We start from the raw sequence: 115,343 nt of genomic DNA on the forward strand, positions 1-115,343 counted from the left end.
ATTGATTTATTTTTTCAATCGTTTTCTCTCTTTTCATCTCATTTTGAGATAAGAAAAGCATACCAACTCCATATTGGCCGACAGCTGGTAGTTGAAAGTCTTTACATTCTCTTCTAAAATAAGAATCAGGGATTTGCACCATAAGGCCGGAGCCATCTCCTGTAAGCGGATCACTGCCTTGACCGCCTCGATGCTCCAATTTGCATAACATGTTTAATCCCTTTCTTACAATATCGTGTGTTTGTTTACCTTTTATATGTGCGTACATACCGATGCCGCACGCATCATGCTCAAATTCGGGATGATAAAGTCCTTGGGCATTTGGTAAATCATAATGTGTCATCTAAGTCGCCCCCATTTCAAATACTTTGTTTATTCCATTCCATAAAGCGTGATTTGTCGAGGTGTTGATGACCGTTATCTCCCACTCCGACTACTAGTATGGGATCGCGGCACATACACCGGTAACAACTAATATTTAACTGCTCCGTCAGCAGAAATATTTATACCATTAAGAGAATGAATAAACGTGACTAATATAATAATACGATATTTTTTCGATCTAAACAATATATAATTAATATAAAAATGATCTAATTTTGATATATATAAACGAGGTGAAAGAATGGAATTACGTCAACTTCGCTATTTTGTTGAGGTTGCGGAGCGTGAACACGTATCTGAGGCAGCAGTCGCTTTACATGTAGCACAATCCGCAATAAGTCGGCAAATAGCTAATTTAGAGGCAGAATTGGGTGTAGAACTCTTTGAACGAGAAGGAAGAAATGTCCGCCTCACTCATATCGGCAAGATTTTTCTAACTCATACCAAAACGGCATTAAAAGCAATTGATCATGCCAAAAAGCAAATTGATGAATACATAGATCCTGAACGTGGTTCCATAAAAATTGGTTTCCCGACTAGCCTTGCTAGTAATTTTTTACCTTCCGTAGTGTCTGCATTTAAAAAATTGCATCCGAAGATCGGTTTCCAATTACGGCAAGGATCTTACAACTTTCTGATTGAATCGGTAGAAAACCGGGAACTGGACGTTGCATTTTTAGGGCCAGTCTTTACAGAGCATCCTGATATTATTGGTGATGTGCTATTTGAGGAAAACTTTTATGCTTTGGTACCGAGATCGCACCCACTTGCCGATGCGAAAAGTGTAGACTTTAAGGAGTTATATAATGAAGATTTTGTCTTATTTCCTGAAGGATTTATTCTCCACCAACTCGTGATTGACGGCTGTGAAAATGCTGGCTTCACACCTAGAGTTACTTCTGAGGGGGAGGATTTAGATGCGATTAAAGGGCTGGTTGCGGCAGGCATTGGGATTACGCTCCTACCCGAAAGTGCCTTTAATGACTTAAATTCGGATTACAGTGTAAAAGTAGCGATTAAAAATCCTGAGTTAACCCGAACAGTAGGTTTGATAATTCCAAAACATCGACGGCTGGCACCTTCTGAACAGGTGTTTTATGACTTTGTTAAATATTATTTCGCCAATAAATCGCGTTGATTGTAGATTTTACAATGTCATGGGCTTGTCTAGGCGGTTAAGCATTGATCCAGTGGGACTCAAGTATGAAACCATCGGAAAGGCTTGGCGCTGCTTTATGAATATGGTGATTGAAAATGAAAATTGGTTAAGTAAACGGCTACCCTATCCCTATGTAGTAAAAGTGTAAACATTTTAATATTTTTAGTAAGAAAAAGAAAAAAACGGAATTTCCGTCCGGTCCTTTATTTCTATCCGAAACTAGATATACGGACTACCCATAAGACGGATTATGTCAAGTATTCAGGGGTCTATTCCATGTAGTAAAGTTAATTGTTTGTCAGTGCTAATAGGCGCTGCGGAAATAGGTTGCGCTTTTCGCGAGACAAGGCTTAGCCTCCTGATATGAACGAAACTGTCAAGGTCCCCACTCTGCACCAAGTTTTAATCTATTTTTGACAAACTTTAAGAAGAGAAGTGATTTTTGGCTTCTTTACTTTCTTGGTGTTACATGTGTAGCCTACTCGTCAGCAAAGATCGCTTCCTGCGGGGTCTTCACACTGCGCTATTCTCGCAGTCTCCACCTATTTCCTCCGCTGGGTAGTAGCACTACAATCGAACGAACTGCTAACATGAAGAGATCAACGCACTATTATCCTGCAAATAAGCAAGCCGCATCACCTTTTGGAGAAACGATTGGATCGTTATTATACTTATAGATGATGGAACTATTTCGTAGCATGGATCCATCATGATATCGAAAATCAATGGAGGGTTTGTTTCTTTTTATTGCTATACTATCTAGGTACTTAGAACACTTCATCCTTGCAGTGATAATCATTGTTGAATCGCTTTCTAGCGGAGGAAATATGCGGAGACTCCTAAGCGGTTCGTAGGCTAAACCCGTGACTTCCTGTCACAACGCCTGCACTTGCACGTCCTGTGCATCGCAGGACGAGCTGAAGATCCACTTGAAAAAGCGCTCTTCTTTTGCAAGTTAGCTGAAGCCGGCCCCATGGAAAGCGCAGCATATTCCCGCAGCGCTTGCTTTGCACAGATAAAACGATCAAACTCACCACTTAGAAAAGTGGACTACTTGACATAATCCGTCTTATCGGCACCCCAGTTGTTCAAGGTCAAAATCGTTTCACATCTTATAATACCAAAAATGTTTATCCTTGGTATAATAGGATGTAAAAGTTTTAATTTGAGGTAAACGACGTTTTGGGTGGTTTTATAGTTTACATAATATAATTATCGAAAACTATAAAACACTACAATGCGTCGTGTTTTGTTAAAGCGCAAAAGACAGAGAAAAACTAACCACGCTTATATGTGATGTGGTTAGTTTTTCTCTGTCTTAGGATGGTAACTTACTTAACCATCGTTCAGGGTGTTTAAATTCTAGTTCTTCTATCAAGTAATGCTCCATATTCGATAAATTCGTTGACCATAGTGCATCCTCCATGGTGAATTGAAATGGTACCTTGGTGTAGATAGCAGCAAGTTTACGGGAGATATCTAAATCTTCTTGATACGCTTCTAGCTTTTTCTGCATCCCTTTCGTCAGCTGCTCTCGATTTGCTAATAGATTATCAATAGATTGATATTCTTGTAGCAGTTTTAATGCTGTTTTTTCTCCAACTCCTTTGATTCCCGGATAATTATCCGAGCTGTCACCCATTAACCCTTTTAAATCAATAATTTGTTTAGGGAGTAATCCTTTTTTCTCAAAGAAATTATCGCTGTTGAACAAGTCATAATTGCCTTGGCCCTTCTTCATAATTGCGACTTGAATCTGATCATCTACCAACTGTAATAAATCTTGATCACCACTCACCACGGTAACAAAATGGTCTGATTGTAATTGCTGCGCTAGTGTACCAATACAATCATCCGCTTCGTAACCTACTTCTCCTATATTGGGAACCTGAAACATCGTTACGATATCCTTGGCCAAGTCAAATTGTGGGACAAGTTCCGCTGGTGGTGCTTCGCGGTTTGCTTTATAACCCGCATACAATTCATTACGAAATGTTTTACTACCCATATCCCAACAGCAGACAACATGTGTGGGAGCAAAGGTTTCCACCGCATTTGTAAAATAGTTAAGAAAACCAAATAAGCCATTACGAGGGATACCTTTACTATTCACCATGAAATTCCCTGAAAAGGCCGTTGCAAAAAAACCTCTAAACAGTAATGCCATTCCATCAATTATCAATACATGTGATTTATCTTTCATATCCGTCATCCTTTAATCTTTTTTTCCACTCTTGCACAGGAATAGTTGCTGTCATTGCCAAATCTTAAGTCATTTCGTCAAGAATGTGACCCAGCCTGATCCAAGATTCGAAGAAAAACTTGTACGCTTTCTAGCAGTTCATGTTACTCCCTATACTAAAGTTGAGTTTATTTACTTTATCAAGCATCCATTGTATATTAAACGTTATGAGATAATTTTGCAATAAAAGGAGTTTAATAGATGACTAGACAACAAGAAAAGGCAACCTTTGCTGGTGGCTGCTTTTGGTGTATGGTAAAACCATTTGATCAATGGGATGGCGTCATAAGTGTCCAATCTGGTTATACGGGAGGACAAACTAAAAATCCCAGTTATGAAGAGGTGAAAACAGGTACAACTGGACATTTTGAAGCTGTGCAAATCACTTATGAACCAGAAATCATCTCTTATCAGCAAATCTTAGATGTATATTGGCCACAGATTGATCCAACCGATGACGGTGGACAATATATGGATCGTGGTCCACAATATCGGACAGCAATTTTTTACCATGACAACAAGCAAAAACAATTGGCAGAAGCCTCTAAGAAAAAACTGATCGATTCTGACCGTTTTCAAGCAAAGATTGTCACGTCCGTCCTGCCTGCTGACGTGTTTTATCCAGCTGAATCTTATCATCAGGATTTTTATAAGAAGCAGAAAGAGGCCTATAAGCAGGAACGTATACAATCTGGAAGAGATGCGTTTATTGAAAAGTATTGGCACTAATTCCCCACTGTTAATATATTGAAAAGCAACAAAAATTCTGATCGATAATATTCGAGCTGTAAACAAAAAGGTTCTTAGTTTCCCTTCTAAGAACCTTTTTGTTTACCATTGTTTAATCTCTGCTCGGTCACCTTTACTGTTTCCTTTAGTAGCGAAACGATTGGAAAGCTCTTGTTTCACATCGCTTAATGCCACACCTTGATCGGCCATCATGACGAAAGTATGGTAGAGCAAGTCACTTACTTCCTTAGTTACCTCTTCGTTATCTTGATTCTTAGCAGCAATGACTACTTCTCCTGCCTCTTCAATCACCTTTTTACCAATTTTATCGACTCCTTTATCAAAGAGGTAATTGGTATAGGAATTCTCCACACGTTCTAACTTACGCTGTTCTACTTCCTCCATGACATGCTCTATGATGGCTCCATCAAAATTATCGTTCGTTTCCGCTACTCGATTAAAAAAGCAGCTTTGTCTTCCAGTATGACATGCCGGACCTGCTGGGATCACTTGAATTAACAATGTATCTTGATCACAATCCAGATCAATCGATTGTACCTCTTGGGTATTACCAGAGGTAGCACCCTTGTGCCATAGCTCATCCCTTGACCGTGAATAAAACCATGTTTGTTTCGTTTCTAACGTTTTTTGGTAGCTTTCCTCGCTCATATATGCCAGCATCAGCACATCTTTCGTATCATAATCGGTGACAATAGTGGGGATTAACCCTTTAGAAAAATCAGGTTTCACGAATATTCACTCCTTGTTCTGCACATACCTGCTTTACTTCTTCAATGGTAAAGCTGTTCTCATGAAAAATGGAGGCAGCCAGCCCAGCCGATACATCGGTTTTATTGAATACTTCAGGAAAATGCTCTGGCTTACCAACTCCCCCAGATGCAATCACTGGGATTCTTACAGATTCAACAACAGCGGCAGTTAATGGAAGGTCAAAACCATTCTTGACACCGTCCGTATCCACGCTAGTTAATAAAATCTCACCAGCACCACGCTGCTCAACTTCCTTCGCCCATTCTAAGGCATCTATACCGGTGTCTTTACTGCCCCCATGTGTCATCACATGCCATTTATCACTGACACGTTTGGCATCAATTGCCACCACTGTGCATTGTGCACCGAAACGATTGGAGGATTGGGTAATGAGCTCCGGATTATTTACTGCTGCGGAATTGATGCCAACTTTATCTGCTCCTGCCTGAAGCAATCGATTTACATCTTCTATCGTACGAACTCCTCCGCCTACCGTAAACGGGACAAACACTTGCGCTGCTGTTTCTTTAACAATATCGACCATTGTTTGGCGCCCTTCGTTAGTCGCTGAAATGTCTAAAAAAGTAATTTCATCTGCCCCAGCTTTGGAATATTGGGAGGCCATTTCCACCGGATCACCTAGTTCTCTTAAACCAACGAAATTTGTTCCTTTCACCACTTTACCTTCCTTCACATCAAGGCATGGTATAATTCTTTTTGCAAGCATATACTGTTACCTCCTTGTTTCGGTTATTTTCATAAATGTTTGTAGCAATTGCATCCCTATTTCTCCGCTTTTTTCTGGATGAAACTGCATGCCTACTACATTGCTTTTCCTAATGATAGCTGGAACCGTCGTACCATAATCAGCAGAAGCGACTACATATTGTGGCGCTGTTACTGCTTGAAAAGAATGGACAAAATAGACGTGTTTATCTTGAAAGGCAGCAAAATCATCTTGTCCTGTAGTGATATCTAATTTATTCCATCCGATGTGCGGCAAAATATAAGGGGTTTCTATCGCTTGGATCTCTCCTGGGATTAGTCCTAAACCAGAAGATATCCCATTTTCATAACCTGTATCCAGTAAAAGTTGCATCCCGAGACAAATCCCTAAAAAGGGTTTCTCTGCTGCCAAATTACGTAAAAGATCGGCGAGATTACGCTCTTCTATCTCTGCAACAGCCGCTTGAAAAGAGCCTACTCCAGGTAAGATAAGATGACTTGCTTGTTTTAATCGCTCTGGATCATCGGTTACTTCTACTTGATAACCTAGACGCTTGAAGGCTGTTTGAACACTAGCGATATTTCCCATACCGTAATCTACAATAGCTATCATTCGATGTACCCCTTTGTGGAATTGACTCCCTGAATTTCAGGGTTGATGCGTACTGCTTCACCTAATGCTCGACCAAGCGCTTTAAACAATGCCTCAATTTGGTGATGGGAATTAGATCCATGAATGATTTTTGCATGTAAGGTAATGGCCGATTGGAAGGCAAAAGCCTGCATAAATTCTTCCACTAATTCCGTGTCAAAATTGCCTAAACGTTCTTGTTTAAACGATGCATCGAAAACGAGATACGGGCGACCGCTTATATCCAAAGCAACAAACCCTAACGATTCATCCATTGGCACATAGGAACTTCCAAAGCGATTGATCGAATGTTTGTCACCTAAAGCTTCTTTTACTAATTGTCCTAATACGATGCCCACATCTTCTACCGTATGATGGCTGTCAATATGCAAATCTCCATCTGCCTTGACATGGAGTCCAATCCGGCCATGGCGGGCAAAAGCAGTCAACATATGATCAAAAAAGCCCACCCCTGTAGCAATACTCACTTCATTAGGATTATCTAAATCCACGGTAACAGCAATTTTCGTCTCTAATGTTTCTCTTGTTTTACTAGCCTTTCTCATTTCTTCTCCTCCAAGCGTTTGCGAACAGCCAGCCCATGACCAGCCAGTTGTTCTTGATTTGCGATCGTCACCACATCTTCACCAGCTTGTTGCAGAGCCGTTTCAGTATAGTATAGATAGGTCGTTTTCTTAACAAAGTCATCTACCGATAATCCTGATGAAAAACGAGCCGTGCCTGATGTTGGCAGAACATGATTAGGACCAGCATAATAATCGCCCAGTGCTTCAGGTGTATAATGACCTAGAAAAACAGATCCCGCATGTTTGACGTTACCTAGATGGCTTAGTGGGTCTTCTACTTGAATTTCTAAATGTTCAGGGGCGATTTGATTGGATAAGGCAAAGGCCTCCTCCAACGAATCTACTACAACGGCTGCCCCTTTTTCCTGCAATGCAGCAACAGCAATATCCTTACGCGGCAAACTGGCGGTTTGTTCCGATAAGGCCTCTACTACTTTACGCACTAATTCAGCAGAAGTCGTTATCAGAAAGGCGCGTGCATTCGTATCGTGCTCTGCTTGGGCAATCAAATCAGCTGCTGTAAAGCTCGGATTTGCTGTTTCATCTGCAATAATCGCCACTTCACTTGGTCCGGCAATCATATCAATACCAACATCACCATATACTAATTTTTTTGCTGCCGCGACGTAGGCATTTCCCGGGCCAACAATTTTGTCTACCTTAGGAATCGTTGCCGTTCCATAAGCAAGGGCGGCAATCGCCTGTACCCCACCTACTTTATAAATACGATTTACACCTGCAATATCAGCCGCTACAGCGAGGATTGGGGCTAATGTTTCGCCATCCTTTACCGGAGTGGTCATAATCACTTGGTCCACACCAGCCAAAACAGCAGGAATAGCGTTCATTAACACAGTAGATGGATATACGGCTGTCCCACCTGGTACATAAATTCCTACACGATCAAGCGGGCGGAAAAGCTGACCAGAGATAACGTCCCTTTCTGCTTGCATGAGACGAGAGTGATTTAATTGTTTCCGGTGAAATGACCGAATATTTTCGGCTGCTTTTTGTAAGGCGGTAATGACTTGGGTGTCAACAAGGTCCCATGCCTCTTTACGTTCTTCGTCAGTAACCAGTAATGTGTCTGGTGCTTTACCATCAAATTGTTCCATATATTTTCGAACAGCACGGTCCCCTTGTGTTTGCACATCTGCAATAATCGAACTAGCTGCCTGCAAAAAAGGCTGCTGCTCCTGACTATTGGCCTGTTCTGGAAGGGCCTTCTTTAAAAATTGGTCAACGGTTAACTGTGGAATCATGTTTGTTTCGCCCCTTTCTTAAATCGTTCGATGACAGGTGTTAACTGATTCCGTTTAATCTTCAGGGAAGAACGATTAGCAATTAACCTAGCGCTAAAGGAAAAGAATTCATCCTCTATCACCAAGCCATTTTCCTTTAGTGTTGTCCCTGTTTCGACAATGTCTACAATTGCATCGGCCAAACCGAGGATCGGGGCTAACTCAACCGATCCTTCTAACCGAATGATATCCACAGACTCTCCTTTTTCTTTAAAATAGCTCTTGGTAATATGGGTAAAGGTACTGGCAATCCTCTTCTTCTGATCTGGCCAAGTATGGTCTGCTTTCGTGGCTAAGGCCATGCGACAATAACCAAAGGGCAACGGAAATAAATTGTATACATCTGGCTCATGTTCAATTAAAATATCACCGCCGACCACTCCTAAGTCAGCAATACCGTTCTCTACATAGGTTGTGACATCTACTCCTTTAGCAAAAAAGAAGGAGAAATCATTGGTTTCTACTTGCAACTTGCGGCCTTTTTCCTTCAAAGGACCGATTTCATAACCCAAGCTTTCGAAAAAGGTCAAAAATTGTTTTTCGAGCCGTCCTTTTGTTAATGCGATTACTGGCTTCATAGCTTTACCACCTTATATTGACTGTTCTCTTCAACTACTTGATATAGGTTTTTATAGTTTGCCGGATTCTCCAGCTGGTATTGAATGTCTACCACTTGCTCGGCAAGCTCTGTACGATAAGCCTCGGCAATGGCATGTGTCTCCGGCTTGGCAATAATACAAGCCTTACTTGTCTCTGAAGCTGGCTGCATACATGTAGCTAAGACATCTACATCAAAGGCAAGACCAACTGCCGAGATGGTCTGCTCAAACTGTTCATATAACTTGTCATATCTACCGCCTGAAAAGCAAGTAGATCCATTATTCGTTAAGAATGCCCGAAACATGATGCCATCATAATATGGCAAGTTTTTCACTCTCCCTAGATCGACAATCACCTCCGTTACTCCGCTTGCCTCCAGCAAATTAATTAATTGGTCAATATGGTCCAAAATATCAATTAACGCCGGCTGTTCCGCCCAGTTTTTGCGGTATTGCGTAACGATATCTCTGGAACCATAGGCATTGATAAGGGCAAGCAAGGCTTCGACAAGTGTTGCATCTCCATGGACATGAGCGATCTCTTCTACTAAATCGGCCCGCTTATCATGCATGGCTGATAGTAACTGCAATTCTTGGTCCTTCGTCAAGGAATAAGGAGCAATTAATTCCTCGAAGATACCAGTGTGTCCTAGTTCAAAGACGTAATGATCAATATTTAACTGTTGTAGATAAGCGATTGCCGTCAACAGACTCTCCGCTTCTCCATAAAAGGTATCTGCATGGACAATTTCAATTCCCGCCTGCCTGCTTTCTGTTTCTTCTTTGTCAAAACGAAAGACACTGCCTTGATAAGACCATTTTTGTTCCGTTGGTGGCTGACCAGCAATGGCACGAGCAATCGCTGCCGTCCAATCCGGACGCAATACTTCTATTTCGCCATCTCCGTTAAACCATTTTAACATGGACTGCAGATCCATCCCGGCGATTTCATTGGTGAAAGTAGCAGCATATTCCACTACAGGTGTGGCAATTGGTTTGAAATTTCTGCGTTCAGCTACAAGGCGGAATATCTCCGAAGCCTTTAAACGATTGGATATTTGAGCACCTGTCTCATCTTGACTTCCTGCTGGTAAAAACATTTTGTTCACATCCTATTTTTCACTTTATTGATTTACCACTCTACTGTGATAAAGCGTTTGATTATGTTTATAACCATATCATACTTTTTTCATTATTGTCAATTCCCTCTTTTCAATCTACTGTGAAAGTTATACAATGAGATCATTACCTTAAATGAGAGGATGGACCATTTACATGAATGGAGATTATCACGTACATACCGCCTACTGCCCCCACGGTTCTGATGACCAGCTGTCTCAATATATTGAACAAGCAATCAGCAAGGGCTTAGCAGAGCTTAGTTTTACAGAGCACGCCCCTTTACCAAAAAACTTTGTGGACCCAAGTCCAGAGAAGGACAGCAGTATGAAATGGGAAGACCTTGAGGCCTACATCCAGTCTGTTCAAACAGCCAAACAGCAATACCAATCCGATATCCAGATTAATCTAGGTTTTGAATTAGATTATATTGAAGGGTTTGAAAGAGAAACCACCGATTTCCTCGCTCAATACGGAAAATATATGGATGACGGCATTTTATCAGTACATATGTTAAAGAAAGAAACGAACCATTATGTATGTTTGGATTACAGCAGGGATGAATTTCAGCGCATCATTCAACTATTCGGCGATGTAGAAACCGTCTACCAGAAATACTATCAAACCGTGGCTTCTGCCATTGCAGCCGACTTAGGTCCCTATAAACCGAAACGTTTGGGACATCTTACCTTAATACATAAATTCCAGCACGCTTTCCCAGTGAATATGCAAGAACAAGCGGTGATCGCTTCCTTATTGGACACCATAAAATTAGCGGGGTTATCCCTTGATTTAAATACGGCTGGTCTTTATAAAGACGATTGCCAGGAAATATATCCAGCACCTGCCATCGTTGAACAGGCTATTCAAAAAGGGATTCCTTTACAGCCTGGTTCAGATAGTCATCAAGCTTCCACTATCGCCCGTGGTTTTGAACAGCTCTATCCATGGCTACGTTAAGGCGAGAACGTTTATTTTGCACTTTAAGAAAGAATAAAAAATGCAAGGAATAAAGTATAAGTGCAACTAAGGCATTCGCAAAAGGCTTGGCGAATGCCAAGTTCTCTTTATCTGAATAGGAGACGATTTTACACGTCAACCAGCAGCTCATCAATGTAAGCTGCTGGTATATTTTATGGCCGTGCCAACATGTTTGTTAATTGCTGGTGAATGGTTTCTAATTGCTGCTTGTTCTCACCTGAATGCTGGATACCATCTCGTAAATGCTGATAATAGGATACGATTTCGTCCGTAAACTGTTGAATAAACGGATGATAATGCGCCTGCCATTGCTGTTGATAGTATAGACGTAATTGTTCTTCTAATTGCTCTAGTGCCTGCTGCCATTCCGTTTGTAAATAAGCGGCCGATTCTTCCTCTAGCACTTGTCTACCTTTTTCCGCAAAAAACGCTTTGGTATCCTTATAAGCTTGTACCCATTTACTTAACTGTTGTTCTGCTATGATCAAATCATAGAGTTCAACGGGTGCCTTATTAAAATGCACATCTTCCCACTGTGATAAGGAAAAGTTATCATCGATGTGCTGTGCTTTTGCTTGTGTATCTTGTCTCATTTGTTGCAAAGCTTGATTCATACTTTGCTCCAAACGAATCGATATCGCTTCAAACTCGTGTTGTAATCTCCTATTTAAAGCCTTGATTAATTGGTTTAATGCCTGTTCCAGCTCCTTTTTCCCTTTACGACCTTGTGATTTGATCGCACCAGGGTGTACAAAATCCTTAAATACATCTTGATACTGTATCGTTAAGCGCTGAGTCGCATAATAGATTTGTTTATGGAGTTTCTGTAAAACGGTCTCTAGGTATACCTGACCCTCTACTTTTGCAATGATTTGCTTGATCTGCTGTTCTTTCCTATCATTTTCTGCTAGAATAGCCACCTTTTCTTGTTCATTACTATTCACGATCGATAACCACTGGGTAACTAACCCCAAGCCTTTAGATAAATCCGTATAAATAGCTTGCATACTCATTTGTGTCAATTCTTCTTTGATAAAACGATAGAAATTCCGTTCAAATGCCAGCAATCCCGTATCCTCTGTTTTTGCCTGTAGCGCCTGTTTACTAGACACGGCATGCATTCTCGGCTGGGTAATATCAAACACTTGTAATTCTTTACGGATGTAATCAATCACTAATTGTGCCTCTGTCTGATCTTTTGCTAAATCAATCGCATTGATAATAAAGAACATTTTGTCTAAAGCAAAGGCGTCCTTCACTGTACCAAGACGTTCGAGAAATTGCTGGTCCGGCTTTGAAAACGGATGATTATAGTAGGTCACAAATAGAATCGCGTCGGCATCTTTTATATAAGAAAAGGCGAGTTCTGTATGGCGGGCATTGACCGAATCCGCTCCCGGTGTATCTACTAGCGTAATTTGCTTATCCGTTAATGGCGATTGATAAAACAATTCCATTTCTTTGACAAAACAAGCGATTTCTTCATCCCTAATGTATCGTTGAAATGACGTAAACCCGATGCGGTAGGCCGTACCAATTCGCTCTTTCATTTCTGGATAACCATGAAGAAATGCAGTCAAAAAAGACTTGTGTTGATCGGCGATGGTCAACTTGTCTAGATTTGTTTTTTTAACCCAACGATAGGCTTCCTGTATATGTTCAAAGGTTTGCGCCGTCATTTCATTGATGTTCTCGATCAATTCTTGCTCCTGTTTCAAGACCACATAAACGTCCTTATGTCGGTAGTCCCCTCGGATTGGACTGATTTTATTAATCGCTGCCGTCGTAGGGTTAGGAGAAACCGGTAATACCTTTTCTCCAATTAAAGCATTCGCAAAAGAAGACTTTCCGGCACTAAAGGCCCCAAATAAGGCAATAGTAAACGAGCGCTCCTGTAATCTTGTCTGTTTATGAGTCAAGTCGTTACTCAATCCTTGCAGATCCTGAATGGGTGCAAACAAACGCAATGCTGTTTGCACATCACTCACTGTTTGATCGAAACGGTGGCTAGTTACAGCCTCTTTTGTCTTAGGGGTCGCATCATTATGTTCTTCTACCATGGTAGAAGCGGTTGACATTTCGTTTAAATTAACAAGCTTTGTTACTTTATTGGATGCTAATTGCTGTTCTATCAAGGCGAGTAATGACGTATCACACGCATAGTCTGGAGACAAAATAGCAAAGGCCTCCACTCGTAATGCTGCATAGCCCTCTTTACATCTATCCATTTGATCCAGCAATGACTGATAATGCCGTTGGTGCTCTATCTCTGTCATTGTTTTTTCCAACATTTGGTTTGTTAGTTGTAAAATATCGGATTCAAGCTCTTGCCATTTTTGCTTATAATATTGACGGTAGGTTCGTTTGATCGCTTGCGCAACTCGATCGGTATAGACAAGCAAATATTCTCCATTTAGAGTAGCCCCTTCATCCATTAACTGGACAAAATCAGTAGGCTGAAAATGGGAAGTGAAAATAGACTCCGAAAAATCCACTGGCATATAGGGCTGTATCATCTCTGTTAACTTATCACGAAGCTTCCACTCTAACCCGATCTCTACTTTCTCTCTTAACGCCTCATAAAAAGCCGTCAAGCGCTGCTCTCGTTCTGCTTGGATCTTCTTTTGATTGCGAAATAGACCCGTTTTGAATTTCTGATCATAAGCAACTAATACCTGTTCTGCCTTTTCTCGAATATCGAAAGGGACAAGCTGGGCATTCTTTGTCGTTCTCTCTACTTCATCTGAGAAACTAGCAATGATCTGCTCTTTTTCTTCCACTGTTTTTTGATAGGTTTGCTGTAGTGTTTCGCTATCCTCTGCCATTTCTGGAAGTGTATCTAACTCTTCTTGCCACCCCTCAAGCTGGACATCCAATTCTTTCTGTCTATCCTGAAGAAATTCGTGAATCGTGTGTTCCATCCCTGCCTGGATCGTTTCTGTTAATAAGCGTTGATGATTCTTAGTGATCAACTGGTCAATCACTTGTTGCAGCGAATTAAATTGATTAATGACAGCCTCGTCCTTCATCGAGGTATAAAAAATTCCTTCTGGATTAATCTTCCATTGTTGAAAAACCTGTTCTAAACTTGTTTGAAAATCATCGAAGCTAATTTCTTCTTCATCGTGCTTATCCATTTGATTGATAATCACATAGTACGGTTTTTTCATGGCATCGAGTTTCTTCAAAAAAGTAGCATTAACCTCTGATTGCACATGGTTATAATCCATAATATAAAAGAGAACATCTACTTTATGTAAGGCCGATTCTGTCATTAGTCGATCGGCATCATTCGTCGCGTCAATACCAGGAGTATCCATGAAACTAATTCCTTCTGGTAATGGAGTGAATTTTTTAAATATCTCTATTTTTTTTACTTCATCACCTGCACGGCATAGTTGATGCAGGCGATCAATTGGAGGTAATGATTCCATCTTCACTGGGGATCGTTCAGCAAAGTGCACCATGATTTCATCTGGCCCTCGTCTTATTTCGACAATATTGGCACTTGTGGGAATCGGACTTTGTGGTAACAAAGGCTCGTCCATTAAACGGTTAATTAAGGTGGATTTACCTGCTGAAAAGTGTCCACTGAAACAAATGTGGAGCATTTGATTTTTTAATTTATCGTAAAAATCAAGCACTTGTTCTTGGTATTTACTCGCTTGATGTTGTTGGAAAAAGTCAAATAATTGTGCTAGTCGTAATTTTTCTGTTTCTGCGTTCGGTTTCGCTGTCTGCATCTCAAATCTCCTTGCCATTTCATGCTAATTTTTATTATACTGATTTTTGCGAAAAATGGCTAATGGTTTTTATCATTCTGTTTTGGAAAGTGATAAATAGGCACGGAAAGAAGGTGAAAATAGGAGTGATATGAGGTATGCTTTTTTCTTTGTAAGATGTTTCCCCGACTATTCTTACCACGTATGAAGAAAAATCGGATAAAGCATGCCTATGAATCAAAGGTAGATATACGGACTTCCGATAAGACGGATTATGTAAAGTGTTCAGGGATCTATTCCATATAGTAAAGTTGATCGTTTGTCAGTGCTAGGAAGCGCTGCGGAAATAGGTTGCGCTTTCCCACAGGAGTCTCCACCTATTTCCTCCGCTGGGTAGTAGCACTACAATCGAATAGACTGCTAATATGAAGAGCTCAAGCACTATCATCCTGTCCATAAGTAAGCCACATCCTCTTTTGGAGAAACGATTGGACGACGGAACTATTTTGTAGCATGAATTCATCATGATACTGAAAATCAATGGAGGGTTTGTTTCTTTTTGTTGCCATACTATCTAGGTACTTAGAGCGCTTTATCCTTGCAGTGATAATCATTGTTGAATCACTTTCTAGCGAGGGAATATGCGGAGACTGAAAAATGGTTTACAGGCTAAAATCGCAACGTCCTGGGACTGCGATTACTCGCCCCACCGAAGCCCATTTGTTGCAACGCCTGCACTTGCACGTCCTGTGCATCGCAGGACGAGCTGAAGATCCACTAAAAAGTGCTCTTCTTTTTAGTTAGCTGAAGCCGGCCCCACGGTGACTTATGCCCCGCGGGTAAAAGCGCAGCATATTCCCGCAGCGGCTTACTTCGCACAGATAAAACGATCAAACTCATCACTCAAGAAAATGAATTATTTAACATAATCCGTCTTATCGGTACCCTGGTTTGTTCAAGGTCAAAATCGTTCCACATTCTATAATACTAAAAATGCTTTCTTATCTTTTTATAAAAAGAGCCCCTGAACTGGGACTCTTCTTCCTTTTTTATATCGATGCCTGATAGATCGATTGGACGGCTTCTTCTAAGGACTTGTTGAAAGCTTGATCGGATTGATCCGCTCGCAGATCTTGGCTCAGTGCCCTGGAAAAACTAGCGATTAATCCGTCATTCTTTTTTAGCTTCTCGTTAGCTTCTTCACGAGAATAACCTCCAGATAAAGCTACCACTCGAATGACATTTGGATGTTCAATTAATTCTTGGTAGAAATTCGGCTCTGTTGGTATGGATAATTTCAACATAACCAACTCTTGATTACCTAGTTCATTTAATTGTTTCAGGATCTCCTCTTTCAAGATAGCTTCTGATTCTTGTTTGTCCGCACTATTAATATCTACTTCTGGTTCAATAATGGGAACTAAATCGGCAGCAATAATTTGTTTTCCAATCGCAAATTGCTGATCCACTACTCGTTGAATGGCAGCTGGATTGGCTTGTTTAATAACCGAACGCATTTTAGTACCAAAGATGTGCCGTTCGTTGGCTCGTCTTAAAGTATCTTGCAAGTCATTAATTGGCTTCATTAACTGAACACCATCTTCTTCTTCAGCAAGCCCCTTATCGACTTTCAAAAATGGAACAATATCCTTTTCCTCTGCTAAGTAATCGGCTGTATATTTTCCTTCTACTTTACTATCCATGGTTTGTTCAAAAAGAATGGCACCCAAAATAAAATCAGCGTTAAAAGCAGGAGATGTCACAATTCTTGTCCGCATTTTGTGCACTAAATCAAACATTTCATCTTCACTAGAATAAGCGTCTTCTGGTACACCATATGCAGCCAAAGCCTTTGGTGTACTACCGCCGCTCTGATCCAATGCAGCAATAAATCCTTTGCCTTGTTTCATTTTTTCTAATTGATGTGTTTGCATGTTTCCACTCCTTCTAATTGATTGAGGAAAGCATTATTTTCCATAGCTTTATTGTAACATATGCTACGGTAAAGGTTAACTGTTCTACCTTGTTGTTTGATATCGTACACCAAAGGGTACATTGATGAAAAACAATAAAACGCATATCATATAAGTTGAATGAAATTATTTTTTATTTCTGTTATATATAGAAGTTCAACTTACATATGTCAGATGGCAGTGTTAATAAAAGAACATGGAGTGGATAAGATGAATACTCAGAATAAGCTATTAATCGATCAAACAGCCCTTGTTACTGGAGCAGGCTCTGGAATGGGAAAAGCCTCTGCTTTAGCTCTGGCACATGCTGGGGCTCGACTATGCCTGTTCGATATCGACGAGAAGAATGCAGAGAAAGTCAAAACGGTTATTGAAGAAAACGGTGGTGAGGCCTTTGTCTCCAAAGTTGATCTCGCCGATGATAAACAGGTGCAGCAAGCAATGAAAGAAACGGAACAACGCTACGGCACATTAGATATTGTCTTTGCGAATGCAGGGATTAATGGTGTACTCGCTCCGATTGAGGATTTGACGTCGACGGATTGGGAAAAGACAATGCAAACCAACCTACAAGGAACCTTTCACACCGTAAAGTATGCGATCTCTTTGATGAAAGAGTCTGGAGGTAGCATCATAATTACAAGCTCTGTGAATGGTAATCGTGTCTTTTCTAATCTCGGTATGGCTGCTTATAGTACATCTAAAGCAGGTCAAGTAGCCTTTGGTAAAATGGCTGCACTCGAATTAGCCCAATACGGGATTCGTGTCAATATTATCTGCCCAGGAGCATTTGAGACAAATATAGGGGAAAACACGAAGACAACGGACGCCTTGCAAAAAATTAAGATCCCTGTTAACTATCCTACAGGCGATCAGCCACTAGAGCATAAACCTGGCAAGCCTGAACAGATAGCTGACCTTGTCCTATTCTTAGCTTCCAATCAGTCTAAACATATAACTGGTACGGAGTTGTATATTGATGGAGCCGAATCATTATTATAAGCCAAGTGAGTATTATCCAGTCGCTTCTTTGTGATCCTTAATGGTGCAAAACATAGTTATGGACTAAGAGAATAAATCCTGTGCGCTTGAGGGTTGCAACAACGTATTTGACAGGATCCTTTTTTATCGCAATAAATGTCAAGACAGTTTTCCGGAACCATGAAAAAGGAGCTGATCTATGTCATCAGCTCCAAGTTACTATTATGACTCTGGTTCAGGGAAGGCAGTGGAAAGCCCAATCTGACGCTTGATTCGGACAACTTCACCGGAATTATCTGAATCAATGACGTAAGAACCATTCGTATACCGATCACTTAATGGTAATTCAAATGGTTTGACCGTATGCTGCTGGTACTTGGCTGTAATGATATCAAATTGATCCTCAGGACTGGTTAAGGCAAAGCCAACCAATCGGTGCGGTTTTGTTTTTAGTTCACGTAGCATGACTAGACCTTTTTTGGCACGCGTCGATTTCTCAAAGCGATCAATTGGCATTCGTTTACAAGAACCCCTCTGAGTGGTGACGAACAATTGGCGGTCCTCATGCCATTCGTTCAACATTACGGCATTTACCACATATTCATCCTGTTTCAATTGAATAGCTTTCACACCTGAAGCACGTTGACCAACGGTTGATACTTCTGATTCATGGTACCACAAGCCATATCCTTTATTAGTGGCAACAAAAATATCCTGATGCCCATCCGTCTCGTACACATTAATTAGTTCATCTTCCTTTTTGACATTCAAGGCAATCAGAGGTCTGGAAAAACGTTGCGAAGCATAAAGATCCAGTGTACTTTTTTTGACCATCCCATTTTTGGTGAAGAAAATCAAGCATTTCTCCTGACTGAATTCCCGGACAGGTATTGCTTTAACAATCTTCTCGTTTTTTTCCACGGAGGTAATATTGGAAATGTGCTGACCTAATTCTTTCCAGCGAATGTCTGGTAATTGATGTACAGGCAACGGTAGATAACGCCCTTTATTAGTAAAGACAAGTAAGTGATCAGTGGTGTTTAGTTCCAGCAAAGAAATTAAATGGTCATCGTCTTTGATCATGAAATCTTCTTGACTGGAAGCAGTATAAGAACGGATGCTCGTTCTTTTGATATACCCTTGCTCTGTTACGGAAGTAATGACATCTTCGCTAGCAACAGTGACCTCTACATTAATCTTTAATTCCTCAATCTTTTCTTCAATCTTTGTTTTACGTGTATCTGCGTACTGCTTTTTCATTTGTTTCAGGTCTTTCTTGATAACCGATAACAATTTCTTTTCATCGGCTAAGATCGCTTGATAGCCTTCAATCGCTTGCTGTAACTCCGTTGCCTCTTGTTCTAGCGCCGTAATATCTGTATTGGTTAATCGATACAGTTGTAAGGTGACAATCGCTTCTGCCTGCACCTCGGTAAAATGATAAGCGGCCATAATACGATTTTTCGCGTCTTGTTTATCTTGCGAAGCTCGAATCGTCTGTATCAATTCATCCAGAATAGATACCGCCTTGATTAAACCCGCCACGATATGCGCTCGTTTCTCTGCCTTCCTTAGATCAAATTGGGTTTGCCGTGTAATAATCTCTTTCTGATGTACAATATACGCATCGATCATTTGTCTAATATTCAATAGCTGTGGAGTGCGATCTTTTATGGCAACCATATTAAAATTATAAGTAATTTGTAAATCGGTATTCTTATATAAATAATTGAGCACACCCTGACTGTCAGCGTTTTTCTTTAACTCGACAACCACTCGTAGTCCAGTGCGGTCTGTTTCATCACGCACTTCAGCAATGCCCTCTACTTTACGATCTAAACGCAGTTCATCCATGCGTTTAACTAATACAGCCTTATTCACCTCATAAGGAATCTCATCAATGACAATTTGCTCTCGATTTCCTTTAATTGGTTCAATGACTGCCTTGCTGCGGACAACCACTTTGCCTTTTCCAGTTTCATATGCCTTTTTCAAGCCTTCATAACCTTGAATAATACCACCAGTTGGAAAATCCGGTCCTTTAACAATGGTTAACAGTTCTTCAATCGTGACAGATGGTTTATCCATGCATTTAATAATTGCTTCAATGACTTCGCTTAGATTATGCGGTGGAATTTCTGTGGCATAACCTGCCGAAATACCTGTCGAGCCGTTAACTAGTAAATTGGGTATCTTTGCTGGTAAAACAACAGGTTCATTAATCGTATCATCAAAGTTCGGGACATAGTCCACCGTCTCTTTATCGATATCACGTAATAATTCTTGTGAAATAGCAGATAATCTAGCCTCCGTGTAACGCATAGCGGCTGGTGGGTCACCATCGACACTTCCGTTATTCCCATGCATCTCTACCAGAACATTACGCACTTTCCACGATTGACTCAAGCGTACCATTGCTTCATACACAGAGGAATCTCCATGTGGATGGTAATTCCCAATTACCGTTCCGATTGTTTTTGCTGATTTTCTAAAGGGTTTATCATGGGTATTCTTTTCTTCGTGCATGGCATACAAAATGCGCCGTTGCACAGGTTTCAATCCATCACGCACATCAGGAAGTGCTCGATCTTGAATAATGTATTTACTATAACGTCCGAAACGATCTCCCATCACATCTTCAAGTGGAAGATCCAAATATTTTTCTTCTACTGCCAACGAAATTCCTCCTAAAACAACTTATGCTTGAATGTTCTCATTGTCGATAATATTCTCATCATCTTCCAGCCCAAACTGAACATGTGATTCAATCCATTTTCGGCGTGGTTCCACCTTATCCCCCATTAATGTAGATACTCTGCGTTCCGCACGAGCCACGTCGTCTATCGTTACACGGATTAAGGTACGTGTTTCTGGGTTCATGGTTGTCTCCCAAAGCTGATCGGCATTCATTTCGCCTAACCCTTTATAACGCTGCAGGTGATAACCATTCTTGAACCTTTTCGTTACATCGGTAAGTTCATCTTCTGTCCAACAATACTCTACTTGTGCCTTTGCTCCCTTTCCTTTGGAGATCTGGTATAAGGGAGGTAGAGCAATAAATACTTTTCCTTGCTCAATGAGTGGTTTCATATACCGATAAAAAAACGTTAATAATAAAACTTGGATATGAGCACCATCCGTATCCGCATCGGTCATGATAACCACTTTGTTATATTGGCAGTCCTCAATCTCAAAATCACTGCCAACCCCTGCGCCAACGGTATGAATAATCGTCGATATCTCTTCATTTTTCAATATATCCACGAGTTTTGCCTTTTCCGTATTAACGACCTTTCCTCTTAAAGGTAACACCGCTTGAAATTTGCGATCACGTCCTTGCTTAGCAGACCCTCCTGCCGAATCACCCTCGACCAAATATAGTTCATTCTTCTCTGCATTGCGGGATTGAGCAGGGGTTAATTTACCGCTCAGCAAGGCATCCTTACGGCGCTTTTTCTTACCAGAACGTGCTTCTTCGCGTGCCTTTCTTGCCGCCATTCGGGCATCTTTAGCTCGAATCGCTTTTTTTATTAACATACTAGCACTATCCGGGTTTTCTTCCAAGAAATATAATAAGTTCTCTGCTACTATAGCGTCTACTACGGATCTCGCTTCGGCTGTTCCCAACTTACTTTTGGTTTGTCCTTCAAACTGTAGTTTCTCTTCTGGGATTTTAATGGCAATAACCGCTGTAAGTCCTTCGCGGATATCGTTCCCTTCCAGATTCTTATCCTTTTCTTTCAACAAGTTTACCTTTCTGGCATAATCATTAAATACTCTGGTGATAGCTGCTTTTGCCCCCGATTCATGCGTTCCACCGTCTTTGGTGCGGACGTTATTGACGAAGGACAAAATATTCTCTGCATAGCCATCGTTAAATTGAAAGGCAAAATCAAGTTCCATCTCCTGCTGCTCTCCTTCAAAAGAAACCACACTATGAAGCGCGTCTTTTTCTTCATTCAGATAAGCCACAAATTCTTGCAATCCATTTGGGTATTGATAGATTTCTTTATGATTCTCATTCCGTTCATCGACCAACTCTATTGTAATTCCTTTTAGTAGAAAAGCTGACTCTCGAAGCCGTTCAGCCAATATGTCGAACTGATAGGAATCTGTTGAAAAAATAGATCGATCAGGCTTAAAACTGATCACAGTACCTGTTTTTTTGGTTTTCCCTTTCTTTTCAAGTGTTGTAACTGGCTTTCCGCCATTTTCGAACCGTTGATAAAATGTTGTGCCATCACGATGTATGGTTACCTCTAACCATTCCGACAGCGCATTTACAACCGATGCACCTACCCCATGCAGTCCACCACTTGTTTTATAACCACCTTGACCAAATTTACCTCCAGCGTGCAGGACGGTCAAGATGACTTCCGGAGTTGGTCTCCCAGTTTGATGCATACCAGTTGGCATGCCACGCCCTTGATCTGCCACCGTTATACTTTGATCAGGATGTATCGTTACAGATATTTTTTGCCCGAAACCAGATAAGGCTTCGTCAACTGAGTTATCGACTATTTCAAAGACTAAGTGGTGAAGGCCGCGGGCATCGGTACTGCCAATATACATACCCGGTCGTTTCCTAACGGCCTCTAACCCTTCTAGTACTTGAATGGATTCATCGCTATACACTGCATTACTTTTGCTCATTCATTGTTCCCTCTCTTTCCCATACCACTTCCACATACGTTATTTCATTAATACGCTATGTGCTACTTTGATACATTGATTCATGATCACTTGTTTACCATGCTCCGTTAAATATTGATACACTTGTTTATCTTGCACTCCTTGCTGCATCCAAACAAACCTTGCATTTGTTTGGATGATATCCTCTGCTAAAGTAGGTAAAAAGATCGACCTGCGAAAAACATTAACCATATCAAAAGGTTCCTCAATTTCTGGTAAGCTATCGTACGCTTTTTCACCCAGGACCTCATCGATATGTGGATTTACCGGAATGATTCGATACCCGGCCTGTTGCATAGCTTTGGCAATTTGATAAGATGTTCGCTGCGGCTTATCGGAAAGTCCGACCACCGCAATTACCTCTGTTTCTGTTAGCATGTTGGTCATTAATTGTTGCTCGTTTTCCTTCTCCATCATAGCACACCTCATTTTTATTGATTAAATCATATAAATAGCGTATAAAGCAAGTAAACATTTTTTCTCGTACATAAGATTCAGAAAAAAATAGCCAGCTAGAGTATTCATTTCTCACAATACATGCTAAAATAAAGAAACCATAGCAATGATAACATGAATTAAGGGGTTTGATGATGGAATATATTATTTTTATTCTGCTTGCTTACCTGCTTGGATCGATACCTACGGGATTAATTATCGGTAAAGTCGGCTACCAAAAAGACATTAGAGAACATGGGAGTGGAAATTTAGGTGCCACCAATACCTTTCGTGTGTTAGGCCTTAAAGCAGGGATTATCGTAATAGTGGTTGACATTTTAAAAGGAACACTAGCAGCTACTCTGCCTATTTTATTCCACGCCGACGTCTATCCTTTGGCAATTGGTGTTTTCGCAGTAATTGGGCATATGTTTCCTCTATTCGCCAGATTCAAGGGTGGAAAAGCAGTGGCAACCTCAGCAGGTGTAATTCTAGGTGTGAATCCTTTAGTATTTGTCATTATGATCGCAAGTTTTTTGGTTATTTTATATGTAACAAAATATGTCTCTTTATCTTCTATGTTAACTGGAATCATTACAATTATTGTCACACTTGTACAACAAGATATTGGACTGATGGTTGTTACTTCCCTGTTAACCGCTGTCGTGATTTATCGTCATAAGGCAAATATTCGAAGGATTATCGATAAAACAGAACCGAAGATTACCTGGATGTAATAGGAAAAAGGAGGCATGCAATCGTGCTCTCCTTTTCTTTTTTTGAATAATCAAGAACACATGAAATACCTCTTGAAGTTATGACGAGGTAATCAATCCGCCTTCAACCACAGACATGAGCCAACCAGCAACAAAATTTAGAATGCCATTTAGGATAAATCAAACTGTACGATCTTACTTCCTCTCGTTATTTCCAATATGAAAGAAACGTAAACAGAGAAATACAAACCAATTCCATGCACCCTACTTTATATCTATTATAACAAATAGTACAATAGGAACCAGTAAGATGATCCTTTCCATCTAAATGGATTGGAATAAGGTTAATACATTGAATATTTCCGACAGATTGGGTATACTTTGAAATAGTGAAGAAGAAGAAAGGGGTCAAATCAATGGAAGAGTTTCCTGCCAAACAATTACCTAGTAAACAAGAACGTCATAAATTGTTTGGGTCTGTTGCACCTGGTGAAAAGACGAAACCAACAGAAAAAGCTAAAATGAAAGATCTTCAAAATACAAAAAAGGATTTTTTATTTCCAATAAATCAGGTAGGGATCGCAAACGTCAAGCACCCAATTCAGGTCACAAGCCAATTGCTGCCTGAGACCCAAACAACGATCGGGACATTTAAGTTAACATCCTCGATTGAAAAGGATCATAAGGGCACCAACATGAGTCGTTTTACCGAGTTAATGCAGCTATACAGCAAGGATGGGGCATTTAACCTGTCGATAGCAACCTTGAAGCAGTTCAGCAAAGAAATGGCGACTCGTTTGGAACAAAAGGATACACAAATCACGGTTTCCTTTCCTTGGTTTTTTGAAAGAAAAGGGCCATCATCTGATATAGCTGGTTATAATCATGCCGAGGCTGCATTGACGGTCGTTTATGATCAAGATACTGGCTATCATATTACAGCCTCCTTGAAAGGAACGATTACGACTTTATGCCCTTGTTCGAAGGAAATCAGTGAATACAGCGCACACAACCAACGTGGTATTGTAAGTATGGAGGTCACATTAAATCCTGATTTTGATGAAAAAGACAAGGATTGGAAGTATCTCCTCTTAGAAGCCGCAGAAAGCAATGCCAGTGCTCGGATCCATCCGATATTGAAGCGCCCGGATGAGAAAATGGTCACTGAACAAGCTTATGAGAATCCACGCTTTGTAGAGGATATTGTCCGATTAGTGGCAGCTGATTTGTATGAAATGCCCTTTGTGGAGAAATTCACGGTCCACTGTCAAAATGAAGAATCGATTCATTTGCATGATGCCATAGCAACCATTACTTATGACAAATCGCTGCATACTTGAGGTGAAACAAGGTGAGAAGAATATTTATTGGTATTATCCGTTTCTATCAACGTTTTATCAGTCCGCTTTTTCCACCTACTTGTCGATTTCATCCTAGCTGTTCTAATTATAGCCTGGAATGCTTTCGGCGTTTTCCTGTATGGAAGGCAATTTATTTAACCATTAAAAGGGTTATCAAATGTCATCCGTTCCATCCCGGTGGCTTTGATCCCGTACCCGAAAAAAAGACCGATGTCAGATAAAAAGGCATTCGGTTTTTTTGTTAGAAAAGAATATACTCCTTAGAATCATAGGATTTGGAACGATGTTGATCTTGCACTTACCGGAGCAACGATAAGATGGACTATTTTACATAATCCGTCTTATCGGCGATTTCGTACTTGCTTTGATTGAGCGGTAAAGGACCAGGTTATCTTACTGGTCGTAAATGCAGCAATCAATGTGAGTAAGGAATGCTCTCACCGTGTTCCCCATACAGCAAATCATTCTTTCCTTGTAAGCAACGTTTACTTCCGACAGATCTCGCCATCACAAACGAAATTGTTCGATTTGCTGCCATTGGTTCTCCTTCTGTAAAATATCTTTCTGTATACCGCCAAACAAATCAAAATGCGGAAATTGCGGGTCTAAATGGATCCATTGTTCTTGTAAACCATAACGTTGCCCCCATGCGACCAACTTATCATAATCACTACATCCTACTTTGGTTACCGTTCTACAGTCAGGAAAGCGATCATCCAACCAATAATGGGTTAAAAAAGAGATTTTGCCTTGCTGTACATCCTGTTTCCACTGTTTAAGCGTCGGACGGTCAATACCAAAGGCCATTATTGCGCTTCTCCATGCAGAGCACGTTGGTAGGCTTGATCCCATTGTGGAAAATGTTTTTTTAACGAAAGTGGTCTGAAATTCGTTTTCCTTACAATCACATGCTGAGTAGTTCCTGTTACAGCGGGCTGTCCTGCTTGATCCAAAACCTGATAACCATATGTTGTGCGTACACCATTGTAGGATTCAAGCCATGTTTCTACCGTTGCTGCTTCTCCATAACGAATAGGATGCTTGAATTGAATATCAGCATCTATTACAGGTGAAACCACTCCTTCTGCTTCCATTTCATGATACCGAAAGCCTAGTGATTCCACAAATGCTGTCCTGCCAATCTCAAACCAAATTAAATAATTGGCATGATAAACGACTCCCATCTGATCTGTTTCTTGATATCTGACTTGAATTGGTGTTGTAACCTTTCTCATTACTTCGTCCTCCTAATTGACTGCCACGCTAGCTCAAAATCTTTTTTGGTTAAACATTGTAATTGCTTACGATCTTCTATATCCATATCCATTCTTAGGGCCTGGTATTGAATCGCCTCATTAATAAGGTTGACAATGAACCTGCCATTCCCTGCTATCACGCGATCAGAAAAGCATTCCCTTAAAAAAGGGAGTACCTCTTCATCTAATTGGTATTGGTAGGAGGTGACATGGTAACGAACCATTTCTAACAGCTCACCCTCCGTATAATCTTGAAAATGAAAATACTTCTTAAAACGAGATTCCAAACCGGGGTTACTCGCAATGAATTGTTCCATTTCATCTTTATATCCGGCTAAAATGACCACAAGGTTCTCATTATGTTTCGTCATTTCATCCACCAGCGTATCAATGGCTTCTTTACCGAAGTCCCTTTCCCCACGGTATAAGGAATAAGCCTCATCAATAAACAATACACCGCCTAAGGCTTGTCTGATCTTATTCTTGGTCTTGCCAGCCGTTTGTCCGACATAACCTGCAACAAGATCGCTTCTAGAGGCAATTACTAAATGACCTCGCTTTAAAAGACCACATTGTTTTAAAATTTGTGCAAATAGCTTGGCGACCGTCGTCTTCCCAGTGCCTGGATTACCTGAAAACACCGAATGCAATTGAATCGGAACGGATGGCAAATCTAAAGACTTCCGTTTCTGTTGTACTCGGACAAAGGAAGATAATTTTTTGACTTCTTCCTTGACTTGTCGCAGGCCGATTAATTGTTCCAAGGTGTTCATTGGCACAGAAGTATCCTGTTGATCATCCAAATCGGTGATATCCCCTTCGGTAATCCGCATATGCTTGATCCAGTCACCATCAAATGTCATATGATGATTTGCTCCAATATGAAAAATAACTTGAAGTACTAAATCCTTAACCGTCCGTGCATTACCAAAAGAGTCATCCACCCTTGCTTTCTCAATTAATGAAAGAAAACGATTTCTCGCTTTTTCTGTGAAAAAATAATCGTTCTGCAGGGCGGTATCTTCTCCAATTTGCAATAGCTCTTCGTCATTAAAATCTGGCAGTTTAATTAGGTTCCCCTCTGGAAAACGACTACGCAGACCTTGATTAGCCCATAGGAAATGCTCCATTTCTTCCGGATATCCCGCAAGAATCACGACAAATTGCTCTGCATATTCATAACTTGTCATACTGGATACTAATGTATCAATGACGGCTTGACCATAGTCATTTCCCGGTTGATCTTCGCGTTTCAGGTTGTAGGCCTCATCAATAAATAAAACCCCTCCTAACGCCTTTTTGACATAATTAAGGGTATTCTCCTCACTCTGGCCCATAAAAGAACCAACCAGCTGTGATCGGTTTACTTCTACCACCTGATCCGTTTTTAAAATACCTAAACGATGATAAATAGTCGCCAGCAGTCTGGCAATCGTCGTCTTACCAGTTCCAGGGTTCCCAGTGATCACCATGTGGAGTCCCTGCTCATCATTCATTTGAAAACCTGCCTCTTTCCGTTGCTGTTGATATTTCAAATAATGATAGTACTGATTAATATACTGTTTGACGTCCTCTAACCCAACCATTTGATTTAATTCTTCTAACGGATCTGCTGACACTTCTTCCTTCATTACCTCTGGTAAGGCATCATAAAACAAGGTGATGAAATACCGAAGCTGCTCCACTGCTTCATTGTATGGCTGAATATCTTTAGTTGATTTCCGCTGTTCCAGTGCGTACACCATGCCCTCTGCGATGTCTTCGATTTGTTCTATCTGGTTAAATAACTGATGATAGGCCTTGCCAATTTTTGAATTGCTTGCTGTTTGCTCCATTTTTAGCGGCTCGATCTGCCCTATTTCCTTCAACAAACCCTTTGATTTTCTTAATTTAACCGGGTCAAAATCGGTTTCGCGAAGCTGGTATTGCAGCCAATCAATCGCTACAAATTCATTGTAAACCGACAAATAATGATGAAGTGACTGCATCTCTTTAATGATCGGCTGCTCGGTTTCCTGCTTCCATCCCTCTATCTGTTTTTGCAAATGATCATCCGTAACATTTCGCTTTAATCGATAAAAAATCAACATGCTGTATAATATGGCCAGGCTGTCCTTGTCCGCTTCAATGGATTCTTGCTCTAATGTATCCAATATTCGCAAAATCTCAATTTCTGTGAAAGGTGGAATGTCGTCCAGCGAGTTCCATTGGAAGATCTTCGCTTTGATTTGTTCCCATCTTTGTAATGTCATAAACATCCCCCTCCTATTTAACGCTTATCCTCTGTTAAGCTCATTAATTCTTCTTCCATTTGTTCATAGGTCAACGGTCCATTTATTCGTTTCATGATCTGCTGGTCCTCGGTACGAATGATAAATGAAGTAGGCATGTTGATGATCGAATAGAGATCGTATATCTCATTTTCCTCATCTAATAAAATCGGGTATTCTAAGTCAAGATCATGAACAAAGTTATCTACTTTATTCCGAGAGCGTTCGACATCGGTTACGTTAACAGCAAGGACTTGTATCTTATCTTGATGGTTGTCTTGAAATTTCTGGAGATCTGGCATCTCATCCACACAAGGCGGACACCATGTCGCCCAGAAGTTTAAAAAAATAAAGTCTTGTTCCTGATCAAACGCCTCTAACTGATCTCCTGATAAGGTCTCTAAAGAAAAGGCAGGTGCCGGCCCCCCTTCTTGCAATTGCGATACATTAGGAGCCGTAATCGTCACTCCTTCGGCAGAGGTATCCCCTGTCACATCTACAATATTTGGGTCTTGCTCTTCTAGGTTAAATAAATCATTGGCATTCATCACTAACACGACAACGATTAAACTCACAAGAATACCAACGGAAAGGATATTTCTCCACATGCTGCTTCACCTACTACATTAGAAAATGATTACATTAAACCTTATTATAACGAATTTCAGGACAAGCGTCTAACAATCCATTTCATTAGTTTACATAATAATGTTATAGTAAATAAAAAAGTTTGTAGCCAAACACGCGGACATATTCAACCACACTCGTATTACCTTCTGTCATCTTTTTAACTTATTACTCAAGTTTCGGACAAGACAAATAAGCTTCAATACTTGGTACTAAAGGGATAATATAGTTTTTATTATCAGGCTACATCAGTATGAAGCAGCGATTTCCGCAAATAATCAGGTAATTTGCGGAAGAACCGATTAAAAAACTCGTTGATTTGTTCATCAGTTAGTAGATATTCTTCTACCATTGTTGAACCGATTAATTCTAGGATAGTCATCAATGCTTGTGCAAATCGGATATCTTCTATCTCATCACAACACACATAGAAAAGTTGACCAATTGTTCTATGGTCTTCTTCTTCCCGTACGCTAAGTGACAACATCATGTAACGCAGGAAAACAATTGTAGTGTGTGCAGTCATGGAATCATAGCTACGGCATTGAAATTCCTTTGCCAGTCGCAAATTGGATTTGACCACCCTGAAAAAGCACTCGATCTCCCAGCGCTTGCCATAAATACGGATAGCATCTTCTTCCGTGTGTTCGAGGTTGGTTGTTAAAAGCGCAAGCCATTGTTTGGAACGATTTCTATCACGAACAAATACAATGCGTGCTTGAATTTCATTCCCATTTTTATCGTCATGGCGAAGTCCAACTACAATGTTCGCAAGGATCTTAGCACGTCCACGCTTTTTACGAACTTTCTTGTAAAGCTGGTTCAATGTGTAAGATTCACCTTCATAGGTGTAGTGAATTTTAGGTGAACGTTTGATCATACAAACAACATCTAGCGAATAGTTTTTTATGATTTTCGATATGATAGCTGGATATGCGAACCAACTGTCAAAAAGAACCGTTTTCGCACCTAGCTTATTTGGGTTAATGGAATCGAGAAGATCAAACATCGTCTCTGTACTTTTTTTCGTTGCCTCTTGGCGTCTTTTATAACCGACTGTTCGCTTGTCTATATTTGAATCGACGTCTTGAAAACGATTTTTCTCATTTTTTGAACTTAAAAGCGAAAAAGCAAGTGGCATAAAAGAAGCTCCGTCTGACCAGCCAAGCGTGAGCATACGAAATCCCTTAAAGTATCTTCCGGTTGTATGGTCTTTCACTCTGGCAAGCAGTTCGACCGCTTTACTGCGATTGCGGCTGAACAAAGAATCATCAAATATGAGAACTCGGTCACGATCCTCGGAAGTTAAAGGGAGCAAGAATTTCATAACAAGATTAGAGCCAACATTGGAAAGGAATTTACGCCAGTTATAAGTTGGGTTTTTCAAGAACTCATACACCGTATCCTTTTCAAAATCCTTTGAAACACGTTCTGATTCAAGCGCCCTGGAAAAACTCATTCCATGAAGTACAAGTGCGAAAATAAATTGCATAATAAGACGTGGGGAAAATCCTTTTTCCTTGTGAACATGGGCCTGATTAAGAAAAGTTCCAATCTTAGCTTGAGTAAAAAACTGCAGCATACGGGAATTTGATTTTTCATTTTCATTAGAATTTGGTAAAATAGTAGACACGGAAAACATCCTTTCTTTGGTTGGTGTGGTGCCTATATTTTACCAAAGAATAGGGTGTTTTTTGTATTTTAATGATAATTATTTCATTCCAAGACTAAGTGCAACAAGGAGTCAGGTCATTTTTTAAACTCCGAAACTTGAGTTATTACAATAAAATACAGATGAGTCCTTTATTGCTAATCAAAAAGAGCTACTGACTGTCAATTCATTTAAAATCAAAATCGTTCCACTCCTATAATATCAAGAATAATACTTTCTTCTTTTAAGAAAAATCGGAAAAAATTCGCCCGGTCCTTTACGAATAACTAAAAGTAGCCACTGAACTGCCGATAAGATAGATTATGTAAAGTAGTTTGCTTTTCTTTAGTGGTGAGTTTGCCCGTTTTTTTATGCTAGGCGAGCGCTCCGGGAATATGCTGCGCTTTTACCCACAGGGCATAAGTCAACAAGCGACTCGAGTAAAGAACACTCTCGCCGTGTTTCCTATACCGTGGGGCTGGCTTCAGCTAATTTGCAAAAGAAGAGCACTTTTACAAGTGGATCTTCAGATCGTCCTGCGATGCACAGGACGTGCAAGTGCAGGCGTTGCAACAAATGGGCTTCGGTGGGGCGAGTAATCGCAGTCCCAGGACGTTGCGATTTTAGCCTGTAAACCATTTTCCAGTCTACACCTATTTCCTCCGCTAGATTGAAGTACAACAATAGTTATCACTGCAAGGAGAAAGCGTTCTAGGTACCTAGATACTGTGTAGCAAAAGGGAAAAATCGTCAACGGATTCTTCGGCTGCGTAATGGATCATGGTACAAATATAAAAGTCATAACATAGGATCAAGCCGTTCTCAGAAAAAGGTTATGCGGTTTTCTTATTGGCAGAAATATAGTGTCTGGAACACTTCATCCTAACAGTCATTCGATTGTAGTGCTACTACCCAGCGGAACCTATTTCCGAAGCATTTCCTAGCACATAAAAACGTTCAACATGATCACTTGGAATAGCCTTTTACTTAACATCATCTATCTTATCGGTACCACCATTCGTTCAAGATCAAAATCGGTCCACCTCCTATCATACTCAGAATTCTATACTCCCTCTATATACTAACGTTTTCTCTTGTTTTCTTTGTTTTTCTTAGAATTTCATTTTTATTTGAATGGATTATGAACATCTTTACTAGCTATAACCAAACAATTCATGCAGTTTTTGAGGAAAAGGGTGTACTTAATAAGCCATCCTTTTCTTTTGAAAAAAATGGTAATATATGGTGTTATGATCGCACAATAAATCCCACAATACTCATGGTGACAAACCCTCCCACATCTCACAGCGTCATTGCGCACACATTCCTTCGTTCGGTCTATCCATGAAGTGGGGGCCGGCGATGCTTTCCTACAGGGTCATTGCCCGATTGTATAAAAATTTGCCGACTGCTCCGTGCTTCAGATGTTATTGTAAAACCAACTAAAATCAACATTCTAAAAATGGCTCTCGTTAAAACAGAGTAAAACCGTTCGTCTAATTAAGCTGCATCTTGTAAACGAAAATGCGGAATATCACGTAACATCCTTTCTGGACTAAATGCTACTTGCTTCTTACCTACAGTAAACAACACTCGAATCAACTTACAACACAAGGCAATTAAGGATTGCTTTTTCTTTAATGGATTTTCTTTTCTTGTTGTAAAATACTCATGTAATGCTTTAAATGCAGGGTTATGATTGACTAAGGGCAAAATGACTTTAAAAAGTAGGGCACGTAGTTTAGGGCGCCCCCTCTTGGTAATGACCGTTTTTCCTTTCCATTTTCCTGACGTTTCCAGTTTTAAGTTCAACCCTGCTAACTTAATGATCTGTTCTGGATGAACATACTTGTTTAAATCTCCTACTTCTGCTAAGAAGGCAGCTATCGTAATATCTCCTATCCCTTTAATATCCGTCATTTCCTTTACACCTGGAATGGTGCCCATTAATTCTTCTATCATTTTCCACACTTCATTCATTTTTTCATGAAGGAGAGTATATTGATCCATCAGTGTGATGATTTTCATCCTCGCCATGGTTCTACCTTCCTGAAGACCTATAGAATGACGCGCAGTTTCTTTTAATTGTCGGACCTTTTTCAATCCAACTCCTCTTTTGACCTCTTTACGGATTTCTGAAAGTATTGTCATTTCATCTGTTTCCACGATTTCATCCGGAAACAAACCCATTTTTAATACTTGTATCGATGATTGTCCTTCCCATTTCGCAAAGACTGCTGTATATTCCGGGAAGTACCTGTCGATCCATTGATGAACGCGGCCTTGTACTGCTTGAAGGTCCTTCATTAATTGATCGTACATATTCATACCTTCTCGAAGTTCTGCATAGATTCCTTCTGGTAAGTGCGGTTCAGAATAGCGGCCATCTTGGATTAAGCGTGAAATAACCCTAGCATCTTTCACATCATTCTTCGTCGGTGAGTTGTCATCTAGCTCTTTTGACTTTTTCACATGGGCTGGATTAACGACAACGACTTTTTGGTGTTTCTCCATTAGCCAATAAGCTAATGGCAGCCAATAATGCCCAGTAGGTTCCATACCTATCATTCTATGATGTTTATTGTTTTCCAAGGCTAATTCATTCATCCAACACATAAAGTGCTGAAAACCTTCCAAACTATTGTCAAAGTACAATGCTTTTCCGAACTGAATCCCTCGAAAGTCTTGGGCACGGGCAACATGCCTTTCTTTGGCAATGTCTACCCCTACAATTAGAGTTTCATCCGTGAGTTGTAATATCTTTTCATTTTGTTTATAATTCATGATAGTCCTCCTTGGTTTTATTTAAGGGTCCATTTTTGCTGATCAGCTGTGGACACCTCGTATCATACCAAGGGGGCTTTTTTGGTTCAATCCTCATTTTGCTTTATTACAGGAATGCTTTCTTACCTTTGCACAAAAAAAGAGACCGGGGATCCCAGTCTCTTTCCATTGTTTATGCTAGTTTATTTCGTAATACCATTTGCAGGATTCCACCATGTCGATAATAATCTACTTCCACATCACTATCAAAACGAGCAATCACTTTAAATTCTGTGGTTTTTCCGTCTTCATCGGTAGCAATCACTTTTACAAGATCACGTGGTTGAACTGTTTCATCCACTTGCACCTCAAATGTCTCTTTACCTGTCAACCCAAGAGAATCAGGACTGTCTCCATCTTGGAATTGCAATGGCAGCACGCCCATCATAACAAGGTTAGAACGGTGAATTCGCTCAAAACTTTGTGCAATAACCGTTTTGATTCCAAGTAGATTGGTCCCTTTAGCAGCCCAGTCACGCGAGCTTCCCATACCATAATCGTTACCTGCTAATACGACAAGACCTGTATTATCTTGTTGATATTTCATCGCTGCATCATAAATCGGCATCACGTCACCCGTTGGCCAATAGGTAGTAAAACCACCTTCTGTCCCAGGTGCTAATTGGTTTTTAATACGAATATTAGCGAATGTACCGCGCATCATAACCTCATGATTTCCACGACGAGAACCGTAAGAGTTAAAATAACGTGGAGATACATCCTTTGCTTGTAAATATTGTCCTGCTGGCATATCTTTGGCAATCGCACCTGCTGGTGAGATATGGTCTGTTGTGACGGAATCACCAAATTTACCAACAACACGCATATTAGAAAGTGTTTCTACCTTACCTGGTTCCTTAGCAAGGTTTTCAAAGAACGGCGGGTTTTGAATATAAGTGGAGTCTTCATTCCAAGTATACAATGGCTCGTCCGTTGTTTCAATTTGATTCCATTTTTCATTAGAGTTAAATACATTCTCGTACTCTCTGCGGAAGATTTCAGGTGTTACTACTTGTGCCACCTCTTGACGAACTTCTTCCATTGAAGGCCAAATATCATCAAAAAATACGTCATTACCCTCTTGATCTTGACCAATCGGATCATTTTTCAAGTCGATATCCACCGTCCCAGCTAGTGCGTAGGCAACGACTAACGGCGGAGAAGCCAAGTAGTTCGCTTTAACAAGCGGATGGATACGACCTTCAAAGTTACGGTTACCAGACAATACAGAAGCAACCGTCAGATCATTGTCGGCAATTCCTTTTTCGATTTCTTCACGTAACGGACCAGAGTTACCGATACATGTCGTACATCCATAGCCTACAAGGTTAAAGCCTAATTGATCTAGATAAGGCGTAAGCCCAGCGTCTTCTAAATACCCTGTTACTACTTTAGAACCTGGTGCCAAAGATGTTTTGACATAATCAGGCACAGACAATCCTTTCTCCACTGCCTTCTTCGCTAGTAAACCAGCCCCTAGCATCACATATGGGTTGGATGTATTCGTACAAGAAGTAATAGCAGCAATAGCTACAGCACCGGTTTTCATCACTGATTTTTTTCCGTTTGGATGATCAATTTCTACCACTTTATCAAATTCATCCTTATCTAATCCAAAACCTTGATTGCCAGCCGGAGCAGTGATTGCTTGATTAAATGAATTCTGCATCGCGGATAAGGGAATTAAGTCTTGTGGACGTTTTGGTCCAGAAAGGTTAGGTTCTAATTCGGATAAATTAATTTCTACTAATTCGGTGAAATCGGCATCTGGCTGATCAGGAGAATACCATAAGCTGTTTTCTTTACAATATTTCTCCACTAAATCAATTTGCTCTTCACTTCGGCCGGTAAGACGAAGATAGTTTAATGCCTCTCGATCTACGGGGAAGAAACCACATGTTGCACCATATTCCGGCGCCATGTTAGAAATAGTTGCACGGTCAGCAAGCGGCATATCTTGAAGCCCCGGTCCAAAGAATTCTACAAACTTGCCTACTACTTTCTTTTCACGAAGCACTTGGGTAACCTTAAGGGCTAAGTCTGTTGCCGTAGTTCCATTTGGAAAACTTCCTGTGAATTTAACACCAATTACTTCTGGAGCAGGAAAATAAGAAGGTTGTCCAAGCATACCTGCTTCTGCTTCAATACCACCAACACCCCAGCCAAGAACACCTAGACCATTGATCATGGTAGTATGGGAATCCGTTCCCACTAAGGTGTCAGGAAATGTATCAATCTCGCCATCTTGGTTCTCTATGGCATGTACCACATTAGCAATATATTCTAGATTGACTTGGTGCACAATACCAGTTGCTGGTGGTACCGCGCGGTAGTTATCAAATGCTTTCTGTGCCCAATTTAAGAATTCGTAACGCTCGGCGTTTCGTTCAAATTCAAGTTCCATGTTTGCTTGTAATGCATTCGTTGTACCATACTCATCCACTTGTACAGAGTGGTCAATAACTAGATCGACGGGTACTTCTGGGTTAATACTGTCAGGTGAGCCACCCATATCGACCATCGCTTTACGTAAAGAAGCCAAGTCAACTACTGCTGGAACACCAGTGAAATCCTGCAAAATAACGCGAGATGGTTTGAATGGCACATCCTCCCCTTTCTCTTTTCCCCAGTTAGCTAAACTTTTGATATGTCCATCTTGTATGACACGTCCATCCTGTTGTCGAATTAATGATTCCAATAACACACGAATGGAAAAAGGTAAACGGTCAATGTTACCGACACCTGCTTCTTCTAAAGCTTTTAATTGATAATAGTTATACGTTTTTCCGTTCAATTCAAATTGCTTTTTTGTTTGAAATGAATTTTGATTACTCATTCAGTCAATTACCCCCTTGACAAAAAATTGGAGTGAAAAACTCTCATTCTCCTACACTACTATATTATCATATAGCCCATACCCCTATTATTTTATCTGAAATCGGTTTATAAGTAAATTGATTCACCGCAAAAAGTCGAAATTAATCTATATATAAATAAAAATGATAGCCATCTAATGAACTTCAAACGGCAAATGAATATGGAACGTACTACCATTCCCGACCTCCGAATCAATTTCCAGCTTCCCTTGATGATTCGTGATAATTTGATTACAAATCATAAGCCCAAGTCCGGTTCCATTCTTTTTTGTCGTAAAAAACGGCTCCTTGAGTTTATCGATCAAATGCGCAGGAATACCAGGCCCTTGATCCTGAATGGAAATGACACAACCACTTTCCTTTCGATTAATGACAATATGGATCAATCCACCTTCTTCCATTTCTTCGATCGCATTTTTGATTAAATTAATAAACACTTGTTTCATCTGTGAACAGTCACAAGTAACAAGTACATCTTCATCTGTCTCCAAGACAATATCAATATTATATAGATTGGCTTCTGTATATAGTAGGGTGATTACGTCTCGGAGCATTTTATTAATACTCTCCTGATTCCTGTCATTGGTCATGGGTTTTGATAAAAATAACAATTCGGAAGTTATTGCAATAATTTTATCAATTTCATCCATCATGATGGTGTAATATTCTTCTTTGTTCGAAATGCCACTTTGTAATAATTGCATAAATCCTTTCAAAGAAGTAAGTGGATTTCTGATTTCATGTGCTATCCCTGCGGCCAATTGACCCGTAATCGACATCTTTTCTGATCGAATCAACACTTCCTCGGCCTGATTTTGATCGGTTGTGTCTTTTAATAACGACATGACCTTTCGCTCTCCATTCCAATAGAAAGCATAAAGCATTGCCTCAAAAATCATATATCTGCCCAAATGATTGCGGAGATGAAGAAAGGATTTCTCCCCATGCTCAAGTGACCTATCGATATCGAAGTTCCTTAGTAAAAACAGCTTGTCTTCATGCATGAGGTATCGGAATATGGACCTTCCCATTACCTCTTGTTTTGCAAAGCCCAACACCCTTTGGACAGACTCTGAGACATATTCGATCTTCCCTAAATGATCACTTATACATATAATATCAAACCCATGTCTTTCGATCTGCTGTCTCATTTGTTTCGGAATTGTTACTAATGAAAATTCACTGTCTGTAACTCTACCAGTACTTATCTCTGTGATTCGATCTCCATCATAAAGCAAACACTTCCCCTCCAATTCCAGCTAAGTAAATTATTTTCTTGAAGTGCGCAAACATGCTATAATATCAACGACTTGATATATTGTATGAGAAATATGGATTTTAATGACTGAATTTAAGATTCATTGTTATATTACTATACTTTCAGAAAAAATAAAATAATCATTTCCAATAGTTAGCAAAAAAACCGCTAACATGCTCGTTTTTTTTAAAAAAATATCGAAGGCAGGTGATCGAATTGAGTTTTACATTTATGTTATTTATCGTGATATGGACCTTCATACTGCTAGGTTTAATGTCGATAGGCGGTTTCTTTATGTTCCGTAAATTTCTAAAAAGGTTACCTAAACAAGACGGGAAATCTGATTTGGATTGGGAAAATTATTATATCCAAGAAACAAAGCACTTATGGCAGGACAAAGAAAAAAACCTTCTAGAAGAGTTAGTCAGCCCCGTCCCTGAATTGTTCCGTGACGTAGCTCGAGAGAAAATTGCCGGCAAGATCGGTGAACTAACCTTGCGCAAAAAGGAATCGTACGTTACACAGGATACCTTAATTCAAGGGTACATTATGGCCACTCCAAAACGTGACCATAAATTCTTAAGAAAAAAATTGCAGGAAAAAGAGATTGATCTTGCATCCTATGAGCACTATTTTCAATACTCCCCTGATGACTATAAGAACAAAAAATACGCAGCAAAAACACGGAAATAATATGTCGTGTCCTCGCTGCGTATTATATTTTTATGCTCTGTCCTGTGATATAGTTAACACAATCGTCATGGTGACACCAATAACGGTTAAATAAACACCTAAATCAAAGAATAGTGCCGTTGCTAATTCCATCTCACCAAAAATAGGAAAGTGAAAATAATCAAAGGTTTGACTTAAAAAAGGCTCTCCAAATGCAAACGATCCCACACCTGTGCCGATAGCAATTAGTAAGCCAATGACAATCAATGTTTGGTAATTAATTGGCAGTACTTTATTTATAATTGCTTCTCCATATGCCATATACATTAATACGATAGCTGCCGCTGTCATCAGTCCGCCGACAAAACCTCCGCCTGGCGCATTATGTCCGGCAAAAAACAAATAAATAGCAAAGCCGAATTGAATGAAGGCAATAAAGACAGTGGCTGTTTTTAAGATTAAGTTATTCTTTTCCACCAAATAAAACTCCCCCTAACACAAATATTTCTTTTGTCTAAAACCCTCGGAAATTAAAGAATGTGGCTAAATAGGAGGTTAAATCTGTCATCCAGTCGAAAAACAGAAAGAACCCCATAAAGATCATCACATAACCGCCTATCTTCACTAATCTTGGAGCATTACGCTTTATCCATTTCATTTTACCAATAAAAAATGCCAAAATAAAGAACGGAATTGAAAAACCTAGAGAATAGGAGGTCATCAATATAATACCCATTTCCGTATTAGTTGCTGCCAAGGACATTACCGCCAAAAGGATGGGACCTGTACATGGTGTCCAGCCCAAAGAAAAAGCCATTCCCACTAGAAACGTGCCGAGGAAACCCGCTGGTTTATTCTTAAAACGAATCTTTTTCTCTTTCATCAGAAAATCGAATTTAAGCGCCCCAATGATGACGAGCCCAAAAAAGATAATGATAATTGCTCCAACTTGTCTAATTAAAGTATCATATTGATTAAGAAAACCACCTAAAAAGCTGGTACCAAACCCTAGCAAAACAAAAATGCTAGAAAATCCCAACAGGAAAAACAACGTATGTAGAATACTTTTATAATTGAACATGGCGTTGTCTTCTTTAATATCACTGACACTCATACCCGTAATATAGGACAAAAAAGCTGGATAAAGCGGAAGTACACATGGTGAAATAAAGGATAGAAACCCTGCCCCAAATGCAATAAATAGATTGACTTCTGTCAAAATTCGTCACCTCAAACAAACGATAAGGTATCGTTATATATCATTACTATACCCTATCATAAGACCGATAGAAAAAATAAGCAAGTATTCTAATCTGACCATTTTGTTACGTTTTTGTCATCTTCTCTTTTGGAACAATCATGGGCATGATATTTTTCCTTAAGTGGTTAGTCTGACCTTTTTTCGTACAAAGGGTCCCCTATCACCTCGAGCAAGTAAAGCCCGTCAAAATAATTCGACAGCCTTATTTATAGCCGCGAAACTTTTTTCTGTGCTTTACTAATATCAACGTTCATATTCACCATAATGCAAGCGGTTGCTTCTTGTTAGGTTCGGGAAAGACGGTATCTATTTGTTTAAGATCTTGTGCTGTTAATTGGATGTCCGCTGCCTTGACATTATGGAACACGTGAGTAGGGTTGCTGGATTGCGGTATAGCGATGGTTTCTCCATTGCGGATAGTCCAGGCTAATAAAATTTGAAAAATATCTGCTTGATGCTTTTTAGCTATTTCTTTTAAAACACGTTGCTCGGTCAATCTTGTACCGGAGCTATCATGACGATCAACCGGTGCATAAGCAATCACCGGTATTCTCTGTTTACTCATGAACGGTACTAAATCATATTCAATCCCTCGATCTGCCAAATTATAACGTACCTGGTTGGCAGCACAATTCCCCCCTTCTGGAAAGGTCCATATTTGTTCCATATCGGCTGTATCCAAATTAGAAACACCCCATGCTTTGATTTTGCCTTGGTTTTTGGCTTTTTCTAACGCCTCTACAGTCTCTTGAAGCGGGATGTTACCCTGCCAATGAAGTAAATATAGATCCAAATAATCCACCTTCAACCTTTTTAAACTATGATCAAGACTAATTGGCAATTGCTGCTTAGAAGCGTTGGAAGGCAGTACCTTGGAAATCAGAAACAAATCATCCCGCTGTTGAAGATATGGTTGGATAGCTTGTGCTACCAATTGCTCGGAATTCCCGTTTCCATACATTTCAGCTGTGTCAATAACCTGCACGCCGTTATCTATTCCAGTTTGTATGGCTTTCACTTCTTGTTCTCGTTTATTTGGTTTGTCTCCCATGTTCAAAGTGCCTAAACCTATTGGGAATACTTCTCTATCAGCTATTTTTACTTTTTTCATCTGTTTTCTCCTCCTAGCTGCAGTATAATATAAAAAAATCAGTCAACAGTTATGCAAATGCTGATTTCATCATTGAGATTATGCTCATTTGCATACATTGTATCATCAGTGGACCAAATGATCCATTGAGGATTGCGGTTAGATAGGCGAGTTATCCATTAGTATCGCCCCATCTAAGTTCCCACTTAAAACGTTCCCACCTAATGAACCAAGATCTTGTGCTATTTCACGTTAAAATACGTCTTCTGCAATAGCCAAACATCTTTTGATACTCATTATTTAATCCCCTTTCGTTCCTAGTGTAATTTAAATATACCAAGACGTTATAGTTAGACGGAGATAAGATAACCTTTAGTAGGTTAGAGCCTTACCTTGCAGTAGTGGAACTTATTTCTAGAGCACTTCCTAATATAGACAAACCATCAACTTTACGACATGGAATTGATAAATCTGCTATTTAATATCATACAAAACTCAAGTTTCGGAGTTTAAAAAATGACCTGACTCCTTGTTGCACTTAGTCTTGGAATGAAATAATTATCATTAAAATACAAAAAACACCCTATTCTTTGGTAAAATATAGGCACCACACCAACCAAAGAAAGGATGTTTTCCGTGTCTACTATTTTACCAAATTCTAATGAAAATGAAAAATCAAATTCCCGTATGCTGCAGTTTTTTACTCAAGCTAAGATTGGAACTTTTCTTAATCAGGCCCATGTTCACAAGGAAAAAGGATTTTCCCCACGTCTTATTATGCAATTTATTTTCGCACTTGTACTTCATGGAATGAGTTTTTCCAGGGCGCTTGAATCAGAACGTGTTTCAAAGGATTTTGAAAAGGATACGGTGTATGAGTTCTTGAAAAACCCAACTTATAACTGGCGTAAATTCCTTTCCAATGTTGGCTCTAATCTTGTTATGAAATTCTTGCTCCCTTTAACTTCCGAGGATCGTGACCGAGTTCTCATATTTGATGATTCTTTGTTCAGCCGCAATCGCAGTAAAGCGGTCGAACTGCTTGCCAGAGTGAAAGACCATACAACCGGAAGATACTTTAAGGGATTTCGTATGCTCACGCTTGGCTGGTCAGACGGAGCTTCTTTTATGCCACTTGCTTTTTCGCTTTTAAGTTCAAAAAATGAGAAAAATCGTTTTCAAGACGTCGATTCAAATATAGACAAGCGAACAGTCGGTTATAAAAGACGCCAAGAGGCAACGAAAAAAAGTACAGAGACGATGTTTGATCTTCTCGATTCCATTAACCCAAATAAGCTAGGTGCGAAAACGGTTCTTTTTGACAGTTGGTTCGCATATCCAGCTATCATATCGAAAATCATAAAAAACTATTCGCTAGATGTTGTTTGTATGATCAAACGTTCACCTAAAATTCACTACACCTATGAAGGTGAATCTTACACATTGAACCAGCTTTACAAGAAAGTTCGTAAAAAGCGTGGACGTGCTAAGATCCTTGCGAACATTGTAGTTGGACTTCGCCATGACGATAAAAATGGGAATGAAATTCAAGCACGCATTGTATTTGTTCGTGATAGAAATCGTTCCAAACAATGGCTTGCGCTTTTAACAACCAACCTCGAACACACGGAAGAAGATGCTATCCGTATTTATGGCAAGCGCTGGGAGATCGAGTGCTTTTTCAGGGTGGTCAAATCCAATTTGCGACTGGCAAAGGAATTTCAATGCCGTAGCTATGATTCCATGACTGCACACACTACAATTGTTTTCCTGCGTTACATGATGTTGTCACTTAGCGTACGGGAAGAAGAAGACCATAGAACAATTGGTCAACTTTTCTATGTGTGTTGTGATGAGATAGAAGATATCCGATTTGCACAAGCATTGATGACTATCCTAGAATTAATCGGTTCAACAATGGTAGAAGAATATCTACTAACTGATGAACAAATCAACGAGTTTTTTAATCGGTTCTTCCGCAAATTACCTGATTATTTGCGGAAATCGCTGCTTCATACTGATGTAGCCTGATAATAAAAACTATATTATCCCTTTAGTACCAAGTATTGAAGCTTATTTGTCTTGTCCGAAACTTGAGTACAAAACTTATCTGTATGCCAATTAGTTTGACGTCATAGGCTTCTTTTCTTACAATAAAAAAGCCACTCTCCTGTTTAATTTTTTATACAGGAAAGTGACTTTTTAGAAAATTAACCACGTAATTTTTTATCGGCTGTAGAAGCCTAATCCATCAGCATTTATAATCAAAAATAGGTTATTTTTTATCCATTTGATTATTCATAGAACGCATCATTTGTTTTATCTTTTTCTGACTTGGTTTTTGTCCCATTTGCATCATCAAAGTACGCAACATTTGTTCATTAATTGGTGGATTTTTCTTTAGATAGTTCATCATATACTTTCTCGCAATAAAGAAGCCCAGCGCAACACCTGCTAGAAGAGCGACAACGATTAGTATAATCCAGATAAAAGTGCTCATTCCCTCGTTCCTCCTTCAAACTGTCTCTTATACAGTATAGTAAAAATTAACTTATAATACAAGCACTTGTTTTATGAACCAGAGCTGTAGGTCATCATGATATAAGTTTTTCCAACATACGTACATTACTTATGCATTTTTTTAAGATGAGCAACAAACAACGAGAATACTTTAAGGCATTATAAAGTGAAAAAATGGGACGAGGAATACCTCGTCCCATTTTTTAGAATAATTCATTTACATGATTCACTACATTTTCCACAGTAAAGCCATATTCTTCAATAATTTTATCGCCTTTAGCAGAAGCACCAAAGCGATCGATGGAAATAATTTTACCTTCGATGCCTACGTAACGCTCCCAGCCTAGGGAAGCAGCCATTTCAATCGCAACACGTTTGCTTACAGCTTTCGGCAGTACTGCTTCTTTATATGCTGCATCTTGGGCATCAAAACGGTCCCATGAAGGAATGCTTACTACACTAACATCTTTTCCTTCTGCTTTTAATTGCGCCTGTGCTTTCACTGCCAGCTGAACCTCTGATCCAGTTGCTACAAGAATGGCATCTGGTGTTTCTTTAGAAGCAGGACTGACTACATACCCACCTTTTTTCACACCTTCATATGCATGTTCTGCTGTACCTTCCAACGTTGGTAAGCCTTGTCGTGTGAGTACAAGAGCAGTTGGTTGATCTGTCGATTCAAGAGCTAAACGCCATGCGGCTTGTACTTCATTACCATCTGCTGGACGAATAACAGACAAGTTTGGCATACCTCTAAATGCAGCTAACTGTTCCACTGGTTCATGTGTTGGTCCATCCTCACCAACAGCGATGGAATCGTGTGTTAATACATAAGTGACAGGGAGATTTTGTATCGCTGCCAATCTGACAGCAGGTCGTAAATAATCACTGAACACAAAGAATGTACCACCAAATACTTTTAATCCACCATGTAATGCCATACCATTTAGAGCGGCAGCCATAGCAAATTCACGTACTCCAAACCAAATATTTCGGTTTGCAGGTTCATTTGCAGAGAAGTCTCCATCATTGTTTAGATTAGTTTTATTGGAACCTGCCAAATCTGCACTACCACCAAACAACGTTGGCACTGCTTCGGCAATTGCATTTAATACCTCGCCAGAAGTAGCACGAGTAGCAGCTTCATCTTTACCTGCTTCATATACTGGTAAGTTCTTATCCCAATCTTTTGGAAGTTCTTTATTTATCGCCGTTTCAAGTTCTTTTCCTAGTTCCGGATACGCCTTTTTATAGTCTTCCAATAATTGATTCCACTCTTGTTCCTTGGTTTGACCGTCTTCAACAATTTTTGTATGGAAGTCTTGATAAACCTCTTCAGGTACATGGAAGTCTTCATAATCCCAGTTGTAAAACTCTTTCGTTAATTTAACTTCATCGGCCCCCAATGCTGCACCATGTGAAGCAGCAGAAGCAGACTTGTTCGGCGAACCATAACCAATAATCGTTTTAACTTCAATAAGTGTTGGTTGATCCGTGTTTGCTTTCGCTTTTTCAATCGCATCAGAAATAGCCTGTGTATCGTTGCCATCTTCTACACGAAGAACCTGCCAGCCATAAGCCTCAAAACGTCCGGGAACATTTTCGGAAAATGCCTTGTTTAACTCTCCATCCAACGAAATATCGTTAGAATCATATAAAGCGATCAACTTACCTAATTGAAGATGCCCGGCTAAGGAAGAAGCCTCATGAGATATACCTTCCATTAAGTCACCATCACTTACTATGGCAAAAGTGTAATGATCCACAACTGGGTAATCCGGCTTATTATACATGCCTGCTAAATGTTTTTCTGCCATTGCCATACCGACACTCATAGCAATACCTTGACCTAGAGGTCCTGTGGTAGCTTCTACCCCATCTGTATGATGAACTTCTGGGTGACCAGGTGTTCTTGAATCCCACTGACGAAATCCTTTCAAGTCATCAATTGTTACATCAAAACCAGATAGATGTAAAAGGCTGTACAATAACATAGAACCATGACCCGCAGAAAGTACAAAACGGTCTCTATTAAACCATTGGGAGTTCTTCGGATTAATGTTCATATATTCGGTCCAAAGTTTGTAAGCCATTGGCGCAGCCCCCATTGGCAAGCCTGGGTGGCCTGAATTAGCATTCTCAATTGCATCTATCGCCAATGTTCTTATCGTGTTAATCGACAATTGTTCTGTTTGGTTTGACATCATTTTTCTCCTTTCGATATTCAAATATGTACGCACATCTATAATCCTATAACGAAATGGCATGAATGACAAGTAAATCAGTCAATTTTCTTCTTAATTCTCCGTTCTTACAACAAAAAACTGCACCGGAGAATGGCTTGGCAGATCATTTGTCTTTTCCAAGCTGTTTTCTGCATGCAGTGTAGCGGGTTATGAAAAAGCAAACGAACAACAAGAACTAGGGAATGAAGTTGTTCGTGCACGATCGTCGCTTATTTCTGTTTCCTTTGGAATTTCCTGAGCTTTTCAGGTGTGACGTCATTCCCGTTTGGGTCAACGACAGTCATCCCTTTCATATGATTTTTAAATGATTTTCGTACATTTTTAAGGTAGGCTTGTCTTAATTCAGCTTGTTCCTGTTTTTCTTCTTCACTTAATTCCGTTTTTTTTGCTTTATTAGCAAGCTCATTTATTCTAGCAATTTTTTCTTCAGATAACATCCAGACTTCACCTCACTTACTTTTGACAGTTATTCAATATCTTTATCCTGTCCATCCTGTTTCCATTTTAATCTGGATGTTTTGAGTTTTCAAGTGTTTGATATTCTTGATATCTTCGGTGAACGGTTGCCTTCGACACATCGTATCCCATCCCTCTTAAGATAGAAGCAATTTCACGAAAGGTCAATTTCTTTTCTCTTAAACGGAGCACCTCATCTATTGGGAACTCAATCCGTTCTCTTCCCTGGGCTTGCGTGAGATTAGATAAGTTTTGTGCCGGATTATATCCATTTTGGATAGCCTTATTCATCCCTCTTTTGATTTTGGCATTATGCAATTTCCGTTGATATTCTTCAACGATAGAGACAATTTGCAGCACCATAGAATCTCCCTCTGATAATTGGAGTTCGCCGTGATGCGACAAAGAATAGATCGTTACATTTAATTTGGTTAACTGATGTAATAAAGCGATCTTAGTATTCCCTCTTCCAAGTCTTGTTTCATCCTGAATTAACAGGGTGTCTGCCTGACCATTTTGAAAGACAGACAGCATTGCAAATACGCCTTCGCGTTCAATATCATATCCGCTCTGTTTTTCCTTGATTGTTCGGTAAATAGAAATATGGTGATTGACTGCAAACTCTTCTAGTTCTTCTTGTTGTCGTTGAATGGAGCTTTCTTGCGTCTCTTTCTCCGTACTGACTCGGCAATATATAATGGCTGTTCTCATATTGATTCCCCATTTTAGATATTATTTACTGCTGCAATATAGAAAAAAATAATAGCAAAAACAAAAGATAATAAATAAAAGAAATCCACTTTTGTCATATTCTTTAGCATGTTATTTCCCTCCTTAGAACTTTTGTTCGTAATTTCATTATACAGGAACAAACGTTCATGTCAACACTTTTTTCGAACGAATGTTTGTCAGATTTATTTTCCTGTGTTATACTATGATTATTAAATATTACGTCTAAGGGGTGAAAGTTATGACAAACCTATCAAAGCGGCAAGAAGATATTCTGGAATATATTAAAGAGCAAGTGGAATTAAAAGGTTATCCGCCTTCTGTGAGAGAAATTGGGGAAGCAGTAGGATTAGCATCGAGTTCTACAGTACATGGACACTTAGCAAGATTGGAGAAGAAGGGCTATATAAGGCGTGATCCTACTAAGCCAAGAGCCATTGAAATACTACAGCAGGAAGGTGAATGGGATGTTCCTAAAATGGAACCCACCTTTGCACCTGTCATTGGGAAAGTTACGGCTGGGCTGCCTATTACTGCAGTAGAGAATATCGAAGAGTATATTCCAATACCACAAAGTGATTTGCAAGGAAATTCCACATTATTTGTGTTAATAATTGAAGGGGACAGTATGATCGAAGCAGGGATTTTAAATGGGGACAAGGTCATTGTCAAACAACAAAACACTGCAGAAAACGGGGATATCATAGTAGCTATGACAGAAGAAACAGAAGCAACTGTCAAACGATTTTTTAAAGAAAAAAATCATATTCGCCTGCAGCCAGAAAACGCTACAATGGAACCTTTAATTTACGATAATGTTTCCATTTTGGGAAAAGTAATCGGCTTATACCGCAGCCTGTAATCCAACCGTCTTATTTGGTGGAGAACTGAATAAGACGATTGTTAACCAAAAAGACCATCTGCAATGACATCCATAAAGTACCTAAGCCGCACAATAAGGAAATCTTGTAAAGAGAGGGTGTTTTGCAGATTGACAGCACCTCTATCCTTTTTAAGAGGTGCTTATCTCGCTATCCGTAAATAATTCCTAGAGAGTATAGAAAAACAACAATAATCGTCACAGGCGCCAACCAGCGAATAACACCAAACCATAATTGAAATACTCCTTCACCGAAGTGATTTCCAAAGAAAAATTCTTGATGTACTAAATCACGATCCATCTTAAACCCAACAAATAAGGCGATAAAAAGACATCCTCCTGGCAACATGATATTACTTACCAGAAAATCGCTGGCATCAAATATGCTTTTTTGAAAAATGATCAAGTCAGCTAACACATTAGAAGACAAGGCAGCAGGGATCCCTGCTATAAAAACGAAAAATCCGGCGATCCATGCAATCGACTTACGTGAAGAAGAGGTTTTTTCTGAAATAGCAGAGGTAATAATCTCCAACATGCTGAATGAGGAGGTCAACACAGCAAATAAAAATAATAATAAAAATAAAGTTAAAAACAGCTCTCCAAACAGCATTTGCGAAAAAGCCTCTGGTAAAACAATAAATAATAAACTTGGTCCTTCCGCAGGTTCTAAACCAAAGGCAAAAACAACTGGAAAAATAGCTAAACCAGCTAGAAAGGATACCAGGATGTTCATCATAGATACAGATGTCGCTGAATGACTTAAGCTAATATTTTTTTGTAAATAAGAGCTGTAAGTCACCATCACTGAAATACCAACTGCCAGCGAGAAAAAAGCATGCCCTAAGGCGTTCAATATATTTTCACCATTTAATTTGCTGAAATCCGGCTGTAAAAAGAAACGAATACCTTCCATCGCTCCTTCAAAAGTAAGAGAACGTACAACAATAATAATAAAGAAAATAAATAGAAGCGGCATTAGTATTTTACTGTATCTTTCAATGCCTTGTTTAATGCCCGATGAAATAACAAAGGCGTTCAGAAGAATAAACAACGCCAAACCCGTAATTGTAAGCCATGGGTTTCCTGTAATATCAGCAAATAACTGACCGTAATCCGCGTTATTGGAAATGACTTTTCCTGGAATAGATAAGACGGTGTATAGCAAAACCCACCCGCCTACTACACCATAAAATGATAATAGGATAAACGCACCGACAACTCCCCAATAACCAATCAGTGATGATAGACTGCCTGGAGCTAATTTTTGATAAGCACTGACCGCTTCTATTTGTGCACCTCTTCCAATGATAAATTCAGCAATTAATAAGGGTAAACCGATCAAAATGGTGAACAGTATAAAAAGAAAGAAGAACGCACCTCCACCATTCATACCTGTCATGTATGGGAATTTCCATATAGCTCCCAGACCTACGGCTGCACCAGCTGACGAAAGAATGAATCCCATCCTTGTACCCCATTGTTCTCTTTTGGCTTCCATTTATAATCGTTCCTTTCTCTTTGTTGCTATATGATGATAATGAGTTGTTGGGTAATGGCTTATAAAGCATAAACAGTATAACATAATTCAATCACAAAGGATGTAAAAAATAATCTATCCCATTTATACTGCATTATTAAATAGTTCTGAAAGGACATATTGACAATAGGATGGTTGAATTAGACGATATTTATTAGATATATTCAACTCTTTTTCGAAACAGATATATAATTTGAAATGAACCAAAAGGTTGCTATAGACCCACTCAGCCTTCTTTTGTTATACTTATTCTCTATTCCATAAAAGGTAGGAGAATGTTGGGATGAGAAGAACTGATAAAATTGCATTTTTGTCTGTGTTAAGTAATTCTTTTGTCGTTGTTTTAAAATTAATCGTCGGGTTGTGGACTGGTTCCATTGCCGTTATTTCAGAGGCTATCCACTCTGCACTAGATTTATTGGCTTCCTTTATTGCATTTATTTCTGTTCGAGTTGCAGGAAAACCAGCTGATAAAGGGCACCCTTTTGGTCATGGTAAGGTAGAAAATATTTCTGGCACATTAGAAACTCTGCTCATTTTTGTGGCTGGTTTCTGGATTATTTACGAATGTCTCCACAAGCTATTCGCACCTGAGCCTGTCAAACTTCCATTCTTAGCGATTGCCATCATGCTTGTAGGTGCGATTCTTAATTTTATTGTATCCAAATTGGTTAAAAAGGAAGGAGAAAGAGTCCATTCCATTGCCATGAAATCCAACGCTTTTCATTTGTTGACGGATGTGTACACCTCTCTCGGCGTAGCAGTTGGATTACTACTTGTCTATCTGACTGGATGGCATTTCCTTGACCCGTTGATTGGAATAGCTTTAGCGATTTATATCATGCTAGAAGCGGTAAAATTAATCAAAGAGGCTTTCCCGCCGTTATTAGATGCTAAGCTTTCTCAGCAAGAAGAGAAGGAAATCCTCCAGATTATCCAAATGTATCATCACGAATATATAGAGATTCATGACTTCAGAACCAGACGGGCTGGAGCAGTGGAATATATTGAATTCCATATGGTCGTTCCTTCTCATGAAACGATTCAGAAAACGCATGACCTGTGTGACCATATAGAATTAAGGATCCGAGAAACATTCGCTAATGCCCATATTTCCATACACGTGGAGCCAGAGAATGAACGTAAAGGAGATCAAAAAAGGGGAATTTTGCATGATGAAGGAGGTGTATAAATAAATACTATCTTAACATCCGAATACCTCAAAGCCATTCCCTACCGAGAAGACGCTCAGATATAACAACTAGAAATGTCAGGCTTACGAGAGGTACTCCAAGAACCTACTTGGTATCCTCTCGCCATTACTCTGACTAGTACAAATGATCAGCAGTTATTAAAATCTCCTTGCTTACTAGTAATAAAATAACTACTATAAAGAAAGTCAAACTTGGTATAACGGAGTTCAGACTTTGTTTTAATTTGACGTTTTTTTCATAATCACTGGCAGCAAATGGTTTCGTCACTTCGATTGCACCGTCTTTGGATGCAATCGTCATTGACTCTGTTTGTACTAAATTATCTTTTTGCTTCAAATCAAGCTATACCGCATCACTTGCCTGCTCTAGATTTTCCACCACTGTTTTCAATCCTTCTAATCCAAGATAAGGATGATAAAATGCAGATATATAGGCTTATTTATATTGTTGCAGTTCTTGTACCATGTGTCGTTGACTTATTCAATAAAACCCACAGTTTCCGAATATACTGTCATTCCATGCAAAAAGTGGGTGTTGATTCAAAAATGGGAGCATAATCACCTTACTACGTAAAATCTGTCAATTGCAAGCGTCCTACATAAGAAGTAAAATGTTATGATAAAATTTCGTAACCTTGATGAGATATTGTGTAATGGGGGGGCTTCCATCGCTAACGGATACAAACCATGTGCTGTCAGCTCCTCAACTCCTCGATTATAGCTTCTTCCATATAAGTTCGTTCAAATGACTCACCTTGTGCGATAAACGATTGGTATGCTTCCTCCGATGTAAAATCATCGGGAAATTTGGCTTTTCCCATCGCTTTTTGATAAATAGGGCGATCATTTCTTACATCCTAAAATTCAAAACCTTCCCCGGTCTCTGAACTGAGATATTGATGCTCGTATCCATGCAATACCATACTTGCCCCATTATCCTGCATATATTTTAATGTTTTTGCAAGCTTGGGAGAATCCAATAAATGTTTCGTTTGCCCTTCTTCATTCGTATAAACAGGGATAACGGCTACTAAGTAAGGAATATCTTTTTATTGAAGGTACTCCACCTGTTCTAGCAATAAATCGGCATCCACCCTTGGATGAATATCCTTTAAGCGAAGATACCGAGCATGCTTGCGCTATGGCATGTGTGATATTTGTAAATAAAAGCTTTTAAATCTTCTACGATATAACGCGATACCTGAAGACAATTTAGTTGATTACTAATATCTCCACTTTGCAATCTCGACAAATATACTTTGGTATCTTATTCTCATAAATCGCCAGTGTAATATCATAAAAAGAATGAGAGGTTACATCATAATTCTGCAGTGCTTGCTGCCATTCTTCTTGGTAAAGCAATGTTCCGCCACACTTTGGGCAACTTATCAAATCTTGATCCGACTTTTTCATTTGGTCCACTTCCCCTGTATGATATATATGTATTTTGACAAAAGAGTTAAGTTCTTGCAAGTTCCAAGTTATTTAAAACAACTTATGTCAAAAAAGAGTGTTCGGTTTACTCACAAATGATATACGGAAAAAAACAATACAAGCCCAGGTTTTCCCTGGACTTGCGATAACATGAGCTATTCTCACTAGAAGGTACCTGCATTTAATTGACGTTGTAATGCTTTAACCATGGCAGAAGACGGGCGACTAATCCTTCCATCAACCGGCGTGTCGAGGTATTTTTGTAACGCCTTGACGGTAGCAGGGCCTAGTAAGCCATCTGCTGAAGCACCAATCTTGCGTTGTAGCGCCTTGACCATTGGACTACCATCTGTTCCCCGGGTTACTGTGCCATATAATGCCTGGGTCACGACATTAGATAGCTGGTTACTAATCACCCCATCTACCGTAGTGCCCAACGCTTCTTGCAATGCCGTCGTTACTTTATCTCCCCATTTTCCATCAACGGTAAGGTCAGCTCCGGATTTTACTGCTTCTTGGCCAACAATATCCCAACTATAAACCCAACTGTAAATTTCTCGGAGTAATACTTGATTTTTATTAATCTGTTGTACAGTATACGTTTGTCCCTTTACATTTGCCGGTATAGACTGACCAGTTGCATATCTACTGGCCGCATTGGATAAGATCACCTTGACCCCTTTTTTTATTTTGGCCGTTTTATTTGTCATCGGGTCCTCTTCTTGCAACGCTGCTAATAGTTCGATATTTTTTATGGCAGAGTAATCATAACCTGTCACCTCGTATTTTTTTGCAAGCACTTTTCTATTTGCTTTGCTGGCATCCATCCCCTTACTATTCATCCAATCAACAAGTCCTAGCTGACCTTTAGGTTTGGGCATTGAAAGAGAAACTTCCCCTTTTTCTATCATCACCTTTTCCGATGATTTGTCTAATGTTCCAATAAAATCTAACCAAGTAATACCTTTAGACCCGCTTCGTAAATAATGAGGACAGTCTTTCCAACCAGAAGCTGTTTTATGAGTAATAACATGGGTTAGGGGGATATTATATCTTTTCATTAGATACTTTGTAAGCATTGAGGTGTTAGCAACTGCTTTTTTAAAATCGCCATCAGCATTGACGCAGATTTCGATACCGATGGAATAATGGTTATACCTACCCCCAGCGTGCCAGCAACGATAATGATCTTTAAATGATTGAATCATATCTTTATCGTCAACCTGATAATGCCAAGAAGCCTCACGACTGTTCCCTCGTGATTGTAAATTAGCATGTGCTTGTGCATCAGCCCCCTGTGCTGTATTGCCTGTTTCATGCACGACAATATACCTAATTTCATTGCCTGTTCCATACGTTAACTCATTAGCAATGGATTTATCGACCAATTGCCTTTTCATCGTAATAGTCATCCTAAAACCTCCTTCTTATTATATAAAAAAAGCAGCCAGCCCGATTGGACTAGCTACCTATAAAAAGGATAATTTGGATCCTGCAATCAGAAGGCTGGATTTTTTTACGTGAAAGACATTTAATACGAGCAAATCGGATGATCACGAGCCAGGAATGTGTTTTTTACCAAAGATGTTTAGTTTTACACTTCATTTTGAACGGAACCTCTTTGTCTTTCATCCAATTTTCGAAATGAATGGTTCTACAATATCAAACAAACAGGTTCCTCCATCATAGGTCTATTTAATTTGGTGATTGAAACCTAGTGTTTTTTGCGGTAAAGTAACCATAGAAGAATTCCTTCTTTTGGTTATTTGGGGCTACATGTAAATGAAATCGATATTGAATATATGGTAGATCCTTTGTCGAACAATTGTACAAGCAGTGTCAATCCGGATAATTGACGCTATAACCTACTAATTCTATAAATTGCGGGTGATTTAATTGTCTAGTAAAATAATAACAATATATGAAATAGTTTTGGCATGTTTAGCACTTCTCTCCGTTATATTCATATGGTCAGAGAATGATTATCGAATGATCTTTGATAGAATTGTGTGGTTTTTACTTTTTGTAGATGTCATCATACGAATCATTATTAGCAAAAATAAATTTCAATATATTTTAAACAATCCCTTTGATATTATTGCTGCGATACCATTAGATGCGATATTTCATTCTGCAAGATTAGTGCGACTCTTTCGAATCATTCGTTTAATTTCTATAGGAACTAAGCATTCAAAGACATTAAAACAGATACTTCAAACAAATGGTCTAAATAAAGTATTTTCTTTATCCATAATCATGCTTTTTTCATCATCGATTCTTGTGACACACTTTGAACCTTCGATCGATTCCTATGCAGATGGCCTCTGGTGGTCCATCGTTACTACAACTACAGTAGGTTACGGTGATATCTCTCCGCAATCCATCATTGGCCGCTTAGTAGCTATATTTTTAATGGTGGTAGGAATAGGTTTGATTGGTATGTTTACTAGCTCATTAACAACTTATTTTATAAATGGCAAAGAGAAAAACAATCCCACCATCGACTTTTTAAAAGCAGAGTTAGATAGATATGATGAACTGAATGACTCAGAAAAAAAGCGAATGGTTCTATTATTGGAAGAGATGAATAAGGAACCGTCTCCACTTGATCAAAAGGAAAACGAAACACCTTCTAATGCGGAAAACACTAGCTAAGTTAGTATTTTCGTTTGTTCTAAAATTTGATGATTAAATATTGAATAAAAACATACGCTTCTGCAACAAAATGAAAATCATGCGATGTTTAAACGCTTAACAATAACTAATTTTAAGCGAATCATTTTTTAGGTATTTCGTGGCATGATCGTGGCGCTCGTCTCCTACTCCCCCCCTCAACCACAAAAAGAAAAACCCCGACACCAACTGTGCCAAGGGTTTCCCTTTATTAAAACGACGACATATATTGTTCTCTTTCCCAAGGGTGAACTTGTGTTCTAAACATATCCCATTCGATTTCTTTGGATTCGATAAAGTGTTCAAAAAGATGCTCGCCAAGTGCTTCGGTGATTATTTCATCTTTCTTCAAGAGATCTAATGCGTTGGCAAGTGTAGCTGGGAGATCGTCAATCCCATTTTCTTCACGTTCTTCTTTATCCATAATATAAATGTTACGGTCAATCGCTTCTGGTGCTTCCAACTTGTTCTTGATCCCATCAAGTCCAGAAGCTAGTAAAACCGATAATGCTAAGTAAGGATTGGCAGCAGGATCCACACTGCGGACTTCCACACGTGTACTTAATCCGCGAGAACTTGGAACACGGATTAGTGGACTGCGGTTAGAACCAGACCACGCTACATAACATGGTGCTTCATATCCAGGAACTAAGCGTTTATAAGAATTAACGGTTGGATTCGTTACAGCCGTGAAAGAAAGCGCATGTTTGATCGTTCCTGCAATAAATTGATAAGCCGTTTCACTTAATTGTAGTGGTCCGTTCTCGTCTAAGAATGCATTCGTCTTTCCTTTGAATAAAGACATATTACAATGCATACCAGAACCATTCACTCCGAATAAAGGCTTAGGCATAAATGTTGCGTGCAGACCGTGTTTACGAGCGATCGTCTTGACAACTAATTTGAACGTTTGGATATCGTCAGCATGTTTAACGGCGTCAGAATATTTAAAGTCAATTTCATGTTGGCCAGGAGCCACTTCATGGTGTGAAGCTTCAATTTCAAAGCCCATTTCTTCTAACTCTAACACGATATCTCGACGGCAATTTTCACCCAAGTCGGTTGGTGCAAGGTCAAAATAGCCACCTTTATCATTTAATTCCAATGACGGTTCGCCTTTTTCATCCAGTTTAAATAAGAAAAATTCGGGTTCTGTACCAATATTAAAAGCTGAAAAACCTAATTCTTCTGCTTTTGCTAAGTTTCTTTTTAGATTATATCGTGGACATCCTTCAAATGGCGTACCATCAGTATTATAGATATCACAAATAAAGCGGGCTACTTTCCCTTTTTCCGATGTCCATGGGAATACAACGAAGGTATCTAAATCTGGATATAGTTTCATATCTGATTCTTCAATGCGGACAAAGCCTTCGATTGAAGAACCGTCAAATACCATCTGATTATCTAGCGCCTTGTCTAATTGACTTAAAGGAATCTCCACGTTTTTGATGGTTCCTAATAAATCAGTAAACTGCAGGCGAATAAATTTTACATTTTCCTCATTAATTCTTTGCTTGATGTCTTCTCTGCTTAATCCCATTTCATTAACTCTCTCCTTTATGTTTTAATGGAAGAACCTTGATAATTCTCCCTGTCTTAACGAAGTTTTACCTGGCTTGTTCGAATCCAGCAACTCTTTTTGCAGCATTTTACGCAAGGCCTTTTCCGAAATTTCATCGGATTTTCGTTTTTCTTCTTTTTTCGAGATCTCTCCCATTTCTAGCACCTGTTTAATTCCTGCAAGATTTAAACCTTTTTCAATCAAGTCCTTAATCTCCAGCAGGCGATCTACGTCATTAAATGAAAATAATCGCTGATTTCCTTCTGTTCGAGATGGATGAATTAACTGATGCTGCTCGTAGTATCGGATTTGTCTTGCGGTTAAGCCAGTTAATGATTTAACAATACCGATAGAAAACAAGGGCATGGTACGTCTATCTATATCACTCATGTTCGTCACCCCTTTCTACTGCTTCCTATAATTATATTATACACGATGTAAGTTTGATGTCAACAGATGTTAAGAAAGTTAACATGATTTTTACTATGCTAATTCCTTTGCTGCTTGTGTAACTGCAAGCCTTACATGATAGTAGGTGAGTCCGCCTTGCACAAATGCTGTATAAGGTGGTCTGATTGGACCGTCAGCGGTTAATTCCAGGCTTGCTCCTTGTATAAAGGTGCCAGCCGCCATAATTACCTTATCTTGATAACCAGGCATCGGGGCGGGATATGGTAATACATGCGAATTAATCGGTGAATATTTTTGAATAGCCTGGCAAAACGCTATCATTTGTTCTGCCGTGTCAAAGGTGACCGACTGTATCAGATCGGTTCGTTTAACATCGTGACGTGGGTTGGTTCGATAACCTAAGTGTTCTAAATAAGCAGAAGTAAAAATAGCACCTCTTAACGCCTCACTCACCACATGTGGCGCCAGAAATAAACCTTGATACATTTCTTGCAACATACCGATACTTGCACCGATGTCTTTCCCTATACCCGGTGCCGTTAGTCGATTGGCTGCCATTTCAACCAATGTTTGTTTGCCAGCAATATAGCCTCCCATTCTTACAATACCACCACCTGGGTTTTTGATCAGAGAACCAGCCATCAAATCTGCTCCTACATCGGTTGGTTCTTGCTGCTCTACGAATTCTCCATAACAATTATCGACAAAGATAATCACCTGTTTAGAAACCGCACGAATATCTTCTATTGCCTTTTTTAGTTCAGCTATAGTAATAGATGGACGGCTGTCATAACCTTTGGAACGTTGAATCGCCACAACCTTTGTCTTCTCACTGATAGCTTCTGTGACAGCGGCAATATCTATTTGACCATGCTTTAAGGCGATATCACGATATCTAATTCCAAAGTCTACAAGAGATCCTGCGACATGCTGATCGTGACCAACAACCTTGTTCAATGTATCGTAAGGTTTACCCGTAATATAGAGCAGCTCATCACCCGGTCGTAACACACCAAATAAAGCAGTACTAATTGCATGCGTACCGGAAGTTAGCTGTGGGCGTACAAGGGCGTCTTCTGTACCAAAAACCGCTGCATAAACGGCCTCTAATTTATCCCGACCATAATCATCATAACCATAACCGGTCGTAGGATTAAAATCACTGTCACTTACTTGGTGCTGTCTAAAAGCATCCAGCACCTTTTGTTGATTGACATATTCATTGTGGTGCACCGCGTCAAACAACGGTTGGATCTGTTTTTCAATCTGTTCTGCGTCTGATAACGCTGTATGCTTACTCGTCATTCTTTCTGTAACTCCTTTATCTCTTTCATAATGGCGTGTTCAGGATCCACAAAACCCTTCAGATAATATCCTGCTAATGCCTCATTATAAGTCTCTTCTGTTAATATACTGTTCTGTCTAATGCGGGCAAGTTTGTCTGCCCGTTGTTCTGGTAAGAATCCGCTATATTCTGCCCAGCCTTCTTTCATCATGTCTTCTACCTTCTGCTTAATCTTTTGAATATCCTGTTCGTCAAAGGCGCTGACTAACAAATATGGATAAGATGAGGGGACAAAAGAAATGGGATCAATCAAATCTTTTTTATTAAAAAGGGTCAATGCAGGCACTTGATCCGCACCTAATTCCGTTAACAAACGGTCGACCGTCTGAGCTTGTTCTTCACGATTGGGTGCATGGACATCCATCACATGCAAGATGAGATCGGCCTCAGTCACTTCCTCTAGTGTCGAACGAAAAGCAGCTACTAATGATGTCGGCAAGTCCTGAATAAAGCCTACCGTGTCGGTTACCACAATCTGCATGTTAGAAGGGAGTACCATTTTTCTGGAAAGTGGATCCAAGGTAGCAAATAACTGATCTTCTTGTAGTGATTCGCTCTTGGTCAGCTGATTAAAAAGTGTGGATTTCCCAGCATTTGTATAGCCAACTACCGCAACCTGGAACAGTTGGTTTCGCCGTCTGTTTTCGCGATATTGCTCTCGTTGATTGACTACTTGTTTCAATCGACGCTTGATATCATCCATACGATTGCGGATATGACGCTGATCGGTTTCCAGTTGCGTTTCACCAGGGCCACGTGTACCGATACCACCTCCCAGTCTGGATAATTGACTGCCTTGGCCATGCAGACGTGGCAGCATATAATCATATTGGGCGAGTTCGACCTGTAGTTTCCCTTCTTTCGTCTGGGCTCTCGAAGCAAAAATATCTAATATGAGTTGACTACGATCAATCACTCTTACCGCTAGATGATCTTGTAGATTTCGTATTTGTGCACCAGATAACTCCTCGTTAGCTATGACCACATCGATAGCTTCTTCCTCGACCAATGCAGTTATTTGCTCCAACTTGCCTTCTCCAATATAATATTTCCGGTGACGGCTTTGTCTTTTTTGTACAACCGTATCCACAACCGTTCCTTGTACGGTAGTAACAAGTGCTTGTAATTCTTCTAATGAATAAAAAAAGGATGCTTCTTCAAGTTTTTGATGCAGTACCGCTAAAAGTAATACACGTTCAATAATGATCACCTGCTTTATTATATTTTTTCCATATAAATAGCGCTATCTAAATAATAGCGCTATTGTTTCCCTTATTCTTTGTCAAGCGTTACATTTTTAGAAGGAACAAATGTAGAAATAGCATGTTTAAAAATTAATTGTTGTTTTCCTTCTGTTTCCAGAAGCACCGTGAAATTATCAAAAGCCTTCACCGTTCCTCGCAGCTGAAAGCCGTTCGTAAGGAATAACGTGGTGAAAATTCGATCTTTTCGAAGTTGATTTAAGTATTGATCTTGAATATTAACTGTTTGGGACATGGTACTACCTCCTATTTTTCTCTATATTTTAATATTCTATGCGAATGAATAGAATCCTTCTATATCCGTCAATATTTTTTGGAAGACGATATCACTTGTTTCAGGAGTAATGGTATACCAATGTACGGGCATTTTGTTGTTAAACCATGTATATTGTCGTTTGGCGAAGCGCCTGGAATTTTGCTTTAAAGTGGCAATCGCCTCTTCTAAGGAATGTTCCCTTCTGAGATAGGGAAGGAACTCCTTATAACCAATTCCGCGCATGGCTTGTGTATCTGCATAACCTTGTTGATAAAGATTGGTAACCTCATGCAGCAGCCCTTGTTCGATCATTTGATCTACCCGTTGATCAATGCGCTGATATAGTAATTCGCGATCCATATTCAGTCCGATGATATAAAAATCATAGGCGGATTCATGGGTTTGCTTCGCTTGATAGTCGGTCATCGTTCTGCCTGTACGGTCATAGACTTCCAACGCTCGAATCACCCGTCTCTTATTGTTAGGATGGATTTTTTCCGCTTGTAGTGGGTCTACCCTTTTTAGGCGATGATAAACATGGTCTAACCCTTTTTGCTGTATCTCCCGTTCGATAGCTTGCTCATAAGCACTGGAGCGCTGCTGATCAGAAAACTGATAATCGTAAAGTACCGCTTGAATGTACAAACCTGTCCCACCAGCAATAATTGGCAAGTGCTTCCTAGCTGCGATTGCTTGAATTTCGTGCTGCACAAGTGTTTGGAAATTAGCTACGGAAAAATCTTGTTCGGGAGAAAGAATATCAATCATATGGTGTGGAATACCTTGCCTCTCTTGTTCGGTTACCTTTGCAGTTCCGATATCCATTCCTTGATATACCTGCATAGAGTCACCACTAATAATTTCTCCTTGAAACCTTTTCGCTATTTTTATGGATAAATCCGTTTTTCCCACTGCTGTTGGTCCCACAATTACCACTACTTTTTCTTTCAAGCTATCACGAACCTTCTTCAAAGTAATGCGTATATTCGCATACACATCTTTACTTATTTTATCACTATCTTCAGTATACAGGATTACCCGTTAACATTCATCTATTTACATAACCCGCTTGAACATTTTTTCCATTTCGTATTTACTGAACTGGATAATAACGGGACGACCGTGCGGACAAGTGAACGGTTCCTCACACATTCTTAAATCATCTAACAAGCGCTGCATGTCGGTTAAGTTCAAATAATGGTTGGCCTTGATCGATTTTTTACAAGACATTAAGATGGCAGCCTCTTCCCTAAGCTTATGGATATTCACTTGCCTATCTTCCAGTAATTGATCGACCATCTCTCGGACCATCTCGGTTTCTTCACCAGGCGGAAACCATTGCGGATGAGCACGAATTCGATACGTATGCTGACCAAACCCTTCAAAGAATAGCCCCACTTCTTGCAAGGCCTCTTTATATTGCTCAATATAAAGTGCTTCTTGCTGGGTAAACTCAAAAGTGAGCGGAACCATCAAATCTTGCAATTGATTATCGACTTCACCAATTTTCTCACGATAAAATTCGTATTTGATCCGTTCTTGAGCAGCATGCTGATCGATAATAAACAAACCGCCCTCATTTTGTGCAATAATATAGGTGCCGTGATGCTGGCCGATTGGATACATAATAGGCACACGAGGTTCGGTCTGTTGTGGCGGAACATCCTCTTCGGAAGCACGTGGTGGCTCTTCTTCCGTTGAGGCAATGGGTTCCAACTCTGTCTCTGGTTTTTCTATTTCCCATTGTTCTTCTTTGACCATCGTATCGATCGTCTTAACTGGTGGTACCTCTTGCTTTTTGTCATATGTTCCCCATTGCTCATTCGGTTCAAAGTTAAACGTCGGCTGTTCCGTAACCTGCTTTTCTCTTGGTTTTGGTACAGGGGCATCTGGTATTAACGTCTGTTTGTGAAGGGTGTCCTTAATCATTTGTTCTACAGCCTGCGTTAGCTCCTTTTCCTTGCTGAAACGCACTTCCAGTTTTGTCGGATGTACATTGACATCAATTAAATAAGGGTCCATTTCTATGTTTAAAATCACAATCGGTTGCCTGCCAATAGGCAAAAAAGTATGATATCCGTTTGCGATCGCCTTCGCCAAGCCAAAATTCCGGATAAAACGTCCATTGACGATGGTCGTGATATATTGTCGCGAAGCCCGGTTAACCTCTGGTTTGGCAATAAACCCTTTAATGGTATAATCCAATGTTTTCGTCTGTACGGGAATCATCTGTTTAGCCACATTCATACCATAAACGGAAGCCGCAATTTGACGTAAATCACCTTTTCCCATTGTTTGAAATACTCGCTTACCGTTATGGATTAATTCAAAACGGATCGTCGAATGCGCAAAAGCGATTCGGTTGAGGATGTCGGTAATATGTCCCAATTCCGTATGAATGGTTTTCATATATTTCAATCTGGCCGGCGTATTATAAAAAATATCCTGTACGGTAATCTCTGTTCCTTGACGCGCATCGCTTCTCGATTCTTCCGTTAAATGACCACCCTCGATTTTCAGCCTTGTACCTGCCTCTGTACCGGTTGAAGTTTTTAACTCAAGCCTGCTTACAGCTGCGATACTTGCTAAAGCCTCACCTCTAAACCCTAGTGTTTGGATATGAAATAAATCATCCTCATTACTTATCTTACTTGTCGCATGGCGCAAAAAAGCATGTTGGCACTGGTCATGAGGAATACCAGCACCATTATCGGAGACCTTAATCTCCTGCAGGCCTGCCTCTGTAATCTCAACTTTTATCCAGCTGCTGTTAGCATCAATACTATTTTCGACTAACTCCTTTACAACGGAAGCAGGTCGTTCGACTACTTCACCAGCAGCTATCTTATTAGCAAGATAATCTGGCAGCTCTTGAATTTGCATGCATGATCACTCCTTTGTATCCTGCGCTTTCTTTTGAAGCTGGTATAATTGATTGATCGCATCTAACGGTGTCATTTCCAAAATATTCACATCCTGTAACGCTTGTATAATCTCCTTCGTAACAGGACTTGTTTTCTTTTGTGAAGCAGGTGCAGGCTCTGTATCAAAAAACGCCATCTGCTCCATAGTTGCAGTTTGTTTCGTAACGACAGCATTATTATTCTCTGGACCATTTTCTAATTGTGTTAAAATGACATTTGCACGTTTGATAAGGGAATCTGGCAATCCCGCTAATTGGGCCACATGAATACCGTAACTTTCATCTGCCGCGCCATGATGAATCTGATGAAGAAAGACCACTTTCCCTTCGATTTCCTCTGCGCGTACATGAATATTTTTTAGATGAACCAGCTTCTCTTCCAAGCTTGTTAATTCATGATAATGGGTGGAAAAGAGCGTCTTGGCTTGAATTCGATCGTGAATATGTTCAATAATCGCTTGAGCCAGAGCCATTCCATCATATGTACTTGTACCACGGCCGATTTCATCTAATAAAATCAGGCTGCTTGAAGTGGCGTGTTGGATAGCATGATTGGCCTCCAACATCTCTACCATAAATGTACTTTGACCGGAAACAAGGTCATCAGCCGCACCGATTCTGGTAAAAATTTGATCAACAATCGATAAGGTCGCCGATGTGGCGGGTACAAAACAACCAACCTGTGCCATAATAACCGTTAAGGCAAGCTGTCGCATATATGTGCTTTTACCAGACATATTAGGACCGGTAATCAACAATAACTGATTATCTTCTGAGAGCTCAATGGTATTGGGGACAAAGGCTTCGTTTTTCATTACTTTTTCGACTACAGGGTGCCGGCTTTCCTCAATAGTGACAGTATCTGTCGAAAAAACGGGACGCACATAATTGTTTTGCTCACTCACGGTGGCATTGCTTTGGTAGACATCCACTTCACTTATTACATCGGCAAGTTGTTGTAAGGCCGGGATATACTCCTTCACCTTTTCCCTGATTTCAATAAATAATTGATATTCTAGTTCAACGCTTTTTTCTTCTGCCTCTAAAATCAGTGTTTCTTTCTCTTTTAATTCTTCTGTAATAAAACGTTCGGCATTGGTTAACGTCTGTTTTCGTTGATACCTGTCTTCAGGAACTGCTGATAAATTGGCCCTCGTCACCTCAATATAATAACCAAATACACGGTTATAACCAATCTTTAATGATTTAATGTTGGTTTCTGCTTTTTCTTTTTGTTCTAGTTCGGCAATCCACTGTTTCCCATTTCTTGAAGCATAACGATAACGATCTAACTCTTCATGATAACCATCCTTTAGAATATTCCCTTCTGTTATAGACAGGGGTGGCTCTTCTGCTACGCTGTCTTCTAATAATTGATACAGGTTGGGCAAGGAATCAATTTGATCAGCCAATTCCTGCACAGATGTATGGACAAAGGCTTGCAACTGCTTTTTGATGTTTGGAATGTTCGATAAGGATCGTTTGAGCTGCACTAAGTCTCTAGCATTGACATTTCCGAAAGAAACCCTGCCAGATAATCGTTCCAAATCATATATCGTCTGTAGTGATTCTCTGATCTCCTCTCGCTCAAAAAATTGATCATAGAATCCACTCACCAGATCCAAACGCTGTTCAATCAATGACCGGGTTAATAGCGGGCGTTCCAGCCATTTTTTTAATTTCCTTGATCCCATTGCCGTCACTGTTCGATCCATTACCCACAACAAGCTGCCAAATTTTTCTTTGCGCATCAGAGAGCTGGTAATCTCTAAGTTTCGTTGGGAATACATATCTAGTGACATATGCTGTGCTAACTCAATTACCTTTGCCTCTTGCAGGTGAGCAATGACCCGTTTCTGCGTATGAAATACATATTGGTATAACAGTTGACAGGTATATCGTAGCGTCTCTTTCTCTACATGGATCAACAAGTCATCAATTGTTTGCTGATTGGTCAGTTCTTTGGCATATGAAACAGTCATCTGCATCTTTTCGATTAATTCTGTTTGATAAGCTTCTGCTAGGTCTTCTTTAACGACGACCTCTTTAATGGGTCGGTTATATAACTCGCTTAGTAAGGCACTCCACCCCCTGGAGATTTCCATTACAAACGTTTCTCCGGTAGACATATCGGTATATGCCAACACAAATAGGTCTCCTTCGACTTGGTGAATCATTGCCAAATAGTTATTTTCTTTATCATCCAGCATGGTACCTTCCATGACCGTTCCTGGTGTAATTACTTGGACGACTTCTCGTTTAACTACGCCCTTTGCGATTTTCGGATCTTCCACTTGTTCACAAATAGCTACCTTGAAGCCTTTTTCCATTAAAGCTTTTATGTAATTTTCAGCGGAATGATACGGAACACCGCACATCGGGATTCGCTCCTCACCTCCGCCATCTCGGCTGGTAAGTGTAATTTCAAGTTCTAGTGCGGTTTTCTTTGCGTCTTCAAAGAACATTTCATAGAAATCGCCTAAGCGAAAAAATAGAAAACAATCTTGATAGTCTGCTTTTATTTTTAGATATTGCTGTATCATCGGTGTATAGCTCATTCATTTTTCCTCCAACCATTCTCTCGTTTCTTGCAATCTATTATACCATAGTACGTCTGTTCCAAAAAATAATCGAACAATGTGGTCGTTTTGACAAAAAATTTCATGCTTTCCTATCTGATAAAAAAATAACAGTGTGAGCGCCACCCACACTGTCTTATTTATTCTTCTTCATGGTCATCGAGAAAATCAGGATCAATCGTTTCTAATTCTTCATCGGAGATGACATTGTCCCAATCATCTGAGTCATGTACTTTCCCTTTAGGGTCTACTTTCACACAAATCTTTGTTTCGCCAATCACTTCTACCAGAAACTCTCTCTCTACATCGACCTTGATCTTATTACCTTTCGTATCAATCCGGCATTCTAAACAGTTAGGCTGTTGAATCACTTTCGCTATCACTTCGCATTCATCACCAATATGCTGTTTATCTTTGATCGATAAGGATACGGTATCACAGTATTCGATTCGTTCCGTGATTACTTCTGTCTTGGTATTATCATTATAAGCATACCAAATGTTGGCGTCATAGCTACCTCGTATCTCGACCGCGTCCTCCTTTACTAATTTGGCATGATAATGATGATTGATAATCCAGCAGCCCAAAATACTTGATGGGCGGTGTGCAGGAGTAATAACATCCGTTTCCTGCTTAAATTTTCTTCCCTTCCCAATGACCGCCTTAGTAATAATTTCACGATATTGTTGATCTAAAAAAGACATGGAAAAATCCTCCCTCTTATTTCCTTTGCATCTTATGCAGGAATTCGCCTATAGTGCCTATGTCTCCATATGTCAACCCTAGCACCTGATATATCCTATGCAAAAGCCCATAAAAGGTGTGCATGATCCAAATTTATTTCCAAAGAAATCTGGATTTCAGAAAAGTAAGAAGTCTATTTGCTCCTTGTATCACTACATCAAGACAGTTTCTAATTACTACCATGTTTTCATTTTCTATTTTACATAGGAAACCAAACAAAAGAGCAAGTACCTTCCTCTGAAAAGATACTTGCTCTTTTTATTAATTGATCACTTCTTATCAGCAATGACTGCCGTTCTTACGTTTGGATCCTGTTTCGCCTGCTAGCAGATCTCCACCAGTAGAGCGAATTACTTCATTGGTTATTTCTCTTGCAATCGTGTTGGTAACTAACTGCAATAGATCATTGATGACGACCTGCGACTCCTTAAACTCTTGTACGATCGGGATCTCATCAATCTCTTCTTGCAGACGGTCGATTTCTTCTTCTACTCGTTTTAATGCTTCTTGCTTGCCATAGGCCTGAAAATTAACAGCCTGTTTCTGTAAGGCCTTAATTTTCTTAATCGAACTTTGCACTTTTTGATTATCGTTTAACTTGGCTTCCAACTGTTTGAATCGATCAATCTCTTCCATATTAGCCATTTTATTAGCTAACTTGTGCGCATGCTCGATGACTTCTGATCTTGTATACTTCGACATTTATTTCACCTCAACTGCAGACTCGACTAATTCTCCGTCAAGCGTCCAAGTTTTTGTATTGTTTATTTTGACATCCACAATTTGACCGATCACTGATTTAGGACCTTTAAAGTTAACCAACTTATTACGCTCTGTGTAACCAGACAATACATCAGGATCTTTTTTACTTTCACCTTCCACTAGTACCTTTACCGTCTCACCTTGATACTTACTCATTGCCTCGGCAGATTGTTTATTGATTAAGGCATTCAATCTCTGCAGACGGGCTTTCTTTACCTCCATCGGGATATTATCTTCCCATCGTGCGGATGGTGTTCCTTCCCTTGGAGAATAAATGAATGTATAGGCGCTCTCGAAGCCGACTTCCTCCACTAATGTCATCGTTTCTTCAAACTGTTCATCCGTTTCATTCGGGAAGCCAACGATGATGTCTGTTGTTAAGGTAGCATTTGGCATTGCTGCGCGAATCTTGTCAACAAGTTTCAAATAATCCTCTCTCGTATACCGACGAGCCATCACTCGTAAAACATCAGAGCTGCCTGATTGCACTGGCAAATGAATATGGTCTAACAAATTGCCGCCTTGAGCAAGTACTTCAATCAAACGGTCATCGAAATCACGTGGATGAGAGGTTGTAAACCGTACTCTTGGGATATCTATTTTACTGATTTCTTCCATCAAATCACCCAAACCATAGGTGAATTCTAAATCTTTGCCATAAGCATTAACATTTTGACCTAGTAAGGTAATTTCTTGATAGCCCTGTGCTGCCAAGTGACGTACCTCTTGAATAATATCCTCTGGTAACCTGCTTCGTTCCTTTCCTCGTGTATAGGGAACAATGCAATATGTACAGAATTTGTCACAACCATACATAATATTAACCCATGCCTTCGTCTTTCCTTTACGGGCTTTTGGTAAGTTCTCAATGATATCGCCTTCCTTGGACCATACCTCTACTACCATTTCTTTACTAAACACGGCTTCATTAACTAGTTGCGGTAAACGATGAATATTATGCGTACCGAAAATTAAGTCAATAAATGGGTGTTTCTTTAAAATCCGGTTCACAACAGCTTCTTCTTGTGACATACAGCCACAGATACCAATGATTAATTCCGGGTTTTCCATTTTCAAGGGTTTCAAATGTCCGATTTCACCAAAGACTTTATTTTCAGCATTTTCACGTATGGCACATGTGTTCAATAAAATGATATCTGCTTCCCGCGTATCTTCTGTAGATTGATAACCCATGTGCGATAGAATACCTGCCATCACTTCCGTATCATGCTCATTCATTTGACAGCCATAGGTCCGAATCATAAATTTCTTACCTTCTCCAAACCCTTTCATTTCTTCTGGAATATCAAAATCGTAATGAATGTCGACATCTTTCTTGAGTCGTTTTTTGGCTTTCCTCATATTTGGTGGTTCATACGTCGTTTGAAAATACCTTGAAATTAAATCATCGCTGGATAGTTCTTTTAATCGATGTAAATTATCGTTCGAATCGGATTTTACGTCCGTTGAACTAGGCTGTTTTATTTGTTGACTTTCTAATCGTTGTTTTTCGTTCATATCATCTATCTCCTTTCTTGCCAATTCAATCACTACTTCATCTATTATAGAGGATATAAGGGCCAAATACAAAACGAATTTACTATGAACATGGAAAAAGATCAAGAAAATTTTGCTCCGTCATTTTAGTTAACTGTTTCGGAGAAAAATAGCCTTGGAGAAATCGTTGTAGTTCTGCATAATCCTTTATAGATGTAAGGTTCGTTACATACTGATCTGTCCCGTCAAAATCTGAACCGAATACCACTGCCTGCTCCCCACCTAAACGCAACAAATGGGCCATGTGGAGCAGTAAATCCTGCATCGTTGCAGTTGGTTGATTGGTGACAAATTCTTTCACAAACGTGAGGCCCATCAATCCATTTTTCTTAATCAGTTTCTGAATCTGTTGATCCGTGAGATTGCGTGGATGCGGACAGATATGATAGCAGTTTGCATGGGATACGATAGGGAACGCTGCTAATTCAATGACCTGATCAAATCCTCTTCTAGAAACATGGGCCAAGTCCGTCCATATCTTGTATTGATTTAACAAGTCAATCACTTCATAACCAAAGTTTGTTAAGCCAGCCCCTCTTCCTTCACCAATGCCATCGATCACTAAATTGGCATGATTCCATGACAACCCTACCATCTTCACTCCTAACCTCAGTAATGTTCTCAACTTATACAGCTCTGCACCGATACAATCAAGACCTTCTAGCGTTAACATAGCTCCTTTTTCGTTTACTGCTAACTGCGCGATATCTTCCTTTTTTTGGATAAAAATTATATTCGTATACGGGGCAATTATTCTCTCGAAAAAAATGTCTATCATTTGCATAGCTACGGTGAAAGTTGCTTCTGCGGGAACCGAGGGAGGGATATAGATCGCAAAACATTGTACTTGAACAGGGCTTTGCATCCATTCTTGATAATTCACATCTAAGCGATCATCTTGCTCAAAATCGATTTGATGCAACCACATTTTATAAAGCGCATCACAATGACAATCAATCATATTTCACCCCCCTTTCTGTAAGATAAAGTCTAACATTCTTGATATGATAGGATATGGAACGATTTTGACCTTGAACGAATCCGATAGTCCATTTCTAGTTTCGGATAGTAATAAAGGAACGGTCGGAATTTATCCGTTTTTCTATAAAGTGAACTTCATTCAATGGGGGGGTTACTTGCCATTCCCTGCTGTTCGTTAAACTAATCGTTTCGATGCTGACTTTAGATTTAGAACTCTCTATTTTCGATGTGGCAGACATACTGTCACTGCAAAAAACAGATACACTAAGGACAAGATAAATGCCTGTTTGCATCTCACAAACAGGCTGGAATTTCTCCTCTTTTATCATGGTGACTTGGTTGCAATAACCCAGTTCTATCTGGACTTTGTGTGCTAACTTCCCGATCCATTTCGCTCACCACCATCACACGGAGGGACTCTCTTTATCTTGGTTCTACAATCAGTTTAATTGCGGTACGCTCTTCATTATCAATCATAATGTCCGTAAAAGCTGGAATACAAACAAGATCAACTCCACTTGGTGCTACAAATCCACGTGCTATTGCCACTGCCTTTACTGCCTGATTAAGTGCACCAGCACCTATCGCCTGAATCTCTGCTGAACCTCGTTCTCGTAGTACATTTGCAAGTGCGCCTGCTACTGAATTAGGATTTGATTTTGCTGAAACTTTTAATATATCCACTCCTGCTACCTCCTTCAAATGCTAATGTTATTCCACTTTTACTATATTCATTATTTTGAAAGATATTACTTTAATTATGAAGGAATAAACAGCAAAATTCAAATCATTTGAAGGGTTCGGACCTACGAGTAGAATGGATGATCATCATTGATTAGGATTCTCTTCATCTCTTTTGCTTTGCCTGTCGAATCATTAATATCAATGATCACAGCACTCAACTGTGATCTCCCGGTTTTTGGAACCTCAAATCGTACAGGTAAGCCGGTTTTAAATTTTTTCAAGACGGCCTCTTTGTCCGTTCCTAAGATTTCATCATATGGTCCCGTCATGCCAACATCGGAAATATAAGCGGTGCCGTTTGGTAAAATCCGTTCATCGGCAGTCTGCACGTGAGTATGTGTGCCAACCACGGCGCTTACTTTACCATCATTATACCAGCCAAATGCCTGCTTCTCACTTGTTGCTTCTCCGTGGAAATCTACAAAGATAATATTCGTACGCTTTTTCGCCTCTTTGATTAACGTATCAATCTTACGAAAGGGATCATCAGCTGGTTGCATAAAGGTACGGGCCAATAAATTAATAACGGCAACCTCTTGATTATTGGATTTGATGAACACGATCTCATTTCCTGGAGTTCCAGGAGGTAAATTTGCCGGACGAGCCATATAGGTTGCCTCGTCAATAAAATGAAAAATATCCCGCTTATCCCAAGTATGATTGCCCATTGTCAATGCTTGTACGCCCCATTCAAGCAAATTCTTGTATATTTTTTCGGTAATACCTTTGCCTGCTGCTGCATTTTCACCATTTACGATCGTTACGTGTGGCTGGTGAGCAGCCTTTAGCTTTGGCAAATACGTTTCCACCATTTCGCGACCTAGTGAACCTACGATATCACCAATAAATAAAATTCTCATATCATTTTCTACCTTTCTCTAAGTAAGTAACCATATTCTTGCATAGTATTTGTTAAATGTCAAAACTAGCCATTGATTAGCTGAATAATGCAAAAAATAGAGAGGCGCTTTCGCCTCTCTATTTCGCATATTCAACAGAACGTGTTTCTCTTATAACAGTAATCTTAATATGTCCAGGATAGTCTAGTTCGTCTTCAATGCGCTTGCGAATATCCCTTGCTGCCTTGATCGCTTCTGCGTCATCAATTTCATCAGGTTTGACAATGATGCGCACTTCGCGACCAGCTTGAATGGCAAATGATTTCTCCACACCTGTGAAGGATTCAGCTATTTCTTCTAGTTTCTCTAAACGTTTGATATAATTCTCTAACGTTTCACTTCTAGCACCAGGACGCGCTGCGGACAGAGCATCTGCTGCTGCTACAATTACTGAAATAACAGACGTTGCCTCTTCATCTCCATGGTGGGAAGCAATGGCATTAATAACGACTGGGTGTTCCTTATACTTGGTTGCTAACTCTTTACCGATCTCTACGTGGCTTCCTTCCACTTCATGATCAATGGCCTTTCCAATATCATGCAAGAGACCTGCACGTCTAGCAAGATTCTGATCTTCTCCGAGCTCAGCAGCTAATAAACCAGATAGGTAAGCAACTTCGGTAGAGTGCTTTAATACATTCTGTCCGTAACTTGTACGATATTTCAATCGTCCTAAAATTTTCACTAAATCAGGATGCAGGCCATGAATACCTACTTCAAAGGTTGTTTGCTCTCCGTATTCTCGTATATGTTCATCCACTTCTCGTCTCGCTTTGTCAACCATCTCTTCAATCCTAGCCGGATGAATGCGGCCGTCTTGCACTAATTTCTCCAACGCAAGTCGGGCAATTTCACGACGAATAGGATCAAATCCTGACAAGATAACAGCCTCTGGTGTATCATCAATGATTAAATCAATTCCAGTTAACGTTTCCAGAGTTCGAATATTTCGACCTTCTCGACCAATAATTCGACCTTTCATCTCATCATTTGGCAGATTGACAACAGAGACAGTGGTTTCTGCCACGTGATCGGCAGCACATCGTTGTAAAGCAAGTGATAAAATATCCTTCGCCTTTTTATCGGACTCTTCTTTCACCCGATTTTCTGCCTCTTTAATGAGCAATGCGGATTCATGGGTTACTTCTTCTTCTACACGCTGTAGAATAATTTGTTTTGCCTGATCCGTTGTATAGCCTGATATCCGTTCTAATTCTGCTTGTTGCTCGCTTAACATTGCTCCAACTTTGCTTTCCATTTCTTCAATTTGTTGTTGTTTGTCTGCTAGCGAACTTTCCTTATTTTCTAACATCAGCTCACGTTTATCCAACGTCTGGTCTTTACGATTCAGATTCTCTTCCTTTTGCGAAAGACGACTTTCAAGCTTTTGGATTTCGCCACGTCGTTCTCGTAACTCTTCTTCGCCACGTTGACGAATTTGGTGGTTTTCATCCTTCGCTTCCAGTAAGGCCTCTTTTTTAGCTACTTCTGCGTTTTTATGACCTTCTTCCACGATTTGACGCGCTAATTCTTCAGCGCTTGAAATTTTCTTCTCCGCAATCGATTTTCGAATCAGATAACCAACAACAATACCGACAAATGCAAGCAAAATGGAGATGACAATTGCAATTGTATCCATTATTTCACCTCCTCTTGCTATAAACTTGTACCACTTTTTTTAAGTCGGTATGCACAATCATAGACTTTCATAAATTAACATGTATAAAATCTTTTTGAAATTATACATGTTAATTTTAATCCTCTATTCATGGGATGTCAAGGATTGTAAAGCTATCTGAACGAATAAAGACCATACTTACGTATATTTTTTCAAAAAAGCCCCAGAATTCCAAGCAAAATAGTACTTCTCATTTCGACATAGACTGGTGTTTACATTCCTATTTATTTTTTATTCGTCTAGTAACGTTTTTTGCGCGTCTTCTTCTGCTTCCTCTTCTGCATTTCCATCTTGAATATCGTAGTGTGATCGAATGGATTGATAGATTTCAGTAGCGACAGCCGGATTTTCCTTAAGATATTGTTTGGCATTTTCTCGTCCTTGGCCTAAACGGTCTCCATCATAGGAATACCAAGCACCGCTCTTCATGACGATATCTAAATCAGATCCAATATCAAGTATTTCTCCTTCTCGCGAAATACCTTCTCCATACATGATGTCTACTTCTGCTTGCTTGAATGGAGGGGCTACCTTATTCTTCACTACTTTGATTCGTGTTTTATTACCAACCATATCATTCCCGATTTTTAAGGTTTCTGCCCGTCTTACTTCTAAACGTACGGAAGAATAGAATTTAAGTGCACGCCCACCTGGAGTTGTTTCTGGACTACCAAACATGACGCCTACTTTTTCCCGAATTTGATTGATAAAAATAGCAGTTGTTCTAGACTTATTGATAGCACCCGATAATTTACGCAAGGCTTGCGACATAAGACGGGCTTGCAACCCAACGTGTGAATCACCCATATCTCCCTCTATTTCTGCCTTTGGCACGAGTGCTGCTACAGAGTCAATAACAAGAATATCGACGGCACCACTACGTACAAGAGCTTCGGCAATCTCTAATGCTTGTTCCCCTGTATCTGGCTGAGATAATAAAAGTTCATCAACATCTACCCCTAATTTCCTTGCATATATAGGATCCAAAGCATGCTCGGCATCGATAAATGCCGCCTGCCCTCCTGCCTTTTGCGCTTCAGCAATGGCATGCAAAGAAACGGTGGTTTTACCAGAAGATTCTGGCCCGTAGATTTCTACCACTCGACCTCTTGGATATCCTCCTACACCTAATGCTACATCAACGGCAATGGATCCACTAGAAACGGTTGCTATCTTCTGTTCTGCCTGCTCACCCATTTTCATAATCGAACCCTTACCAAATTGCTTTTCAATTTGTTTTAATGCCTGATCTAAAGCTTCTTGTCTATCGCTCAATGTGATTCCTCCTTATGATTGCTACTACTATCTTACAACCTTTTGTCTCGTTACACAAGTCATAAACGAATAAATGTTCCCACATTTTCATAACTAAAACACTTGACAATTGCAATAAGTTCAGAAGAAAAGCATTTTTTCTAGGTATTTTATGCTTAGAAAAAATGCTTTTCGACCTTTTTAAAATTAGTTTTGTAAATAGGCGTGCAATAACTCGAATCCCTTTTTCACAGCACGATTGCGTATTGTCTGACGATCACCATGAAAGCGAAATGACTTTGTTTCACAGTTCTCTTGACTGGCTATGGTTATATAGATCGTCCCAGCAGGATGACCTTCTAATGAATCCGGCCCTGCAACACCGGTAAAACTAATACCGATATTAGCCGTGAAAGCTTTACACGCCCCATTTGCCATCGCCTCGGCGCATTCTTTACTTACTGTACCAAAGCGGTCAATAAGCTCTTCACTGATCAATAATACCGATTGCTTGGCCTCTGGCTGATAGACTACGGCAGAGCCTTTAAACACTGCTGAAGCGCCTGGCTGGTTAACTACTGCTGCACCAAATGCTCCTCCTGTTAAACTCTCCGCACTAGCAAGCGTCCATTGTTTCTGAAGTAATTCTTGATATACCTTATGTTCAATGCTTTCCTCATCATAACCATAGAGAAACTGTCCTACTTTATCTGCTATCAGCGCCTCTGTCTCATCTATCATTACTTCCGCATCTTCTGGCTTATTTGCTTTTGCAGTCAACCGCAAGGCTACTTCACCTTCTGAAGCAAGCGGGGCAATCGTTGGGTTCGTTTGATTGGAAATAATATCTTGTAATTCATGTTCCAACTGTGATTCACCTATACCAATAAACCGAAGCATACGGGAGCGAATAATCGTTGTTAAATCGAAGTGTTCTGCCAGGTATGGAAGAACGCCATCCGCCATAATTGCCTCCATTTCACGGGGGACGCCGGGCATAAATATCCAAAGTGTATTCCGATATTCAATTATCATACCTGGAGCAATCCCAACAGAATTGTTGATAACTTGCGCTCCTTTAAATATATGTGCCTGTTTGCGGTTATTCGGTGTCATATTGCCCCTGTTAGCAAAAAAGGCAGTCATTTTACCCATGGTGGACGAATCCTCGACAATCTCTAAACCGGAAATGTGCTGAAAAGCCTCTCTAGTTAGGTCATCTTCCGTTGGACCAAGACCGCCAGTGATTAAAACAATATCTGATCGTTTTTCTGCTTGCTCAAATACCTGGGAAAGCCGACTGAAATTATCACCAACAACACTGTGATAGTACACAGAAATCCCTTTATTGGCTAATTGCTGCGATATCCAGGCAGCATTTGTATTCACAATCTGTCCTAATAATAATTCCGTACCAACAGATACTAACTCTGCTTTTATTTCTGACATTATTTAGACTCTCCCATCACATGCCAATTTTTGACGAAATACTCTACCCCAGAAACAACGGTCATGATCATCGCTGCATATAATAGGATCAGATCAACCGGAATCCCACTGCTGGCAAAAGGAACGTTATGTAACAGTAAGACAAGAATGGCGACAATTTGTAAGACCGTTTTAAATTTACCAAGCTGACCTGCAGCAAGTACTACCCCTTCCCCAGCAGCAACCAAGCGTAAGCCAGTCACGGCAAATTCACGACTGATAATAATAATCACAATCCATGCCGGAGCCATATCAATGGCTATCAGTAAGATAAACGCCGCTGAAACTAATAGTTTATCTGCCATCGGGTCCAAAAACTTACCCAGATTGGTTACTAATTGGTACTTTCTTGCATAGTATCCATCTAACCAATCGGTTGCAGATGCTATCGCAAAAATGATTAAGGCAACCAAATGCGTGATAGGAATATCCTGTCCCTGCACATGCCATACTCCCCAATCGAAAGGATAAGAAAGCAGCAGGATAAAAATAGGAATAAGCATAATGCGGGATATCGTGATGCGATTAGGTATGTTCATTGTTTAATTGTCACTCCTTGATTGAGACAAGACAAGTTCCCCTTACTAACAGACTTGCCTCGCCGTGTTTTGGCCTAGAACTCATATTCCGGCAAACAACGAGCTGACCCATTTAGCCAGCTCGTTTATTCTTGCGTCCATTCTACTTGCGCCTCTTGAATCGAAGATGGTTGAATCTCTTCGGATAACTCCAGTTCTTCACCATTGATAGATATCGTAATATCCTGTGGCTCACCAAAGCGAAGATACAATTCATCCAGTTCAGAAATATCTACTTTCAATGGGCTTTCATCAGAGGTGAAAGTACTCTCATAAAGGCTTTCACCGCTTGCTCCATTCTCAACCTGAAGCCAGTTTCGATTCGTTGTTTCAATCATTAATTCGATGGTTTCCTCATTGGTGGTCAACTGATAATTGGATGTACCATTTTCATAACTATCTAAAGTCACCTCTGTAGCAGGCTCTTCTTCTTCTTCAGGCGTTTCTTCTTCTTGATTCTCGTCTTGATCCTCTGTTGTATCTTGGTCTTGTCCTGCCCCATTGTTCCCTTCTTCTTGTGGGGGCTGTGTCGTAACAGATTCACCAGCTGAATTTTCTTCTTCTGTTGGAGCTGGATCTGTATCACCATCCGTGAAAACACCTTGCCTAAATAACCAGACAAGTAAAACTATACCAATTATCAATAAAACCACAATAACCGTCGGCATAAATGAAAAAACTCTCGACGTCTTTCCAGAACTGACACTCTTACTGCTGCTCATGCGTGATAAGGGGATAGTCTCCTCTTGCTGTTCGAAAGGAAGATCGCTTTTGTACTCTTCCATTAATTCATCGGGATCCAATCCAAGTACAGTCGCATATTCTTTAATAAAGGCTCTGACGTAAAAGGAGCCTGGCATTACATTAAATTTCTCTTGTTCAATGGCATCTAAATACCTTACCTGTATTTTCGTTGACTTTTGTACGTCTTCAAGGGACATTTTCTTTTGTTCTCGCTCTTGTTTTAGTCTCTCTCCTATTGCCATAAAAAAAACACCATCCATCAGTCTGTATTCTATTAAACCAAACACTATATAAGACGTATATACTTACCAATTCGTTTCATCTATTATCTTATCTTAATATCTATTCTATCATATCTTAAATTATTTCGATTGAAAAGTGAAAAACCAATGATTTTTGACAAGAATAGTAAAAGCCCTATCACATAACGCCAAAAGGAGTGATAGGGCCGCGTTTTTTCAATACTATTCCCATTTAAAAAAAGATCTACCTGTTTATTTGTTGCCTTGCTCTTGCACAAGCTTTACCATAATATTGGCAATGGCATGTTGTTCTTTCTCGTCGGCTGCGTTCCATAGATCATGTAAGATTTGTTCTTGCTCATTTTGTGCTTGAACTTCCGTCGACAAATAATTTCCTATGTCAAAGGCAAATTCAGAAATGGCTTTATTGCTCATACCATTACCTTGAGCTTCTTGGAGACGATCACCTAAAAAGTCTTTCCATGATTCAAAATTGTTCCTAACAGACATGTACAACCCTCCTCGTATCATCATGCATACTTAGTTTTAGTTTTTTTCTAAAAAATATGCATCAACCATACGAAACCGTTGTTTTAATGCCAGCCACCATCCACTCTGATTTGTTCACCTTGAATATAACGGGTTGATTCCTGACAAAGAAAGCCGACCGCTCCTGCCACATCTTGAGGCAGGCCGGTTCGCTGTAATGGTATCTCTTCCTGTAATGTTTGCTTATCCTTTTCAGTAAGATGATGATTCATCTTGGTATTAATCAAGCCTGGACAAACGCCATTCACGTATATCTGGCTTGGCCCTAACTCTTTGGCTAATGCTTTGACAAAGCTGTTTTGTGCCCCCTTCACACTCGAATAAGCTACTTCACAACTTGCCCCGATCTCTCCCCAAATAGACGAAATCAGCACAATACGGCCATGCTTCGCTTGAATCATGGAGGGAATCAGTTGTTGAGCGATTTTCCATGGCGCCTTCACGTGCAATTGTAACATCTGATCCATTTGTGCATCCGACATATCTTGAAATAAACCAACATATGACTGTCCACTAGTATGAATATAGTGGGAAATGTTTTCTGGGCATTCCTGCACAAAAGTATCAAGACCTACTGGAGTAGACAAATCTGCCTGGATGATTCCCAGCACTTGTTCCGCTGTAAGTTGCTGCTTTAGCTTTTCGATAGCGGCATGATTCTGATGATAATGCAGCCATAGTTGGTGTCCTTCACTTGCTAATTGTAAGGCAATTTCCTTACCGATATCCCCACTTGCACCTGTAATAAGTGTCGTTTTTTTTATGCTGATTTTTACTCGTCTCCTTTAACCATACAAACAGATAACCGATCTTCTGATATCCAGTTCTTGATAAAGTCCGTGATCTCTTGATAGGTTAAATTCTCTAGCCATTCGATGCTGTCAAAGAAATCGATGTTCAATAACTGATAGTGTGTATATTGATTGGCAATAAACTCCAAAGAATTCATCGCTCGTAAAAGCTGCCCTACTTTTTTTCTTTTAATACGCTCAAAATGCGATTCCGTTAAAGAATCGGGTGAGATGGATAACAGTTCATGCTTGATCTGTTCAGCTAATTTTTCTGGTTCTTTAGAATTACCGCCAATGACACTGAAACCAAAGTCACGTTCAAAATTGTTTTCACAACTAAAGGATTGATCAATTAATCCCGATTCATATAGGCGTTCATAGGCAGAACCACTTCGAGAGAATAAATGATCCAAGACAATATCTGCCATCCATTCCTTTTTCATAAATTGCTTAGGATCTGTTGGGAGGTCCACTTCCTTAATACCTACCAATGCCTTTGGAACAGATACTGGCATAGAAATCGTAAGCTCTTTATCTGCTACTTGACTTGGTTCATCCGGGAAATGCCTTTCAATCTCCGTTGGTTCCGCAAATTCTTTGGCTGCTTGATTATCCCTAATCATGGACATCATCTCGTCTGGATCAACATTACCGGCGATACATAATACCATATTACTTGGATGATAAAAGGTATGGTAACACGTATATAAATCCTCTTTTGTAATATCTTGAATGGAATCAACGGTACCCGCAATATCAATTTGAACAGGATGGTCATGATACAAGCTTTTAATGGTTCCAAAGAAAGCACGCCAATCCGGCTGATCATCATACATCCTGATTTCTTGTGCAATAATTCCTTTTTCTTTCTCTACAGAAGCCTCTGAAAAGTATGGATCTTGGACAAAATCGACTAATGTTTTGACATTTTCTTTAATTTTTGACGTGGCAGAAAACAAGTATGCTGTTTTAGTGAACGAGGTAAAAGCATTAGCCGATGCCCCAGCCTTCGAAAAATCCTGAAATACATCTCTGTCTTCTTTTTCAAATAGTTTATGTTCTAAAAAGTGAGCAATACCATCAGGTACGGTTTGCGCCTCCTGTTCACCTAATGGTACAAAGCGCTGATCGATGGAACCATAGTTGGTCGTAAAGATGGCAAACGTCTTCGCCATTTCGTGCTTTGGTAAAATAAATACACGCAGACCGTTGGGAAGTGTTTCTGAGTAAATGTGTTCATCTATCTGTTGATAATGTTTATGCTTCATTCGATTCCGCCTCCTTACTAGTGAGTAAATAGATCGTATCCAATTGTACTTTATTGGCTACTTCTATCACTTGTTCCTTGGTTACACGCTTTACGTTTTCCAGCAGTTGTTCAGGGGAAAGCGCAGATTTAGCTAGCACACGTTGATAATGTAATTCAATCATCCCTTGTGGGTTATCTAAGGTTTCACGCAGTTGATTTACAGTCATTTCTTTTGTTTCTGCCAAATTATTATCAGTAAACTCTCCTTGGCGCATTTGTTCCATTTGTTCTAAAATAATCGACTTAGCTTTCTCATACTGCTCGGGAGCAATTCCACTAAACACAAACATAAGCCCCTTGTGACTCTCTATTCTAGAAGCTGCATAATAGGCAAGGCTGTGTTTTTCTCGTACATTCAAGAATAGTTTGGAGCTAGGAAAACCACCAAATAAACCATTAAAAACATGTAAAGCAGGATAATCACCATCTTGATAGGTAATATTAGTACGGTAGCCAAAGTGGAGCTTTGCCTGGTTAATATCATCATGTTCTACAATGGTTTGTTGCTGCCCTGCGTCCTTGAACTGATTATCCGCAATAGTAGCTGGCTTGCGAGTTCTTACTAATGGGGCAACTTTATCTTCCACCGCCAATTCTTCAATATCGCCTACAACGAAGACATCTAAATGATCGCTTGTTAACATTTCTTGAAAATAGTCAAACAGTACTTTAGGTGTAATCGCTGCTAGATCTTCTTGATAACCATGGACACGCAAATGATACGCTTCATCTTGGCACATCTCTTCAATCATTCTTGTATTAGCGAAACTCATTTTATCTTCTGTTAGAGCTTCTATTTTACTGAGAAGGGTTTGTTTCTCACGATCGACAATCTTGCTGTCAAAACCATCTGCTTCCGTTTTTGGTTGATACAATACTTCTTGGAGAAATTCGATACCTTTATCTAATAAATTCGCTTCGCCAGAAATATACTGTTCATTTGCTAATTCCAAACGAACGGTAAGAATATGGTGCTCCCCCTTTTTACTTGTATCAATGGATAAAACGGTGCCATATAATTCGTCCAATCGTTGACGGAGTTTCATTGCGGTAGGAAACTGGTTCGTTCCCTGCTGCAGTACATAGGGCAGTAATGCTCGCTTTGTCACATTTTCTCGTGTTAACTTCGTTGTGAATTTCAGTGACAAATGAATCGTCTTAAATTTTTTCGTATGTAACAGATGTAAATCAAACCCGTTTTTTGGTATTACTTTTTCTAATGTATCCACAATCACTTGTCTCCTTTTAATGAATTATTTTGTGTCTTCGTTTATTCTATCAAATAATGCGAGAAATTATGCTCTTTACGATTTTTATCGTCCCCTGTATTGTAAATTAAATTCGGTGGAACGTAAACAAAGAAGAACCGAACTAAATTGTCCGGTTCTTTATTACAACCTGAAACTGAATACGGAATGCCGATAAGGTGGATTAAGTTAAGTAGCACCTTTTTCTATGTAGTGAGCATGATTGTCTTTTCTGTGCAAGGCGAGCGCTACGGGAATATGCTGCGCTAGATTGGAGTACAACAATGGCTATCACTGCAAGGCTGAAGCGTTGTTATACACACATAATGACAACTTGGATGTTTTACATAATCTCGTCTAATCGTCACCCCAGGCCAAATCCTATTACCGTGGATTCTATTCTTTTCTATCATATAAAAAAAGGGCGGCCGTTAAAGCAAGCCCCCCTCTTATTTATGTGAATCTTTTTCTCAGTACATAAAAACTAAAAACGTCTGCCCTAAAAAAGTTAGCAGAATATAATACCGGTTCATGATCTTTCGTATAATGCATCTGTTTCAATAATAATAGTGCTTGGTCCGGCTCACAATGAAGCATTGGAGAAATGCGTTCGTGATAACCAATTGGCTCAATATGTGCCACTGCATAGTCAATATCCTTATGTGCGAAAGTTTGTAACGCTTGAAAAATAGAGGACTGACTGTGAACAATGTTTAATGGCAACAATCGATGATCCACCCGGTCGATACAATAAACAACTGGCTCTCCATCTGCTGTACGGATCCTTTCAACCTGAGCGAATTGTTCAATATTTAACGGGTCAAAGCGCTTTTGATCCTGATCTGTCGGCTTTGTCAACTCTGCAGATATATATTGAACACCAGGCCTTTTCCCCGCTTGCTTAATCATATCCGTCACACTGGCCAACTGTTCAATACCGGAGGATAAGATTGGTTTGGCATGTACAAAAACCCCTACACCTGGTCTTCTGATTAGTACCTGTTCCTCTTCCAAAATATGAATCGCTTCACGCATCTCTTGCCTCGATATATTAAAAAGTTTTGCCAGCTCATATTCTGTCGGTATTTTTTGCTTTTCTTGATAAAAACCATCTTCAATAAGCCGTTTGATATGCTTGGCTGCGTCCATGGTTGTATGCTTTTCCAAATCAGATAACATAGCGATTATCACCCAACCTATAACCAATGTCGTTGCTTCACTATCATTTAATATATCACTTTTTCGACAATTAATAAAGATGATTTTTCGTTTTTCGACATTTCCTTATTGTGGTGGATGACTTGGCACATCTTCTGATGGTTGACTTTGTAGGACTGTTCTTGGTTTAGACCCCTCGTATGGACCAACAATCCCTCGATCTTCCATCGCATCAATCAAACGCGCAGCCCTAGTATATCCAACTCTAAATCGTCTTTGCAACATAGATACACTAGCACTTTGCATCTCCAGTACCAATTGGACGGCCTCCTCATATAAATCATCATCCACCTCTTGTGTTACTTCTGTTTCTTCTTCTGGTATCATCTCTTCTTGATATTGTGCCTTTTGCTGTTCAATACAATGATCTACTACTTGTTCGACCTCATTATCTGATAAAAAGGCACCTTGAATACGCACAGGTTTCGACAAACCGACTGGAATAAATAACATATCCCCACGACCTAATAGCTTCTCTGCTCCACCCGCGTCCAAAATCGTCCGTGAATCGGTTTGTGAGGATACACTAAAGGCTATTCGTGATGGAATATTGGCTTTAATCACACCAGTTAATACATCGACAGACGGACGCTGTGTCGCAATAACCAAGTGGATGCCGGCTGCCCGAGCCATCTGTGCCAATCTGGTAATAGCATCTTCCACTTCACTGGAGGCTACCATCATTAGATCTGCCAGTTCGTCTACAATTACTACAATATAAGGAAGTTGCGGTTGTGGTTCCTCTTGATCTTCATTATATCGATGAACATACTCATTGTACCCTTCAATATTTCGTGTCCCTGTCTCGGAAAAAAGATCATATCTTCTTTCCATTTCTGACACTACTTTCTTTAATGCCCTTGATGCCTTTTGTGGATTGGTGACCACAGGGGACAACAAGTGAGGCACGCCATTGTATACATTCAATTCCACTTTTTTAGGATCAATCATCATCATTTTTACCTCGTGTGGTTTGGCACGCATGAGAATACTTGTAATAATACCGTTAATACATACACTTTTCCCACTCCCGGTCGCACCAGCCACTAACAGGTGAGGCATTTTATTTAATTCTGCCATAACTGGCTCTCCCGAAATATCCTTTCCTAATGCAAAGGCAAGCTTATTCGTTACTTGATTTTTCCTAGACTCTAAAACCTCGCGCAGCGTAACCATTGCCGTTTCTTCATTTGGCACTTCAATCCCAACCGCCGATTTACCTGGAATAGGAGCCTCTATTCGAATATCCTTAGCCGCCAATGCTAATGCAAGATCATCGTGTAGATTTACAATTTTACTTACTTTTACACCAGCTTCCGGATAAACCTCATATTTGGTAACGGAAGGACCAACTTGCACCTTGGTTACACGTGCTTTTACACCAAAACTTTGGAAGGTCGTTTCCAATTTACGCACAATCCGTTGAATGTGAGACTTTTCCTGCTGCTTTCCTGCGTTTTTAGGTAGTGTCAGCATAGTCATCAACGGTAATTGATAATCTTGATTTTCAAACTCAGAAGTTGGAAACTGCACAGGTTCATTACTTGTATCACTTGATGCGGGTTCCTCTTGTTTCGTCTCCACTGGTTCAGGTTTTGGTTCCGAAGCGTTGGGTTCTACCACTTCTACCTCTTCATTCGCATAAGCAATAGCAGGTAATTCGGTTTCTTCTTCTTGTTTTTGCTCAATAACTGGCTCTTCTTCTTTAGAAGCTTGTTTTGCTTGTTTTTTTTCTTTTCGTTCCGTTCGTTTAGCTGCCATTTTTTGTTTCCAATCGGATAAATTGCCACTCAGATCATTAAAGGCAGCCGTAAATAAATCACTGATTGATAAATTACAAAATATGACTACTCCAATAATCATCATAAATACAGCAAGAATCTTCGCCCCTACATCGGAAAAAAGGAAGAAGGTGATGCCGAATAACGCGGCACCAATCATTCCTCCACCTAAAAAATTCGAGGTGCGTTCTGCTTCCATATATTCTCTAAAAAAAGTGAACGTTTGTGAGATAATCGGTTGATAATCCGTTGTATTCGTAAAGATTTCCTCAAAGGTTAAAATATGGGTCATCAAAACAAAACCTGTAATAACTGTAAATGTACCTATCCATTTTCTAGTATACAGATTCGGCCATTTTCGTTTAATGATTAAAGTCAATCCTATTACAAACAAGATAACCGAAGCTACGAAATACCAGGAACCTAAGAAAAAGCGAAAGGTGTCCTCCATTAAAGCAGGGATAGCACCATCACTAATTAAGGTTGCTCCACTGCTCAAAATTGCTAAAAATATAAATAAAAAGCCGAGTAATTCTATTTTTATTGTCTTTTTTAACGGCTGTTTCTTTCTTCTTTTTTTGCTTTTTGCCATGTAAGCCACTCCCCAAATTGATAATTGCTATATGGAACGCTAGGAAGTACCCTTGCATCATGACGTGCAAGGGTACTTATGAAGAGAAAATATTGATTTATCTATCTATAATATACGTTGGATGGATCGTTTTTTTCTCTGTACACGATGCATTTCATGTTCGATTATCATTATAACACATATTTTGTTATAGAACGAATATTCTATTAGTAATTGCCTCTAAATTCAACGAAAGAAATGGTGATTTTTCCTATGTTAGTAATGTATTTGGGAAGGCATCATACACTGCTAATTACTTGGATGATGCAAAAGACTCCTCTTTCCTTTTCTCAGTATGTTGGATTGCTTTTGCAAATAGGTTTCGCAAAGCTTAAAGGTTTTGAGTGCAGGAAGTAGCGGAAGAGTAGTAGAATATAGGAAAAGGTATGCTTTCTCGATTCAGCAAAAAAAACGCAGCGGGTTGCTGCGTTTTTTTACTGCTCGCCTTGCTAAGCATCATCGGTGGAAAGTCTTATTTGATGATGGTGCCTGGGGTTAATGATTCGATAAGGTAGTCGTTTGGGTTGGTTGATAGCAATTGGACAATGCGGATATCTCCGTTGGCAAGTTTTTGCACACAACAATCCCTGCCTTGGAAACGCATCAACTGAAAGTCTTCATATGCATGCTTGGTATCATCAATCTCTTCATAACTTAGTGGCGTATATAACATTATTGAATCAACTCCTGTGTATCTTGTCGTTGTTGCATCAATTCATTAAGTTTCGCCATGGCACCACTAATTCCACCTACTTCATTAATCATTCCATACTTCACTGCGTCTTCTCCTACCACATTCGTGCCAATATCTCTTGTTAAATTCCCTTTTTCAAACATTAATTCCTTCAATTTATCCTCTTTGATATTCGAGTGAGTAATCACAAATTGAATCACTCGATCCTGCATCTTATCAATATATTCAAATGTTTGAGGCACTCCAATGACTAAGCCAGTTAAACGAATCGGATGAATCGTCATGGTGGCAGATGGAGTGATAAATGAATAATCCGCAGCTGTAGCAATCGGAATTCCGATCGAATGCCCACCGCCTAATACGACAGAAACGGTTGGTTTTGATAAAGATGCAATCATTTCTGATAAAGCAAGACCTGCTTCTACATCTCCTCCTACGGTATTTAAAATCACCATTAGTCCTTCAATCTTTGGATTTTGTTCGATAGCCACCAGCTGAGGGATTAAATGTTCATATTTTGTTGTTTTATTTTGTGGTGGTAATTGCACATGCCCCTCTACCTGTCCGATGATCGAAAGTACATGGATATTCGAATCTGGCGCTGCCGGAACGGTTGATTGACCTAACTGCTGAATTTTTTCAACAAGCGATGATGATGATGTATCTTTGTCCTTTGTTTCTGGTTGTTGCTCATTCATTCCTATTCCCTCTCTTCCTGCATTAGATGTTACTTAGTATGAACGAGCGAGAATTTTTCATTCAATGAATGTCAAAGTGACGTTCTTTTTACCACCATAAAGACAAAGAAAATGCAATATGTACTGAATCTTTTTTATAATAGCGAAAGTAGTATACCACCTGCTGCTCCAACTATAACAATTATCCAAGGTGGCAGTTTAAAGTAAACCAACATACTAAACAATACAGCAGCGAATGCAAAATCAATTGGTTCTATAATAGCGCTAGTCCAAATGGGTTGATAGAATGCGGCGATCAAGATACCGACGACGGCTGCATTTACTCCCATCAATGCCCCTTTGATTTTAGGATTACGTCGTAAGGAATCCCAAAAAGGAAGCGTTCCTAAAATCAGAAGAAATGCAGGTAAAAAAATAGCGGCTGTTGCTATTAATCCCCCTTCCCATCCATTTATAACTGTCCCTAAATAAGCAGAGAAGGTAAATAAAGGACCCGGAACGGCTTGTGTTGCTCCATATCCTGCAAGAAAGGCTTCTTGGTTTAACCAACCAGTTGGAACAAATTCTCGTTCCAGTAATGGTAATACAACATGTCCACCACCAAAAACCAATGATCCTGAGCGATAAAAACTATCAAACATGGCAACCCATTGAACAGAAGTGATTTCTCTCAAGAACGGTAATAAAAATAGCAATCCAATGAACATCACCAAGCAAAATGCTCCAATTTTTTTAGAAATTAGAAAAGGAGTGCTTCTGTGGTCTTCTTGAATATGATGTTGTTTATAAATCAGATACCCAATCAATGCAGATAACAAAATAATAATTACTTGAGAATAGATGGTTTGCCATAATAGTGTAACGACTAATGCTAATAAAGCGATGGTTTTTCGGCTTAGATCTGGTGTTAATTTTTGTGCCATTCCTAAAATAGCATGTGCGACAATGGCCACGGCCACCAGTTTAAGTCCTTGTATCCACCCTGCTTCTCCAACATCAAGTCCTTGCAAAATCAAAGCAAACATCATAAGAGCAATAACAGAAGGTATAGTAAATCCCAGAAATGAGGCGATTCCTCCCAAAATTCCACCACGCGCAATACCAATACCAATGCCCACTTGACTACTTGCAGGACCGGGAAGAAATTGAGCCAGTGCCACTAAATCCGCATACCCTTTTTCATCCATCCATTTTCTTCTCCGAATATATTCCTCATGGAAATAGCCTAAATGGGCAATGGGACCTCCAAAGGATGTGAATCCTAATCTTGTGGAAACAATAAGAATTTCCAATAAAGTTCGGAAGGAGGGTTTTCTTTTGGTTTTATTTTCCGTTTGATTATCCATATAGTCATTTTCCCTTCCTTATGAAATATAAAAATGGCTAGGCGTGACCCCTTTAAATAACTAGTATGTATTTGCTCTTGGTCTCGTTACCTGTTATTTTTCCTTTATTCCGATAATTCAATATTGAATTATCTCAATGAGAATATCACATTGTTTTAGCTATTTCAAAGCAATTTACAAAATCTTTACACAGCATTTTTTATTACGTCAATTAGACATACATAAGGAACTATAATATATATTGGAATGGTTTTGATTTTGAATAGTAGAACGGATGATGACCATAACGAGCCCAAATCCCCAAAGTATATAGTCGTCTAAACAATAAGAAAAACCAGAAAACTCCAGCCCGTTCCTAATACTAAGAATGTTATACTTTATCTTTCAAAAAAGAGATACTGCTTTTGCAATATCTCTTTACCTAGAAAATATGTTATGTTGTACAATCGATATGAATACGAATGCTTTAGGTTATTGGCAATCCTCTTTATTCAAAAGAATCAAGTACTCGAAATAAGTTCTGTTCTTCGAAAGGGGATAAAGGAACGAGCGGTAATCGCACAGAGCCTACGTTAATTTGTTGATACCGTAATGCCGATTTCACAGGTGAGGGAGAAGGCGCCATAAAAAGGGCACGCATAATGGGTAACAATTGACGATGTCGTGTCGCCGCTTCTTTTACATTCCCTTGCTCAAATAAATGGATCATTTCTTTCATTTGCTTCCCTACAACATGGGAAGAGACAGACACCACACCAGCACCACCAATCGATTGAATAGGCAGGGTCATGGAATCATCCCCGCTATATACGGTAAAATCATCTGATGTTTGCTCAATAATGGAAGCAAGTGCATCTAAATCACCAGTAGAATCTTTAACCGAGACAACATTATCCACTTCAGATAATGCAACCACTGTCTCTACATTAAGCTTTACCACTGCCCGAGACGGAATGTTATAAAGCATAATGGGCAATGTGGTTTGATTAGCAATGGCAGAAAAATGTTGCAGCAGTCCTTCTTGATTCGGTTTATTATAATATGGTGAAACAATTAATGCTGCGTCCACGCCAAGCTGTTCTGCCTCTTTCGTAAGTGCTATCGATTCTTGTGTATTATTATTCCCTGTTCCAGCAATGATAGGCACACGCCCATCTACCACTTGTAAGACATGCTTAAATAAGGAGATTTTCTCCTCATGACTCAAGGTGGGCGACTCTCCTGTCGTACCAGCCACAACCAGACCATCTGTACCGTTATCAAGTAAGTGCTCGATTAATTGTGTGGTAATATCAAAGTCTATACGATTTTTTTCATCAAAAGGTGTCACCATTGCTGTTAATAAGTGCCCAAAAAACATAATGTCACCAGCTCCTTCCTGTGCCCCTTGCCAAAGTTGATAGTCGTTATTTTGTCTTGATCACTTTACAAAATGATTCAAAAAGTCCCATCACAATGACGCAGCGAATATCGCAACATCCATCTGTTGGAAACTTGCATTTCATGTAAAATAGCAAACTAATTATGCCATGAAATAACCCTTTTATCAATAGTAATGATCAATCTAATTGAAATCTTTCATGCAATCCATTTAACGCCTTCTCTAAGTATTCATTGTGGATTAATACCCAAATTGTTCGATGACTATCAGCTGATTGTAATATTTGTATTCGTTGTGCAGTTAGCGTCTGTACTATCTCTGAGGTTACACCCGGCACACCGGACATGCCAGCTCCGACAATCGATACTTTCGCACAATTTCTAGTTACGGTTGGCACAACACCCATTTGTTCCAATACTTGTAAAGCTAACGGTTCATCTCTTTCAAAAATGGTATATACGACACCATTGGGAGAAATATTAATGAAATCTACCGATATGCCCGCCTCTGCCATCGCCTTAAAGACGTTCACATGGAGTTCTTCAGGTTTCTGTACTTTTTCAATCTTAATTTGCGTTATTTGATTAACATACGCAATTCCTGTTGCCAATCGATCATAAACATTGCCACCGTGCGGGCTTTCCGGGATATTGGTAATCAATGTTCCTTCATCTTCTTCGCTAGTAGAACGCACTCTGATCGGGATATTTGCCTGCATAGCAATTTCCACTGCACGGGGATGAATGACTTTTGCCCCTTGATAGGCCAAATTACAAATTTCTGTATAAGAAATCGATTCAATTTTTTGCGCTTTTGATACCATTCTCGGATCTGCTGTCATAATTCCTGCCACATCTGTAAAAATATCTACACACTCCGCCTGGAGGGCAACGGCTAAAGCCGTGGCAGAGGTATCGCTTCCGCCTCTGCCAATCGTGGTGATTTCATGATTTTCTGTTCTACCTTGAAAACCTGCTACTACAACCACCTGGTGATAGGCTAATAAATCAAGCATGTGTTTGGTATCGATCGATTTGATTTGTGCATTAGAAAAGTTGCTTGTAGTAATGATACCTGCTTCTCCACCTGTTATCGCAACAGATTGAATATCATTTGCTAATAAATCATGCGAGAATACTGTTGCGGAAATTGTTTCACCGGCTGAAAGTAATATATCTTTCTCTTTATTCGATAAAAGAGACAATCTCCCCTCAATCAAAGAGTATAACGTATCTGTTGCATAGGGATCGGGATATCTTCCCATTGCGGAAACCACCACTACTACCTTGTCATTTTCCTCTAAGGCTTTTTTTACTTGTTTTATGGCAGATTTTCGTGATTCCTTATCTTTGACTGAGGTTCCGCCAAATTTCTGAACCAATACTCGCATGATTCCACCTCATTTATTTACTTAACCAATTGTTTTTTATTAACGATTCTGCGATTTGAACAGAGTTCCACGCAGCTCCTTTTAATAGATTATCGGAAACTACCCACAAATGAAATCCTCTGTCTTTATCTAAATCTTTCCGAATGCGACCAACAAATACTTCGCTCTTGCCAGCCGATCCAAGTGGTGTCGGATACACTTGATTTACTGGATCATCTTCTAATACAACACCATCTGCCTGACTAATTGCCTCTTTCATTTGTTCAACTGTAATGTCGTCCTGATCTACTTCAACATATATACTTTCTGCATGTGAGGTAAAGAATGGTAATCTCACACAAGTAGCAGCAACGTGAATTGCCTCATCATGCATGATTTTTTTGGTTTCATTAATCATTTTCATTTCTTCAAAGGTATAGCCATTATCTTGGAATACATCGATTTGCGGTAAGGCATTAAAAGCAATTGGATAGTGTTGTTTCTCGCCGGATACTGGCAGCAATTCTGCTTTCAAATCCTCGCCATTAAGAAATGCTTGTGACTGTTCTCTTAATTCATCTACGGCTTCGTTTCCAGCACCAGATACAGCTTGATAAGTAGAAACGAGCACCCTTGCTAATCCAAACTGCTCTTGCACCGGTTTCAAAGATGCTACCATTTGAATCGTAGAACAGTTTGGGTTGGCAATGATCCCTTTATGTTGGGAAATGTCTTCTTCATTCACTTCCGGTATCACTAATGGCACATCTGGATCCATGCGAAAGGCGCTTGTATTATCGACTACGACAGCACCACGTTTTACAGCCTCTGGAGCTAGCGCTTTTGAAACAGAGCCGCCTGCGGAGAATAAAGCTATATCTACCCCTTCAAAGCTGTCAGGCGTTGCCTCTTGTACTGTATATGTGTTGCCTTGAAATGTGATTTCTTTTCCAGCAGACCTTTTCGAGGATAGAAGAGATAATTCTTCAATTGGAAAGTTCTTCTGGTCTAATGTTTCTAGCATTTTTACCCCTACAGCACCAGTAGCACCTACTACTGCTACATTATATTTTTTTTCAAAAGTCATGTTTCCTGTCCCCTTCCATTTACTTCAATGATTGGTGTATATTTGTTGGTATCATTTCGCTGCTGAACGATTATCTCTCAGCAAATCGCAAAAAACCCACTATGATACGAGTCTGTTTTTATCATAACATAAAAGGTACCTGTCTTTCATTATTAGATCATAATTACTTCGCTCTTTCAATAATTACCGGTTGAATTTGTTTATATTCTAGTGCGTGTTGAACTGTCTCCGGAATCAAGCGCATATCTGAGACCATTGAATTCGGTTTTTTCACAGGGTCATCTTGGCCAAAGGGTACAAAATACATTAATTTCGTTGCCATTAAACGCATAAGGTTTACCCCGTTTAACCCTAATGCATCATTAGTAGAGACACCAATGACAACGGGGTTACCATTACGAATCGTCGCCTTTGTTGCCATTAACACGGGACCATCAGTAATAGCATTTGCCAGACGACTCATTGAATTGCCTGTTAAAGGGGCTAAAACCATAACATCTAGCGGCTCAATCGGACCTAGCGGCTCTGCATCCACAATGGATTGGATAGGTTCTCTTCCGGTTATTTCGCGAACGCGTTGCATATGGTCTGCAGCCTTACCAAATTTACTATCGGTAGATTGAAACGTATGAGAGACAACGGGCACAATTTCTGCCCCCATCTCTTTCAGCTTTTCCATTTGTGGATAAACAGCTTCATACGTACAATGAGAGCCGGTTAAACCAAATCCGATCTTCTTTCCTTGTAATTCCATCAAACAACCTCCTTGCCGTATATACAAAATAAATTAGGCTATTTTCCTAATCTCAGTATATGACCACCAAAGAGAAGTGTTACTGTTTTACTGATTTCAGTAACTTGCTGACTTGTGTGGCAAGGATTTCTCCAGCAGTTTTTGGGGCAACCATTCCCGGCAAGCCGAGAGCATGAATAGTCTTCAAACCAATCGCGTCGGCACAATCGAAGTCAATTCCACCTGGTTTAGAAGCAAGGTCTATGATAATCGCCTGACTGTTCATTTGCTGGAGTATAGATTGTGTCACTACCTTACTTGGAATCGTGTTAATCAAAATCTGACATTCTGCAATCTTTGATCCAACCTCTTTTAAGCTATACCCTTCCCACCCTTTCTCATAAACACGGGCAAGGTCAGCATCATCTTTTGTGACGACAGATACTTTTGCACCAAGTCCTGCAAAGCACTGTGCCGTGGTCTCCCCTACGCGGCCATAACCAAATATATATACATTCGCATGGTGAATCGTCACATTCGTATGTTGAATGGCCAGCATGATGGCCCCTTCTGCTGTAGGAATCGAGTTATATATCGCTACTTCATCCCGGTTCATTAATTCGATGAGGGTTAAACCGGCGTTTTGTGTAAATTGATCCAGTGTAGGGTTGGAAATACCCGTAAATATGACACAGTCATTTGGTAATGACTGAAACCATTCTTCTGTCAACTGGATCGTCTGATCAGTAAAAACAGCTTCTACCTTACCTTGTTCGTCAATCCCTGTGATGGGTAATACAACACCGTTTAAATGACTTGTGTCCAAATTGTTTAACTCTGTTTTCATAGCCTGGGTATAGCTTTGTTCCACTTGCTCAAATCCTAACAATTGGATTTGAATGTCTTCTTCTCTATTTAACGTATGGATCAGCGGTATATACCTCGCATCACCGCCAATTATCGCCAATTGTTTTGCTTTATTCATTTATTCCTTCACCAACCTCTCTACCTAAAAGTATCATATGTTACTGGTTATACAGAAGTGAAGAGGCAAATACCCCTATTTTATAAGAAAATATCCTATTTTGTATTTTTGAGCGAATGCCCTGGATTTTTAAGTTTAGGGTAATAAAATCCATACTTTTCATCAACATATGTACAAAAAAACGAGGAACCCCATTAGTCCTTTGTTGCTAAGCCAGAAACGGTAGTAACTTTTCATGATAGAAACGGATCATGAGCGCATTTTATCCGAATTATGTTATCGTGACATTATTTTCAGGTAATGTCTTCTATTTCCAGATCAAAACCATTTAAACATCTATTGTAGCCGAAAATAGATGTTTCACAAATAAAAGAAAACCGGGCAAAATTCGCCCGGTCCTTTACCGACCAGCCACTGAACTGCCGATAAGATGGATTATGTAAAGTAGCCCACTTTCCTTAGTGGTGAGTTTGATCGTTTTATCTGTGCAAAGCAAGCGCTCCGGGAATAGGTTCCGCTTTCCATGGGGTCGGCTTCAGCTAACTAAAAAGAAAAGCACTTTTTAGTGGATCTTCAGCTCGTCCTGGTCCCATAGGAGTCTACACCTATTCCCTCCGCTAGATAAACATACAACAATGGTTGTTACTGCAAGGATGAAGCGTTCTAGGTACCTAGACGCTGTTGTAGCAAAAGGAAAAAATCGTCAACTGATTCTTCAGCTGTGTAATGGATCATGCTACAAAATGGCTCCTTCATTTTATAAAAGTCATAATGTATGATCGAACCGTTCTCAGAAAAGGTTATGCAGTTTACTTATTGGCAGAATTATAGTGTCTGGAACACTTCATCTTCGCAGCCATTCGATTGTAGTGCTACTACCCAGCGGAGGAAATAGGTGGAGACTCCTGCGAGAAAAGCGCAGTGTGAAGACCCCGCAGGAAGCGATCTTTGCTGACGAGGAGGCTGAGCCAAGCTCGCGGAAAGCGGAACCTATTTCCGGAGCGCTGTCTAGCACTGACAAACAATCAACTTTACTACATGGAATAATGGAACTAGATATTTTACATAATCTAGCTTATCGGTACCACCATTCGTTCAAGATCAAAATCGGTCCACATCCTATCATACTCAGAATTCTATACTTTCTTATCTTATAAAAAAGACGAAGCAATACTGCCTCGTCAGTTATACCTTTTCGGTCTCTACTATAATCATATCCTCGCCGACTTTTCTGATTTGCTTCCATTCAATTCTGGAATATACTTCTGTCTTACGCAGGCCAAACATTCGATATTGCGGGATCGTAAACGAAATAATTTGGCCAGTCTTTTCATCAATTTCAAGATCCGTTTGACCTAACACTCCCAGTCTAGAACCAGATGTTAAATCGATTAACTCTTTATTGCTCAAATCATAGAATCGCAATGGTATTCCCCTCTCTTAAACTATTTAGGAGAAATGACTGCTTGAGCTGCCCGATCTCTTGTCAATCCTTGAATGATTTCTTCTGCATCTGACAGTTGAACCTGTTCGATTTGCTCGATGATCTCATCCAAAGAACGATGGTCTTCTTGCAGCAACTCATTCCTTGCATTCATGCTCATCTTACTGTTGGTGCTTTCCAAGCCTAGAATATACAGCCCTTTTAATTGTTCCTTGCTATTGGTCCACTCTTTTTCTGTGAATCCATGTCTTTGCAGTTGATCCATAATCGTATACAGCTTTTCTTCTACCACGTTTAACTGATCACGGGCAGTACCGGCATAAATAGTCAGCATTCCGCTATCTACAAACGTACTATGATAAGAGTAAATAGCATAAGCTAATCCAGACTTTTCTCTGATTTCCTGGAACAAACGTGAGCTCATACTGCCACCTAGCACGTTGTTAACGATCATCATTGGATAGATATTTTTATCCGTGGCCGCTAAGCCTTCAAACCCGATACATAGGTGAGCCTGTTCGATATCTTTATGCAGCGTGGTATGACTAGGACAAAAGCTCGGTGGTGATTCCTGTTGTGGTTTATTACCAGACACAGAGAAGGTTAATTTTTCCTCCACCATATCCATAAAAGACGCATGCACATTCCCAACAATCGAAACGACAATATGTTCTGCAGTATAATGTTTATTTACATATTGAAATAATTGATCTTGTGTAAAATGATTAACGATCTGTTTCGATCCAAGGATTGGCTTTGCTAAGGAATGGTTCTGATAAGCTGCTTCTGCCAGATAATCATGAATGATATCATCAGGAGTATCTTCTGTCATATTGATTTCTTCTAGTACTACTTGTTTTTCTCTTTCCATTTCTTCCTTGTCAAAGGTCGAGTTCAATAACATATCGGCAAGAATGTTTACTGCCATCTCTTTGTGTTGATCTAGTACTTTGGCATAAAAACAGGTATATTCTTTTGATGTGAAGGCGTTAATCTCTCCACCGACACTGTCAAACGCTTCCGCAATCTGTTGTGGTGTATAAGTAACGGTTCCTTTAAACAGCATATGCTCAATAAAATGAGATATGCCATTTTGGGTTGCTGTTTCATTTCTGGAGCCAGTTTTCACCCAGATGCCAATGGTCACCGAACGAACAGTTGATTCTTCTTCCAATACAATGCGCATGCCATTATGGCACTCTTTACGATGAAGCAATGCATATCCCCCTATCGTTTTATATAAATATCTGTAACTTGATCATTTATCAGATTGTGAAGGTCTCTACCTTCTTTCAAGACCTGATAAGATTTGCAAACTGTAACCAAACAACCTTATCAATATGGTTTTGGTCATCAGTGATGTCCATGGTTTTCGTGTGGATTTGCCTAACAGTGCGTGTTCAAAAATGCCGATAAATAGGGCCTCGTTGGCTAAAACCTCAGGCGTCCTGGGACTGCGATTACTCGCCCCACCGAACCCATTTGTTGCAACGCCGACACTAGTACGTCCTGTACGTCGAAAGTTCAAGGCGGCGCAGTCTCCCGGTACCGGAACGTATGCTTTTCATACGTGAGGAACGGACTCACGCAGGATGTGTTGACTTCTGCGTTGCCTACAGGACGTGGGCGATCTTAGTAGAAGTTCCTATATCGCCAACGTAGAAATTCGATGCGTCATTTTTGTTGGTCTTTTTGAACATCCTCTAACAAAGAAAAAAGAAACTGGTTGTCCAGCTTCTTTGCTTAGTTATCCTGTTTCTGTTCTACTAAAACGGCCTTTCTTGATAGGTTAATCCGGCCTTGTCTATCTATTTCTTTCACTTTTACCATGATTTGATCACCGATGGATACCACATCTTCCACTTTGCCGATGCGCTCCTCTGCAAGTTCGGAAATGTGTACCAGTCCTTCTTTACCCTTAAATAATTCAACAAAAGCTCCAAATTTCTCAATGCGCTTCACGGTTCCAAGGTACATTTGTCCTGGCTCTACTTCGCGAACAATATCCTCAATTAACTTCTTGGCTTTATTATTCATGTCGGTATCTGTAGATGAAATAAAGACATGTCCATCTTGTTCGATATCGATTTTAACACCGGTTTCCTCAATAATTTGGTTGATCTGCTTTCCGCTCGGTCCGATCACATCTCGAATCTTATCTGGTTTAATATCCATCGTTAGGATTTTTGGTGCATAATCAGAAAGTTCTTGTTTCGGTTCTTTAATGGTATCCATCATATGGGAAAGGATGTGCATTCTGCCTTTTTTCGCTTGCGTTAAAGCTTCGGCTAAAATTTCACGAGACAACCCTTCGATTTTGATATCCATCTGCAAGGCGGTTACACCTTGCGCCGTACCTGCCACTTTGAAGTCCATATCCCCTAGGAAGTCTTCCATACCCTGGATATCACTTAGGATGGTGTAATCTTCTCCGGATTTCACAAGCCCCATAGCAATCCCTGCTACCGGCGCCTTAATCGGCACACCTGCATCCATCATCGCTAAAGTACTCGCACAAATACTCGCTTGTGATGTGGAACCATTCGATTCCAATACCTCGGATACTAAACGAATCGTATAAGGGAAGGTTTTCTCATCCGGAACTACTTTCTCCAATGCTCTTTCGCCTAAAGCACCGTGTCCGATCTCACGACGACCTGGTCCACGGATAGGTCCAGTTTCTCCCACACTAAAAGATGGAAAGTTATAGTGGTGCATAAAACGCTTAGACTCTTCTGCATCCAAACCATCAAGAATTTGAACATCACCAAGTGCCCCTAAGGTACAAATACTTAATGCCTGAGTCTGACCACGTGTGAATAAGCCAGAACCGTGCGTACGTGGCAATACTCCAATTCGAGAAGATAGTGGTCGGATTTCATCTATTTTACGACCATCAGGACGAATCTTTTCTTTTGTAATTAATCGACGTACTTCCTCTTTTACCATTTTATCAAGCACGTTTTTCACTTGTTTGATTGTTTCTTCATCAGCTTCAGCTTCTTCATAGGAAGCAAGCAGATCTTTTTTCACTTGGTCAATCGCCACATCTCTCGCATGCTTTTCTTGCACTTGAATCGCCTCAACCAATGTGGATGCGACTTTGTTTTCTACTTCTGCCGTAATATCTTGATCCAGCTCAAATAAGTCGATATTCATTTTGGCAATTTGTAATTCTGCTATGATCTCTTCTTGGAAAGTGATCAAGCGTTTTATTTCCTCATGTCCAAACATAATCGCTTCTAACATAATTTCTTCTGGAACTTCTTCAGCACCAGCCTCTACCATATTAATTGCGTCCTTAGTACCCGCAACGGTAAGGTCAATATCGCTTTTTTCCCGTTCTTCTAAGGTCGGATTAATCACAAATTTCCCATCGACTCTGCCGACTACCACACCAGCTATTGGACCGGCAAAAGGTATATCAGAAACACTTAGTGCGATCGAGGAACCTATCATAGCGGCGATTTCAGATGGTAAATTCTGATCCACACTCATAACCGTACTGATTACTTGTACTTCATTACGAAACCCATCGGGAAACAATGGTCGAATTGGGCGGTCAATCAAGCGGGAGGTTAAGACTGCTTTCTCGCTTGGACGACCTTCTCTTTTAATAAAACCTCCTGGGATCTTACCAACGGCGTATAAACGCTCTTCATAATTCACTGTTAATGGAAAGAACGGCAGGTCCTTCGCTTCTTTAGAGGCGGTTGCTGTTGCTAAAACGGCCGTATCACCGTAATGCACCATACATGCTCCATTTGCTTGTTTTGCCAATTCTCCAATTTCCACACGGAACGTCTGTCCTGCTATTTCCGTTGAAAAAACTTTTTTGTCATCTGTCATTATCGTTCTCCTCTCAAAAACCAAACATATTCCTGTATATTTATTATTTTAGCATTGTTTGTCGTATATGTAACGGTAAGACTTTCATTATTATAGTATTTTCCCAATACCTCGTGATTTAATCACACATTCTATTATTTTTTTGCATACAGAAAAAGCGGGATAACTCCCGCTTCACAACTGTTTATCGACGTAATCCTAATCGATTGATTAGTTCACGATAACGCGCAACATCTTTGTTACGAAGATAGTTCAATAAATTACGACGTTTACCTACCATTTTTAATAGACCACGGCGTGAATGGTGATCCTTCTTGTGTGTACGCAAGTGGTTATTCAATGTATTAATTTCCTCAGTAAGGACAGCAACTTGAACCTCTGGAGAACCAGTATCATTCTCGTGAGTTTTGAATTCATTGATAATTTCATTTTTACGTTCTTGTGCTAAAGCCATCCTATTCACCTCCTATATTATATAACAATTGAAACACCGATCCCCTAGCAATCGTCGGAGAAATCGAATTGCCAAGTAGATGGTTTCCGTATTAAAGGTTACACCTTTTTGCATAAAAAAGCAAGAGTTTTACGAAAGAGATTCAAAAAAATCACGTGAATGTCGTTCATCTTCCTTCAGTTTGGCAATTAACGCATCCACTCCAGTAAATTTCTCTTCGTCTCTTAAGTGTTTCCGCCAATAGATCGTCACGTTTTCACCATAGATATTATCATCAAAATCAAAGATGTGCACTTCCAATTTTTCATTCTCTCGATCATCCGTGAAAGTTGGGTTATATCCGAGGCTGGCCATGCCATAATGCACATGTCCATCTATCTTGATTTCCACAGCATAAATACCAATAGCCGGCAAATAATAATTGTCATTAATACGAATATTGGCAGTTGGATAACCGATCGTACGACCTCGCTTATCACCGTGGATAACCTCACCGGACATTGAATATGGCCGACCTAATAGTTGTTCTACTTGCCCTACATGTCCTTGTGCTAATGCCGCCTTTATTCGTGTGGAGCTGATTTTCTCATCATTATCATTAATTTTATTAATCATGGTTACTTGCAGATCATCTCCAGCAAGTTTCTGGATATTCTGCATATTGCCTGCCCCTTTATGTCCAAACGTAAAATCATAACCTGCAACGATATGAGTAATATGCAAATCTTTTACAAAATGCTCAAGGAAATGTTTGGGAGATAGTTTTGCCAAGGTATGGTCAAAACGAATAATATATAAATAATCAACATCCAATTCCCTAATCGTCTCGATCTTTTCTTCAATCGGCGTAATATACCTTACCGTTTCCTGTTTTCGTTGTAAGACAACAGAAGGATGTGGATCAAACGTTAGCACAGCGGAAGCTCGACCGGATTGATCTGCTATTTGCTTCGCCTGTTTAATTACTTGTTGATGTCCCTTATGAATACCATCAAAAAAACCTGCTGCCGCTACTGTTTCTCGTAAATTTTCCCGTTTTAATGAATGGGGATAGGTCAATGATTTTATTTCCATATCTTTCACCTGCTTTCTTTCCTTAAGGTTTCCATACTCGTACGGGCTTTATTTCCTGCTTTGTCTCATGCCGTTGATAAATAGCAAGTAACTGCTCATTTCGCAACATTTGAAAATAGGTCGTATCCGGCATCTTTTCGGGCAAAGGAAGCTTCTGACCATGCGCTATTTTTGTTGCGGTGATGTCATCCACTTCAATACTATCTAAGTGTGTTAACCCTGCCGTTATTGGTAAAAGTGGGAGCGATGCTTCTGTTTGTACTTTTTCTGCTAGTTCGGCTAAGGTAATAGCGTTTTGTTCAGTAAAACCCGCTGTTCCTTGGCGAACCAAATTGGCCATATGAGCAGGATAACCTAAGTCTTTTCCGATATCTACACATAGTGTACGAATATAAGTGCCTTTAGAGCAAGTAACCTCAAATTCAATGGTTTGCACGTTCTCTACTTTATCATAATTAGTTGCTAAAAATCGAATATCATGGATGGTGATCGACCGTAAAGGACGTTCTACGGTTTGATCTTCCCTAGCATATTCATACAGTTTTTTACCCTTGACTTTTACAGCTGAATACAAGGGAACCTGTTGGGTTATTTCTCCGCAGAAGCGTTGTAACGTCTCGCGAATCTGTTTAGAGGAAACAGGGGCTGGGACTGCCTTTTTGTCTTGAATCGTTCCTGTATGGTCTTCGGTATTGGTTGATAAACCTAGGCTTGCTACGGCACGATAGATTTTTTTGGTATCGGTGAGATAGGGCACTATTTTGGTTGCTTCTCCAATACAAAGTGGTAATACCCCTTCCACCTCAGGATCTAAGGTTCCGGTGTGGCCTACCTTTTTGGTATGCAGCAGTCTGCGCACCTTAGCAACACAATCATGGGAAGTCATCCCCTTTTCTTTCCATAATACTAATATACCATTCATGCTTGTTCCTCGCTTTATGTAATAATAAGAAAACCAGAAGCGCGCCTGCTATATCCCACAAAAGCCGCGCAAACTCTAGCATGATACAATCTGTATCTGTTAATCTCTTCTATATTAGTTCATTTGACGATTAACCATTGGAAAACCCTTGTCGGAACAAGGGTTTTTTATCAATCGTTGGGTCCGTTTAATTCTCTCAGGATATGCTCAATGCGATTGCCGCGCTCAATGGTGTCATCAAAGTCAAAAAACAGTTCTGGCGTTTTTCTTAAACGGATTCTTTTACCAATTTCCGATCGAATAAACCCCTTCGCTTTTGCTAAACCGATGAGCGTCTCCTGTTTCTTATCTTCATCACCCAATACGGAAATAAATATTTTCGCTTGTTGTAAATCACCTGTTACTTCTACATCTGTAATCGTCACAAAGCCTATCCTTGGATCTTTGATCTTTCGAGAAACGATATCGCCAAGCTCTTTTTTCATCTGCTCGGCCACTCGATTAGAGCGTAATTCACTCATTCCAATCACCTCTTGTGTATGGTTAAACTTTATAGCTGAGTGGCTTGATTGGTGTCCCTTCGATTAGCGAGCAGGATCCCCCTCACTAATCGAAGTTACCCTATCTCTGTTCCACGTTCGTTATCGTGCGCTCCACTTCCCCAAATGAATCCATTAAGTCAAATGCTTGTTGTAACACATGCTGATTGATTTCATTCGATTCTGATACCGTTACGAGGGCTAGAGATGTACGCTGCCATAAATCCTGATAAGCGATTTCTGCCACTGCTATATTTAGTGTTTGACTTAGTTTTTTCTTGATTCGTTTTAAAATCGACCGCTTATCCTTCAAGGAATGGCAAGTTGGTAAAAAGAGTTCTACTTCTGCATAAAGCAGCATTATCTCTCTACTTCCTGCATGACATACGCCTCAATAATGTCACCTTCTTTAATATCGTTAAAGTTCTTGACGGTAATACCACATTCATAGTTTTGCGCCACTTCTTTCACATCATCTTTGAAGCGTTTTAAGGTATCAATTTCTCCTTCAAATATAACCACACCATCACGGACAAGACGAATGCCGGCATCTCTCGTTACTTTTCCGTCTGTTACATAACTTCCGGCAATCGTGCCAATCTTAGATACCTTGAAGATCTCACGCACCTCTACTTGGCCAATTACCTTCTCTTCGTATTCAGGATCAAGCATACCTTTCATGGCTGCTTCTACCTCTTCGATTGCCTTGTAAATCACTCGATGCAGACGAATATCCACATTTTCTATTTCTGCCGCCTTCTTCGCATTGTTATCCGGACGGACATTGAAACCGATCACTACCGCGTTAGATGCAGAAGCAAGGATAATATCTGATTCTTTAATCGCACCAACTCCGGTATGAATAATATTGACCTTCACACCTTCTACATTGATTTTCTTCAGGGAAGCGGCAAGTGCTTCAACAGAACCTTGTACATCCCCTTTAATGATGACATTAATATCTTTGATTTCCCCTTGTTTAATTTGTTCAAAGAGATCATCCAGACTGACGCGTGATTGAGAACCTCGTTTTTCTTCTAATTGACGTTGTTGTCTCATTTCGCCGATTTGACGTGCTTGCCGTTCATCATCAAACACAACAAACGTATCGCCGGCTAGTGGCACATCATTTAAGCCGGTGATTTCTACAGGTGTTGATGGCCCTGCTGATTTGATTCGTTTACCTAAGTCATTGACCATGGCACGTACTCTTCCGAATGTATTTCCGACTACAACTGGGTCTCCTACCTTTAACGTTCCATTTTGAACGAGTAACGATGCGACGGAACCTCGGCCCTTGTCAAGCTGTGCCTCAATGACGGTACCATTCGCTATTCGATTGGCATTGGCTTTTAATTCTTCTACTTCAGCAACGAGCAGAATCATTTCCAAAAGATCGTCAATACCTTCTCTTTTAATAGCAGAAAGCTGAACGAAAATGGTCTCACCGCCCCAATCTTCTGGAATCAATTCATACTCGGTTAATTCCTGCATGACGCGATCAGGGTTAGCCCCTTCTTTATCCATTTTATTAACAGCGACAATAATAGGCACTCCGGCAGCTTTTGCATGATTAATAGCTTCCGTTGTTTGTGGCATAACACCATCATCTGCAGCTACGACAAGAATCGCAATATCGGTAACTTGAGCACCACGAGATCGCATGCTGGTAAATGCTGCGTGACCTGGTGTATCAAGGAAGGTTACTTTTTTGTCATTTTCCCGCACTTGATAAGCACCGATATGTTGTGTGATGCCACCGGCTTCTCCTTCGGTTACTTTCGTATGACGTATCGCATCTAGTAAAGTCGTTTTACCGTGATCGACGTGCCCCATAATGGTAACCACTGGAGGGCGCTCTTTCAATAGCTTTGGATCATCTTCCTTAATATACGTAGAAAGATCTGCTTTATCGACCTCTATTTCTTTTTCCAGATCTACACCGTATTCTGCACAGATCATTTCTAATGTATCGTCATCCAAATCCTGGTTTTTGGTTGCCATTACCCCTAGAAACATTAATTTCTTAATGATTTCATTGGCTCCTTTATTTAATTTCTCAGCCAACTCTGATACGGTAAGCGTTCCTACATAGGTAACCTTTTCAGGCATCTTTGGTTGAGTGCCTTGTTGTTTGGCAGCTGCTTGTTTTGGCTTACCTGGTCCATTCTTTTTCTTATTTGGCTGATTTTGCTTTTTGTTATGGTTGGCATTGCGTTGTTTATTATTTGACTGCTTGTTGTTATCTTTAGTAGAAGCTGGCTTTGCTTGAAAATGTGCATCTAGTTTCGACTTCATTTCGTCTGTAATAGTGGACATATGATTGGAAACTGGTGCCTTTAACTCCTGTAATTTATGGATAATTTCCTTACTTGTTTTGTTTATTTGTTTTGCATATTCATATACTCGTATTTTTGACATACGTTCACCCCCGAATATTATCATCAAGTAATGCAGCTAGCTTCTTGGCGAAACCTTGTTCATGTATAGAAACAGCTACACGTCCTGATCTTCCTACAGCTTGTGAGAGCGTGTCGCGATCAGCCACATAGTAAAAAGGGATTCGATAATACGTACATTTATCGGTCAGCTTCTTACGTGTCTGATCACCAATATCACTTGCAATAAGGACTAGCTTCGATTTTCTTACTTGGATTTCTTTGACAATCTGTTCTTCACCAAACGTACATTTCCCAGCACGCGTGGCAAGACCGATCAGGTTTAAATACGCTGATTGTTGCTCCATATTATTCGCCTGCCATCGCTTGACGCAATTGTTCATATATTTCATCTGGTATCTCTATTTCCAGCTGTTTAGCTAAGACACCCGTTTGTTCAGCTTTCACGACAGTTTCGAGATGTTTAGAGATATAGGCGCCACGACCGTTTTTCTTGCCCGTTGTATCAACAAATACCTCTCCGTCTTTCGTTTTCACCACACGGATTAAATCTTTTTTTGGAAACATTTCCTGTGTCACGACACATTTTCTCAATGGTACTTTTCGTTTTTTGGTCATGTAAATGCCTCCTTACCTAAATAGATCTTCATCCATGTCTTCGTATGATGTTTCATAATCTAGGCTATCTTGATCGTTTAATGAATCATCTTGTTCTTCCATATCTTCCTCGGTGATAAGCCCTTCTTCCTTGGCTTCGGTTTCACTTTTGATATCTATTTTCCAGCCAGTTAACTTAGCGGCCAATCTGGCATTTTGACCTCGTTTTCCAATGGCTAACGACAATTGATAGTCAGGAACAATGACAGTGGTTGCCTTCTCCTCTTCGTCTACTAAAACACGAATCACTTTCGAAGGGCTTAAGGCGTTAGAGACGTAAACCACTGGATCCTCTGACCACTGGACAATATCGATTTTTTCTCCTTGCAATTCATCCACAATCGTTTGCACACGCTGACCTTTTTGTCCAACGCATGAACCCACTGGATCCACCTCTGGATCATCGGCATAAACGGAAATTTTAGATCGATCCCCTGCTTCTCTAGCCACTGACCGCACTTCTACTGTGCCATCATAAATCTCCGGTACTTCCATTTCAAATAATCGTTTTAACAAGCCGGGGTGGGTTCTAGATACAAAAATACTCGGACCTTTGTTGGTATTCTCCACCTTGGTTACATATACCTTAATTCGGTCATGAACATGATAAGACTCTCCATCAATGCATTCGGCCTCTGGTAATTTTGCTTCTACCTTCCCTAGGTTTACATAAACAAAGCGACCGTCCATACGTTGGATCGTTCCATTCATAATATCTTCTTCCCGATCAATGTATTCGTTGAAAATAATACCCCGTTCCGCTTCCCTTACACGTTGTGTGACCACTTGCTTGGCAGCTTGAGCGGCAATTCTTCCAAAGTCTCTAGGTGTAACCTCAATCTCGATGACATCACCAATTTCATAACTTGGACTTATTTGATGTGCTTCTTCCAACGATATCTGCTGTTGTTTGTTTTCTACTTCTTCTACAATATCCTTTTGGGCAAAGACACGCATGGAACCAGCGTCTTCGTTTAAATCCACCCTTACATTAGTAGCGGACTTAAAATTCTTTTTGTAGGCAGAGATTAAGGCTGCCTCTAATGCCTCAATCAAGATGTTCTTATCAATACCTTTTTCTTTTTCCAAATAATCAATCGCATCGAACAACTCTCTGTTCACCAATATTTCCCCCTTTTTTATCAAAAAGTTACTGCCAACCGTGCCTTTGCAATTTTGGCAAATGGAACATCCACTTCTTTCGATTTCGTCTTTTCCTTATAGTTTATGGTAGCGACATCGTCTTTAAACGCTACCAGGTCACCTGTGAATTCTTTTTGTTTTTCGATTGGTTCATATAATTTCACATAGATATGCTGTCCAATATTTTTCTCAAAATCGGTCTTTTTCTTCAAAGGTCGTTCGACCCCCGGTGAAGAAACTTCTAAAAAGTAGGCCTCCTTAATCGGATCTACTTCATCCAAGACCGCACTTAACCTTTCCGATACTTGACCACATTCCTCAATATCTACTCCACCATCTTTATCAATATATACCCTTAAAAACCAGTTAGAGCCTTCTTTCTCATAGACAACATCCACAAGCTCCAGATCACATTCATTTACGATGGGGAGGGCTAATTGTTCTACTTGCTGCGTTACTTGTGACACCTTGTTCCCTCCTTTGTCTTTCGTTTAGCTATACCGTCCTGCATTAGTCAGAAACAGAATGACAAATCCCTTGCCACTGCTGGCAAGGGATTTATCAAAACCCTATATCGTTCGGTACTTCCGGCATAGAAAGAGTGAAAGTTTACTCTTTTCACTAACCAAAATCAAGTCTATATAAAATATAGCATACTCCATGGATGAACGCAAGGAATTAGATGGGATAATCAGGCATCTTCAGGGAAAAAGGAGCTAGATACGAAACTTCCAATACAGTGGATGATATAAAGCCTCCAACTCTTGCAAGCAGAGTTGGATCGTTTTTCATGCTAAGCCTGCGTTCCGAACATAGGCTAGAGCATTACTTTCCACATAATACCTTAAAACAAGGATAACTGATTTTTCTCTTCCATCCCTTCTAAACAGCCATGGTGGTCGAGATACTCTAAAATCGTTTTAGAAATACGGCTTCGTTCTCGCAAATCCTCTTTAGACAAGAATTCACCATCTTCACGTGCCTTCTCAATATTAATCGCAGCATTGGTACCCAAGCCATCCACTGCATTAAAAGGAGGAATCAGACTATCTTCCTCGACTAAAAATTCTGTTGCAGAAGATTTGTATAAATCGACCTTTTTGAAGGAAAAGCCTCGTTCATTCATCTCTAAAGCTAACTCCAACACCGTAAGTAAGTTTTTCTCTTTTGGTGATGCATCATTACCTTTTTCGTTAATATCTTTTATTCTTTTCCGAATGGCTTCTGATCCTTTAATCATCGTATCTAGTTCAAAGTCATCCGCTCTAACAGTGAAATAGGCGGCATAAAAGTAGATTGGATAATGCACCTTGAAATACGCGATCCGAATCGCCATCAGTACATAGGCGGCAGCGTGTGCCTTCGGGAACATATATTTAATCTTCAGACAAGAATCAATATACCAATCCGGCACTTGATGCTTCTTCATTTCTTCAATCCACTCCGGCTCTAATCCTTTGCCTTTACGAACAAATTCCATAATCTTAAAGGCTAACGAGGCGTCAAGTCCTTTATGCATCAAGTACACCATGATATCATCACGACATCCAATCACTTCTGGTAATGTACAAGTACCATTATTGATAAGCTCCTGTGCATTTCCTAACCATACATCTGTTCCGTGACTTAAACCAGAAATAATCACTAACTCTGCAAAGGTATTAGGTTTGGTATCTTCAAGCATTTGTCGAACGAACCTTGTCCCAAATTCCGGTACACCCAAGGTCCCAGTTTTACACATGATTTGTTCAGGACTAACCCCCAGTACCTCCGGCCCGGAGAAAATCTTCATTACATCTGGATCGGCAGTAGGCAATGTCTGTGGATCAATGCCACTCAAATCTTGCAGCATGCGAATAACGGTAGGATCATCGTGACCCAGAATATCTAACTTTAGTAAGTTATCATGGATTGAATGGAAATCAAAATGGGTTGTACGCCATTCAGAATTTCGATCATCTGCTGGAAATTGGATCGGCGTAAAATCATAGATTTCCTTATCATCTGGTACGACAATAATCCCACCAGGGTGTTGACCTGTTGTTCGTTTCGCGCCAGTACATCCCTTCACCAAACGGTCCACTTCCGCTTGCTTCATGGTTAATTCTTTATCACTGGCATAACCTTTCACATAACCATAGGCCGTTTTCTCAGCAACCGTACCAATGGTTCCGGCACGATAGACCTTCTCCTCACCAAATAGTATTTTTGTATAATTATGCGCAGTTGGCTGGTATTCTCCAGAAAAGTTAAGGTCAATATCCGGAACTTTATCCCCCTTAAAGCCCAAAAAGGTTTCAAAAGGAATATCCTGACCATCTTTTCTCATCATGGTCTGACAAGATGGACACTCTTTATCTGGTAAATCGAAACCACTTCCGACCGTACCATCATTAAAAAATTCACTATGCTGACAGGATGGACAAACATAATGTGGCGGCAGTGGATTAACCTCGGTAATCTCCGTAAAGGTAGCAATCAAAGAAGATCCTACAGACCCCCGCGAACCAACTAAATAACCATCATCTAATGATTTTTTTACTAGCTTTTGTGAAATAAGATAAATAACCGCAAACCCATGTCCAATAATACTTTTTAGTTCTTTTTCGATGCGCTTCTCCACCAGTTCAGGCAAAGGATCACCATATACCGATTTGGCAAAGTTATAACTTAGTTCCCTTATTTCTTCTTCTGCACCATCTATATTGGGTGTATATAAATCCTCTTTTACCGGCTTAATCTCTTCTATTTCATCAGCTAGCTGGTTGGGATTGGTAATAACGATTTCCTCTGCCTTTTCCTCACCTAGAAACGAGAAGCAGGATATCATTTCATCCGTCGTACGGAAATAGGCGTTTGGTAACGTCTGACGGCTTAATGGATTACCACTTTGTGAAGAAATTAGAATTTGCCGGTATATTTTATCATTTTCCTCCAGATGGTGTACATTACTCGTTGCTACACATGGTTTATTCAGGTCACCAGCAAGCTGTACAATATTACGAATAATATCTAACAACTGTGCCTCGTTTTGTACTAATTCCCGATCATATAAATGGATAAAATTACTTGGTGGCTGAACTTCAATAAAGTCATAAAAGCCTGCCACTTTTTCTGCTTGGTCCTTCGATTTCTGCATCATCGTTTCAAATACTTCGCCTTGATCACAAGCAGTACCGACTAATATACCCTCGCGAAATTGTTGTAACTTGGAGCGAGGAATCCTTGGTACACGATAGAAATAGTCAATATGAGCCATTGAAATCAGTTTGTACAGGTTCTTTAATCCCTCTTGTGTTGCTGCTAGCAAGGTCGCATGAAAAGGTCTTGAGCGTTGATACGCATTTCCTTCTCCCATATGCCGATTAAACTGATTATGGTTCACAATATCACGTTCTATTGATAACTTAATAAATTTCCATAATAAATATCCAGTTGCTTCTGCATCGTATATTGCTCGGTGGTGCTGCGTTAATTCAATATCAAGCTTCTTACATAGGGTATTCAAACGATGATTTTTTAATTCCGGAAAGAGGAAACGAGCCAGTTCCAATGTATCGACAACTGGATTGGCTGCCTCGTCTAATCCAATGCGTTTTAACCCTGTGTTGAGAAAGCCCATATCAAAATCCGCGTTATGGGCAACTAAAATAGCGTCTCCCATCCACTCATGAAATTCTTTTAATACATCCTCGACTTCAGGCGCGTCTTGAACCATATCATCAGTAATGCCTGTTAAATTAATCGTCGTATCTGATAAAGGGTGATGTGGATTCGCAAAGGATTCATAACGATCAATAATCTCTCCGTTATGTAACTTAACGGCCGCAAGCTCAATAATCGTATCATAAATAGCTGACAATCCCGTCGTTTCTACGTCAAAAACAACATATGTACCATCCATTAAGTCACGATCCGTTTCATTATAAGCAATAGGCACACCGTCATCGACCACGTTTGCTTCTACGCCATAGATGATCTTGACACCATGTTTTTGTCCCGCCGCATATGCCTCTGGGTAAGCCTGAGCTACGGCGTGATCCGTAATAGCCATTGCCTTGTGTCCCCATTTTCCTGCCTGTTCAATTAGGGCAGAGGCTGAAACTACCGAGTCCATTTGACTCATTAAGGTATGGGCATGTAATTCGACACGCTTATTTCCTTGATGACCCTTATCTTCACGTACAACAGAAGCTACCTCCTGAATATCTCTGGCCATCATGGTTAATTCATTACTAAAGTTATCAGTTTGCACGATGCCATGAGCCTTAATCCACATACCTTCTTTTAATTGATTAAACTTTTCCGCATCTTGATCTCCTTTGGAAAACATTTTAATCAAGAAGGAATCCGTATAATCTGTTACCTTTAATATTAATAAATGCCGACCGGAACGCAGCTCTCTGATATCGACATCAAATAAATAGCCTTGAAAGACGATATTTTTTTCTTCTTCCGTAATATCCTTCATAGGAGTAGCTGCCTCTTTGATAGGATATCCCAATTGAACTGGTCCGGTGTGTTGTTCTTTATTTGCTTGTTGAGCACGTTTTTCTTGCTGCTGGAAGGCTTCTTCTACCTTTTTACGATCCTCTTCCGCTTTTGCCTGCTGAAACTGCTCCAATTCTTCCTGTTGCTCTCCTACCTGTAAATCAATCACGTATTTACCTAAGCCTACTTTCCCACAAAAACTGTCAAACGATTGCTGGATATCTTTTTTCCAATTTTGTTCAATTTGATTCCCTACAGTTAACATAATATTATTATCGTCAATTGTTGGGTGTTTTTTTTCAAACGACCGATATTTTGGAGACGTTTGGATTAGTTCAGATAAAAAGATTTGCCAGTATTTAAATGGTTCTGTCTCATCGGTTAGGCTGGATTCCGTTTCGATCGTCCAGGATAAACGGGCAATCGAAGAGAAAGTTTCTGTTAGCTTAAAAATAAATAGCTGATAGATATCTGCTGGTAATGTCTCTGCCAGTTGGAAATGGAAATGCCATTGTTGATTGGCCTTAAATACTTCTAATTTACGGATTGTTGCTTTCTGAAAATATTTATTTCTCATATCATCGGTGATACCGATCTGCGTGGTTAATAACTGAAATTTTTCTTCTCCAGAGATGTTCATTTTCAATCTCCTTTACTATAATTTCATTTACTATTCTAACATAATTCGGTCATTTTCCATACGACGGAGTGTTTTTTAAAATATAGGAGTATAGAATTTTGAGTATGATAGGATGTGGACCGATTTTGATCTTGAACGAATGGTGGTACCGATAAGATAGATGATGTTAAGTATCTAGTTCCATTATTCCATGTAGTAAAGTTGATTGTTTGTCAGTGCTAGACAGCGCTCCGGAAATAGGTTCCGCTTTCCGCGAGACAAGGCTTTAGCCTCCTCGTCAGCAAAAACCGCTTCCTGCGGGGTCTTCACACTGCGCTATTCTCTGTCTGGCTACAAGCGTCAAAAACTAGACAACTTCCCGACAGCGCCTTACGATAAGTCATCATCGGTTCGTCCCTCACCGTGATTCCTTTATCTCAGTCGCTTCGGTCCAGTTGTTACGTTTTTACCCGACGCTTTCCGCCTTTCTTACAGGAGTCTCCACCTATTTCCTCCGCTGGGTAGTAGCACTACAATCGAATGGCTGCGAAGATGAAGTGTTCCAGACACTATATTTCTGCCAATAAGTATACTGCATAACCTTTTTCTGAGAACGGTTCGATCATACATTATGACTTTTATAAAATGAAGAAGCCATTTTGTAGCATGATCCATTACGCAGCCGAAGAATCAGTTGACGACTTTTTCCTTTTGCTACAACAGTGTCTAGGTACCTAGAACGCTTCATCCTTGCAGTAACAACCATTGTTGTATGTTTAGCCGGCCCCATGGAAAGCGGAACCTATTCCCGGAGCGCCTGCTTTGCACAGATAAAACGATCAAACTCACCACTAAGGAAAGTGGATTACTTAACATAATCTATCTTATCGGCAGTTCAATATCTACCATGGGTTCGTCAGCTGACAAAAATAATACGGGCAAGTTTTGGTTTGCCCGTATTCATTGCAATGCTATTAGATTAATTCGTTGACTTTTTCGACTAGCTGGTTGATATGGATATCTTGTTGATCTCCACTCTCTCTTTGTTTACTTTCTACATAACCATCGGCAGCCGCTTTCCCTACTGTCAGACGAAGAGGCAAGCCAATTAGATCACTGTCTTTAAATTTTAAACCAGGTCGTTCTTGACGATCGTCAAACAGAACCGATATATTGGCTGCTTGTAATTCTGTATAGATTTGTTCAGCTAATGCTGCTTGTTCTTCTTGTTTTGGATTAATCACAATCAAATGAACGTTGTATGGCGCAATTTCTTTTGGCCATATGATACCATGCTCATCATGATGCTGCTCTACAATAGCTGCTAGTGTTCGAGATATACCAATACCATAACAGCCCATTGTCATCGTTTCCTGTTTGCCTTGTTCATTCAGGTATTGGGCGCCTAGCTTCTCTGCATAGAAAGACCCTAGTTTAAACACTTGTCCAACTTCAATCCCTTTGGCAAATTGAATGGTACCCTTGCCATCCGGAGAAGGATCGCTTTCCTTAATAAAACATAAATCATCATAACGGTCTACATGAAAATCACGATCCAGATTGGCAGCGGTATAATGTTTACCTGCTTGATTAGCACCACAATAGACATTCCGCATCGTCGCCACAGCATGATCAGCAACAATCTCGATATTATTTGGGAGGTTAATAGGCCCAATCGAACCAATTTCAGTGCCAAGCAGCTCTTCTGTCTCTGCTGCTGATGCCAGCTCTACCTCTTGCGCTCCCAAGGCATTTTGCAGTTTAATATCATTGATTTCTCGATCTCCTCGAGCAAGAACCAAGACAAAACGTTCATCCACCTTAAATAGCATAGATTTAATACCTGCTTCTACTGGCTGCTGTAACAGTTCTGCTACATCAGCCATTGTTTTCACTCCTGGCGTATCAACCAACTCAAGGTCCTGCAAGGCCTTCTCATTTTGCGGATAGGTAATGTTCACTTCGGCCATTTCGATATTAGCAGCAAAATCGGATTGATCAGAATAGGCAATGGTATCCTCACCGATTTCTGCTAAAGCCATGAACTCATGAGTATCTTTTCCGCCCATCGCCCCAGAATCGGCTATTACCGCCCGAAAGTTTAAGTTACAACGGCTGAATATTTTGCTATATGCTTGATACATATTATCATAGGCTTGATCCAGGCTTTCCTGAGAGGTATGAAAAGAGTAAGCATCCTTCATAACAAATTCCCGTCCTCTTAGTAAGCCAAAACGAGGCCGTTGTTCATCACGAAACTTGGTTTGGATTTGAAAAAGCTGCAATGGAAGCTTTTTATAACTCTTCACTTCATCCCTTAATAAGCTAGTAATTACTTCTTCATGTGTAGCCCCTAAGGCGAATTCTCGATCATGTCGATCATGAAGACGCATTAGTTCTGCCCCTAATTTATACCATCTTCCTGTTTTTTTCCATAGTTCCGATGATTGCAAGGCTGGCATCAACATTTCTGTAACACCTGCTTTTTCCATCTCTTCACGCACGATCTGCTCCAGATTTTTTAATACTTTATGTCCCAATGGCAGATAGGTATAGACGCCTGATACGGTCTGTCTAATAAACCCCGCTCTTAATAAAAGTTGATGACTTTTAGCATCGGCATCAGCAGGTATCTCTTTTAATGTTGGTATTAGTGTTTGACTATGTCTCATTTACTTTTCACCTCATTGATTGTTTCCTAGCTTTTTTTGCACTTTTTACAAGAATAATCGTTGGATATCATTCCATGTTACCACGAGCATTAACACCATTAATAAAGCAAATCCAATAAAATGAACAATCCCCTCTTTTTGCGGGTCTATTGGTTTGCCACGGATGGCTTCTACACCAACAAATAGCAAGCGCCCACCATCTAAGGCAGGTAGTGGTAAAAGGTTCATAATACCCAAGTTCACACTCAACGCCGCCGTCCAAGTTAGGAAATTGAGAAAGCCGGTTTGAACCACTTGATCCGTCGCGTCATAAATACCTACTGGTCCAGAAAGCATATCAATAGAGAATTGACCTGTAATTAACTTGCCAACATTGGTCAAAATCAAGGTAGCCCAGTAATAGGTTTCCTCTATACTGTATGGGATAGTACGTACAAACGATTTTTCCAAGGCTTGAGTAACCCCTACTTGACCAATCGATTGATCGGGCATTTCAATGAGCGCCGGGGTTACATCTACCTCGATCTCTTCCCCATCACGCTGCACGGTCATATTTAGCGATTCATTAGGATTCACCTCTACAATGTCACGAAAATCGTCCCAAGTAGGCGTAGGCTGTCCATCAATTGCGGTTATTGTATCTCCTGATTCAAAGCCAGATTCTTCGGCAGGGCTATTTTCAGCAACAGAACCGACCGTTACATCCTCCACAGGCACCCCTTGAATATTTGCCAAAATCAGAAAAAGCACAAATGATAATATAAAATTCATTAATGGCCCTGCAAAAAGCTGTAGTCCCCTCTGCCCAACTGACTTAGAAGCAAATTGTCGATTATACGGGGCTATTTGTGTAGAACGTTCGTCCATGATAAAGGCTGCCTTATCATTAATTTGGAATACATGCCTCTCTTCATCATTGATGTCATAACCTTCCACCCGCAAGTCATGATCTAAATCGATATGTTCGACTTCTATAACAAACGCTTCTGGATGTTTTGCCTTATTGTTTACAATGATTTGTGTCACTTCGCCTTGTTCGTTAAAGTTCAAGCCAATATGTTGTCCAGGTTTAATATCTACAATCTCTGGATCTTCACCGGCAACTCGCACATATCCTCCCATTGGTAATAAACGGATGGTGTATAATGTTTCATTTTTGACGGTAGCAAATACCTTGGGACCAAACCCAATCGCAAATTCGCGTACGAGCATACCTGTTTTTTTGGCAACAATAAAGTGACCGTATTCGTGCACGGTTACCAACACGCCAAACATCAATATAAAGGCTATTACAGTTGTCAATCAAAAGCACTCCTTTCCCTGATCGTGCTATTTATATTTTTCATACAGGTGCACTCGTGTTTCGTTATCAATCGCTTGTATGGTTGCCAAATCAGGCTGTTGAATGACTTGGTGTAAGTCCATAGCCTCTGAAATAATAGCTTCGATTTCTAAAAAGGTGATTTTTTCCTCTAAGAATAGAGAAACAGCTACTTCATTAGCGGCATTTAACACGGTCGGTAGCGATCCACCTTTTTCCCCCGCTTGATAAGCATAGGATAAACATGGAAATCGGTCAACATCCATTTCAGAAAAATGTAAGGTACCGATTTCTGCCAGATTTAAGCTCTTCGATGAGGCGAGTGGGATTCTCTTCGGATAGGTTAACGCATATTGAATGGGTACTCGCATATCAGGTGTTCCTAATTGGGCTAGTACACTTTTATCAGTATATTCAACCATCGAGTGAATCATACTTTCTTTATGCTGCAATACTTCAATTTGCTGATAAGGAATATCAAACAACCAATGTGCCTCAATCACTTCTAGTCCCTTATTCATCATCGTTGCCGAATCAATCGTAATCTTCGCACCCATACTCCAATTGGGGTGGTTTAAGGCATCCCTTACGGTGACCCCTTGCAATTGTTTTCTTGTTTTATCACGAAAACTGCCACCGGAAGCCGTTAAAATAATTTTGTTAATCTCACGAGGTGATTCACCGTTTAACGCTTGAAATATAGCAGAGTGTTCACTGTCCACTGGTAAAAGCTGTACACCATATTTTTTTGCAGCAGCCATTACCAAATGACCAGCAGTTACTAGAGTTTCTTTATTGGCAATAGCAATTTGTTTCTTATGCTCAATCGCCGTCAATGTTGCTGTAAGCCCGACACTGCCCATAACTGCGTTCACTACGAGATCTGTATCAGGGGATGCACTCACTGCTTCCAGTCCTTCTGTTCCAACCAAGATCCTTGCTTTGTCTATATATGGAAGCAATTGCTGTCTTATTTCTTTCTCTTGTGTCACCACTATCTCCGGTGAAAATTCTCTGATAATCGCTTTTGCCTTTTCTACATTCTTACCAAAGGCAAAACTATATAGTTTGAACTGATCAGGGTGTTCCCTGAGCACTTCTAATGTTTGTTCGCCTATCGAACCTGTTGCACCTAATAAAGTTATATTTTTCATCGTCTGAACTCTCCAATTATTTACTAGTTTAGCTACGAATCATTAACCGATAAAATGGAGGAAGTGTAATAAGGGAAACACAAACAACCAACTATCGAACCTGTCCAATATACCTCCATGCCCAGGTAATAGTTTCCCCGAATCTTTGACATCAAATTGTCGTTTGATAGCTGATTCCACGAGATCACCGA

General features: G+C 39.9%; 99 protein-coding genes (2 of these 99 running past the window's edge). 12 read left to right on the plus strand and 87 right to left on the minus strand.

Annotated features, from left to right (window positions below; genetic code table 11):
* Positions 1–343 carry the 5' portion of a glutamate synthase large subunit gene (gltB, locus tag E0E32_RS13480; protein WP_130859962.1) on the minus strand. It extends 4,208 nt beyond the left edge of the window, so 343 of the gene's 4,551 nt are visible here — the first part of the coding sequence; it begins with the start codon at positions 341–343; the stop codon falls past the left edge of the window.
* Positions 344–625: 282 nt separating this feature from the next.
* On the opposite strand from gltB, the gene gltC reads away from it, so the two are divergent.
* Positions 626–1,522 (plus strand): glutamate biosynthesis transcriptional regulator GltC, encoded by an 897-nt coding sequence (gene gltC, locus E0E32_RS13485; RefSeq protein WP_130859963.1) that lies wholly within the window; start codon positions 626–628, stop codon positions 1,520–1,522.
* Positions 1,523–2,861: 1,339 nt separating this feature from the next.
* Here gltC and E0E32_RS13490 read toward each other — a convergent pair.
* A complete protein-coding gene (locus E0E32_RS13490; RefSeq protein ID WP_066193572.1) occupies positions 2,862–3,746 on the minus strand; it encodes a 5'-3' exonuclease in 885 nt (294 codons plus the stop codon).
* A gap of 240 nt (positions 3,747–3,986) precedes the next feature.
* Here E0E32_RS13490 and msrA point away from each other — a divergent pair, with 240 nt between their 5' ends.
* On the plus strand, positions 3,987–4,514 hold the full coding sequence (gene msrA, locus E0E32_RS13495; protein ID WP_130859964.1) for a peptide-methionine (S)-S-oxide reductase MsrA: 528 nt from the start codon (positions 3,987–3,989) through the stop codon (positions 4,512–4,514).
* A gap of 102 nt (positions 4,515–4,616) precedes the next feature.
* Here msrA and hisIE read toward each other — a convergent pair whose 3' ends face one another.
* The 7 genes from hisIE to E0E32_RS13530 are packed head-to-tail and all read right to left on the minus strand — an operon-like array spanning position 4,617 to position 10,229.
* Entirely contained in the window at positions 4,617–5,264 is a 648-nt protein-coding gene (gene hisIE, locus E0E32_RS13500; RefSeq protein ID WP_130859965.1) for a bifunctional phosphoribosyl-AMP cyclohydrolase/phosphoribosyl-ATP diphosphatase HisIE, read from the minus strand.
* Positions 5,254–6,012, minus strand: coding sequence for an imidazole glycerol phosphate synthase subunit HisF (hisF, locus tag E0E32_RS13505; RefSeq protein ID WP_066193577.1), 759 nt, complete (start codon positions 6,010–6,012; stop codon positions 5,254–5,256). Before hisF ends, hisIE begins: the two co-directional genes overlap by 11 nt.
* A 6-nt stretch (positions 6,013–6,018) precedes the next feature.
* A complete protein-coding gene (gene hisH / locus E0E32_RS13510; protein WP_130859966.1) occupies positions 6,019–6,624 on the minus strand; it encodes an imidazole glycerol phosphate synthase subunit HisH in 606 nt (201 codons plus the stop codon).
* The gene (hisB, locus tag E0E32_RS13515) at positions 6,621–7,208 is read right to left on the minus strand and encodes an imidazoleglycerol-phosphate dehydratase HisB (RefSeq protein ID WP_066193582.1); all 588 of its coding nucleotides are present in this window, start codon (positions 7,206–7,208) and stop codon (positions 6,621–6,623) included. The genes hisH and hisB overlap by 4 nt, the downstream gene beginning before the upstream one ends.
* A complete protein-coding gene (gene hisD / locus E0E32_RS13520; protein WP_130859967.1) occupies positions 7,205–8,491 on the minus strand; it encodes a histidinol dehydrogenase in 1,287 nt (428 codons plus the stop codon). The genes hisB and hisD overlap by 4 nt, the downstream gene beginning before the upstream one ends.
* A complete protein-coding gene (gene hisG / locus E0E32_RS13525) occupies positions 8,488–9,108 on the minus strand; it encodes an ATP phosphoribosyltransferase (protein ID WP_066193585.1) in 621 nt (206 codons plus the stop codon). Before hisG ends, hisD begins: the two co-directional genes overlap by 4 nt.
* On the minus strand, positions 9,105–10,229 hold the full coding sequence (locus E0E32_RS13530; RefSeq protein WP_130859968.1) for an ATP phosphoribosyltransferase regulatory subunit: 1,125 nt from the start codon (positions 10,227–10,229) through the stop codon (positions 9,105–9,107). Before E0E32_RS13530 ends, hisG begins: the two co-directional genes overlap by 4 nt.
* A gap of 175 nt (positions 10,230–10,404) precedes the next feature.
* Here E0E32_RS13530 and hisJ point away from each other — a divergent pair, with 175 nt between their 5' ends.
* Entirely contained in the window at positions 10,405–11,208 is an 804-nt protein-coding gene (gene hisJ / locus E0E32_RS13535; RefSeq protein WP_130859969.1) for a histidinol-phosphatase HisJ, read from the plus strand.
* A 173-nt stretch (positions 11,209–11,381) separates the two neighbouring features.
* Here the strand turns inward: hisJ and E0E32_RS13540 are convergent, their stop codons facing one another.
* Positions 11,382–14,972, minus strand: a complete 3,591-nt coding sequence (locus E0E32_RS13540) for a dynamin family protein (protein WP_165445035.1) — start codon at positions 14,970–14,972, stop codon at positions 11,382–11,384.
* A gap of 1,028 nt (positions 14,973–16,000) precedes the next feature.
* Positions 16,001–16,885 (minus strand): fructose bisphosphate aldolase, encoded by an 885-nt coding sequence (locus tag E0E32_RS13545; protein WP_130859971.1) that lies wholly within the window; start codon positions 16,883–16,885, stop codon positions 16,001–16,003.
* A 213-nt stretch (positions 16,886–17,098) separates the two neighbouring features.
* Here E0E32_RS13545 and E0E32_RS13550 point away from each other — a divergent pair, with 213 nt between their 5' ends.
* Complete coding sequence (locus tag E0E32_RS13550) at positions 17,099–17,926, plus strand: SDR family oxidoreductase (protein ID WP_286171922.1); 828 nt, start codon at positions 17,099–17,101, stop codon at positions 17,924–17,926.
* A gap of 201 nt (positions 17,927–18,127) precedes the next feature.
* Here the strand turns inward: E0E32_RS13550 and parC are convergent, their stop codons facing one another.
* Genes parC through E0E32_RS13565 form a run of 3 tightly spaced genes read right to left on the minus strand, consistent with a single transcriptional unit; the run spans position 18,128 to position 23,011 of the window.
* Positions 18,128–20,581 carry a DNA topoisomerase IV subunit A gene (parC, locus tag E0E32_RS13555; protein ID WP_130859973.1) on the minus strand — a complete coding sequence of 818 codons (2,454 nt, stop codon included), beginning with the start codon at positions 20,579–20,581 and terminating at the stop codon, positions 18,128–18,130.
* 21 nt (positions 20,582–20,602) lie between these two features.
* A complete protein-coding gene (gene parE / locus E0E32_RS13560; RefSeq protein ID WP_130859974.1) occupies positions 20,603–22,558 on the minus strand; it encodes a DNA topoisomerase IV subunit B in 1,956 nt (651 codons plus the stop codon).
* 39 nt (positions 22,559–22,597) lie between these two features.
* The gene (locus E0E32_RS13565) at positions 22,598–23,011 is read right to left on the minus strand and encodes a CoA-binding protein (protein WP_130860206.1); all 414 of its coding nucleotides are present in this window, start codon (positions 23,009–23,011) and stop codon (positions 22,598–22,600) included.
* 176 nt (positions 23,012–23,187) lie between these two features.
* On the opposite strand from E0E32_RS13565, the gene plsY reads away from it, so the two are divergent.
* From plsY to yidD, 3 genes are all read left to right on the plus strand, one after another.
* Positions 23,188–23,769, plus strand: coding sequence for a glycerol-3-phosphate 1-O-acyltransferase PlsY (gene plsY / locus E0E32_RS13570; RefSeq protein ID WP_066193603.1), 582 nt, complete (start codon positions 23,188–23,190; stop codon positions 23,767–23,769).
* Positions 23,770–24,164: 395 nt separating this feature from the next.
* The gene (folE2, locus tag E0E32_RS13575) at positions 24,165–25,088 is read left to right on the plus strand and encodes a GTP cyclohydrolase FolE2 (protein WP_066193605.1); all 924 of its coding nucleotides are present in this window, start codon (positions 24,165–24,167) and stop codon (positions 25,086–25,088) included.
* Positions 25,089–25,099: 11 nt separating this feature from the next.
* Positions 25,100–25,330 (plus strand): membrane protein insertion efficiency factor YidD, encoded by a 231-nt coding sequence (yidD, locus tag E0E32_RS13580; RefSeq protein WP_078060135.1) that lies wholly within the window; start codon positions 25,100–25,102, stop codon positions 25,328–25,330.
* A 286-nt stretch (positions 25,331–25,616) separates the two neighbouring features.
* Here yidD and E0E32_RS13585 read toward each other — a convergent pair whose 3' ends face one another.
* The 8 genes from E0E32_RS13585 to E0E32_RS13620 all read right to left on the minus strand — a co-directional run bounded on the left by E0E32_RS13585 (position 25,617) and on the right by E0E32_RS13620 (position 37,850).
* Positions 25,617–25,916, minus strand: coding sequence for a hypothetical protein (locus E0E32_RS13585; RefSeq protein ID WP_130859975.1), 300 nt, complete (start codon positions 25,914–25,916; stop codon positions 25,617–25,619).
* The gene (locus E0E32_RS13590; protein ID WP_130859976.1) at positions 25,916–26,344 is read right to left on the minus strand and encodes an acyl-CoA thioesterase; all 429 of its coding nucleotides are present in this window, start codon (positions 26,342–26,344) and stop codon (positions 25,916–25,918) included. Before E0E32_RS13590 ends, E0E32_RS13585 begins: the two co-directional genes overlap by 1 nt.
* Positions 26,344–28,617, minus strand: coding sequence for an AAA family ATPase (locus E0E32_RS13595; RefSeq protein ID WP_130859977.1), 2,274 nt, complete (start codon positions 28,615–28,617; stop codon positions 26,344–26,346). Before E0E32_RS13595 ends, E0E32_RS13590 begins: the two co-directional genes overlap by 1 nt.
* A gap of 17 nt (positions 28,618–28,634) precedes the next feature.
* Positions 28,635–29,243: a TlpA family protein disulfide reductase gene (locus E0E32_RS13600; RefSeq protein ID WP_130859978.1), complete on the minus strand. Its 609-nt coding sequence runs from the start codon at positions 29,241–29,243 to the stop codon at positions 28,635–28,637.
* 257 nt (positions 29,244–29,500) lie between these two features.
* Positions 29,501–30,895, minus strand: coding sequence for an IS4 family transposase (locus tag E0E32_RS13605; RefSeq protein ID WP_130859979.1), 1,395 nt, complete (start codon positions 30,893–30,895; stop codon positions 29,501–29,503).
* 1,518 nt (positions 30,896–32,413) lie between these two features.
* On the minus strand, positions 32,414–33,697 hold the full coding sequence (locus E0E32_RS13610) for an IS110 family RNA-guided transposase (protein ID WP_130859033.1): 1,284 nt from the start codon (positions 33,695–33,697) through the stop codon (positions 32,414–32,416).
* Between the two features lie 172 nt (positions 33,698–33,869).
* Positions 33,870–36,572 (minus strand): aconitate hydratase AcnA, encoded by a 2,703-nt coding sequence (acnA, locus tag E0E32_RS13615; RefSeq protein WP_130859980.1) that lies wholly within the window; start codon positions 36,570–36,572, stop codon positions 33,870–33,872.
* Positions 36,573–36,746: 174 nt separating this feature from the next.
* Entirely contained in the window at positions 36,747–37,850 is a 1,104-nt protein-coding gene (locus tag E0E32_RS13620; protein WP_286171923.1) for an ATP-binding protein, read from the minus strand.
* 251 nt (positions 37,851–38,101) lie between these two features.
* Between E0E32_RS13620 and E0E32_RS13625 the strand changes: the two genes are divergently transcribed.
* Complete coding sequence (locus E0E32_RS13625; protein WP_066193616.1) at positions 38,102–38,563, plus strand: DUF2621 family protein; 462 nt, start codon at positions 38,102–38,104, stop codon at positions 38,561–38,563.
* A 30-nt stretch (positions 38,564–38,593) separates the two neighbouring features.
* On the opposite strand, the gene E0E32_RS13630 is transcribed toward E0E32_RS13625, so the two are convergent.
* The 3 genes from E0E32_RS13630 to E0E32_RS13640 all read right to left on the minus strand — a co-directional run bounded on the left by E0E32_RS13630 (position 38,594) and on the right by E0E32_RS13640 (position 40,914).
* The gene (locus tag E0E32_RS13630) at positions 38,594–39,022 is read right to left on the minus strand and encodes a Na(+)/H(+) antiporter subunit B (RefSeq protein ID WP_066193618.1); all 429 of its coding nucleotides are present in this window, start codon (positions 39,020–39,022) and stop codon (positions 38,594–38,596) included.
* 34 nt (positions 39,023–39,056) lie between these two features.
* Positions 39,057–39,761, minus strand: a complete 705-nt coding sequence (locus E0E32_RS13635; protein WP_066193622.1) for a cytochrome c biogenesis CcdA family protein — start codon at positions 39,759–39,761, stop codon at positions 39,057–39,059.
* Positions 39,762–40,059: 298 nt separating this feature from the next.
* The gene (locus E0E32_RS13640; protein WP_066193624.1) at positions 40,060–40,914 is read right to left on the minus strand and encodes an aldo/keto reductase; all 855 of its coding nucleotides are present in this window, start codon (positions 40,912–40,914) and stop codon (positions 40,060–40,062) included.
* Between the two features lie 606 nt (positions 40,915–41,520).
* On the opposite strand from E0E32_RS13640, the gene E0E32_RS13645 reads away from it, so the two are divergent.
* Entirely contained in the window at positions 41,521–42,924 is a 1,404-nt protein-coding gene (locus E0E32_RS13645; RefSeq protein ID WP_286171925.1) for an IS4 family transposase, read from the plus strand.
* A gap of 244 nt (positions 42,925–43,168) precedes the next feature.
* Here the strand turns inward: E0E32_RS13645 and E0E32_RS13650 are convergent, their stop codons facing one another.
* The 4 genes from E0E32_RS13650 to E0E32_RS13665 form a co-directional block, all read right to left on the minus strand.
* Positions 43,169–43,393, minus strand: a complete 225-nt coding sequence (locus E0E32_RS13650) for a YneF family protein (protein ID WP_066193628.1) — start codon at positions 43,391–43,393, stop codon at positions 43,169–43,171.
* 223 nt (positions 43,394–43,616) lie between these two features.
* Positions 43,617–45,617, minus strand: a complete 2,001-nt coding sequence (gene tkt, locus E0E32_RS13655; protein ID WP_130860208.1) for a transketolase — start codon at positions 45,615–45,617, stop codon at positions 43,617–43,619.
* Between the two features lie 251 nt (positions 45,618–45,868).
* Positions 45,869–46,096 (minus strand): DUF896 domain-containing protein, encoded by a 228-nt coding sequence (locus E0E32_RS13660; RefSeq protein ID WP_066193632.1) that lies wholly within the window; start codon positions 46,094–46,096, stop codon positions 45,869–45,871.
* A 67-nt stretch (positions 46,097–46,163) separates the two neighbouring features.
* Complete coding sequence (locus E0E32_RS13665) at positions 46,164–46,826, minus strand: YneB family resolvase-like protein (protein ID WP_066193634.1); 663 nt, start codon at positions 46,824–46,826, stop codon at positions 46,164–46,166.
* A 259-nt stretch (positions 46,827–47,085) separates the two neighbouring features.
* Between E0E32_RS13665 and lexA the strand changes: the two genes are divergently transcribed.
* Positions 47,086–47,706: a transcriptional repressor LexA gene (gene lexA / locus E0E32_RS13670; protein WP_066193636.1), complete on the plus strand. Its 621-nt coding sequence runs from the start codon at positions 47,086–47,088 to the stop codon at positions 47,704–47,706.
* 169 nt (positions 47,707–47,875) lie between these two features.
* Here the strand turns inward: lexA and E0E32_RS13675 are convergent, their stop codons facing one another.
* Positions 47,876–49,225 carry a sodium-dependent transporter gene (locus E0E32_RS13675; protein ID WP_130859981.1) on the minus strand — a complete coding sequence of 450 codons (1,350 nt, stop codon included), beginning with the start codon at positions 49,223–49,225 and terminating at the stop codon, positions 47,876–47,878.
* Positions 49,226–49,547: 322 nt separating this feature from the next.
* Here E0E32_RS13675 and E0E32_RS13680 point away from each other — a divergent pair, with 322 nt between their 5' ends.
* The gene (locus tag E0E32_RS13680; RefSeq protein WP_130859982.1) at positions 49,548–50,456 is read left to right on the plus strand and encodes a cation diffusion facilitator family transporter; all 909 of its coding nucleotides are present in this window, start codon (positions 49,548–49,550) and stop codon (positions 50,454–50,456) included.
* A 136-nt stretch (positions 50,457–50,592) separates the two neighbouring features.
* On the opposite strand, the gene E0E32_RS22495 is transcribed toward E0E32_RS13680, so the two are convergent.
* The 5 genes from E0E32_RS22495 to E0E32_RS13700 form a co-directional block, all read right to left on the minus strand.
* Entirely contained in the window at positions 50,593–50,814 is a 222-nt protein-coding gene (locus E0E32_RS22495; RefSeq protein WP_130859983.1) for a hypothetical protein, read from the minus strand.
* 358 nt (positions 50,815–51,172) lie between these two features.
* Positions 51,173–51,298, minus strand: coding sequence for a hypothetical protein (locus tag E0E32_RS22650; RefSeq protein WP_286171926.1), 126 nt, complete (start codon positions 51,296–51,298; stop codon positions 51,173–51,175).
* Positions 51,299–51,334: 36 nt separating this feature from the next.
* A complete protein-coding gene (locus tag E0E32_RS22835) occupies positions 51,335–51,520 on the minus strand; it encodes a DUF2334 domain-containing protein (RefSeq protein WP_130860209.1) in 186 nt (61 codons plus the stop codon).
* A gap of 169 nt (positions 51,521–51,689) precedes the next feature.
* Positions 51,690–51,890 carry a hypothetical protein gene (locus E0E32_RS13695; protein ID WP_130859984.1) on the minus strand — a complete coding sequence of 67 codons (201 nt, stop codon included), beginning with the start codon at positions 51,888–51,890 and terminating at the stop codon, positions 51,690–51,692.
* A gap of 185 nt (positions 51,891–52,075) precedes the next feature.
* Positions 52,076–53,323, minus strand: coding sequence for a peptidoglycan recognition protein family protein (locus E0E32_RS13700; RefSeq protein ID WP_130859985.1), 1,248 nt, complete (start codon positions 53,321–53,323; stop codon positions 52,076–52,078).
* A 520-nt stretch (positions 53,324–53,843) separates the two neighbouring features.
* Between E0E32_RS13700 and E0E32_RS13705 the strand changes: the two genes are divergently transcribed.
* Complete coding sequence (locus E0E32_RS13705; protein ID WP_262361336.1) at positions 53,844–54,566, plus strand: potassium channel family protein; 723 nt, start codon at positions 53,844–53,846, stop codon at positions 54,564–54,566.
* Positions 54,567–54,795: 229 nt separating this feature from the next.
* On the opposite strand, the gene glnA is transcribed toward E0E32_RS13705, so the two are convergent.
* The 52 genes from glnA to E0E32_RS13965 form a co-directional block, all read right to left on the minus strand.
* Complete coding sequence (gene glnA / locus E0E32_RS13710; RefSeq protein ID WP_066193647.1) at positions 54,796–56,127, minus strand: type I glutamate--ammonia ligase; 1,332 nt, start codon at positions 56,125–56,127, stop codon at positions 54,796–54,798.
* A 24-nt stretch (positions 56,128–56,151) separates the two neighbouring features.
* Positions 56,152–56,538, minus strand: coding sequence for a MerR family transcriptional regulator (locus E0E32_RS13715; protein WP_066193650.1), 387 nt, complete (start codon positions 56,536–56,538; stop codon positions 56,152–56,154).
* A 93-nt stretch (positions 56,539–56,631) separates the two neighbouring features.
* Positions 56,632–57,864, minus strand: coding sequence for a methionine gamma-lyase family protein (locus E0E32_RS13720; protein WP_130859986.1), 1,233 nt, complete (start codon positions 57,862–57,864; stop codon positions 56,632–56,634).
* On the minus strand, positions 57,861–59,114 hold the full coding sequence (gene hflX / locus E0E32_RS13725) for a GTPase HflX (protein WP_316245334.1): 1,254 nt from the start codon (positions 59,112–59,114) through the stop codon (positions 57,861–57,863). The genes E0E32_RS13720 and hflX overlap by 4 nt, the downstream gene beginning before the upstream one ends.
* 62 nt (positions 59,115–59,176) lie before the next feature.
* On the minus strand, positions 59,177–59,401 hold the full coding sequence (gene hfq, locus E0E32_RS13730) for an RNA chaperone Hfq (RefSeq protein WP_066193654.1): 225 nt from the start codon (positions 59,399–59,401) through the stop codon (positions 59,177–59,179).
* Positions 59,402–59,437: 36 nt separating this feature from the next.
* Complete coding sequence (miaA, locus tag E0E32_RS13735; RefSeq protein ID WP_130859987.1) at positions 59,438–60,373, minus strand: tRNA (adenosine(37)-N6)-dimethylallyltransferase MiaA; 936 nt, start codon at positions 60,371–60,373, stop codon at positions 59,438–59,440.
* Between the two features lie 105 nt (positions 60,374–60,478).
* Entirely contained in the window at positions 60,479–62,305 is a 1,827-nt protein-coding gene (gene mutL / locus E0E32_RS13740; protein WP_130859988.1) for a DNA mismatch repair endonuclease MutL, read from the minus strand.
* Positions 62,306–62,311: 6 nt separating this feature from the next.
* On the minus strand, positions 62,312–64,903 hold the full coding sequence (gene mutS, locus E0E32_RS13745; protein WP_130859989.1) for a DNA mismatch repair protein MutS: 2,592 nt from the start codon (positions 64,901–64,903) through the stop codon (positions 62,312–62,314).
* Between the two features lie 161 nt (positions 64,904–65,064).
* On the minus strand, positions 65,065–65,628 hold the full coding sequence (locus tag E0E32_RS13750) for an outer spore coat protein CotE (RefSeq protein WP_066193662.1): 564 nt from the start codon (positions 65,626–65,628) through the stop codon (positions 65,065–65,067).
* Positions 65,629–65,947: 319 nt separating this feature from the next.
* The gene (locus E0E32_RS13755; protein ID WP_066193664.1) at positions 65,948–66,370 is read right to left on the minus strand and encodes a YlbF/YmcA family competence regulator; all 423 of its coding nucleotides are present in this window, start codon (positions 66,368–66,370) and stop codon (positions 65,948–65,950) included.
* Positions 66,371–67,948: a tRNA (N6-isopentenyl adenosine(37)-C2)-methylthiotransferase MiaB gene (gene miaB / locus E0E32_RS13760; RefSeq protein ID WP_066193666.1), complete on the minus strand. Its 1,578-nt coding sequence runs from the start codon at positions 67,946–67,948 to the stop codon at positions 66,371–66,373.
* 82 nt (positions 67,949–68,030) lie between these two features.
* Positions 68,031–68,948, minus strand: a complete 918-nt coding sequence (locus E0E32_RS13765; RefSeq protein WP_130859990.1) for a dipeptidase — start codon at positions 68,946–68,948, stop codon at positions 68,031–68,033.
* Positions 68,949–69,391: 443 nt separating this feature from the next.
* Positions 69,392–69,652 carry a stage V sporulation protein S gene (locus tag E0E32_RS13770; protein ID WP_066193670.1) on the minus strand — a complete coding sequence of 87 codons (261 nt, stop codon included), beginning with the start codon at positions 69,650–69,652 and terminating at the stop codon, positions 69,392–69,394.
* 122 nt (positions 69,653–69,774) lie between these two features.
* Positions 69,775–70,572 carry a TIGR00282 family metallophosphoesterase gene (locus E0E32_RS13775; RefSeq protein WP_066193671.1) on the minus strand — a complete coding sequence of 266 codons (798 nt, stop codon included), beginning with the start codon at positions 70,570–70,572 and terminating at the stop codon, positions 69,775–69,777.
* A gap of 118 nt (positions 70,573–70,690) precedes the next feature.
* Complete coding sequence (gene rny, locus E0E32_RS13780; protein WP_066193672.1) at positions 70,691–72,250, minus strand: ribonuclease Y; 1,560 nt, start codon at positions 72,248–72,250, stop codon at positions 70,691–70,693.
* Between the two features lie 270 nt (positions 72,251–72,520).
* Positions 72,521–73,564 (minus strand): recombinase RecA, encoded by a 1,044-nt coding sequence (gene recA / locus E0E32_RS13785; protein ID WP_066193675.1) that lies wholly within the window; start codon positions 73,562–73,564, stop codon positions 72,521–72,523.
* 186 nt (positions 73,565–73,750) lie between these two features.
* A complete protein-coding gene (locus E0E32_RS13790) occupies positions 73,751–74,992 on the minus strand; it encodes a competence/damage-inducible protein A (protein WP_066193676.1) in 1,242 nt (413 codons plus the stop codon).
* Entirely contained in the window at positions 74,992–75,570 is a 579-nt protein-coding gene (gene pgsA, locus E0E32_RS13795; protein ID WP_066193679.1) for a CDP-diacylglycerol--glycerol-3-phosphate 3-phosphatidyltransferase, read from the minus strand. The genes E0E32_RS13790 and pgsA overlap by 1 nt, the downstream gene beginning before the upstream one ends.
* Positions 75,571–75,695: 125 nt before the next feature.
* The gene (locus E0E32_RS13800) at positions 75,696–76,595 is read right to left on the minus strand and encodes a helix-turn-helix domain-containing protein (protein WP_066193681.1); all 900 of its coding nucleotides are present in this window, start codon (positions 76,593–76,595) and stop codon (positions 75,696–75,698) included.
* A 252-nt stretch (positions 76,596–76,847) separates the two neighbouring features.
* On the minus strand, positions 76,848–77,105 hold the full coding sequence (locus tag E0E32_RS13805; protein WP_066193684.1) for a DUF3243 domain-containing protein: 258 nt from the start codon (positions 77,103–77,105) through the stop codon (positions 76,848–76,850).
* 83 nt (positions 77,106–77,188) lie between these two features.
* Complete coding sequence (ymfI, locus tag E0E32_RS13810; protein WP_350308631.1) at positions 77,189–77,914, minus strand: elongation factor P 5-aminopentanone reductase; 726 nt, start codon at positions 77,912–77,914, stop codon at positions 77,189–77,191.
* Between the two features lie 2 nt (positions 77,915–77,916).
* Positions 77,917–79,203 (minus strand): EF-P 5-aminopentanol modification-associated protein YfmH, encoded by a 1,287-nt coding sequence (yfmH, locus tag E0E32_RS13815; protein ID WP_066193696.1) that lies wholly within the window; start codon positions 79,201–79,203, stop codon positions 77,917–77,919.
* A complete protein-coding gene (gene yfmF / locus E0E32_RS13820) occupies positions 79,193–80,476 on the minus strand; it encodes an EF-P 5-aminopentanol modification-associated protein YfmF (protein ID WP_130860210.1) in 1,284 nt (427 codons plus the stop codon). Before yfmF ends, yfmH begins: the two co-directional genes overlap by 11 nt.
* A gap of 468 nt (positions 80,477–80,944) precedes the next feature.
* Positions 80,945–81,670, minus strand: coding sequence for a GntR family transcriptional regulator (locus E0E32_RS13825; protein ID WP_078060138.1), 726 nt, complete (start codon positions 81,668–81,670; stop codon positions 80,945–80,947).
* 105 nt (positions 81,671–81,775) lie between these two features.
* On the minus strand, positions 81,776–84,082 hold the full coding sequence (locus E0E32_RS13830; RefSeq protein ID WP_130859992.1) for a DNA translocase FtsK: 2,307 nt from the start codon (positions 84,080–84,082) through the stop codon (positions 81,776–81,778).
* 511 nt (positions 84,083–84,593) lie between these two features.
* Positions 84,594–84,794, minus strand: coding sequence for a YlzJ-like family protein (locus E0E32_RS13835; protein WP_235817544.1), 201 nt, complete (start codon positions 84,792–84,794; stop codon positions 84,594–84,596).
* Complete coding sequence (locus E0E32_RS13840; protein WP_130859993.1) at positions 84,794–85,513, minus strand: ClpP family protease; 720 nt, start codon at positions 85,511–85,513, stop codon at positions 84,794–84,796. Before E0E32_RS13840 ends, E0E32_RS13835 begins: the two co-directional genes overlap by 1 nt.
* Before the next feature lie 134 nt (positions 85,514–85,647).
* Positions 85,648–86,859, minus strand: coding sequence for a chromate transporter (locus tag E0E32_RS13845; protein WP_066193711.1), 1,212 nt, complete (start codon positions 86,857–86,859; stop codon positions 85,648–85,650).
* A 487-nt stretch (positions 86,860–87,346) separates the two neighbouring features.
* Positions 87,347–88,222: a 4-hydroxy-tetrahydrodipicolinate synthase gene (gene dapA / locus E0E32_RS13850; RefSeq protein WP_066193715.1), complete on the minus strand. Its 876-nt coding sequence runs from the start codon at positions 88,220–88,222 to the stop codon at positions 87,347–87,349.
* A 196-nt stretch (positions 88,223–88,418) separates the two neighbouring features.
* Positions 88,419–89,630, minus strand: coding sequence for an aspartate kinase (gene dapG, locus E0E32_RS13855; protein ID WP_066193720.1), 1,212 nt, complete (start codon positions 89,628–89,630; stop codon positions 88,419–88,421).
* A gap of 13 nt (positions 89,631–89,643) precedes the next feature.
* Entirely contained in the window at positions 89,644–90,696 is a 1,053-nt protein-coding gene (locus tag E0E32_RS13860; protein ID WP_130859994.1) for an aspartate-semialdehyde dehydrogenase, read from the minus strand.
* Positions 90,697–90,859: 163 nt separating this feature from the next.
* Positions 90,860–91,450 carry a dipicolinate synthase subunit B gene (locus E0E32_RS13865; protein WP_066193725.1) on the minus strand — a complete coding sequence of 197 codons (591 nt, stop codon included), beginning with the start codon at positions 91,448–91,450 and terminating at the stop codon, positions 90,860–90,862.
* Positions 91,451–91,529: 79 nt separating this feature from the next.
* Positions 91,530–92,414, minus strand: coding sequence for a dipicolinic acid synthetase subunit A (dpaA, locus tag E0E32_RS13870; protein WP_066193727.1), 885 nt, complete (start codon positions 92,412–92,414; stop codon positions 91,530–91,532).
* A 1,185-nt stretch (positions 92,415–93,599) separates the two neighbouring features.
* Positions 93,600–93,839: a YlmC/YmxH family sporulation protein gene (locus tag E0E32_RS13875; RefSeq protein ID WP_066193729.1), complete on the minus strand. Its 240-nt coding sequence runs from the start codon at positions 93,837–93,839 to the stop codon at positions 93,600–93,602.
* 20 nt (positions 93,840–93,859) lie between these two features.
* Positions 93,860–95,074: a M16 family metallopeptidase gene (locus E0E32_RS13880; RefSeq protein ID WP_235817546.1), complete on the minus strand. Its 1,215-nt coding sequence runs from the start codon at positions 95,072–95,074 to the stop codon at positions 93,860–93,862.
* Between the two features lie 66 nt (positions 95,075–95,140).
* Positions 95,141–95,386: a hypothetical protein gene (locus E0E32_RS13885; RefSeq protein WP_130859995.1), complete on the minus strand. Its 246-nt coding sequence runs from the start codon at positions 95,384–95,386 to the stop codon at positions 95,141–95,143.
* Positions 95,387–95,601: 215 nt separating this feature from the next.
* Positions 95,602–97,707 (minus strand): polyribonucleotide nucleotidyltransferase, encoded by a 2,106-nt coding sequence (gene pnp / locus E0E32_RS13890; protein WP_130859996.1) that lies wholly within the window; start codon positions 97,705–97,707, stop codon positions 95,602–95,604.
* Positions 97,708–97,891: 184 nt separating this feature from the next.
* Entirely contained in the window at positions 97,892–98,161 is a 270-nt protein-coding gene (rpsO, locus tag E0E32_RS13895) for a 30S ribosomal protein S15 (protein WP_066193735.1), read from the minus strand.
* 129 nt (positions 98,162–98,290) lie between these two features.
* On the minus strand, positions 98,291–99,235 hold the full coding sequence (locus E0E32_RS13900; RefSeq protein ID WP_078060234.1) for a bifunctional riboflavin kinase/FAD synthetase: 945 nt from the start codon (positions 99,233–99,235) through the stop codon (positions 98,291–98,293).
* Between the two features lie 22 nt (positions 99,236–99,257).
* Positions 99,258–100,157, minus strand: a complete 900-nt coding sequence (gene truB / locus E0E32_RS13905) for a tRNA pseudouridine(55) synthase TruB (RefSeq protein ID WP_066193739.1) — start codon at positions 100,155–100,157, stop codon at positions 99,258–99,260.
* 170 nt (positions 100,158–100,327) lie between these two features.
* Positions 100,328–100,678 carry a 30S ribosome-binding factor RbfA gene (gene rbfA / locus E0E32_RS13910; protein ID WP_066193742.1) on the minus strand — a complete coding sequence of 117 codons (351 nt, stop codon included), beginning with the start codon at positions 100,676–100,678 and terminating at the stop codon, positions 100,328–100,330.
* A 100-nt stretch (positions 100,679–100,778) separates the two neighbouring features.
* The gene (locus tag E0E32_RS13915; RefSeq protein ID WP_130859997.1) at positions 100,779–101,057 is read right to left on the minus strand and encodes a DUF503 domain-containing protein; all 279 of its coding nucleotides are present in this window, start codon (positions 101,055–101,057) and stop codon (positions 100,779–100,781) included.
* Positions 101,057–103,117, minus strand: a complete 2,061-nt coding sequence (gene infB, locus E0E32_RS13920; protein WP_066193746.1) for a translation initiation factor IF-2 — start codon at positions 103,115–103,117, stop codon at positions 101,057–101,059. Before infB ends, E0E32_RS13915 begins: the two co-directional genes overlap by 1 nt.
* A 4-nt stretch (positions 103,118–103,121) precedes the next feature.
* A complete protein-coding gene (locus tag E0E32_RS13925) occupies positions 103,122–103,442 on the minus strand; it encodes a L7Ae/L30e/S12e/Gadd45 family ribosomal protein (protein ID WP_066193749.1) in 321 nt (106 codons plus the stop codon).
* 1 nt (position 103,443) lies between these two features.
* Positions 103,444–103,713, minus strand: a complete 270-nt coding sequence (gene rnpM / locus E0E32_RS13930) for an RNase P modulator RnpM (protein ID WP_066193751.1) — start codon at positions 103,711–103,713, stop codon at positions 103,444–103,446.
* A gap of 12 nt (positions 103,714–103,725) precedes the next feature.
* Entirely contained in the window at positions 103,726–104,874 is a 1,149-nt protein-coding gene (gene nusA, locus E0E32_RS13935) for a transcription termination factor NusA (protein ID WP_066193755.1), read from the minus strand.
* A gap of 20 nt (positions 104,875–104,894) precedes the next feature.
* The gene (gene rimP, locus E0E32_RS13940) at positions 104,895–105,362 is read right to left on the minus strand and encodes a ribosome maturation factor RimP (protein ID WP_066193757.1); all 468 of its coding nucleotides are present in this window, start codon (positions 105,360–105,362) and stop codon (positions 104,895–104,897) included.
* A 377-nt stretch (positions 105,363–105,739) separates the two neighbouring features.
* Positions 105,740–110,026, minus strand: coding sequence for a PolC-type DNA polymerase III (locus E0E32_RS13945; protein ID WP_130859998.1), 4,287 nt, complete (start codon positions 110,024–110,026; stop codon positions 105,740–105,742).
* A 953-nt stretch (positions 110,027–110,979) separates the two neighbouring features.
* Positions 110,980–112,677 carry a proline--tRNA ligase gene (locus tag E0E32_RS13950; RefSeq protein ID WP_130859999.1) on the minus strand — a complete coding sequence of 566 codons (1,698 nt, stop codon included), beginning with the start codon at positions 112,675–112,677 and terminating at the stop codon, positions 110,980–110,982.
* 45 nt (positions 112,678–112,722) lie between these two features.
* Positions 112,723–113,979, minus strand: a complete 1,257-nt coding sequence (gene rseP, locus E0E32_RS13955) for an RIP metalloprotease RseP (RefSeq protein ID WP_130860000.1) — start codon at positions 113,977–113,979, stop codon at positions 112,723–112,725.
* 27 nt (positions 113,980–114,006) lie between these two features.
* Positions 114,007–115,152, minus strand: a complete 1,146-nt coding sequence (locus E0E32_RS13960; RefSeq protein WP_066193769.1) for a 1-deoxy-D-xylulose-5-phosphate reductoisomerase — start codon at positions 115,150–115,152, stop codon at positions 114,007–114,009.
* A gap of 42 nt (positions 115,153–115,194) precedes the next feature.
* Positions 115,195–115,343, minus strand: partial view of a phosphatidate cytidylyltransferase gene (locus E0E32_RS13965; protein WP_066193771.1) — the 3' end only. Its footprint extends 634 nt past the window's final position; 149 of the gene's 783 nt are visible here — the last part of the coding sequence; its start codon lies off the right edge, out of view; its stop codon occupies positions 115,195–115,197.

This window comes from Gracilibacillus phocaeensis, assembly GCF_900626275.1.
Taxonomy (GTDB): domain Bacteria; phylum Bacillota; class Bacilli; order Bacillales; family Amphibacillaceae; genus Gracilibacillus; species Gracilibacillus timonensis.

Coding starts and splice junctions, on each gene's coding strand:
- gltC (WP_130859963.1), top strand. CDS start 626: ATGGAATTACGTCAACTTCGCTATTTTGTTGAGGTTGCGGAGCGTGAA.
- E0E32_RS13490 (WP_066193572.1), bottom strand. CDS start 3,746: ATGAAAGATAAATCACATGTATTGATAATTGATGGAATGGCATTACTG.
- msrA (WP_130859964.1), top strand. CDS start 3,987: ATGACTAGACAACAAGAAAAGGCAACCTTTGCTGGTGGCTGCTTTTGG.
- hisF (WP_066193577.1), bottom strand. CDS start 6,012: ATGCTTGCAAAAAGAATTATACCATGCCTTGATGTGAAGGAAGGTAAA.
- hisH (WP_130859966.1), bottom strand. CDS start 6,624: ATGATAGCTATTGTAGATTACGGTATGGGAAATATCGCTAGTGTTCAA.
- hisB (WP_066193582.1), bottom strand. CDS start 7,208: ATGAGAAAGGCTAGTAAAACAAGAGAAACATTAGAGACGAAAATTGCT.
- hisD (WP_130859967.1), bottom strand. CDS start 8,491: ATGATTCCACAGTTAACCGTTGACCAATTTTTAAAGAAGGCCCTTCCA.
- hisG (WP_066193585.1), bottom strand. CDS start 9,108: ATGAAGCCAGTAATCGCATTAACAAAAGGACGGCTCGAAAAACAATTT.
- E0E32_RS13530 (WP_130859968.1), bottom strand. CDS start 10,229: ATGTTTTTACCAGCAGGAAGTCAAGATGAGACAGGTGCTCAAATATCC.
- hisJ (WP_130859969.1), top strand. CDS start 10,405: ATGAATGGAGATTATCACGTACATACCGCCTACTGCCCCCACGGTTCT.
- E0E32_RS13540 (WP_165445035.1), bottom strand. CDS start 14,972: ATGCAGACAGCGAAACCGAACGCAGAAACAGAAAAATTACGACTAGCA.
- E0E32_RS13545 (WP_130859971.1), bottom strand. CDS start 16,885: ATGCAAACACATCAATTAGAAAAAATGAAACAAGGCAAAGGATTTATT.
- E0E32_RS13550 (WP_286171922.1), top strand. CDS start 17,099: ATGGCAGTGTTAATAAAAGAACATGGAGTGGATAAGATGAATACTCAG.
- parE (WP_130859974.1), bottom strand. CDS start 22,558: ATGAGCAAAAGTAATGCAGTGTATAGCGATGAATCCATTCAAGTACTA.
- E0E32_RS13565 (WP_130860206.1), bottom strand. CDS start 23,011: ATGGAGAAGGAAAACGAGCAACAATTAATGACCAACATGCTAACAGAA.
- plsY (WP_066193603.1), top strand. CDS start 23,188: ATGGAATATATTATTTTTATTCTGCTTGCTTACCTGCTTGGATCGATA.
- folE2 (WP_066193605.1), top strand. CDS start 24,165: ATGGAAGAGTTTCCTGCCAAACAATTACCTAGTAAACAAGAACGTCAT.
- E0E32_RS13585 (WP_130859975.1), bottom strand. CDS start 25,916: ATGGCCTTTGGTATTGACCGTCCGACGCTTAAACAGTGGAAACAGGAT.
- E0E32_RS13590 (WP_130859976.1), bottom strand. CDS start 26,344: ATGAGAAAGGTTACAACACCAATTCAAGTCAGATATCAAGAAACAGAT.
- E0E32_RS13595 (WP_130859977.1), bottom strand. CDS start 28,617: ATGACATTACAAAGATGGGAACAAATCAAAGCGAAGATCTTCCAATGG.
- E0E32_RS13600 (WP_130859978.1), bottom strand. CDS start 29,243: ATGTGGAGAAATATCCTTTCCGTTGGTATTCTTGTGAGTTTAATCGTT.
- E0E32_RS13610 (WP_130859033.1), bottom strand. CDS start 33,697: ATGAATTATAAACAAAATGAAAAGATATTACAACTCACGGATGAAACT.
- acnA (WP_130859980.1), bottom strand. CDS start 36,572: ATGAGTAATCAAAATTCATTTCAAACAAAAAAGCAATTTGAATTGAAC.
- E0E32_RS13625 (WP_066193616.1), top strand. CDS start 38,102: ATGTTATTTATCGTGATATGGACCTTCATACTGCTAGGTTTAATGTCG.
- E0E32_RS13640 (WP_066193624.1), bottom strand. CDS start 40,914: ATGAAAAAAGTAAAAATAGCTGATAGAGAAGTATTCCCAATAGGTTTA.
- E0E32_RS13645 (WP_286171925.1), top strand. CDS start 41,521: ATGTTTTCCGTGTCTACTATTTTACCAAATTCTAATGAAAATGAAAAA.
- E0E32_RS13650 (WP_066193628.1), bottom strand. CDS start 43,393: ATGAGCACTTTTATCTGGATTATACTAATCGTTGTCGCTCTTCTAGCA.
- tkt (WP_130860208.1), bottom strand. CDS start 45,617: ATGTCAAACCAAACAGAACAATTGTCGATTAACACGATAAGAACATTG.
- E0E32_RS13660 (WP_066193632.1), bottom strand. CDS start 46,096: ATGTTATCTGAAGAAAAAATTGCTAGAATAAATGAGCTTGCTAATAAA.
- E0E32_RS13665 (WP_066193634.1), bottom strand. CDS start 46,826: ATGAGAACAGCCATTATATATTGCCGAGTCAGTACGGAGAAAGAGACG.
- lexA (WP_066193636.1), top strand. CDS start 47,086: ATGACAAACCTATCAAAGCGGCAAGAAGATATTCTGGAATATATTAAA.
- E0E32_RS13675 (WP_130859981.1), bottom strand. CDS start 49,225: ATGGAAGCCAAAAGAGAACAATGGGGTACAAGGATGGGATTCATTCTT.
- E0E32_RS13680 (WP_130859982.1), top strand. CDS start 49,548: ATGAGAAGAACTGATAAAATTGCATTTTTGTCTGTGTTAAGTAATTCT.
- E0E32_RS22650 (WP_286171926.1), bottom strand. CDS start 51,298: ATGGGAAAAGCCAAATTTCCCGATGATTTTACATCGGAGGAAGCATAC.
- E0E32_RS13695 (WP_130859984.1), bottom strand. CDS start 51,890: ATGAAAAAGTCGGATCAAGATTTGATAAGTTGCCCAAAGTGTGGCGGA.
- E0E32_RS13700 (WP_130859985.1), bottom strand. CDS start 53,323: ATGACTATTACGATGAAAAGGCAATTGGTCGATAAATCCATTGCTAAT.
- glnA (WP_066193647.1), bottom strand. CDS start 56,127: ATGGGATTAAGCAGAGAAGACATCAAGCAAAGAATTAATGAGGAAAAT.
- E0E32_RS13715 (WP_066193650.1), bottom strand. CDS start 56,538: ATGAGTGATATAGATAGACGTACCATGCCCTTGTTTTCTATCGGTATT.
- E0E32_RS13720 (WP_130859986.1), bottom strand. CDS start 57,864: ATGACGAGTAAGCATACAGCGTTATCAGACGCAGAACAGATTGAAAAA.
- hfq (WP_066193654.1), bottom strand. CDS start 59,401: ATGTCCCAAACAGTTAATATTCAAGATCAATACTTAAATCAACTTCGA.
- mutL (WP_130859988.1), bottom strand. CDS start 62,305: ATGCAAATTCAAGAGCTGCCAGATTATCTTGCTAATAAGATAGCTGCT.
- mutS (WP_130859989.1), bottom strand. CDS start 64,903: ATGAGCTATACACCGATGATACAGCAATATCTAAAAATAAAAGCAGAC.
- E0E32_RS13750 (WP_066193662.1), bottom strand. CDS start 65,628: ATGTCTTTTTTAGATCAACAATATCGTGAAATTATTACTAAGGCGGTC.
- E0E32_RS13755 (WP_066193664.1), bottom strand. CDS start 66,370: ATGTCGAAGTATACAAGATCAGAAGTCATCGAGCATGCGCACAAGTTA.
- miaB (WP_066193666.1), bottom strand. CDS start 67,948: ATGAACGAAAAACAACGATTAGAAAGTCAACAAATAAAACAGCCTAGT.
- E0E32_RS13765 (WP_130859990.1), bottom strand. CDS start 68,948: ATGATTGATTGTCATTGTGATGCGCTTTATAAAATGTGGTTGCATCAA.
- E0E32_RS13775 (WP_066193671.1), bottom strand. CDS start 70,572: ATGAGAATTTTATTTATTGGTGATATCGTAGGTTCACTAGGTCGCGAA.
- rny (WP_066193672.1), bottom strand. CDS start 72,250: ATGGATACAATTGCAATTGTCATCTCCATTTTGCTTGCATTTGTCGGT.
- E0E32_RS13790 (WP_066193676.1), bottom strand. CDS start 74,992: ATGTCAGAAATAAAAGCAGAGTTAGTATCTGTTGGTACGGAATTATTA.
- pgsA (WP_066193679.1), bottom strand. CDS start 75,570: ATGAACATACCTAATCGCATCACGATATCCCGCATTATGCTTATTCCT.
- E0E32_RS13800 (WP_066193681.1), bottom strand. CDS start 76,595: ATGGCAATAGGAGAGAGACTAAAACAAGAGCGAGAACAAAAGAAAATG.
- E0E32_RS13805 (WP_066193684.1), bottom strand. CDS start 77,105: ATGTCTGTTAGGAACAATTTTGAATCATGGAAAGACTTTTTAGGTGAT.
- yfmH (WP_066193696.1), bottom strand. CDS start 79,203: ATGAAGCATAAACATTATCAACAGATAGATGAACACATTTACTCAGAA.
- E0E32_RS13825 (WP_078060138.1), bottom strand. CDS start 81,670: ATGTTATCTGATTTGGAAAAGCATACAACCATGGACGCAGCCAAGCAT.
- E0E32_RS13830 (WP_130859992.1), bottom strand. CDS start 84,082: ATGGCAAAAAGCAAAAAAAGAAGAAAGAAACAGCCGTTAAAAAAGACA.
- E0E32_RS13835 (WP_235817544.1), bottom strand. CDS start 84,794: ATGTTATATACGCCACTAAGTTATGAAGAGATTGATGATACCAAGCAT.
- E0E32_RS13840 (WP_130859993.1), bottom strand. CDS start 85,513: ATGAATGAGCAACAACCAGAAACAAAGGACAAAGATACATCATCATCA.
- E0E32_RS13845 (WP_066193711.1), bottom strand. CDS start 86,859: ATGGATAATCAAACGGAAAATAAAACCAAAAGAAAACCCTCCTTCCGA.
- dapG (WP_066193720.1), bottom strand. CDS start 89,630: ATGCGAGTATTGGTTCAGAAATTTGGCGGAACCTCAGTCAAAGATAAG.
- E0E32_RS13860 (WP_130859994.1), bottom strand. CDS start 90,696: ATGACTTTTGAAAAAAAATATAATGTAGCAGTAGTAGGTGCTACTGGT.
- E0E32_RS13865 (WP_066193725.1), bottom strand. CDS start 91,450: ATGGAATTACAAGGAAAGAAGATCGGATTTGGTTTAACCGGCTCTCAT.
- dpaA (WP_066193727.1), bottom strand. CDS start 92,414: ATGAATAAAGCAAAACAATTGGCGATAATTGGCGGTGATGCGAGGTAT.
- pnp (WP_130859996.1), bottom strand. CDS start 97,707: ATGACAGATGACAAAAAAGTTTTTTCAACGGAAATAGCAGGACAGACG.
- rpsO (WP_066193735.1), bottom strand. CDS start 98,161: ATGGCTTTAGCACAAGAACGTAAAAATGAAATTATCAATGAATTCAAA.
- E0E32_RS13900 (WP_078060234.1), bottom strand. CDS start 99,235: ATGGAAATAAAATCATTGACCTATCCCCATTCATTAAAACGGGAAAAT.
- truB (WP_066193739.1), bottom strand. CDS start 100,157: ATGAATGGTATATTAGTATTATGGAAAGAAAAGGGGATGACTTCCCAT.
- rbfA (WP_066193742.1), bottom strand. CDS start 100,678: ATGAGTGAATTACGCTCTAATCGAGTGGCCGAGCAGATGAAAAAAGAG.
- E0E32_RS13915 (WP_130859997.1), bottom strand. CDS start 101,057: ATGCTGCTTTATGCAGAAGTAGAACTCTTTTTACCAACTTGCCATTCC.
- infB (WP_066193746.1), bottom strand. CDS start 103,117: ATGTCAAAAATACGAGTATATGAATATGCAAAACAAATAAACAAAACA.
- E0E32_RS13925 (WP_066193749.1), bottom strand. CDS start 103,442: ATGGAGCAACAATCAGCGTATTTAAACCTGATCGGTCTTGCCACGCGT.
- rnpM (WP_066193751.1), bottom strand. CDS start 103,713: ATGACCAAAAAACGAAAAGTACCATTGAGAAAATGTGTCGTGACACAG.
- E0E32_RS13945 (WP_130859998.1), bottom strand. CDS start 110,026: ATGAACATCTCTGGAGAAGAAAAATTTCAGTTATTAACCACGCAGATC.
- E0E32_RS13950 (WP_130859999.1), bottom strand. CDS start 112,677: ATGAGACATAGTCAAACACTAATACCAACATTAAAAGAGATACCTGCT.
- E0E32_RS13960 (WP_066193769.1), bottom strand. CDS start 115,152: ATGAAAAATATAACTTTATTAGGTGCAACAGGTTCGATAGGCGAACAA.